The organism is Microbacterium enclense (assembly GCA_038182865.1).
Taxonomy (GTDB): domain Bacteria; phylum Actinomycetota; class Actinomycetes; order Actinomycetales; family Microbacteriaceae; genus Microbacterium; species Microbacterium enclense_B.
Genome location: CP116226.1, coordinates 568,098 through 683,440, shown reverse-complemented (window position 1 = coordinate 683,440; position 115,343 = coordinate 568,098). Strand labels below are relative to the sequence as shown.

Annotated in this window: 97 protein-coding genes and 1 tRNA gene (2 of these 98 cut by a window edge); 49 read left to right on the top strand and 49 right to left on the bottom strand. The window is 70.5% G+C overall.

The genetic code is table 11. The features are described 5' to 3' along the window. The 3 genes from radA to PIR02_03180 form a co-directional block, all read right to left on the bottom strand. Positions 1 to 491 carry the beginning of a DNA repair protein RadA gene (gene radA / locus PIR02_03190; protein WZH37675.1) on the bottom strand. 877 nt of this gene lie to the left of the window's left edge, so the window shows 491 of its 1,368 coding nt (coding positions 1-491); it begins with the start codon at positions 489 to 491; its stop codon lies off the left edge, out of view. A 64-nt stretch (positions 492 to 555) separates the two neighbouring features. Beyond that, a complete protein-coding gene (locus PIR02_03185) occupies positions 556 to 1,155 on the bottom strand; it encodes a DUF4304 domain-containing protein (GenBank protein ID WZH37674.1) in 600 nt (199 codons plus the stop codon). 68 nt (positions 1,156 to 1,223) lie between these two features. Further along, positions 1,224 to 2,177 carry an L-lactate dehydrogenase gene (locus PIR02_03180; GenBank protein WZH37673.1) on the bottom strand — a complete coding sequence of 318 codons (954 nt, stop codon included), beginning with the start codon at positions 2,175 to 2,177 and terminating at the stop codon, positions 1,224 to 1,226. 298 nt (positions 2,178 to 2,475) lie between these two features. On the opposite strand from PIR02_03180, the gene PIR02_03175 reads away from it, so the two are divergent. Further along, positions 2,476 to 2,565: transfer RNA gene (locus PIR02_03175), tRNA-Ser, on the top strand. Positions 2,566 to 2,637: 72 nt separating this feature from the next. Here PIR02_03175 and PIR02_03170 read toward each other — a convergent pair. The 13 genes from PIR02_03170 to PIR02_03110 form a co-directional block, all read right to left on the bottom strand. Then, positions 2,638 to 3,315: a hypothetical protein gene (locus PIR02_03170; GenBank protein WZH37672.1), complete on the bottom strand. Its 678-nt coding sequence runs from the start codon at positions 3,313 to 3,315 to the stop codon at positions 2,638 to 2,640. Positions 3,316 to 3,368: 53 nt separating this feature from the next. Beyond that, on the bottom strand, positions 3,369 to 4,223 hold the full coding sequence (gene panB, locus PIR02_03165; protein WZH37671.1) for a 3-methyl-2-oxobutanoate hydroxymethyltransferase: 855 nt from the start codon (positions 4,221 to 4,223) through the stop codon (positions 3,369 to 3,371). Then, complete coding sequence (gene panC / locus PIR02_03160; protein WZH39073.1) at positions 4,220 to 5,095, bottom strand: pantoate--beta-alanine ligase; 876 nt, start codon at positions 5,093 to 5,095, stop codon at positions 4,220 to 4,222. The genes panB and panC overlap by 4 nt, the downstream gene beginning before the upstream one ends. 2 nt (positions 5,096 to 5,097) lie before the next feature. Continuing rightward, positions 5,098 to 5,862 (bottom strand): DUF2520 domain-containing protein, encoded by a 765-nt coding sequence (locus tag PIR02_03155; GenBank protein ID WZH37670.1) that lies wholly within the window; start codon positions 5,860 to 5,862, stop codon positions 5,098 to 5,100. A 92-nt stretch (positions 5,863 to 5,954) separates the two neighbouring features. Further along, entirely contained in the window at positions 5,955 to 6,965 is a 1,011-nt protein-coding gene (locus tag PIR02_03150; GenBank protein ID WZH37669.1) for a LacI family DNA-binding transcriptional regulator, read from the bottom strand. Positions 6,966 to 6,977: 12 nt separating this feature from the next. Next, positions 6,978 to 7,808, bottom strand: a complete 831-nt coding sequence (locus PIR02_03145; protein WZH37668.1) for a hypothetical protein — start codon at positions 7,806 to 7,808, stop codon at positions 6,978 to 6,980. Continuing rightward, a complete protein-coding gene (locus PIR02_03140) occupies positions 7,805 to 8,716 on the bottom strand; it encodes a sugar kinase (protein ID WZH37667.1) in 912 nt (303 codons plus the stop codon). Before PIR02_03140 ends, PIR02_03145 begins: the two co-directional genes overlap by 4 nt. Next, positions 8,716 to 10,011 carry a DUF4038 domain-containing protein gene (locus PIR02_03135; protein ID WZH37666.1) on the bottom strand — a complete coding sequence of 432 codons (1,296 nt, stop codon included), beginning with the start codon at positions 10,009 to 10,011 and terminating at the stop codon, positions 8,716 to 8,718. Before PIR02_03135 ends, PIR02_03140 begins: the two co-directional genes overlap by 1 nt. Positions 10,012 to 10,043: 32 nt before the next feature. Further along, on the bottom strand, positions 10,044 to 11,309 hold the full coding sequence (locus tag PIR02_03130; GenBank protein WZH37665.1) for an enolase C-terminal domain-like protein: 1,266 nt from the start codon (positions 11,307 to 11,309) through the stop codon (positions 10,044 to 10,046). After that, complete coding sequence (locus PIR02_03125; protein ID WZH37664.1) at positions 11,306 to 12,187, bottom strand: NAD(P)-dependent oxidoreductase; 882 nt, start codon at positions 12,185 to 12,187, stop codon at positions 11,306 to 11,308. The genes PIR02_03130 and PIR02_03125 overlap by 4 nt, the downstream gene beginning before the upstream one ends. Then, on the bottom strand, positions 12,184 to 13,113 hold the full coding sequence (locus PIR02_03120; GenBank protein WZH37663.1) for a carbohydrate ABC transporter permease: 930 nt from the start codon (positions 13,111 to 13,113) through the stop codon (positions 12,184 to 12,186). The genes PIR02_03125 and PIR02_03120 overlap by 4 nt, the downstream gene beginning before the upstream one ends. Then, positions 13,110 to 14,057, bottom strand: coding sequence for a sugar ABC transporter permease (locus tag PIR02_03115; GenBank protein WZH37662.1), 948 nt, complete (start codon positions 14,055 to 14,057; stop codon positions 13,110 to 13,112). Before PIR02_03115 ends, PIR02_03120 begins: the two co-directional genes overlap by 4 nt. Before the next feature lie 56 nt (positions 14,058 to 14,113). Beyond that, complete coding sequence (locus tag PIR02_03110) at positions 14,114 to 15,475, bottom strand: extracellular solute-binding protein (protein WZH37661.1); 1,362 nt, start codon at positions 15,473 to 15,475, stop codon at positions 14,114 to 14,116. 201 nt (positions 15,476 to 15,676) lie between these two features. Here PIR02_03110 and PIR02_03105 point away from each other — a divergent pair, with 201 nt between their 5' ends. The 3 genes from PIR02_03105 to PIR02_03095 are packed head-to-tail and all read left to right on the top strand — an operon-like array spanning position 15,677 to position 22,311. Then, on the top strand, positions 15,677 to 18,721 hold the full coding sequence (locus tag PIR02_03105) for a sugar-binding protein (GenBank protein WZH37660.1): 3,045 nt from the start codon (positions 15,677 to 15,679) through the stop codon (positions 18,719 to 18,721). A gap of 53 nt (positions 18,722 to 18,774) precedes the next feature. Continuing rightward, entirely contained in the window at positions 18,775 to 21,546 is a 2,772-nt protein-coding gene (locus PIR02_03100; protein WZH37659.1) for a family 78 glycoside hydrolase catalytic domain, read from the top strand. Between the two features lie 42 nt (positions 21,547 to 21,588). Next, positions 21,589 to 22,311, top strand: a complete 723-nt coding sequence (locus PIR02_03095; GenBank protein WZH37658.1) for a hypothetical protein — start codon at positions 21,589 to 21,591, stop codon at positions 22,309 to 22,311. 63 nt (positions 22,312 to 22,374) lie between these two features. Here PIR02_03095 and PIR02_03090 read toward each other — a convergent pair whose 3' ends face one another. Then, the gene (locus PIR02_03090; protein WZH37657.1) at positions 22,375 to 22,731 is read right to left on the bottom strand and encodes a hypothetical protein; all 357 of its coding nucleotides are present in this window, start codon (positions 22,729 to 22,731) and stop codon (positions 22,375 to 22,377) included. Positions 22,732 to 22,871: 140 nt separating this feature from the next. On the opposite strand from PIR02_03090, the gene PIR02_03085 reads away from it, so the two are divergent. Continuing rightward, positions 22,872 to 23,549 (top strand): phosphatase PAP2 family protein, encoded by a 678-nt coding sequence (locus PIR02_03085; protein ID WZH37656.1) that lies wholly within the window; start codon positions 22,872 to 22,874, stop codon positions 23,547 to 23,549. Between the two features lie 16 nt (positions 23,550 to 23,565). After that, entirely contained in the window at positions 23,566 to 24,369 is an 804-nt protein-coding gene (locus PIR02_03080) for a DUF1206 domain-containing protein (GenBank protein WZH37655.1), read from the top strand. A 13-nt stretch (positions 24,370 to 24,382) separates the two neighbouring features. Here the strand turns inward: PIR02_03080 and PIR02_03075 are convergent, their stop codons facing one another. After that, entirely contained in the window at positions 24,383 to 25,006 is a 624-nt protein-coding gene (locus PIR02_03075) for a TetR/AcrR family transcriptional regulator C-terminal domain-containing protein (protein WZH37654.1), read from the bottom strand. Between the two features lie 148 nt (positions 25,007 to 25,154). On the opposite strand from PIR02_03075, the gene PIR02_03070 reads away from it, so the two are divergent. Further along, positions 25,155 to 27,974 carry an aminotransferase class III-fold pyridoxal phosphate-dependent enzyme gene (locus tag PIR02_03070; GenBank protein WZH37653.1) on the top strand — a complete coding sequence of 940 codons (2,820 nt, stop codon included), beginning with the start codon at positions 25,155 to 25,157 and terminating at the stop codon, positions 27,972 to 27,974. A 192-nt stretch (positions 27,975 to 28,166) separates the two neighbouring features. On the opposite strand, the gene PIR02_03065 is transcribed toward PIR02_03070, so the two are convergent. Beyond that, positions 28,167 to 28,973 (bottom strand): DeoR/GlpR family DNA-binding transcription regulator, encoded by an 807-nt coding sequence (locus PIR02_03065; protein ID WZH37652.1) that lies wholly within the window; start codon positions 28,971 to 28,973, stop codon positions 28,167 to 28,169. Between the two features lie 235 nt (positions 28,974 to 29,208). Here PIR02_03065 and PIR02_03060 point away from each other — a divergent pair, with 235 nt between their 5' ends. The 6 genes from PIR02_03060 to PIR02_03035 all read left to right on the top strand — a co-directional run bounded on the left by PIR02_03060 (position 29,209) and on the right by PIR02_03035 (position 34,536). Further along, positions 29,209 to 30,255: a sugar ABC transporter substrate-binding protein gene (locus PIR02_03060; protein ID WZH37651.1), complete on the top strand. Its 1,047-nt coding sequence runs from the start codon at positions 29,209 to 29,211 to the stop codon at positions 30,253 to 30,255. Positions 30,256 to 30,258: 3 nt separating this feature from the next. Further along, positions 30,259 to 30,501, top strand: a complete 243-nt coding sequence (locus PIR02_03055; GenBank protein ID WZH37650.1) for a hypothetical protein — start codon at positions 30,259 to 30,261, stop codon at positions 30,499 to 30,501. Positions 30,502 to 30,574: 73 nt separating this feature from the next. Next, positions 30,575 to 31,504: a sugar ABC transporter permease gene (locus PIR02_03050; protein WZH37649.1), complete on the top strand. Its 930-nt coding sequence runs from the start codon at positions 30,575 to 30,577 to the stop codon at positions 31,502 to 31,504. Position 31,505: 1 nt separating this feature from the next. Continuing rightward, positions 31,506 to 32,378, top strand: a complete 873-nt coding sequence (locus tag PIR02_03045) for a carbohydrate ABC transporter permease (GenBank protein WZH37648.1) — start codon at positions 31,506 to 31,508, stop codon at positions 32,376 to 32,378. Positions 32,379 to 32,411: 33 nt separating this feature from the next. Then, positions 32,412 to 33,275 (top strand): ketose-bisphosphate aldolase, encoded by an 864-nt coding sequence (locus PIR02_03040; protein ID WZH37647.1) that lies wholly within the window; start codon positions 32,412 to 32,414, stop codon positions 33,273 to 33,275. Between the two features lie 19 nt (positions 33,276 to 33,294). Further along, positions 33,295 to 34,536 carry an ADP-dependent glucokinase/phosphofructokinase gene (locus tag PIR02_03035; protein ID WZH37646.1) on the top strand — a complete coding sequence of 414 codons (1,242 nt, stop codon included), beginning with the start codon at positions 33,295 to 33,297 and terminating at the stop codon, positions 34,534 to 34,536. Between the two features lie 149 nt (positions 34,537 to 34,685). On the opposite strand, the gene PIR02_03030 is transcribed toward PIR02_03035, so the two are convergent. Then, positions 34,686 to 35,789 (bottom strand): FUSC family protein, encoded by a 1,104-nt coding sequence (locus PIR02_03030; protein ID WZH37645.1) that lies wholly within the window; start codon positions 35,787 to 35,789, stop codon positions 34,686 to 34,688. A 96-nt stretch (positions 35,790 to 35,885) separates the two neighbouring features. Next, positions 35,886 to 36,848, bottom strand: a complete 963-nt coding sequence (locus tag PIR02_03025) for an alpha/beta fold hydrolase (protein WZH37644.1) — start codon at positions 36,846 to 36,848, stop codon at positions 35,886 to 35,888. Positions 36,849 to 36,927: 79 nt separating this feature from the next. Here PIR02_03025 and PIR02_03020 point away from each other — a divergent pair, with 79 nt between their 5' ends. Next, positions 36,928 to 37,167 (top strand): DUF3072 domain-containing protein, encoded by a 240-nt coding sequence (locus PIR02_03020; protein WZH37643.1) that lies wholly within the window; start codon positions 36,928 to 36,930, stop codon positions 37,165 to 37,167. 29 nt (positions 37,168 to 37,196) lie between these two features. Here the strand turns inward: PIR02_03020 and PIR02_03015 are convergent, their stop codons facing one another. Continuing rightward, a complete protein-coding gene (locus tag PIR02_03015; protein ID WZH37642.1) occupies positions 37,197 to 37,685 on the bottom strand; it encodes a MarR family transcriptional regulator in 489 nt (162 codons plus the stop codon). A gap of 138 nt (positions 37,686 to 37,823) precedes the next feature. Between PIR02_03015 and PIR02_03010 the strand changes: the two genes are divergently transcribed. Next, a complete protein-coding gene (locus PIR02_03010; protein WZH37641.1) occupies positions 37,824 to 38,372 on the top strand; it encodes a MarR family transcriptional regulator in 549 nt (182 codons plus the stop codon). A 10-nt stretch (positions 38,373 to 38,382) separates the two neighbouring features. Here PIR02_03010 and PIR02_03005 read toward each other — a convergent pair whose 3' ends face one another. Continuing rightward, positions 38,383 to 38,700 (bottom strand): hypothetical protein, encoded by a 318-nt coding sequence (locus PIR02_03005; protein ID WZH37640.1) that lies wholly within the window; start codon positions 38,698 to 38,700, stop codon positions 38,383 to 38,385. 111 nt (positions 38,701 to 38,811) lie between these two features. Between PIR02_03005 and PIR02_03000 the strand changes: the two genes are divergently transcribed. Continuing rightward, positions 38,812 to 39,129 (top strand): ATP-dependent DNA ligase, encoded by a 318-nt coding sequence (locus tag PIR02_03000; GenBank protein WZH37639.1) that lies wholly within the window; start codon positions 38,812 to 38,814, stop codon positions 39,127 to 39,129. Between the two features lie 3 nt (positions 39,130 to 39,132). Here PIR02_03000 and PIR02_02995 read toward each other — a convergent pair whose 3' ends face one another. Continuing rightward, on the bottom strand, positions 39,133 to 39,468 hold the full coding sequence (locus PIR02_02995; GenBank protein WZH37638.1) for a hypothetical protein: 336 nt from the start codon (positions 39,466 to 39,468) through the stop codon (positions 39,133 to 39,135). A gap of 120 nt (positions 39,469 to 39,588) precedes the next feature. On the opposite strand from PIR02_02995, the gene PIR02_02990 reads away from it, so the two are divergent. The 8 genes from PIR02_02990 to treZ all read left to right on the top strand — a co-directional run bounded on the left by PIR02_02990 (position 39,589) and on the right by treZ (position 49,505). After that, the gene (locus PIR02_02990; GenBank protein ID WZH37637.1) at positions 39,589 to 39,729 is read left to right on the top strand and encodes a hypothetical protein; all 141 of its coding nucleotides are present in this window, start codon (positions 39,589 to 39,591) and stop codon (positions 39,727 to 39,729) included. A 43-nt stretch (positions 39,730 to 39,772) separates the two neighbouring features. Continuing rightward, positions 39,773 to 40,450: a GTP pyrophosphokinase family protein gene (locus PIR02_02985; protein ID WZH37636.1), complete on the top strand. Its 678-nt coding sequence runs from the start codon at positions 39,773 to 39,775 to the stop codon at positions 40,448 to 40,450. Between the two features lie 123 nt (positions 40,451 to 40,573). After that, complete coding sequence (locus PIR02_02980; protein WZH37635.1) at positions 40,574 to 41,545, top strand: nucleoside hydrolase; 972 nt, start codon at positions 40,574 to 40,576, stop codon at positions 41,543 to 41,545. Between the two features lie 128 nt (positions 41,546 to 41,673). Continuing rightward, positions 41,674 to 42,525 (top strand): transposase, encoded by an 852-nt coding sequence (locus tag PIR02_02975; protein ID WZH37634.1) that lies wholly within the window; start codon positions 41,674 to 41,676, stop codon positions 42,523 to 42,525. Beyond that, positions 42,522 to 43,010 (top strand): glutaminase, encoded by a 489-nt coding sequence (locus PIR02_02970; GenBank protein ID WZH37633.1) that lies wholly within the window; start codon positions 42,522 to 42,524, stop codon positions 43,008 to 43,010. The genes PIR02_02975 and PIR02_02970 overlap by 4 nt, the downstream gene beginning before the upstream one ends. Before the next feature lie 65 nt (positions 43,011 to 43,075). Beyond that, positions 43,076 to 45,298 carry a glycogen debranching protein GlgX gene (gene glgX / locus PIR02_02965; GenBank protein WZH37632.1) on the top strand — a complete coding sequence of 741 codons (2,223 nt, stop codon included), beginning with the start codon at positions 43,076 to 43,078 and terminating at the stop codon, positions 45,296 to 45,298. A gap of 5 nt (positions 45,299 to 45,303) precedes the next feature. After that, entirely contained in the window at positions 45,304 to 47,685 is a 2,382-nt protein-coding gene (gene treY, locus PIR02_02960; protein WZH37631.1) for a malto-oligosyltrehalose synthase, read from the top strand. Positions 47,686 to 47,753: 68 nt separating this feature from the next. Then, positions 47,754 to 49,505, top strand: coding sequence for a malto-oligosyltrehalose trehalohydrolase (gene treZ, locus PIR02_02955; GenBank protein WZH37630.1), 1,752 nt, complete (start codon positions 47,754 to 47,756; stop codon positions 49,503 to 49,505). Positions 49,506 to 49,826: 321 nt separating this feature from the next. On the opposite strand, the gene PIR02_02950 is transcribed toward treZ, so the two are convergent. From PIR02_02950 to PIR02_02915, 8 genes are all read right to left on the bottom strand, one after another. Then, positions 49,827 to 50,642 carry a tryptophan-rich sensory protein gene (locus PIR02_02950; protein WZH37629.1) on the bottom strand — a complete coding sequence of 272 codons (816 nt, stop codon included), beginning with the start codon at positions 50,640 to 50,642 and terminating at the stop codon, positions 49,827 to 49,829. 229 nt (positions 50,643 to 50,871) lie between these two features. Continuing rightward, positions 50,872 to 51,600: a GMP synthase gene (locus PIR02_02945; GenBank protein WZH37628.1), complete on the bottom strand. Its 729-nt coding sequence runs from the start codon at positions 51,598 to 51,600 to the stop codon at positions 50,872 to 50,874. Between the two features lie 9 nt (positions 51,601 to 51,609). Next, entirely contained in the window at positions 51,610 to 52,737 is a 1,128-nt protein-coding gene (locus PIR02_02940; protein WZH37627.1) for an ABC transporter ATP-binding protein, read from the bottom strand. Then, on the bottom strand, positions 52,734 to 53,537 hold the full coding sequence (locus PIR02_02935) for an ABC transporter permease subunit (protein WZH37626.1): 804 nt from the start codon (positions 53,535 to 53,537) through the stop codon (positions 52,734 to 52,736). The genes PIR02_02940 and PIR02_02935 overlap by 4 nt, the downstream gene beginning before the upstream one ends. Further along, positions 53,534 to 54,382 (bottom strand): ABC transporter permease, encoded by an 849-nt coding sequence (locus PIR02_02930; protein ID WZH39072.1) that lies wholly within the window; start codon positions 54,380 to 54,382, stop codon positions 53,534 to 53,536. Before PIR02_02930 ends, PIR02_02935 begins: the two co-directional genes overlap by 4 nt. 65 nt (positions 54,383 to 54,447) lie before the next feature. Next, on the bottom strand, positions 54,448 to 55,587 hold the full coding sequence (locus PIR02_02925; protein ID WZH37625.1) for an ABC transporter substrate-binding protein: 1,140 nt from the start codon (positions 55,585 to 55,587) through the stop codon (positions 54,448 to 54,450). A gap of 135 nt (positions 55,588 to 55,722) precedes the next feature. Beyond that, positions 55,723 to 57,675 carry a CocE/NonD family hydrolase gene (locus PIR02_02920; protein ID WZH37624.1) on the bottom strand — a complete coding sequence of 651 codons (1,953 nt, stop codon included), beginning with the start codon at positions 57,673 to 57,675 and terminating at the stop codon, positions 55,723 to 55,725. Between the two features lie 96 nt (positions 57,676 to 57,771). After that, a complete protein-coding gene (locus PIR02_02915; GenBank protein ID WZH37623.1) occupies positions 57,772 to 58,494 on the bottom strand; it encodes a LysR substrate-binding domain-containing protein in 723 nt (240 codons plus the stop codon). Between the two features lie 34 nt (positions 58,495 to 58,528). On the opposite strand from PIR02_02915, the gene PIR02_02910 reads away from it, so the two are divergent. Then, a complete protein-coding gene (locus tag PIR02_02910; protein ID WZH37622.1) occupies positions 58,529 to 58,918 on the top strand; it encodes a DUF1304 domain-containing protein in 390 nt (129 codons plus the stop codon). 117 nt (positions 58,919 to 59,035) lie between these two features. Here the strand turns inward: PIR02_02910 and PIR02_02905 are convergent, their stop codons facing one another. The 3 genes from PIR02_02905 to PIR02_02895 all read right to left on the bottom strand — a co-directional run bounded on the left by PIR02_02905 (position 59,036) and on the right by PIR02_02895 (position 65,257). Beyond that, positions 59,036 to 59,443, bottom strand: coding sequence for a transferase (locus tag PIR02_02905; GenBank protein ID WZH37621.1), 408 nt, complete (start codon positions 59,441 to 59,443; stop codon positions 59,036 to 59,038). 256 nt (positions 59,444 to 59,699) lie between these two features. Further along, positions 59,700 to 60,476 (bottom strand): Fpg/Nei family DNA glycosylase, encoded by a 777-nt coding sequence (locus PIR02_02900; protein ID WZH37620.1) that lies wholly within the window; start codon positions 60,474 to 60,476, stop codon positions 59,700 to 59,702. 107 nt (positions 60,477 to 60,583) lie between these two features. Continuing rightward, positions 60,584 to 65,257 (bottom strand): ATP-dependent helicase, encoded by a 4,674-nt coding sequence (locus PIR02_02895; protein WZH37619.1) that lies wholly within the window; start codon positions 65,255 to 65,257, stop codon positions 60,584 to 60,586. Between the two features lie 124 nt (positions 65,258 to 65,381). Between PIR02_02895 and PIR02_02890 the strand changes: the two genes are divergently transcribed. Then, positions 65,382 to 65,669, top strand: coding sequence for a hypothetical protein (locus PIR02_02890; protein ID WZH37618.1), 288 nt, complete (start codon positions 65,382 to 65,384; stop codon positions 65,667 to 65,669). A gap of 2 nt (positions 65,670 to 65,671) precedes the next feature. Here the strand turns inward: PIR02_02890 and PIR02_02885 are convergent, their stop codons facing one another. After that, positions 65,672 to 67,267, bottom strand: a complete 1,596-nt coding sequence (locus PIR02_02885) for an ATP-binding cassette domain-containing protein (GenBank protein WZH37617.1) — start codon at positions 67,265 to 67,267, stop codon at positions 65,672 to 65,674. 202 nt (positions 67,268 to 67,469) lie between these two features. Continuing rightward, positions 67,470 to 68,138 carry an esterase gene (locus tag PIR02_02880; GenBank protein WZH37616.1) on the bottom strand — a complete coding sequence of 223 codons (669 nt, stop codon included), beginning with the start codon at positions 68,136 to 68,138 and terminating at the stop codon, positions 67,470 to 67,472. Positions 68,139 to 68,312: 174 nt separating this feature from the next. Between PIR02_02880 and PIR02_02875 the strand changes: the two genes are divergently transcribed. Together PIR02_02875 and PIR02_02870 are read left to right on the top strand one after the other, a co-directional pair. Next, complete coding sequence (locus PIR02_02875) at positions 68,313 to 68,927, top strand: NUDIX hydrolase family protein (GenBank protein ID WZH37615.1); 615 nt, start codon at positions 68,313 to 68,315, stop codon at positions 68,925 to 68,927. Between the two features lie 38 nt (positions 68,928 to 68,965). Then, entirely contained in the window at positions 68,966 to 70,888 is a 1,923-nt protein-coding gene (locus tag PIR02_02870) for a Zn-dependent oligopeptidase (protein ID WZH37614.1), read from the top strand. Between the two features lie 58 nt (positions 70,889 to 70,946). Here PIR02_02870 and PIR02_02865 read toward each other — a convergent pair whose 3' ends face one another. Then, positions 70,947 to 72,014, bottom strand: coding sequence for a low specificity L-threonine aldolase (locus PIR02_02865; GenBank protein ID WZH37613.1), 1,068 nt, complete (start codon positions 72,012 to 72,014; stop codon positions 70,947 to 70,949). A gap of 111 nt (positions 72,015 to 72,125) precedes the next feature. Between PIR02_02865 and PIR02_02860 the strand changes: the two genes are divergently transcribed. Both PIR02_02860 and PIR02_02855 read left to right on the top strand, forming a co-directional pair. After that, complete coding sequence (locus tag PIR02_02860; protein ID WZH37612.1) at positions 72,126 to 75,317, top strand: DEAD/DEAH box helicase; 3,192 nt, start codon at positions 72,126 to 72,128, stop codon at positions 75,315 to 75,317. A 141-nt stretch (positions 75,318 to 75,458) separates the two neighbouring features. After that, on the top strand, positions 75,459 to 76,895 hold the full coding sequence (locus PIR02_02855) for an MFS transporter (protein ID WZH37611.1): 1,437 nt from the start codon (positions 75,459 to 75,461) through the stop codon (positions 76,893 to 76,895). A gap of 26 nt (positions 76,896 to 76,921) precedes the next feature. On the opposite strand, the gene PIR02_02850 is transcribed toward PIR02_02855, so the two are convergent. From PIR02_02850 to PIR02_02835, 4 genes are all read right to left on the bottom strand, one after another. Next, entirely contained in the window at positions 76,922 to 77,326 is a 405-nt protein-coding gene (locus tag PIR02_02850; GenBank protein WZH37610.1) for a VOC family protein, read from the bottom strand. Positions 77,327 to 77,374: 48 nt separating this feature from the next. After that, entirely contained in the window at positions 77,375 to 77,734 is a 360-nt protein-coding gene (locus tag PIR02_02845) for a helix-turn-helix transcriptional regulator (GenBank protein WZH39071.1), read from the bottom strand. 107 nt (positions 77,735 to 77,841) lie between these two features. Beyond that, on the bottom strand, positions 77,842 to 78,540 hold the full coding sequence (locus PIR02_02840) for an SDR family NAD(P)-dependent oxidoreductase (GenBank protein ID WZH37609.1): 699 nt from the start codon (positions 78,538 to 78,540) through the stop codon (positions 77,842 to 77,844). A 151-nt stretch (positions 78,541 to 78,691) separates the two neighbouring features. Next, on the bottom strand, positions 78,692 to 80,089 hold the full coding sequence (locus PIR02_02835; protein ID WZH37608.1) for a DUF6421 family protein: 1,398 nt from the start codon (positions 80,087 to 80,089) through the stop codon (positions 78,692 to 78,694). 108 nt (positions 80,090 to 80,197) lie between these two features. On the opposite strand from PIR02_02835, the gene PIR02_02830 reads away from it, so the two are divergent. From PIR02_02830 to PIR02_02820, 3 genes are all read left to right on the top strand, one after another. Next, positions 80,198 to 80,686, top strand: a complete 489-nt coding sequence (locus PIR02_02830; GenBank protein ID WZH37607.1) for an Lrp/AsnC family transcriptional regulator — start codon at positions 80,198 to 80,200, stop codon at positions 80,684 to 80,686. Between the two features lie 108 nt (positions 80,687 to 80,794). Further along, positions 80,795 to 81,958, top strand: a complete 1,164-nt coding sequence (locus PIR02_02825; protein ID WZH37606.1) for a histidine kinase — start codon at positions 80,795 to 80,797, stop codon at positions 81,956 to 81,958. Between the two features lie 55 nt (positions 81,959 to 82,013). After that, positions 82,014 to 82,664 carry a response regulator transcription factor gene (locus tag PIR02_02820; protein ID WZH37605.1) on the top strand — a complete coding sequence of 217 codons (651 nt, stop codon included), beginning with the start codon at positions 82,014 to 82,016 and terminating at the stop codon, positions 82,662 to 82,664. Between the two features lie 171 nt (positions 82,665 to 82,835). Here PIR02_02820 and PIR02_02815 read toward each other — a convergent pair whose 3' ends face one another. Further along, entirely contained in the window at positions 82,836 to 83,345 is a 510-nt protein-coding gene (locus tag PIR02_02815; protein WZH37604.1) for a hypothetical protein, read from the bottom strand. A 79-nt stretch (positions 83,346 to 83,424) separates the two neighbouring features. Between PIR02_02815 and PIR02_02810 the strand changes: the two genes are divergently transcribed. Beyond that, a complete protein-coding gene (locus tag PIR02_02810) occupies positions 83,425 to 84,051 on the top strand; it encodes a 2-phosphosulfolactate phosphatase (GenBank protein WZH37603.1) in 627 nt (208 codons plus the stop codon). Positions 84,052 to 84,198: 147 nt separating this feature from the next. Here the strand turns inward: PIR02_02810 and PIR02_02805 are convergent, their stop codons facing one another. The 4 genes from PIR02_02805 to PIR02_02790 all read right to left on the bottom strand — a co-directional run bounded on the left by PIR02_02805 (position 84,199) and on the right by PIR02_02790 (position 87,339). After that, positions 84,199 to 84,687 carry a SprT-like domain-containing protein gene (locus PIR02_02805; protein WZH37602.1) on the bottom strand — a complete coding sequence of 163 codons (489 nt, stop codon included), beginning with the start codon at positions 84,685 to 84,687 and terminating at the stop codon, positions 84,199 to 84,201. Between the two features lie 42 nt (positions 84,688 to 84,729). After that, positions 84,730 to 85,257 carry a tetratricopeptide repeat protein gene (locus tag PIR02_02800; GenBank protein ID WZH37601.1) on the bottom strand — a complete coding sequence of 176 codons (528 nt, stop codon included), beginning with the start codon at positions 85,255 to 85,257 and terminating at the stop codon, positions 84,730 to 84,732. Between the two features lie 72 nt (positions 85,258 to 85,329). Beyond that, a complete protein-coding gene (locus tag PIR02_02795; protein ID WZH37600.1) occupies positions 85,330 to 86,196 on the bottom strand; it encodes a fused MFS/spermidine synthase in 867 nt (288 codons plus the stop codon). Between the two features lie 150 nt (positions 86,197 to 86,346). After that, complete coding sequence (locus tag PIR02_02790; GenBank protein WZH37599.1) at positions 86,347 to 87,339, bottom strand: serine/threonine-protein kinase; 993 nt, start codon at positions 87,337 to 87,339, stop codon at positions 86,347 to 86,349. A gap of 271 nt (positions 87,340 to 87,610) precedes the next feature. Between PIR02_02790 and PIR02_02785 the strand changes: the two genes are divergently transcribed. From PIR02_02785 to PIR02_02765, 5 genes are all read left to right on the top strand, one after another. After that, positions 87,611 to 88,273 carry a helix-turn-helix domain-containing protein gene (locus tag PIR02_02785; GenBank protein ID WZH37598.1) on the top strand — a complete coding sequence of 221 codons (663 nt, stop codon included), beginning with the start codon at positions 87,611 to 87,613 and terminating at the stop codon, positions 88,271 to 88,273. A 386-nt stretch (positions 88,274 to 88,659) separates the two neighbouring features. Continuing rightward, positions 88,660 to 90,330, top strand: coding sequence for an ABC transporter substrate-binding protein (locus PIR02_02780; protein ID WZH37597.1), 1,671 nt, complete (start codon positions 88,660 to 88,662; stop codon positions 90,328 to 90,330). 134 nt (positions 90,331 to 90,464) lie between these two features. After that, positions 90,465 to 91,469: an ABC transporter permease gene (locus PIR02_02775; GenBank protein ID WZH37596.1), complete on the top strand. Its 1,005-nt coding sequence runs from the start codon at positions 90,465 to 90,467 to the stop codon at positions 91,467 to 91,469. Positions 91,470 to 91,522: 53 nt separating this feature from the next. Continuing rightward, the gene (locus tag PIR02_02770; GenBank protein ID WZH39070.1) at positions 91,523 to 92,428 is read left to right on the top strand and encodes an ABC transporter permease; all 906 of its coding nucleotides are present in this window, start codon (positions 91,523 to 91,525) and stop codon (positions 92,426 to 92,428) included. Between the two features lie 252 nt (positions 92,429 to 92,680). Beyond that, positions 92,681 to 93,283: a hypothetical protein gene (locus PIR02_02765; protein ID WZH37595.1), complete on the top strand. Its 603-nt coding sequence runs from the start codon at positions 92,681 to 92,683 to the stop codon at positions 93,281 to 93,283. 213 nt (positions 93,284 to 93,496) lie between these two features. Here PIR02_02765 and PIR02_02760 read toward each other — a convergent pair whose 3' ends face one another. Next, on the bottom strand, positions 93,497 to 95,164 hold the full coding sequence (locus PIR02_02760; protein WZH37594.1) for an ABC transporter ATP-binding protein: 1,668 nt from the start codon (positions 95,162 to 95,164) through the stop codon (positions 93,497 to 93,499). A 211-nt stretch (positions 95,165 to 95,375) separates the two neighbouring features. Between PIR02_02760 and PIR02_02755 the strand changes: the two genes are divergently transcribed. From PIR02_02755 to PIR02_02735, 5 genes are all read left to right on the top strand, one after another. After that, entirely contained in the window at positions 95,376 to 96,128 is a 753-nt protein-coding gene (locus PIR02_02755) for a LamB/YcsF family protein (protein ID WZH37593.1), read from the top strand. After that, positions 96,122 to 97,897 (top strand): urea amidolyase family protein, encoded by a 1,776-nt coding sequence (locus PIR02_02750; protein WZH37592.1) that lies wholly within the window; start codon positions 96,122 to 96,124, stop codon positions 97,895 to 97,897. Before PIR02_02755 ends, PIR02_02750 begins: the two co-directional genes overlap by 7 nt. Positions 97,898 to 98,170: 273 nt before the next feature. Beyond that, a complete protein-coding gene (locus tag PIR02_02745; GenBank protein WZH37591.1) occupies positions 98,171 to 101,665 on the top strand; it encodes a DNA-directed RNA polymerase subunit beta in 3,495 nt (1,164 codons plus the stop codon). Positions 101,666 to 101,721: 56 nt separating this feature from the next. Continuing rightward, the gene (gene rpoC / locus PIR02_02740; protein ID WZH37590.1) at positions 101,722 to 105,597 is read left to right on the top strand and encodes a DNA-directed RNA polymerase subunit beta'; all 3,876 of its coding nucleotides are present in this window, start codon (positions 101,722 to 101,724) and stop codon (positions 105,595 to 105,597) included. A gap of 148 nt (positions 105,598 to 105,745) precedes the next feature. Continuing rightward, on the top strand, positions 105,746 to 106,342 hold the full coding sequence (locus tag PIR02_02735) for a hypothetical protein (GenBank protein WZH37589.1): 597 nt from the start codon (positions 105,746 to 105,748) through the stop codon (positions 106,340 to 106,342). A gap of 5 nt (positions 106,343 to 106,347) precedes the next feature. Here PIR02_02735 and PIR02_02730 read toward each other — a convergent pair whose 3' ends face one another. Continuing rightward, a complete protein-coding gene (locus tag PIR02_02730; GenBank protein ID WZH37588.1) occupies positions 106,348 to 106,941 on the bottom strand; it encodes a hypothetical protein in 594 nt (197 codons plus the stop codon). A 126-nt stretch (positions 106,942 to 107,067) separates the two neighbouring features. On the opposite strand from PIR02_02730, the gene PIR02_02725 reads away from it, so the two are divergent. From PIR02_02725 to PIR02_02705, 5 genes are all read left to right on the top strand, one after another. Continuing rightward, complete coding sequence (locus PIR02_02725; GenBank protein ID WZH37587.1) at positions 107,068 to 108,168, top strand: ABC transporter; 1,101 nt, start codon at positions 107,068 to 107,070, stop codon at positions 108,166 to 108,168. 11 nt (positions 108,169 to 108,179) lie between these two features. Beyond that, positions 108,180 to 108,665 carry a hypothetical protein gene (locus PIR02_02720; protein WZH37586.1) on the top strand — a complete coding sequence of 162 codons (486 nt, stop codon included), beginning with the start codon at positions 108,180 to 108,182 and terminating at the stop codon, positions 108,663 to 108,665. A gap of 53 nt (positions 108,666 to 108,718) precedes the next feature. Beyond that, positions 108,719 to 109,381: a spermidine/putrescine ABC transporter substrate-binding protein gene (locus tag PIR02_02715; GenBank protein ID WZH37585.1), complete on the top strand. Its 663-nt coding sequence runs from the start codon at positions 108,719 to 108,721 to the stop codon at positions 109,379 to 109,381. 97 nt (positions 109,382 to 109,478) lie between these two features. Beyond that, entirely contained in the window at positions 109,479 to 110,612 is a 1,134-nt protein-coding gene (locus PIR02_02710; protein WZH37584.1) for a serine/threonine-protein kinase, read from the top strand. After that, positions 110,612 to 115,343, top strand: the 5' portion of a protein-coding gene (locus tag PIR02_02705) for an Ig-like domain-containing protein (GenBank protein ID WZH37583.1). The gene runs 1,226 nt beyond the window's last position; 4,732 of the gene's 5,958 nt are visible here — the first part of the coding sequence; it begins with the start codon at positions 110,612 to 110,614; its stop codon lies off the right edge, out of view. The genes PIR02_02710 and PIR02_02705 overlap by 1 nt, the downstream gene beginning before the upstream one ends.

Genomic DNA, 115,343 nt, shown 5'->3' with positions numbered 1-115,343 from the left:
CCGAGGATGGTCGCCAAGTCGGTCTCGGAGGCGAGGAACAGCTCGTCGTGAAGCGCGCCCGTGCGCTCCGCGCGCAAGCGCACCTGCGCGGCGGATTCTTCGCCGCTCGCGTAGAGCACGCGGCGACCGGCGTGCGCGCTCTTGGCCGCGACCTCGAGGAGCAGCGTCGACTTGCCGACGCCCGGTTCGCCGCTCAGGAGGAGAGCGGCCCCCGGGACGATTCCCCCGCCGAGCACGCGGTCGAACTCGCCCACGCCGCTCGTGCGGCGCGGGGCGTCTTGCGTGTCGATCTCGGTGATGCGCCGGGCCGCTCGGGCGGCCCCCGGTGCCACCGGCACGATCGAGCGGACGATTCCCGTCTGCTCCGCCGCCTCGACGACGGTGCCCCACGACTGGCATTCTCCGCAACGGCCGACCCACTTCAGCGTCGTCCACCCGCATTCGGTGCAGCGATACGGAGCGGGGGCTGCAGCGGGACGTCGGGATGCCATGCGCCCAGGCTACGCGGGGCCTCCGACATCGGAGGCGCGGGGGTGTGGCATCCGGAATCCGGGGTCAGGGGAGAGCGACGCCGTACTTCTGCGCGGTGTCGTCGAACAACGCGACGAGGCGGGGCCAGCGGTCCTCGTCTCCGAATCGCTCCCGCGCGGCCGTGAACTGGGCAGCGGCCTCCGAAGCGCGCCCGGTCGCGCAGAACCAGGCGAAGAGATCGTCGTCGAGGACGTACCCGCCGTCGATGAGGGTGCGCGCCAGCGACTCCTCGTCGGTGATCGTGTCGAGGTGCGCCACGACCTGCTCGATGGCCGCGGGGAGAGCCGCGCTCAGGTCGTCGGCATCCCGTTCCACGTCGACGCGGTCGCTCGGCCAGTCGCTGATCTCCTCGAAACGCGCCGAATACTGCGCGTTCGCGCGGGTCTGATCGTCGGGAACCGTGCGCCCGATCGCGCGGTCGAAGGCTGCGACGTAGGCCGAGGCGTTGACGTAGAAGCGCACGCTGCCCGCGGTGTTCCCGTGGCTGCGCTGGACGTCGACCTCGTGCACGACGCCGTCGCCGACGCGGGTCCACACGTATCTCTTCTTGCGGAATCCGTGGGGCTTGAGCACCCCGCCGATCGTGGTCACCGCCTCGGCGAAGCGTTCTTCGATGTCGCTCATGACCGGGATGCTATCGGCCCGGGGCCTCGGGCCGGTGGCATCCCGGGCTCATCCGCTGCGGACGGGGCTCAGCCGCGCAGGGAATCCGCGACCGTCGTCAGCGCGTCGGCCGAGCGTCGCAGGAGCGTCAGCTCGTCGTCGGAGAACGGCGTGCCGGCCAGGGGGACAGCGCCCTTCGCGCTCACGATCGAAGGGACCGAGAGGGCCATGCCGCTGATGCCGTGGAAGTCCTCGAGCACCGTGCTCACCGGCAGGATCGCGCGCTCATCGCGCAGGATCGCCTCGACGATCCGGGCGCTGGACAACCCGATCGCGTAGTTGGTGGCGCCCTTGCCCTGGATCACCTTGTAGGCCGCATCGCGGACGTCGACGGCGATGGCATCCAGTTCGTCCTTCGTGAAACGCCCGCCGTCGGGGAGCTCGAACTCGGTGATCGGGACCGAGCCGATCGTCGCGGTGGACCACAACGGGAACTCGGTGTCGCCGTGCTCGCCGACGATCCACGCGTGCACGCTCGAGGTGGCGACGCCGGCGCGCTGAGCGAGCTTCCAGCGCAGGCGAGAGGTGTCGAGGACGGTGCCGGAGGCGAAGATCCGGCGCGTCGGCAGTCCGGTCGCCTCCTGCGCGAGAACGGTGAGGACATCGCAGGGGTTGGTGACGATGACGTAGACGGCGTTCGGTGCGACCTCGAGCAGCTTGGGCATCATGTCGCGGATGATGCGCGCGTTCGTCGCGGCCAGCTCCGTGCGGGTCTGGCCCGGGTTCTGCTTCGCCCCGGCGGTGATCACGACGACGTGCGAGCCCTCGGCGACCGCGACATCGCTGCCGCCGACGATGTCGCTCGACCCGGTGAACTGGGTGCCGTGCGCGAGGTCGAGCACCTCGGCCTCGACCTTGGCCTCGGCGATGTCGTAGAGGGCGACGTGCCGCGCCGACCCCCGGATGAGAGCGGCGTACGCGACACTCGCCCCCACGCTTCCCGCGCCCACGACCGTCAGCTTGGAGTTCTCGATCACGCTCATGCCTCGATCCTGGCAGCGGTGTGGGACCGGTGCCAGAGCGGTCGTTCGACGGTGGATGAACGGATGCCGCGGGGGCGGGGTTCGGGGCGGGATGAGGCGGGACTCGGCGGGCCCGGGGGTCGGGAGCGGCCGGCGGCCGGGGCCTGGGGGCGGGCCAAACTCCTGAGTTTTGGTGCGGATGGACTCCGGTGGGGTGTCAAAGCGCTGTCGGGCGCGATTCCTCAGGAGTTTCGCCCGCGTCACGACGGTGCGGGGCCCGGATTAGCGGCATCCGGTCATCTGTCGTAAGCTGGTCGGCGGTGACGTGTCCGAGCGGCCGAAGGTGCAACACTCGAAATGTTGTGTAGGTTCACCCCTACCGTGGGTTCAAATCCCACCGTCACCGCCATTCTTTCCCGATCAGCCCCGCTTTCGAGCGGGGCTGATCTGCGTCATGGTGCAGCGGGTTCCGCGGCTGACGTCACCTGTCGTCGCTCGACTCGCGCATGAGCGAGCTCCGATACTGACGCCGGAACGATCCGCGGATGCCGAGGGCGCCCTGCCGTCGCGGGTGTCGTCTCCGCATTCGCGGACCGTGCTTGAGTCGCAGGTATTCCCATGATGCCGCCGCGCGCTGGAGCGAGACCAGGCACCCGGCGAGCGCGACCCCGATGAGCAGCGGCATAGCACCGGTCACCGCGGCGACGTCGACGACGTCGCTGCCGAGAAGCGCGTTCGGTCGGAACGCTGCCCGTGCACGGCCGAAACCGTCTGTTCCCCCGTTCAGATAGACGTGCTCCTTGACGATCAGATCGTCGTCACTGACCCACGTCCCGTAGGGGCGGCAGCCGCCGCGGGGGCGCTTTTCACAGCCCGTTTGCGTGAAGGTGCCCCAGATCTGCGGCTGTCCGAGGTCGATCAGACTGGCGATCAGGAGCGCTGTCAGGGCAACGGCGAGTGCACTCAGGGCGATCGAGATCGCGATCCGGCCGGCACGAGACCCCCAGGCGCTCCACCGTCCGGAGTTGACGCTCGCGCTCCTCGCGGCGGCGGCCCGTCGCGACGCCCTCCCGGGGCTGGCGCCGGTGTGCTGCTCGCTTCGGCTGCAGGTGTATCCCTGCGGATCGGGGCCTTCGTCATGCGGGCAGGGTCGCCGCACTGAGACCGTTCGCGGTCAGCGACGGTTCGACACCCGAGGCGAGCCGCGGGCGCTCAGAGCCCGTCGATGAACTCTCGCACCGCTGCCGCGGCATCCGGAGCCGCCCGGTACGTGTGCTCCGCCGAGGGGAAGAGTCTCTCGCGCACCTCCCGGGCGTACGCCTCGACGCCCTCGACCATCGCGTCGCCGAGCGCCGCGTAGCGCTTCACGAAGACCGGGGCCCGGCCCTCGGTGATTCCGAGCAGATCGTGTTGCACGAGCACCTGTCCGTCGGCGGCGCCGGCTCCGATGCCGATCACGGGGATGCGGAGGGCCCGGCGGATCTCGTCGACCACGTCTGCGGGAACGGCCTCGATCACGAGCGCGAACGCGCCGGCATCCTGCACAGCGAGAGCGTCGCGCGCGACACGGACAGCGTCGTCGGTCGTGCGCCCCTGGGCGCGCAGGCCGCCGAGCGCTGTCGCGGTCTGCGGCGTGAGCCCGACGTGCCCGACGACCGGGATACCCGCTTCCACGATGGCCCGCACGCGAGAGAGTCGCGCCGGGTTCGCGCCTTCGATCTTGACCGCGTCGGCGCCGGCCTCGTGAACGAAGCGAATCGACGTCGCGACCGCCTGCTCGTCGCTCAACTCGGTCGACCCGAACGGCACGTCGCACAGCAGCAGCGGAGTCTGTACCGCCCGGCGTGCCGCCTTCGAGAGCATGAGCATCTCATCGAGCGTCACGGAGGTCGTGTCGGGGTGGCCGAGCACCACCTGCGCCCCCGAGTCTCCGACCAGCACGATGTCGACCCCGGCGCGCTCAGCCACCCGGCCCGAGGCGAAGTCGTAGGCCGTCACCATCACGATCGGCGTCGCGGCTTCCGCGAGCTCCCGGAGTCGGCGGAGGGTCACTTTGGGGCGCGTCATGGGAGGCTCCTCGTCAACGGGATGAGGTCATCGACGCCGAGAACCACGTTGTCGATCAGCCGGACCGCTCCCACCCGCACGGCGAGGGCGAGCAGCGCCGGGCGCACGACCTTTGCGATCGGTTCGAGGCTGTGGGCGTCGACGATCGCGACGTACTCGGGATCCAGCTCCGCCGCCACGAGCTCGTCGCGCACGACGTCCGCGAGGCGGTGGGGATCGCGGATGCCGGAGGCGAAGGCATCCTGAGCCGCTCGAAGCGACCGTGGGATGACGGCTGCGACAGCCCTCTCCTCGGGCGAGAGGCGCGTGTTGCGACTAGAGCGCGCGAGACCGTCGTCGTCGCGCGAGGTCGGGCGGGTGACGATCTCGACGGGGATGCCGAGGTCGCCCACCATGCGGCGCACGACGACGACCTGCTGCGCGTCTTTGGCGCCGAAGTACGCGCGGTCGGGCTGTACGGCGAGGAGCAGTTTGGCGACGACCGTGGCGACACCGTCGAAGTGGGAGCGGCCGCGGACCGCGCCCTCGAGCGTGTCCGTGATCGCTCCGCCGACGGAGACCGTCGTCGCGAAGCCCGCCGGATACATCTCGGCGGGGGAGGGCGCGAAGACGAGGTCGGTGCCGGCCTGGTCAGCCAGGGTGACATCGGCGTGCTCCGTGCGCGGGTACGCGTCGAGGTCCGCAGCCTCGCCGAACTGGGTCGGGTTCACGAAGATCGACAGCACGACCGTGGCGTTCTCAGACCGCGCGGCGCGAAGCAGCGAGAGGTGCCCCTCGTGGAGGGCGCCCATCGTCGGGACGAAGCCGACGCTCTTTGCTCGGCGCGGGGCGAGTGCCGCGCGCAACTCCTCGACGGTGCGCACGATACGGATGGTCACGGGACGGCCTCGATTCCGGCTCGTTGGGTGGCGGCGAGATCGCGCGTCGCGTCGACGAGTGCGTCGAAGAGCGCCAGGCGATCGGGCAGGCGCTCGGCGACGGCGTCGCGCTGGCGCGCGATCGTGGCCGTGTCGCCGCGGGAGACCGGGCCGGTGAGAGCGGCGGCCGCTCCGCGTTCGGCCCAATTGTCGATGGCGGCGCGGACGAGGGGGACGAGCGCTTCTCGCTCGATCCCCGCTGTCGCCGCGAGATGCTCGGCCATTCCCTCGAGCGTCACGAGGAAGTTCGCCGCGACGGAGGCGGCCGCGTGATACGCCGCACGGTCTTCGTCGTGGACCTCGACGCCCGTCATCCCCAGCACCTCGGCGAGGGTCGACGCGACCGCGAAAGCGGCAGGGGTCGTCCCGGCGAGCGCGGCGGTGACCCCCGCGAACGATGCTCCCGCGCCAGTGACCGTCATCAGGGGGTGGATGCTGAACGCCTCGTGCGGCCGCAGGACCGTCAGGTCGAGCGCGCCCGACAGGTGGCCCACGATGCGGCCGGGGGCGATCGCGCGCGCGGCGTCGGCGATCGCGGCGTCCGGTACCGCGAGGAGGACGACTCCGGCATCCGTGCCCGACTCGCCCCGGCCCGCGGGACCGATGACCGGTACGTCAGCGGCCTCGAGCGCGGCGACGAGCGCCCGGCCCATGCGACCGTCACCGACGACGAGGACGGGCCCGGACAGTGGCGGGGCGGAGGGAGGGGGAGGCGAGGTCATGTTCCTGTGGCGATGGCCTCACGGGCGGCTTCGCCGCCTTCCACCGTACCCGCTCGTGCTCACGGCAGGACGCGTGCTCGGGGGCGACCTCGTCAGCGGGCCGTCGACAGACCCTGCACGAGCCGCGCGGGTTCGACGTGGCGGCCGGGCGCGTACTCCTCGCCCGCGATGACGTCGGCGAGGTAGTTCGCCGCGCGGTCGCCGAGGGCGCTCAGGCGCAGGTCGATCGTGGTGAGGCTGTTGTCGTCTTGACCGGTCAAGCCGGCGAGGTCGTCCATGCCGGTGATCGCGACATCGACGGGCACGCGGATGCCGGCCTCGGCCAGGACCCCGGCGACGGCCGTGGCCATGGTGTCGTTGCCGCAGCAGACGGCGTCGAACTCGCGACCGGAGGCGATGAGGCGCTGCGCGGCCTCGCGGCCCCAGGCCTGCGACCAATCGCCGCGGAACACGAGCGCGGGGTCGAGTGCGAGACCGGCCTCGGAGAGGGCGTCGGCGAGGCCGGCGGACCGATCTCGCGCCGAGCGGTCTTCTTCGGAGGCGATCACGTGCGCGATGCGGCGGCATCCGATCGACACGAGGTGCTCTCCCGCGAGACGGCCCGCGCCGTAGCCGTCGTGGAGGAACGACGCGTCTTCCGCGTCGTCGGAGTGCCCGTAGGCGTAGACCACGGGAACGGCGAAGCCCGCGCTGATGGAGTGGATGTCGGAGCTCGACCCGTCGCCGATGACGAGGAGACCGTCGATGTTGCGGGCGCGCAGCTTGCGCGCGGTCGCCGCGAAGAGCGCCCGGTCGAGGTGGGCGTCGGACACCAGCACCGAGAGATCACGCGCGCCGAAGGCGGTGGTCGCGCCGGTCAATACCGGCATCGTGAACGCACCCGGGGCGTTGACGGTGAGGACGCCGATCGTGGCGCTGCGCCCCTGCGCGAGGAACTGGCCCAGGGCGTTCGGCTGGTAGTCGAGGCGCTTGGCGACCGAGAGGATGCGCTCGCGCGTGGCATCCGAGACCTTGCCCTGCCCGCGCAGCACTTTCGATGCCGTGGGGACGGACACTCCAGCCAGCGCCGCCACGTCGCGGAGGGAGATCGCGTCTTTCGCCATTGCGGATCGAGTTTAGGGGGTCGGGGCGTCGACGCCGCGGACCCCGAGGAGCAGGCGTGAACGCACGGTCTCGCGGGGCGCGACCTCGATCGAACCGAGGGCGTCTCCGGGGTGCGCGTACGGATCGGACGAGGGCTCGAGGCCGACGGCATCCACCGCTGCCCACCAGGGGAAGCCGACGGATCCTCGCCGCTCGCGCCAGACGAACAGGCGCGGGAACAGGTGCGGATCCCACGCGAGGTCGACGCGGAGGTCGCGGCTCGTGATGCGCAGGGAGCCGGCATCGCCCGCGATGTCGTCGAATCCGGCCGACGGGGCAGGGGCCACGGTGATGTCGCGCTCGCCGGTGCGCACCGTGCCCGGGTCGTCGAACAAGGCGCCCGCGAAGGCGGGGTGCTCGGCCCATCCGATGCGCACGGCGCCGGCGGAGGTGTTGCGCACGACGGTGTCGAGGTGGAGCTCGCCGTCGACGAGGGTGACGGAGCGCTCGATCTCGAGCGGCACCGTGCGCAGGAGGACCCGCGCCCGACAGGACGTCTTGTCGTGTTCGAGGGTCCAGGTGCGCCATGCCGCCTCGCCGTGGAAGGGCTGGCGGGGAGCGACGTCGGTCGGGGGGTCGCCGGCGCGGGGGAGGAGGACGTGCCATCCACCGGGGTACCGCCGGTGCCACTGCGCACTGGAGTCGGGCAGGGCGAACCCGTCGCGCGGCTCGTCGCCCCACGGCGTCGTCGCCAGGATTTCGGTCCCGGTGGGCACGTGCGTCAGCGAGGCGATGCGCGCACCCTCGGCGTCGATCTCGGCGCGAAGGATGCCGCTGTCGATGACGACGCGCGTGTCGCTCATCCCGTCACCTCATCGAGCCGTTCGCGCGTCGGGAAGCCGGTGTGGTCGCCCGGGTCGGCGACGACCTGCGCGGCGCACCATGCGCCGCGACGCAGCGCCCCGTCGATCGGCGAGCCCTCGAGGACCGCCGTGATCCATCCTGCGGCGAAGGCGTCGCCGGCACCCACGGGATGGTGGGGCGGAGGGATCTCGACGGCGTCGGTGCGGCGCAGCCCCTCGGCGTCCGCCGCGAGGGCTCCGTGTCGCCCGAGCTTCACGACGACGGTGCGCGGCCCGCGCGAAAGCAGGGCGGCGGCCGCGGCCGCGGCGTCATCGAGACCCGTGAGCACGCGCGCCTCGTCTTCGTTGCACAGCAGTGTGTCGACGTGGTCGATGACGTCGTCGACGGTGTCGCGGAGCCCGGCGTCGTCGATCAGCTGGGTCCGGTGGTTGGTGTCGAGCGAGACCGGGATGCCACGCCCCGCGGCATCGCGGATGGCACGCTCGAACATCTCCCGTGGTCCCTCGCCGAGCGATGGCGTGATGCACGAGGCGTGGAGCCAGTCGACATCGTCGAGGTCGACGCCGTCGACATCCGACGCCGTCAGTCCCGCCGCCGCGGAACCCGCGCGATAGTGCTCACTGCGCACGACGTCGTCGCTGAGCCGTTCCTTCACGATCAGCCCCGTCTTGCCCCCGGGCACCGCGCGCACGGCGGCCTGGTCGATGCCTTCGGCCGCCAGCGTCTCGCGCACGAGCCGGGCGAACGCGTCGTCGCCGAGGCGCGACATCCACGTCGCCCGGTGCCCGAGGCGGGATACCCCGACGGCGGTGTTCAGCTCGGCTCCCGCGACGGCGATGGCGGACGGCCTCCCCGCGTCGACGGAGAACGTCGCGAGGGCTTCCCCGAACGTGAGGACGTGCGCCATCAGTCCGCGTCCGGAGAGCCCGCGTCCGGCGCGAGGCCCCGAACGACGTAGAGGGCGTCGCCGGGGAACTCCGGCTGCTCCAGCCGGACGCCGCCGTCGACCTCGGTCCAGCGGGCGGCATCCGGTCGGCGTGCGGCGAGGTCGTACACGCGCACGTCGAGCTCGGCGGTGGCGCGACCACGCAGCGTCAACGCGAAGGCGGACGGTGCGTACACGGCGACGACGCCCTCGGGGGTTCGTCCCGCGACCGCGCCCGAGGGCTCGGCGGCGAGGAGTTCGGCATCCCCGTCGAGACCCCACAGTCGCTCGCTCTCGACGACACGGCGCAGGAACGACACGTCGTCGGCGCCCGGGAAGGCCGCGGCGACCGAGAACGGGAAGGGGTGGCCGTGCACGTCGCCCGCGGCGAAGCCCTCACCACGGCGATGCCACGACCACACGCCGTGCGCGCCGTACCCGAGTCCGGCGGCGGCTCCCGCGACGACGCCGGTCCAACTCGCCCGGCGCACGTCGGCGGCGGAATGCCGCTCACGACCGGCGAAGCGACCGAGCCCCTCGTAGCAGGGCTCGAGGTTGATGACGGGACGGGCGACGTCCATCGCGCGGTAGTACCGGGTGAGCTCGGCGGGGAGGGTGTCCCAGGCGTCGTTGTGTCCGGATTGCAGGCCGTGGAAGTCGAGCAGTCCACCGTCTGCGATCGCGGCGGGCATGCGCGCGGTCGGGGTGTCGTGCCAGGTGATGAGTTGCCCCGGCGCCAGCTCCCGAACCTGCGCGGCGACGGCGCTGTAGCGCTCGAGCGCGGTGTCGTCGTTGAGGTCGTCGTCGCCGGAGACGATCCAGATCGGGTCGAACCGGGCGAAACGGGCGACGACGTCCGCGACGTACGACGCCGTCTGCTCGGCATCCATCACGTGATCCGGGGTGAGTCCCGCGCCCCATGTGCCGGGCACGAAGTTGTTCCACAGCAGCACGAGCATCGGGGTGAAACCGTGCGCCCGCGCCGTCGTCAGAACCCGTTCGGCGTCGTCCCAGTAGGCGGGGTCGCCCGCGGCGAAGTCGATGCGGCCGTCGCGGATCGCGTACGGCGATCGCGTGCCGCTGGAGCGGTCGTGTTCGATGGGCAGGACGCTGAACAGCAGGGCGTTGAAGCCCTGGCGACGCCGACGCTCGAGGTGATCGAGCCATTCGTCGGGGCTGGCTCCGCCGAACGCGGCCCACACGGTGTCGGCGAGCAGGAAGGTCGGTTCTCCGCCGCGCAGCAACCAGCGTCGCGACGGGGCCAGGGTCCAGGACATACGTGTTCTCTCCTCGAGAGGGGCGGGGGTGGTCACGGGGCGATCAGGGCTCCATCGGGGGCGCGCACCTTCGCCGCCCACGCGTCGTGGCCCGACAGGCCCGCCGGGAAGCGGGCGGCGGCCCGCTCGTCGACCTCGATGCCCCACCCGGGTGCGTCGTTGGGGGTGAGCCACCCGTCGACGATGTCGATCATCCCGGGGAAGACCTCGTGCGTCGCCTCGTTGTAGACGTGGCCCTCCTGGATGCCGAACGCCGGCGAGGTGACATCGACCGCGACCGCGGCCGCCACCGCGAACGGGGAGGCGTCGCCGGGAGAGTGCCACGCGGTGCGCACGCCCTCGATGTCGGCCAGGACCGCGAGGCGGCGCGCCGCGCTCACCCCACCGACGTCGGAGAGGTGTGCCCGCAGGTAGTCGACCTGGTGTTCGCGCACGAGACGGGCGGCGTCGGTGAACGACGTGGCGAGCTCGCCCACGGCGATCGGCACGGGGGAGGCTCGGCGCACCTCGCCCAGTCGGTGCCAGTGTTCGGGGGCGAGCACGTCTTCGACGAAGAACGGCCGGTACGGCTCGAGGCTCCGCGTGAGGGTGATGGCCTGGCTCGGACTCAGTCGCGAGTGCACGTCGTGCAGCAGTTCGACGCCGTCGCCGAGCTCCTCGCGGACGTGGGCGAACAGCCGAGGCGTCGCGACGAGGTAGTCCTCGACGCGCCACCCGGCGGGGTGCTTCGCCCAGGAGAACTCGCCCGGCAGCGGAGGGGCTCCGTAGTGCCCGGTGCCCTGCTGCCCGACCTGGATGCGGACGTGACGCTGGCCGGCGGCGATGAGTTCGCGTGCGTGGGAGGTCGTCGCCTCGGCGTCGGCGCCTTCGGCGTGCAGATACGTGTCCGCCGCGGCGCGGACCCGTCCGCCGAACATCTCGTAGACCGGCATCCCGGCCCTTTTGCCCGCGATGTCCCACAGCGCCATGTCCAGACCCGAGAGGGCGTTGTTGCCCACCGGTCCTTCGCGCCAGTACCCGGTGAAGCGGACCAGCCGCGTGAGGTCGTCGATGTCGCCGGGGTAGCGGCCCACGACGAGCGGGCGCACGTGCTCGAGGAACGCGACGACGGCCTGCCAGCGCTGGGTGAAGGTCGCGCAGCCGTAGCCGTACAGTCCCGCCTGGTCGGTGTCGACGCGCACGACGACCAGGGGGATGCCTTCGGGGGCGGTGACGATCGCGCGGACATCGGTGATGCGCACGTCTTCACGCGGCAGCCAGGGTTGCGCGAAAGCGGGGTCGGTCGGGGAGAGGGTCATCGTTCGCTCCTGAGCAGGGACGCGCGTTCGGTGGCGGTGCCGTCGTGGATGGATTCGCTCGGCTCGAACCCGAGCAGGTCGCGGGCGACGCTCGTGTCGACGAGCGCGTCGCGACCCGAGATCGGGCGGGAGAGCACCGTGCCGGGCGCATATCGCGCCACGAGTTCGGCCGAGGGGAGGGGGAGCAGCGTGTCAGCGGCGCTCAGGGGCACGACGGGCGCCCCGGTGACGTCGGCATCGATCGCACGCTGCACCGCCCGGGTGGCGTCGTGCATCGTGAGGTACGCCCAGCCCTCGCGCGCCAGTCGCGCGGGGTCGCCCTCGACGTCGTGCGCCGCGTCGCGAAGCACGTCGGGCCACTTCACCAGGGGGAAGCGCAAGGCCACCACGTCGAGCCCGTACCGGCGGTGGGCGTACGCCGCGGTCCGCTCGTCGACGAGCTTCGAGAGCGAGTAGGCGTCGGCGATGTCGGGCGGGGTGTGCACATCGAGAGGGAACGCGGGCGGGAACGCACCGTGCGGGTTGTTGGGGTAGCCGATGGCGTTGATGCTGCTCGCGATGACCGCGCGGCGGACACCGCGCTCCCCGGCGATGGTGAGCACGGTGAACGTGGCGGCGGTGTTCACGCGGAACACGTCGATCGGGGTGCCGAGGCTCGGGTGCGGGATCGCGGCGAAGTGGGCGACGGCGTCGACATCGTCCATCGCGTGGGCCACCACGTCCGGGGAGGCCGCGTCGCCCTCGATGAGGCGGTCGGCGGGGTGCTCCGACGAGAACGACAGCGACAGGGCGGTGACCGCGTGCCCGGCGGCGACGAGGCTGTCGCTGACCGCGCGACCGATCTCACCGTCGGCGCCGGTGACGAGGATGCGGCTCATCCCTTCACCCCGCCCGCCATGCTCGCGCCGCGCAGGAACTGGCGCTGGAAGATGAGGAACAGCGCGACCGGGATGATGAGCGACAGGAACAACGCCGCCATCTGCACGCTCAGTTCCGTCTGCTCGGCGAGCCGGGGCAGCGCGACCGACACCGGCTGGTTGTCGGGGGTCGGAAGGACGAGCAGGGGCCAGAGGTAGTCCTTCCAGGAGGCGACCACGGTCAGCAGACCGACGACGCCGAGGATCGGTCGCGCCAGCGGGAGGACGATGCTCCAGAGGATGCGGAGGGGGCCGGCGCCGTCGATGCGGGCCGCCTCGTACAGGTCGGCGGGGATCGCCTCGAGGAAGCGCGAGATGATCAGCACGTTGAACGCCGTGGCGCCGGCGGGCAGCCACACGGCCCACCACGTGTCGATGAGCGAGAAGCCGAGGATCGGGAGCTCGCGCACCGTGAGGTACAGCGGTACGAGCGAGACGATGCCGGGGATGAAGAGGGTGGCGAGGATCGCGCCGGAGAGCAGCTTGCCCCAGCGCGGGCGCAGCACCGTGATGACGAAGGCCGCGGTCGTCGAGACGAGCAGGGTGGTCACGACCGAGCCGGCCGCGAGGATCGCGGTGTTCGTGAGGTAGTGGCCGATTCGACCGCGTTCCCACGCGATGCCGAGGTTCTCCCACTGCACCACGCCGCTGGAGAAGAACGAGAACGGTCCGCGGATGAGGTCTTGTGTCGGCGAGACCGCGGCGAGGGCGAGCCAGAGGATCGGCCCGAGACCGGCGATGATCAGCGCCGCGAGCACGAGGACGTGACCGACGGTCAGACTGACGCGCACCGAGGGGCGGGAACGGTCGGCGTCGGAGATGTTCGTGCGCGAGAGGGGCTCGGGGGCCTCGACGGGGCGACGGCGGCCGAGGGTCAGCAGGCTCATGAGCGGCTCCAACTGCGCGTGAGGCGGAAGTAGGCGAGCGAGAACAGGCCGAGGACGAGGGCGAGCAGCACGCTCAGGGCGGTCGCGGCGCCGTAGTCGACCCGCGTGAAGGCGTAGTCGTAGATGGTCATGAGCAACGTCTTGGTCGCGCCCTGCGGTCCGCCGCCGGTGAAGAGGAACGGCTCGGTGAAGACCTGCATCGTGCCGATGATCTGCAGGAGCAGCATCGTGCCGATGATGCCGCGCATCTGCGGGAGCGCGACGTGCCAGACGCGGCGCCAGATGCCCGCGCCGTCGAGTTCGGCGGCCTCGTACAGCTCGCCGGGGATGCTGGTGAGGGCCGCGATGTAGATGATGACGGCGGTGCCCGCGCCCGCCCACGTCGTTTCGAGGACGATCGAGGGCATCGCGCTCGCCGGGGAGTTCAGCCACGGCAGGGGTCCGATGCCGACCCAGCCGAGCACGGTGTTGAACAGGCCGTCGGCGTCGGGGGCGTAGAAGAACTTCCACAGCAGGATGGCGACCACCGGCGGCACCATCACGGGGAGGTAGGCCAGGGCGCTGAAGTACCAGGCGCGTGAGCGCATCTCGGAGATGAACACCGCGAGGGCGAGCGGCACCGGGAAGCCGAAGACGATCGCGAGCACCGTGTAGAGGACGGTGTTCGCGGTGGCCTGGGGGAGCCCGGGATCGCTCAGGACGTACGCGAAGTTGTCCCACCCGACGAAGTCGCTCTGCCCGGTGAGCACCACGCGCTGCACGCTCATCACGAGCGAGCTGAGGATCGGTCCCCACGAGAAGTAGGCGTAGACGAGGATCGCGGGGGCGGCGATGAGCAGGGCCGTCAGCCCGGGACGCCAGGAACGCCGGCGGCGCGGGATGCGCGAGGGGGAGGCGGCGGCGGTGCGCGCGGCGGTGCGCGGTCGCTCGTCGAGATCGGTCATGGCTGTCTCCGGGGGAGGGAGGGGCGGGCCGTCGGGCGGCCCGCCCCGAGGGGTGGTCAGCGACCCAGGCGCGACTGCACGTCGGTCTGAGCGGTGCTGAGCAGGGACGGGATGTCGGCGTTCTGATCGGTCAGCACGCTCTGGACGACGGTGTCGAGCGCGCCGTAGACCTCTTGCGCGTTGTTCACCGGCTCGGCGACGACGGGGATGGATGCCGAGGCCTCGAGGTACGGGGTGAAGTTGGCGCTCGGGACGTTGATGTACTGCGCGATCCAGTCGAAGTACGAGGCGTACTGGTCGCTGTTGACGACGGCGAGACCGGGCAGGCCCGTCACGGATCCGGCCTCGTTCGACGCCTTCGCATCCTCGACGGCGGTGGTCTCATCGAGGAAGCGCTGCAGGTAGAAGAACTTCACCCACTTCACCGCGGCCGTCTTCTGCTCCGCGCTCGCCTTCGGGTCGACGATCTGCACCGTGCCGCCGCCGAGGGTGCCCTCGGCGCCCTTGAGCTGCGGCATCCCGCCGATACCGAAGTTCTCGGCCGGCAGCTTCAGGTTCTGGACGATGTTGTAGTACGAATCGCTCGCGCCGATGATCATGCCGATCTTGCCGGCGGCGAAGTCCTGACCCTGGGTCGGGATGTCGTAGAGCGTGTTCTCGGGCATCGTGCCGTCTTTCCACCGCATGTCGCTGAGCAGCTGCAGCGCCTGGGTGGAGGGCTTGTCGTCGAAGGTGGCCTTCGAGCCGTCTTCGTTCTCGACGGTTCCGCCGAACGAATAGGTCATGCCGGAGAACTGCCACCCGCCGGTGTTGGCGGTGGTGAGCACGGAGAAGCCCGCAGCGCCCGTCGCATCGTGGATCTTCTTCGCCGCGGCGCGCACCTGGTCCCACGTGGTGGGCGGGGAGTCGGGGTCGAGCCCCGCTTGCGTGAACAGGGCGCGGTTGTAGACGAGGCCGAACGAGTACGCGTTGGTCGGGATGGCGAACGCGCGTCCGTCGCTGTTCTCGGCGAGCTTGAGCACCGTGGGGTTGAGGCTGTCGAGCAGGCCCTCGGCCTGGAGGGCGTCGGTGAGGTCTGCCGCCTGACCGCGCTTGATGAGGCCGGCCGGCTCGGTGAGCGGCACGCTCATGACGGTCGGCAGGCTGCCGCCGGCGGCGAGGGCCTGGAAGGTCGAGGCGTCGTAGCCGGTCTCGACCGGCTCGAGGTCGATGTCGGGGTTGGCCTGTTCGAAGGCCTCGACGCGCTTGTCGAAATAGGCGCGGTCCTCGGGGCGGTCGGCACTGGGCCGGTCGCCGATCTGGATCGAGACCTTGCCGTCGGCGGTTCCCGTGGAGGGGGAACTGCAGCCCGCGAGGGCTGCGGCTGACAGGCCGCCGAGTGCGATCACGGCGACGACGGAACGGACACGTTTCGTCATTGAAACTCCTTGGCGAAGAGCGGAAGCAAGAGGGAAATCGCTTGCCCTGAGATGTCTAGCACTTCTCGGCCCGGCCGTCAAAGACAGATTCGCCGACTTTGTTTCTCGGTGATTCCCGTGTTGACAGATCGGCGAGCGTCTCTCAAACTACTCGGGGCAAGCGCTTGCCCGAATCCGAATCCGCTCGACGAGGAGAAATTCGTGTCCTTCCCCCTCAGCTCGTGGTCCCGGCGCGTATGCGTCGCGGCCACGGTTCCGGCCGTGCTGCTGAGCACGGCGCTCATCGCCCCGGTGACCGCGGCCACCGCGGCCACGTCCACCGCGGCCACGTCCACCGCGGCCACGTCCACCGCGGCCACGTCCACCGTCACGCTCACCCCGGTGACCACCGGCAATCTCTTCTCCGCCGGCGAGACGCCGCGGATCGCCTACGCCACCGACGCGGCACAGCTGTCGTGGCAGGTGTCGGACCAGACCGGGGCCGTCGTGGCGGACGGGAGCGAAGCCGCCGACGGCATCCTGGATCTGCCGACCACGGCGCTCGGGTGGTATCGCCTCGTCGTCTCGGTCGACGACGGTGCCGCGCGAGCCGAGACGAGCTTCGCCGTGCTCGCGGATCGGGATGCCGCCGACTCGGCCACCGGTCGCTTCGGCGCCGCCACGCACTACGGACAGTCCTGGAGCACCGACTCGATGCCCACGCTGGCGACGGGCGGGTTCGCGCAACTGCGCGACGAGGTCTACTGGAGCGAGGTCGAGACCCAGAAGGGCGTCTACGACTGGGAGCGGCCCCGCGCAGAATTCCTCGACGCGGCCCGCGATGCGGGCGTGCGTCCCCTGCTCCTCGCCGGCTACGGCAATCCGCTGTACGACGAGGGCAACGGGCCGGTCAGCGACGAGGCGGTGTCGGCCTACTCCGCCTACGCCGCGGCGATGGCGACCGAGTTCGGCGACCAGGCGTCGGGTATCGAGGTCTGGAACGAGTGGGACCTGGGCCTCGGGGGCAATACGAACACCTCGCCCGAGGACTACGTGAACCTCCTGGCCGCCGCGGCCCCCGCTGTCAAGGCCGTCGCCCCCGACCTCCCGGTCATCGGCCCCGCGGTGGCGAACCTCAACACCGACTGGCTCGAGCAGACGTTCCGCCTCGGCGCCTTGGACGACATCGACGGTCTCGTGTTGCACCCGTACAGCTACCCGGTGTCGGCGGACGCTCTCGATGAGACGCTCACCCGCATCGACGCGTTGGTACGCGAGTACAACGGCGGCGTGAGCAAGCCCCTGTGGATCACCGAGCACGGGTGGCCCACCGGTACCAACGCCCGTGCGGTGTCGGAGCGGGAGCAGGCGTCGAACATCGCCCGGTCCGCCGTCATCGCCGCCGCGCACGACGCCGCCCGCTACTACGTCTACGACCTCGTCTCCGACGGGACCGATCCCGCCGAGACCGAGCAGAACTTCGGTCTGCTGCGCGCCGCCGACGACTCCCGCGGGGCCTACACGCCCAAGCCGTCGTTCGCGGCGTACTCGGTCGCCGCCGCGCACCTGGCGGGAGCCACTCCCGCGGGGCGCGACGACACGGTCGCGGGCGTCCGACAGTTCGTCTTCGACACCGCGGAAGGGCCGCTGCGCGTGCTCTGGTCGGACTCGCCGCAGACGCTCCGGCTGAGCGCCGATGCGGCCCTCGAGGTGACCGACGCGTACGGCCGGTCCGACACCCTGGATGCCGCGGGTGGCGACGTGTTCGTCTCGGTCGACGACGATCCCCTCTACGTGCGCGGACCCGTCACCGCGGTCAGCTCCTCCGGGACCGACCTCCGACTCGACGCGGGAGTCGTCGGCGCCGACGTCACGGGCCAGTGGAGCGTGTCCGGTCGCTCGGACGCGGCGGCCGCGCAGTGGCGCCTGACCCTGCCCGATGGGCGCGCCTTCACCCAGACGACGGCCGGCACGGAGACGGTCACGGCCGCGATCACCGCCCCCGCGCCGCAGCAGACCGGAGCCTACGAGAGCGTGGCGCGTCTGTTCGACGGCGACCGCGCCGCCGGCGTGCTGCGCGCCGCCACCGAGATCAGCGAACCGGTCACGCTCACGGGGACCCAGGCGATCTCGGCCGAGGGCGACGACGTATTGCGGCTGCGGCTGACGAACGCCTCGACCCGCGACCTCCCTCTGTCGGGGCTGTCGTACACGCTGGCCGGGGCCACGGCCCCCGTCGACGTCCCCTCGACCCTGCCCGCGTCGGACGCCGTGAGCGTCGACGTCCCTCTCGGCGACCTCACCGCTCGTCAGACGTTCTCGGCCGATGCGATCGTGGACGGGGCGACGGTGCGAACCGAGGGCGCGGTGGCCCCGCTGTCGGTCACCGACGCATACGCCGCAGCGAACCGACGCATCGCGGTGGACGGGACGCTCGACGACCTGGCAGACCTTCCCTCGACCGTGTTCGCATCCGAGGGCACGACGACACCGCCGACCGCCGAGGATCAGTCGGCGCGTGCGTGGCTCACGTGGGACGACGACGCGCTCTATCTCTCCGCCGACGTCGTCGACGACGTGCACGATCAGCCCGCGACGGGAGCCAACATCTGGCAGGGCGACTCGGTGCAGTTCACCGTCGCCGGCGGAGCACCGGGAGCGGCCGAGGTCTGGCACGAGTTCGGCGTCGCGCTCACCTCGGAGGGGCCGCAGCTGTACCGCTGGCTCTCGGTGGGGCAGGGAGCCGGCACCGTGCCGGGCACCACGGTCGCGGTCTCGCGCGACGAGTCGACGCGCCACACCGTCTACGAGATCTCGGTGCCGTGGAGCGCCCTCGCGGGCGTCGACCGCGACGCGGCTCTGCTGTCGAGCGCGATCATCGTGAACGAGGCCGACGGCGAAGGCCGCGACGGATACCTCGCCTGGGGCGGCGGGATCGCCGCCGAGAAGGACTCCGCGCAGTTCCGCGCCGTCCGGCTCCTCGCCGCGGTCGACCCGGGCGACGGCGGGGGCACCCCGGGCGAGCCGACCCCCGGCCCGAGCGCCGAGCCGACCCCCGGCCCGAGCACCGAGCCGACCGCCGGGCCGACCCCCGGCCTCGACGGCGGATCGACTCCGGATGCCGGTGCCCCGGGCACGGGCTCGTCTCCGAGCTCGCTCGCGAGCACGGGTACGCCCGAGGTCCTCGGCATCCTGTTCTCCGGTCTCGGAATCCTCGTGGTGGGCGCCGGAGTGCTGCTGTTGCGTCGCCGCCCCGAGCGCCGCTGACCCGACCGGGTGCCGTCCTCACGGGGGCGGCACCCGGTCTTCGAAAGGACGTCATGAGCGCCCCCTCCCGTGTCGCGGGCCTGCGCGTCGGCCGCCGCCGCGACATCTCCGTCGCCTCCGAACCCCGCCCCCCGGTGTCGTGGCTGGTCGACGCCCCCGCGGGGTGGACGGCGACCCGCGCCCAGCTGCGCCTCGATGGGGGCGATGCGACCGAGGTGCGCCCCGACGGAGTGCTCGTCCCCTGGCCTTTCGCCGATCTCTCCGCCGGTGCGTGGCACGATCTGTCCGTCCGCGTGGCCGGTTCGGACGGCGAATGGATGCCATGGACCTCCTCGCTGCGCGTCGAAGCGGTGTTCTTCCCGGGGGCGTGGACCGCGCCGTTGCTCGGCATCGCCGACCCCGCGGTCGAGGCCGCTCCGTTCGCCCTCCGTCGCGAGGTCGAGGTCCCTTCCACGGTGGTTTCGGCTCGTCTCTGGGCGACCGCCCACGGGGTGTTCGACGCCGCCCTCGACGGCATCCCGGTCGATGACACCGTGCTCTCGCCCGGCTGGACGTCCTATCAGCACCGCCTGCCCCTCGCGACGGCCGAGGTGACCTCGCTCCTGCGGCCCGGGACGACGCAGGTGCTGTCGCTACGCGTCGCGGGCGGCTGGTTCACCGAGCGGTACGGCTTCGGGGCGACGGCCGCGCGCTTCTACGGTGACCAGGCGGCGGCGGGGGCCGTGCTGCGGTTGACGCACCACGACGGGCGTATCGACGAGATCGGCCCCGACGAGCGCTGGCGGCTCAGCCCGCGCACCGCGATCGTCGCGAGCGGTCTCTACGCCGGCGAGCACGTCGACTTCCGGCAAGAACAGCGCGGATGGCGGATGCCGGGATTCGACGACGCGTCGTGGGAGATGCCGGCGCGCACGGCGCCGCTGAGCATGCCGACGGTGCTCGACGTCGAGCCGGTGCGGCGGGTGCGCACGATCCGACGGATCCGGGAGACGCCGGCATCCCGTCCGGGTGTGGTGCTGCTCGACGTCGGCGAGAACATCGTCGGGCGGGTGCGCCTGGTCGCCGACGGTCCCGCCGGAACCGTCGTCACCGTCCGGCACGCCGAACTGCTCGAGGACGGCGAGCTCTGCGTGCGCCCCTTGCGCGCCGCTGCAGCGATCGACGAGTTCGTCCTCGACGGTGCGGGGGAGCGCACCTGCGAGGCCGCCTTCACGTTCCACGGATTCCGCTACGTCGAGATCTCCGGAGGCCGGATCGACCCCGCCGACGTCGAGGTCGACGTGCTCCGCAGCGATCTGCGACGCACCGGGTGGTTCTCCTGCTCCGACGAGCGGGTGAACCGTCTGCACGAGAACATCGTCCGCAGCTTCGAGGGCAACGCGCTCGCTCTGCCGACCGACTGCCCGCAGCGTGACGAACGCCTCGGGTGGACCGGCGATGCGCAGGTGTTCGCGCCCACCGCCGCGGTGCTCTTCGACACCGACGCGTTCTTCACCACCTGGCTCCGTGATCTCCGCGCCGAGCAGGCCGACCGCGGGGGACGCGTGCCCACGGTCGTCCCCGACACCCTCCGAGGTCTCGGTGACGTGATGGCCGCTGGATGGGGCGACGCCGTGACGGTCATCCCGGATGTGCTCGCCCGTCGTTCGGGCGACGCGGCGCTCGTGGCGGAGATGCTGCCCGCGATGCGCGCGTGGGTCGACGCCGTCGCGGCCGTCGCCGGACCGGAGCGTCTCTGGGAGACGGGCTTCCAGTACGGCGACTGGCTCGACCCGACCTCGATCCGTCCCGACAAGGCGAAGGCGGATGCCGGGCTCGTGGCGACGGCGTACTTCTTCCGTTCCGCCGATCTCGTCGCGCGCGCGAGCGAGACCGCCGAGGCCGCGCCGTACGCCGCGCTCGCCCGTGAGATCCGCGATGCCTTCCGCGCCGCCTACCTCACCCCCGCCGGGCGGCTGGCCTCCGATGCTCCGACCGCTTATGCCCTTGCCCTCGCCTTCGGTCTGGTGCCCGACGCCCTGCGCGCGGCGGCGGCCGACCGTCTGGCCTTCCTCCTGCGCGCCGGGGGGTATCGTATGGCGACGGGCTTTCTCGGAACCCCGGTCGTTCTGGATGCGCTCCTCGACCACGGCCACGAGGCTGCGGCCGAGAGCCTGCTCCTGCAGACCATGTGTCCGTCCTGGCTGTACCCGCTGTCACAGGATGCGACGACGATGTGGGAGAGATGGGATGCCGTCCGGCCCGACGGCACGCTGCACCCCTCCGGCATGACCTCGCTGAATCATTACGCCCTCGGCTCGGTGGGCGACGTGCTGCATCGGCGGGTCGCGGGGTTGTCGCTCGAGGGCGCCCGGCTTCACATTCGCCCGTGGTTCGTCGAGGCGCTGACCTGGGCGGAGGCCGCGCACGACACCGTCTTCGGGCGTGCTCGCGTGCGGTGGCAGCGGGTCGGGGAAGCGCTCGCCGTGGCGCTGACGGTTCCGCCCGGCACGACCGCGCGGGTCGACCTGGGGGATCGCGCTCCGTTCGAGGTGGCATCCGGTGACCACCGCTGGATGGTCGATGCGCCACTCGCGCCGGTGCGCCGCACGGTGGACGTCGACAGCGATCTCGCGGTCATCGCCGACACCCCCGGCGCGTGCGCCGCGGTCTCGCGCGCGATCGCCGCCCACTCCCTCGAGATGCAGGTCGAGTTCGACGCGTACGTCAGGTGGGTGCCGGGTCGGCGTCTCCGCGAAGAGCTCGCCGCGGTGGCGGCACCGGCTGCCGTGGTCGACGATGTCACGCGGGCGCTCAGCGCCGCCTCGTCGAGAGCGCTCGGTTAGGGTCGGCCTGTCGCGATGATCGCGACAAGGGGAGGGGTTCTCATGAACGAGCCGGCGGCCTGGTACGCACAAGGCGACGGACTTCGCTGGTGGGACGGTGCCCGGTGGACGGGGATGCGTGTCGAAGACGGAAAGCCGGGGGTGGACTGGATCACCGCCGACAACGCGGTGCCGCTGTTCGTCTCGAGTGCCTTGTTCTTCGTCGCGGGGGCCGTGCACCTCTTCCTCGTGGCGTTCAGCCCGGGTTACCTGCTGAGCGGTGCCCTGTTCGTCGCGCTCGCCCTGTTCTGGCTGTTCGGCGCGATGCACGTGCGACGCATCGCGAAGCTGCCCGCACCCGCGGGCGAAGCGGTCGTCATCGACTCCGTGCGCCCGCTGCCGGGCGAGCAGGAAGGACCGGGCGCGGGGTGGTTCCCCGTCTCGTCGACGGTGGGGCGCTGGTGGACGGGCACCCGCTGGTCGCAGTACACCTGGACGCGATCCGGCATCCGTCCGACCTTCCACGGAGCGCGCTCGATCCGCATCTTGCTGTGGATGGAGGGCACCTTCATCGCCGTGGGCGCCCTCGCTCTCATCGTCGGGATCGCGATCGTCAACGCGGCCACCGACCCGACCGCGACCGGAACCGGGGTCGTGGTGATCGTCGCGGGATCCGTCTCGCTGGTGATCGGACTGCTCTTCCTGGCGATGTCGCCGATCTCGAAGCGTCCCCTGGTGGTCCCCTCGTCACCGCCCGCGCCGGTCTCGACGCCGCCCTCCGCCTGAGAGGAGGGTGCGGGCACCTCGTGGCACCGTCGGCGCGGGTCGTCGGCGGGCCGTCGCCTGTCGTCAGCCGCGAGGTCCGGCGGCGAGCAGCAGTTCTCGGTGGAGCTTTTCCAGGTCTTTGCGGCCCTGACCCCAGTCGATGACCGTGAACGAGACGGCCGGGACCCACGCCGACGTGACGTGCACGCTGTCGTCCCCGGCCGACGTGAATCCGAGGGTCAGAACTCCTCCCCACGCCCGCCAGCTCACACGAGTCAACAAGGTCGCGCCATCGGCCGACGCGTTGATCAGACGAAAGCGGCCACCGCGTTCGGCAACGGTTCGTACGGCGTCGACGACGTGTTCGGCAGACCCGGGGAGATCGAACGTCGCTGCGCTCCGCGTTCCCACCCGTGTCACCTGCAGTTCGGATTTGTTCATACCCACCCCTTGCTTCCTGCCGACGATAGCGACTGAAGAGCCGTCCCGCGGCGATTGGTGCGGCTTCGGCATCGGCATCGGCATGCGTGCGCGGATGCAATCCCTGCCGTCGCGGTATCCGGTGCTGGCACGATTCCAGAATGGATGCCACTCCCACCGACGCCGCGATCTCGCCGGCGGTCGAACCGGACGCGCGCCGTGCGGTCGCTCTGGTCGTCGCCGTCGCGGCCACCGTCGCCTTCGTCGCCCTGCGCCTCGCCGTGGCGCTGAACGGCCACACCGCCCTCGACGTCGACGTGTGGTGGGATGACGCGATGGCGGCGATCGCCACCCCCGTCGGTGTGATCGTCGCCTGGGTCCCGGCGATCGTCGGCGGAACGATCGGCATGATCGTGATCGGGGTGGCGACGACGATCGTCTTCGCCGTGCGGCGACGCCCGTGGGACGCTCTGACCGTGGGAGGATCCATCGCCCTCGTCGTCGCGATCGGCGCGCCGATGGCGGCGATCATCGCGCGTCAGCGACCGACCGACTCGCTCGCCGAAACGATGGCGACGTCGTTCCCCTCGGGGCACACGGCGGTGGCGACGACCATCGCGGTCGTGCTGGGTCTCATCCTGCGTCGGCGGTGGGTGTGGATCGCGGGCGTGGTGTGGGTGCTGCTGATGATGTGGAGCCGGACCTACCTGCACGCCCACTGGCTGTCGGACGTCGTCGCCGGGGCGCTCGAGGGCCTCGCGGTCTCGACGTTCGTGTGGGCGCTCATCCAAGTGCTCCGCGAGCGCCGAGCGCAACGCCTCGCCGCGAGAGACGCGTGAAGGCTACGGTTCCCCGATGACGACTCCTTCGGCCGCCGCGGACAAGGCGCAGGACTCCACCGCTTTCGAGGTCGCCGCTCGCGCGGGTTACGTGGTGCTGGGCCTCCTGCACCTGCTCATCGGCGCCATCGCGGTCTCGCTCGCCACCGGCGCGGGAGGGGGCAGCGCCGACCAGAGCGGCGCCCTCCAGCAGGTGGCGCAGGCCCCGGCGGGCATCGTGCTGCTGTGGGTGATCGTGATCGGGCTGGCGGCGCTGGCGGTCTGGCAGATCGCCGAGGCGATCGTCGAGCAGGACCCGGATGCCAAGAAGCGCTGGGCGCATCGTGCGAAGTACGTCGGCACCGCGGTCGCGTACGCGGCGATCGCCGTCACCGCACTGACCCTCGCGCTCGGCGGCAGCTCGAGCTCGTCGCAGTCGTCGCAGACGATGTCGGCACAGCTGCTGTCGAACCCGGCCGGTGTCGTGCTGCTCGTCGTCATCGGCCTCGGCGTCGCGGCGGTGGGTGTCGCCTTCGTGGTGCGCGGGTTCACGAAGGCCTTCGAGAAGCACATGTCGCTTCCCGGTGGAGCGGCGGGGCGCGGCATCCGGACCTTCGGGGTGGTCGGCTACATCGCGAAGGGCGTGGCCGTCGGGGTGGCCGGCATCCTGTTCGTGGTCGCCGCGCTGACCCACGATCCCTCGGCTGCGGGGGGACTCGACTCCGCGCTGCGCTCGCTCGCGGGGCTGCCGTTCGGGCAGGTCGTGCTCTGGCTCGTGGCTGCAGGCCTCATCGTCTACGGCCTCTTCTGCTTCGCTCGCGCGCGCTACGCCCACATGTGAGGCGTCGGCGCCCTCAGGTCCGGGGCCGCGCTCCGGCGATCAACAGCGTCAGGCCGAGTTCGAACGCGCGCGTGGCGACCGGATCGGCGGGGTCGTGGTGCTCGAGCGTGGCGAACGCCGCGGCGAAGCGGGGAACGGTCTCCTCCTGACCGGTGGGGTCGAACATCACGCTCGGTCCCGACATGTCGAGCACGCTGCCGATGATGAACGACTCGAACGCCGTCAACAACGGCAGGACATCGTCGCTCGTCCAGCCGACGCGTTCGGCGGCGCGCGCGAAGTCCTCGTACTGCGACATCAGCCGGGGCACGGACGACCGGTGCGACATCAGCAGCGGAATGGTCTGGGGATGCCGGCGGAAGGCCTCGCGGTACGAACGCGCCCACAGCGCAAGTCCCTCTTCCCATTCGCGCTCGCGCAGGGGCGTGGAATCGATCCGTGCCGACACGAGCGCGCGAACGTCTTCGATGAGCGCGGCGAGATTCGGAACGTGGTTGTACAGCGACGTCGGGTGCACCCCGAGGCGCTCGGCCACGCGACGGATGCTCGCGCCCTCGCTGCCGTCGCGATCGATGAGCGCCAGGGCAGCGCGCGCGATCGATTCGCGAGAGAGCTTGGGGCGTGGCGGCCGGGGCACGAGGGGGCCTTTCGGTCGGGTCCGACCACGTTACGCGATGCGCGCGGCGCAGATTCAGGACGTTCTCCTCGCGATCCTAAAACCTACGCTGTATGTTTCTCAGCACACCGTCCGTTCTCCCGCCGCCCCGCGCCTCAGGAAGCCCCACATGACCTTGTTCGACTACTTCGCCCACGGCGAGCTGCCGACTCCGACCCTGCCGACCGACGAGGCCTGCGCGTTGATGCGCGATGTCTACGGCGTCGACGTCGATCTCCGCTCCCTCGGCAGCCAGCAGGACCAGAACTTCCTCGTCACACGCGCCGGCGACGCCGACCCCCTCGGGGTGCTGAAGATCAGCAACCCGGTGTTCAGCGAGTCCGAGATCGAGATGCAGGATGCCGCGGCCGCCGCCGTCGCACGTGCCGAGCCGTCGCTGCGGATCCCCGAGATCGTGGACGGCCCCCGCGGGGCGATGTCGGGGTGGTGGGAAACGTCTCAGGGACGCGTGCACGCCCGCGTCATCTCGTTCGTCGGAGGGAAGACGCTGACCGGCTCGGCATACCTGTCGCCGCGCGTGGTCGAGCGACTCGGTGAGCTGTCGGCCGCGGTCAGCGTCGCCCTCGCGGGCGAGACGCACCCCGCGTCGGGGCGCGTACTGCAGTGGGATCTGCGCCACGCCGAGCGTGTGATCGCCGAGATCGCCGAGACCGAGCCGGATGCGCAGGTCCGCGCTTTCGCGGAGGAGACCGCCGAGCGTGCGCTCGCCGCCCTCGCGCCGGTCGCCGCGGCGCTGCCCCGTCAGCTGGGGCACTTCGACGTGACCGACGACAACGTGCTCCGCCCGCTCGGCGTCCAGACCGTGCCCGACGCCGTGATCGACTTCGGCGACGTCGTCGACTCCTGGGCGGTGGGCGAGATCGCCGTGACCGTCTCGTCGGTGCTGCACCACGCCGGAGCGTCGTACCGCACGACGCTTCCCGCGATCGTGGCGTTCGATCGTCGCCGCCCGCTCTCCGACGACGAGATCACCGCGCTCTGGCCTCTCGTGGTGCTGCGCGGGGTGGTGCTGGTGTTGAGCGGTCGCCAGCAGGTACGCCTCGACGACGCGAACGACTATGCCAGCGGTGCGCTCGATCGGGAGTTCGCGATCCTCCGACGGGCCGCGTCGGTGCCGATCCCGGTGGCGACCGCACGCATCCGTCATGCGCTCGGCCGTCCCGCCGCGGCCGCGCCGGAGTGGTCCGGTGCCGCGCTGCTTCCCGCGCCCGAGCGGGCGGTGATCCTGGATGCCGGGACGCTGTCGCCCCGCGCCGACGAGGGCGCATGGCTTGACGCCGACGCCGTCGAGCGCGCGGCACAGCGGCTGCTGGACGACGGCGCGGACGCGGTCGTCCTCCCGGCGCTGCGGCCGGTCCTCCTCGGCGCCCCCGCGCGCACCCCCGGCGTGCCTGCCACCGTGCCGACGGCCGCGGCGGTCTGGTTCGCCGAGCCGTCGTCGCTGGATGCCCCCGCAGGACTGATCGTCCGCCGCGACGGCGAGTCCGTGAGCGGAGTGGTCCCCGCGCGCGAACGCGTCGATGTCCTCCTCACGACGCTCGAGCCGGCTGAGGTACCCGCCGCCATCGCGGCCGACGACCTCCCGGGCTGGCGGGCCGTCGTCGGCGACGCCACGAAAGCCCTCGGCGTGAACGCGCCGCTCGACCGCGAGGACGACCTCCTGGACCGTCGGGAGGCCGTCGTCGCCGAGGTGCAGGAGCATTACTACGCGCGTCCGCCGCGCATCGAGCGCGGCTGGCGCGAGTACCTCGCCGACATCGACGGTCGCGTCTACCTCGACATGGTCAACAACGTCGCCTCGGTGGGGCACGCGCACCCGCGCATCGCCGCCGCCGTGGCGCGGCAGACACGCCTGCTCAACACGAACTCGCGCTTCCACTACGCCGCGATCACGCGGTACGCCGAGCGTCTGGCATTCACTCTCCCGGACGAGCTCGACACGGTCTTCTTCGTCAACTCCGGGTCGGAGGCGGTCGACCTCGCGATCCGCCTCGCCCTGGCTGCCACCGAGCGTCGTGACCTCGTCGCCATGGCCGAGGCGTACCACGGGTGGACGTACGCGAGCGATGCGGTCTCGACGTCGATCGCCGACAACCCGAACGCGCTTGCGACGCGCCCTGACTGGGTGCACACCGTCGACGCCGCCAACTCCTATCGCGGTCGGCATCGGGGAGCGGATGCCGTGGCCTACGCGCCCGAGGCGTCGGCGCGGCTGCGCGCGCTCGCCGCCGAGGGCCACCTGCCCGCGGCGTTCCTGAGCGAGACCTTCTACGGCAACGCCGGTGGCGTCGCCCTGCCGGACGGCTACCTCCGTGAGGTGTACGCCACCGTGCGCGAACTGGGCGGACTCGCGGTCGCCGACGAAGTGCAAGTCGGCTTCGGTCGTCTCGGTTCGTGGTTCTGGGGCTTTCAGCAGCAGGGAGTGGTTCCCGACGTCGTCGCGGTCGCCAAATCCATCGGGGCGGGCTTCCCTCTCGGCGCGGTCGTCACGCGCCGCGAGATCGCCGACCGCTATCGCACGCAGGGATACTTCTTCTCCTCCACCGGCGGGTCACCGCTGTCGTCGGTGGTCGGCCTGACCGTGCTCGACATCATCGACGACGAGCACCTGCAGGAGAACGCCCGCATCGTCGGCGCACACCTCAGAGCGCGTCTCGAGGCGCTGGGGGAGCGGCATCCGATCATCGGCACCGTGCACGGCGCGGGCCTCTATCTCGGCCTGGAGTTCGTGCGCGATCGCGAAGAGGTCACCCCCGCGACGGAGGAGACCGCGGCGATCTGCGACCGACTCCTCGAGCTCGGCGTCATCATGCAACCCACCGGCGATCATCAGAACGTCCTGAAGATCAAGCCGCCCCTGTGCCTCACTCAGGAGTCGGCCGACTACTTCGTCGACATGCTCGATCGGGTCCTGTCCACCGGTTACTGACGCGCGCGATCGCATCACCAGAACAGGGGATGCCACCGGAACAGGCCCGGGTGTGCGGATCCGCCCTGTTCTCGGCGTACGCCCTGTTGTGGTGGCGTGACGGGACTCGGGCGGCGCGAGCGCACGCGGACGGACGCCTCGAGAAGTCGACCCCCTTGGCGGGCGCGATCTCGTCGCCGGGATCGGCCCTCGTCAGGGGGTGATGACCGTCACGCCGGCTTCGGCGAGCGCGGCCGCCAACTCGGGGGAAGGGGGCGCGTCGGTGATGAGGTAGTCGGCTTTCTCGAGCGGGGCGACCTGGGCGAAGAGGCGGCGGTCGAGTTTGGTCGAGTCGGCGAGGATCGCCGTGCGGTCGGCACGCTGGATCATCTCGCTCATCATCGTCGCGTCGCCGAGATTGCTGGTCGAGAAGCCCGAGGCATCCACCGCTCCGACGGCGATGAGGGCGTAGTCGCATCGGATGTCGACCTCGGGGGTATGCGAGTTCATCGCCAGCGTCACCGGACCCGTCGTCGCCTGTGTGATCGTGCGCACCGCGCCGCCGAAGATGTAGAGGTCGCGGAAGACGGTGGGCGAGATCTCCGCCGGGATGCGGAGGTTGTTCGTCGCGATCGTGAGGTTGCGGTGGTTGCGCAGCGCACGTGCCACGGCAAGGGTCGTCGTCCCCGCGTTGAGCATCAGCACGGACCCGTCTTCGATCAGGTCTGCGGCCAGGGTGGCGATCCGCTCCTTCTCCGCGATCTGCATCTGCAGGCGGACGTCGAGGCCACGATCGCGACCGGGCACCGACATCGCACTCACCGCTCCGCCATGCGTACGCACGACGATGCCCTCCCGATCGAGCTGATCGAGATCACGCCGCACGGTGTCGATCGAGACGCCGAAATGCGACGCGAGATCGACGACCGTGACCTGTCCGGATTCGGCGACGTAAGCCGCCAGCTCGGCCTTGCGCCCCGCCGGGAGTCGGCGCTTGCTCGGGGCAGTGAGTCCGTCCATGCGGTCATCTCTAGCACAGTGCGCCCTCTCGGGTCCGCTCGATTCACGAGAAAACGGCAAAGAACCGCAGCAAAGACGCTCCTTTCGCCGCTTCAGATGCAGATGAGTGCCGAATTCATCACGAATTTGCATCGAACGCTTGACCGACCTCTGCAACTGCGCGCATACTCATGCTGAAAGCAGCAAGAACGCGCAGAACAGCGCGAAATACAGCAGATCTCAATGAGGAGAAACGATGGACAACAGCGGGCACCGGCGTCGGAACGCCATCAAGCTCGTCGGTGTCGCAGCAGCGGCCACGACCCTCCTGGCGATGGCGGGGTGCTCGTCGAACAGCGCGGGAACCTCCGCCGACGGAGACGTCACGATCGAGTTCGCCCAGTGGTGGGAGCCCGAACTGGGCGACGGCCAGTTCCGCGGACTGATGGACCAGTTCGAGCAGGAGAACCCCGGCATCACCGTCGATCTGGTCAGCGGTCCCTACGCCTCGACCAAGGAGCAGCTGTTCGCCGGCGCCGCGTCCGGCACCATGCCCGACGTCGTCGGCCTCGACGGGGCCTGGGTCAGCGACTTCGTCAAGCAGGGTGTCATCGCCGATCTGTCCGAGCTCATGAGCTCGTCGGGGTACGACGACAGCCAACTCGCCAGCCAGATCCAGGTCGACGGCAGCACGTACATGATCCCGGTCGTCAACTTCGTGTACCCGATGTTCACGAATGACGCGCTCCTCGCTCAGGCGGGTGTCAGCGCGCCCCCGTCGACGCGCACCGAGTTCGCGGACGCCGCCAAGAAGATCAAGGCCCTCGGCACCGATGCCTCGGGCTGGGTGCTGCCGCTCTCCCTCGAGGCTCCGAACGGCGTGCAGAACGACGTCATGTCGTGGGTGTGGGCCTCCGGCGGCTCGATGTTGAAGGACGGCCAGCCCGACCTGACGAACGACGACGTCGCCTCGGCGACCGACTACATCCAGCAGCTCTGGGACGACGGGGTCATCGCCCCCGGATCCTTCACGATGAAGGAGCAGGACAAGGTCGAGGAGTTCACCAACGGCCGCGTCGGCATGATGATCGACTCGCTCGCGCACATCAACCTCATCCGCGAGTCCAACCCCGACCTGAAATTCTCGATCTCTGCGATCCCCGCCCAGGACGGCTTCTCGGGCGAGCGTGGCATCCCCTACGCCTCGTGGGGCATCGGCGTCGCCGAGAACTCGGAACACAAGGACACCGCGTTCAAGCTCGTCCAGTTCCTGATGGGGAAAGACGTCAACAGCGAGCTGTAGACCATGGCGAAGGCCTTCCCGGGAAACACCGAGTCGGTGCCGACCTTCGTCGAGGACGACGCGCTGTTCACGACCGCGTTCGACATCTACAAGGCCGGCTACCCCGCCAACGAGTTCACCGGTCTCCCCGTCGCCGAGGAGCTCATGCGCCAGTTCGGCACGCAGTTCCAGTCCGCCCTCGACGGACAGCAGTCGATGAGCGACGCGCTGAAGAAGACGCAGGACGAATGGACGTCGGAGTTCTGATCCGACCCCGATCCGGGATGCCGCACCGCCCCCACCCGCGGTGCGGCATCCCGCTCAGCGAAAGCCGCACACCATGACCATGCGCACCCTCACTCCCCCCGACACCGAGGTGATCGTCACCGGGCGACCGGCCTCCCGACGCACTCGGCAGCTCCGCAAGGCCGGCGAGGCCTACGTTTTCCTCTCCCCGACGCTGATCCTGCTCTTCGTCCTGATGATCGTGCCGATCGTGATGGTGATCGGGTACTCGTTCCAGGACAACGTCATCCTGAACAAGAGCCCCGAGATCGTCGGCGTCGACAACTACGTCGCGATCCTCACCGACCCGGGCTTCTGGAAGGCGACGGGCAACACCCTCTTCTTCACGGTCACGAGTGTCGCCGCCCACCTCGTGCTCGGCCTGTCGTTCGCGATGCTGCTGAACAGCCGACTCATCGGCGCCGTGCCGCGCGCGATCTTCCGCGGCCTCTACGTGCTGCCGTGGCTGTTCACCGTCGCCGTCATCGCGGTGCTGTGGCGCATGCTCCTCGCCCCCAACGGCATCGTGAACTTCCTCTTGAACACGAACATCGAGTGGCTCGCGTCGCCGCAGCTGGCCCTGGGCACCGTCACCTTCATCAACATCTGGGCCGGCTACCCCTTCTTCATGGTCAGCCTGCTCGCCGGGCTCCAGGGCATCCCGAGCGATCTCTACGAGGCGGCGACCGTCGACGGCGCCAGCCCCGTGCAGCGCTTCTGGAACGTCACCATCCCACAGCTGCGTCCGATCATCGTCAGCCTCGTGCTGCTCGACCTGATCTGGACCTCGCAGCAGTTCGCGCTCATCTGGCTGACCACCGGCGGCGGTCCGATCGACGTCACCGAGATGCTCAGCACCTTCACCTACAAGCTCGCGTTCGCGACCTACGACTTCTCGATGGCATCCACCTCGGCGGTGCTGGTGCTGGCGATGTCGATGATCATCGCGGTGCTCTACGTCCGCCATCAGAAGGCGAGGGACTGACATGGCCCTGACCACTCCCGCCCGCCCGCGTGTCACCCGTACCGTCACGCGTCGCCGCCTCGCCCAGGCCGGCGTGCTCATCGGCCTCCTGATCGGCGCGGTCTTCGCCGCCGGCCCCGTGCTGTGGATGCTGTCGAGCTCGTTCAAGTCGAACACGCAGATCTTCGAGCTGCCGCCGCGCCTGATCACCGACACCTTCTCGTTCGACGCGTACGTCGCGATCTTCACCAACCCCGAGACGGTGCGCTTCTTCATCAACAGCTACGTCGTGGCGGGTGCGGTGACCATCCTCACGCTGCTCATCGCCATCCAGGCGGCGTACGCGTTCAGCCGCTTCGAGTTCCGCGGCAAGCGCGTCGTCAACGTCATCATCGTCAGCGTCCAGGCGGTACCGCCGATCACGCTGCTGATCCCGTACTTCGGACTCATGGTCGGGCTCGGGCTCTACAACACCTACCCGGGCCTGATCTTCACCTACATGGTGTTCACGCTGCCCTACGCGATCATCATGATGACCGGGTACTTCAACACCCTGCCGAAAGAGCTCGACGAGGCCGTCCGCGTCGACGGCGCCGGCTCCTTCACCGCGCTGTGGCGCGTGCTCGTGCCCATCTCCCTCCCCGGGATCGTGTCGGTGGGCATCTACACGTTCATGATCGCGTGGAACGAGTTCCTCTTCGCGCTGACGCTGACGCGCACCATCGACATGCGCACCGTGCCGATCGGCATCCAGCTGCTCATGGGCCAGCACTCCTACGAGTGGAACCAGATCATGGCGATGAGCATCCTCGGCTCGATCCCCGTGCTGGTGCTCTTCCTCTTCTTCCAGCGCTTCTTCATCAGCGGCCTGACGGCCGGCTCGGTGAAGAGCTAAGCCACCCGACCCCACCCAACAAGGAGAATCTCCGTGCTCTACACCGGCAAGTCCATCCTCGACGTGGCGAACTCCCACAGCTTCGCCATCCCGGCCTTCAACATCAGCGACTGGGCGATGTTCACCGGGATCATGGACATCAGCGAAGAGAAGTCCGCTCCGGTCATCATCGCCATCCACCCCGACGAGGTCTCGCACATCACCACCGATCTGATCCCCGCGATGCACGCCCGCGCGCACCGCTCGAGCGTGCCCGTCGCGATCCACTGGGACCACGGCGGAACGTACGAGCAGATCGTCCAGGCCATCCAGGCCGGTTTCACCTCGGTCATGATCGACGCCTCGCTCGAGCCTTTCGAGCAGAACGTCGCCCTGACCCGCAAGGTGGTCGAGGCCGCGCACGCCGTCGGCGTGCAGGTCGAGGGTGAGCTCGGCACGATCGGCGCGAACGACAGCTACGGCGAATCGGGCGCCGCGGAGATCATCTACACCAACGTCGACGACGCGGTGCGCTTCGTCGAGCAGACCGGCGTGGACAGCCTCGCGATCGCCATCGGCACTTCGCACGGGCTGTACCCCTCGGACAAGAACCCCGAGCTGCGCCACGACCTGCTCGAGCAGATCAAAGCCGCCGTCGGCATCCCGCTCGTGCTGCACGGCGGATCGAGCAACCCGGATGCCGAGCTCGCCCGCGCCGTGTCGCTCGGCATCAACAAGATCAACATCTCCAGCGACATCAAGGTGGCCTACCACGACCGTATGCGCGAGGTGCTCGGCACCGACCGGCGCCTGCGCGAGCCCAACGCGATCCAGCCCGAGCCGATCGCCGCGATGAAGGTCACCGCGGCCGAGAAGATCGACCTGTTCGGCGCCGCCGGCAAGGCCGACCTCTACTGAGCGGACGGAGACCGACGTCATGGCGGAAGACCTCGTCCTCGGGCTCGGCGGAACCGTCGACTACGAGATCCGGTGGGATGCCGAGGTGCTCTCTGCCCTGGCCGCGGAATACGGCATCCGCTTCGATGAGCTGACCACCACGACGCCGATCATCGACGAGCGCGCGCTCGTCCTCACGGTGCTCGCCTTCCTCGCCACGGGCGGGGGAGGCGAGCGCTTCGTCCTGTCGTCGGAGATCGTCGAGCGCTTCGCGGCGCACTTCGACGTCGAGATCACCCTCGGGGGAACCGGCGTGCGAGCGGGTATCGCTCTCGATCGCATCGGTGTGCCGACCGTGCAGCACCTCGTCAGCATCGATGACAACGTGCGCCGCCTGCTGCCGCGGTCGATGCGGGTCGTGTCGTCGGCGACGCACGACACGCTCGATCCGCACCTCATCGTGCAGTACCCCGAGGGCACGACCGTTCGGCTCGTCGACGCCGCGGTGACCGCTCCGGCATCCAATCGGCTCATCTTCGCCAACGACGCCCCCAACCGCGAGATGGCGATCGCCGCCGACCTGGGCGACGCCCTCGCCGGGGCATCGGCGTTCTTGGTGTCGGGGTTCAACACGATGCAGGATGCCGACCTCCTCGCGCGGCGTCTCGACGATCTCGTCGCCGCCATGGAGCGTCTGCCGGCGACGGCTCTCGTCTACTACGAGGACGCGGGCTTCTATCAGCGCGCCCTGTCGGCTCTGGTGCGGGAGCGGCTGCTCGACCGCATCGACGTGTACGGGATGAACGAGGACGAACTGCAGGAGTACCTCGGGCGCACTATCGACCTGCTCTCACCCGACGAGATCGTGCGGGCGCTGGCGGACGTCCACGCGGTGATTCCCGCGCGGGCCCTCGTCGTGCACACCACGTACTGGGCGATCGCGGTCGGCCCCGGTGCCGCTGCTCACCGCGTCGCGCTCGAGAGCGCGGTACGCACGGCCGCGACCCGCTACCGCCTCGGCGACGCGTGCACCGCCGCCGACCTCGACGACACGGCGCGGCTTCCCCGGCACGCGGGTGGGGCGGCCGTGGTCGCGGCGGCGGAGACGGAGCTCGGCGCGACAGGGGTGCCCGCTCATGTCGTCGACACCGCGCGCCCCACGACCATCGGCCTCGGCGACACGTTCGTCGGCGGCTTCCTCGCGGCGGTTCCGGCGGCGGCGCGCGTCGCGACCGCGGCACCACTCGAGCGCGCGCTCGATTCCGTGAGCCCGGCGTCGTGATGTCCTCGCCTCCGGCCGCACCCCCGAGCCTGGTGAGCGGAGGATGAGGGGGCGGCGGAGGACCGTGGGGCTCCCGGCATCCTCCCCTCGTCCCTCGTCCTCCGCCGATCACGCGGTGCCCGCGCCACGACTGCCGTCACGCGAGACCCTCAGCGCGTCGCCGTCTCCGCATCCGGATCGGCGAACGGTCCGCACGCGCCGATCACCCGGCGTAGGCTCACCGCCGCCTCCCACGCGTCGAGCGGCTCTTCGTGCGCCTCGAGGGAACGCAAGCGGTCGGTGTACCCGACGAGTGCCTGCTCGGCTTCGCGCAGTTGCGTGGTGGTGGCCTCGGGCTCGGGCGGCGTCGTCACCAGGTGCGACACGGTGTCGATGGCCCGCGCGAGCGCGCGTCGGGTGTCGTCGGGGAGATGGGCGTCCGCGTACGTGCCCGCGGTGAGGCGCGACAGCGCCGCGGACAGTTCGCGCGTGGCGTCGGCGGTCCCGGTCAGAGCGTCCAGACGACGGCGGTTCAGGTCGCGGGGCGCCTGCAGGCGTCGACCACGGGGGTTGTAGCGCCGGCTCTCGTCGGCGAGCTCGACCTCGTCGCGGACCTCGGCGAGAGTGCGCATCAGCCCCGCTGCCGCCGCGTCGGCCGCCTCGGGGTCGAAGTCGTGGCCGGCGAGGGAGTCCGCGATGCGATGCAGGGCCGCGCCGAGGTCGTCGCGCAGCTGGGAGAGCCGGTCGTCTGCACGCTCGACTCGCAGGGGAGGGACGACGATGAGGTTCACCACGACCCCGACCAGTACCCCGAACGCCATGGTGAACAGGTACGACGACGAGTATCCGTCGGGGTCGGCGCCGCCGAGCAGGAGGACGAACAGGCCCGCGATCGCCACCCAGTCGCGCCCGACGCCGAGCGCACGCACACCGGCGAGCAGCACCCCGATGAGGATGACGACGGCGACCGCGACGATCCGCGGAACACCCGACCCGACCACCGCGAGACTGCCGAGACCGAGAGCGATGCCGAGAGCGAGCCCGACGACGGCCTGCACCCCGCTCGACGCGGAGCGCGCGACCGTGGGGTACATGCTGACCAACACGCCGAGCGGCGCGTAGTACGAGTACTCGCTCTGCGCGAACGGCACGAACGGTGCGAGGTACCAGGCGAGGGCGGCCGCGGCCGCGGTCTTGGCCGCGAGCAGCAGGCGGTCGGCCGTGACGGCGTCGCGCCACCACCGCCGCGGGTCCAGCGAGGGGGGAAGCCTCATGAGCGGGTCAGGCGGGGGTGGATCGACACGTTTCCATGGTCGGCGCCGATCCGGATTCGGTCGCGGGGGTTGCCGAGCGGATCTGTGCGCGGTACCTCACCCGCGGCGGTACGCCTCCCAGAGCACGCGCGTGTGGCGGGCCTTGGCGCGCTCGACGCCCGTCTCGTCCTGACGCAGGGCGCTGATCCATTCCGCCGCGCGATTCGCCACCGCCCCGATCACCATGCGCAGATCCGCGTGGCGCGCCGGGGGGACGGCGGCCTCGGACGCCGTCATCCGACCCTTCGCGGCGAGCTCGTCGCGCACGTGGCGCAGGGTGAGGCGGGCGACGCCGACCGCGTGGCTGTTGACGACGCAGTGTGCGGCGCCCTCGATCTCCCATCTCCGCGCCGCTCGCGCGCGGGCGACCAGCCGCGAATGCAGGCGGCGGGGTGAGGGCCTGTCGAACTCGCCGCGGATGAGCAGGAGCGATGCATGACCCTCGCCGATGCGATCCGAGATGCGGTAGCGCAGCATGTGCGGCAGAGCCTCGAAGAAGTAGAGGAACCCGCACAGCAGGTACGCCGACACGGCGAGCAGGGCGATGTGCACGGACTCGCGCACCGTCGACTGCACGAACCGCACGCCCTGGACGACGGCGCCGGCCTCGGCCTCGTCGACGACAGGACTCACCAGGACCGCGTGCGACAGGTCGGGGCGGCGCGCGAGCACCTCGGTCACCACCTGCGTCCCCATGGAGTGTCCGATGAGGACCGGGTCCTCGAGACCGTAGTGCTCGAGCACGCCCATGACCTGCTCGGCGAAGAACGCGGCCGTCGGCTGTTCTCCGGATGCCGGGACCCCGCCGAACCCCGGGAGATCGAGCGCATAGACCTCGCCCTCGGCCGCCAGCAGAGGGGCGAGGAACTCGAAGTAGGTCGAGGCCACCCCGATCCCCGCGATCAGGACGAACGCGCGCGAAGAATCGGCTTCCGTCGACACCCGCGTCACCCGCGTGCGGGCAGCTCCGCGCCGGTACGTCTCGACGTGGACGTCGGCGGGCGGCGGGTCTTTCGTCATCGATCCAGGATGCCGTACCCGGCTGGGGGCTCTGTCAATCCCGGGGCGGGTGTCGGATACCCCGCCTAGCCTCGGGCGCATGAGCGATTCCTCCCGTGAAGAAGAAACCCTGGGTGCCGTCCGCGAGGGCGAGAACCCTGCCGAGAAAGACCCGTCGGACTGGGTCACCGGCGACGAGCCGATGACAGCCCCGCAGCGCAGCTACCTCGACACGCTCGCCCGTGAGGCGGGGGAGGAGATCCCCGCCGACCTCACCAAGGCCGAGGCGTCCGAGCAGATCGACCGCCTGCAGTCCGAGACCGGTCGTTCCTCGAGCTGACGTCTCCGCGTCCCGTTCGGGCTGAGCGATCAGTGCGAACGGGACGCCGCGTCGTCGACGCTGATGCCGTCGACGTGCTGCTTCTCGACGCGTGCGATCTCGTCGAGGAAGTCGGCCACGACCCGGCGTTCGGCGGCGCCGAGCCGGGAAGCGGCCTCGGCGACGGAGGCCCGACGCACCGACAGGATGCGGCGCGCGGACGACTCGGGATCGATGGTGGCCCGGACGACGATCGAGCGGCGATCGCCCGGGTACGGCTCACGTTCGACCCAGCCCGCCTCCGTGAGGCGGTCGATGAGGGCGGTGGTCGCGGCCGAGGAGATCCCCAGCATCTCGGCGAGCATGCGGGGGGTCACGGGGTCGTCGTCTTCGCTGCGCTCGAGGAGGAACCGCAGCACCTTCGCGTCGTTGGGACCGATGCCGAGGGAGTGCAGAGCCGCCCGCTCGGAGATCGCGCTCGAGTCGGTGAGGTCGCTGAGGGCCTTCACCACGTCGTCAGCGGTGGCTGTACGCCTCATGTCACCTCCCGGCAGATCCTCGACGAGCTAGTCTCTTCGTTCCCTATCAAGTAGACAGCCGATGTAATCTCCCATGTTACCCGTCTGCGATGCGCAGCGGCAGGGGCCTGAGCGGTGAGCCTGTCATAGGATGCCGAAGTGGAAACCGGATCGCCGTCGTCGCGCTACTGGTACGGCGCGACCGAGGAGGACCGGCGGCGTCGCGCCGTCGAGGTCCTCCAGGCGTTCCGCGTGTACCGCGCCGCCGAGGTCGCCATGCGCCGACGGACGCGCGAGGCGATGTCGATGGGCGAGAACGACCTCCTCGTCCTGCGCTATCTGCTCCGCGCCGCGGGGCAGGACCGTCACGTCTCACCGTCCGAGCTGACGCGGTATCTGGGCGTCTCGACGGCGTCCACGACAGCGATCATCGATCGCCTCGAGAAGTCGGGACACGTCACGCGCGTGCCCCACCCCACCGACCGCCGGAGCATCCGCATCGTGGCGACCGCCGCGAGCGACGAAGAGGTGCGCGCGACCCTCGGCACGATGCACCGCCGCATGATGGCGGCCGTGGCCGACATGACGCCCGAGGAGTGTGACGTCGTCATCGCCTGTCTGGGGCGCCTGCAGGACGCGGTCGATCAGGTCGACCCGCACGCCTCCTCCGACGAAGACGAGCAGGCCGACGCGGGAGCGACGGTCTAGGCCCCGCCGCTCACGGCTTCGAACCGTCGACCCCGGGCTCGGGGACGATCAGCAGACCCCCCGACGAGTTCGCCGAGTTCGCCAGCTCTTCCACCCATGCGCGGCTCAGCAGCGCCGGCTCCGGCTCGTCGAAGACGAAGCGCAGGGGGATGGAGGGGTGGAGCCAGACCGTACTGCGTCCGACCTCTTCGCCGGGACCGTGCGTCCACGACAGCGTGAAGCTCTCTCCGCGGCGGAGTTTGGTGGCGATGACGACCTTGACGTGCGCCAGCGTGCGGTCTTCCATGTCGATCGGCGTCGCGACGTCGCCGTAGTAGAGGGTTCCCACACGGAAACGGTAGTGGGGTCGATCGGGCTTCGTCCCGGGGGTTGCCTCCGACCCCGCAGCCGTGGCACGCGGCGAGCGGGGAAGCTGTGTTCCTCGGATAGGCTCAACCCCATGGGCAGATTCATCTACGACACCGTGGCCAATGCCGTCGATATCGATGACCGCACGCTGGCTCACCTGCGCATCGTCGTGATGAACAAGTTGCGTCGCTCGGAATCGTTCATGTTCGACGTCGAGGTCGGCGACGGCAGCGGGCGCCGCAGCTTCTGGATGCACCCGTCGGTGCCGATCCAGTTCCACTTCTACGGCAGTCGTCAGCCGCGGATCAATCGTGTGTGGGTCGAAGACCTCATGCTCGCGGCCTCAGGCCCGAACGGCCTCGCGATCACGCCGGAGCCCTCCGAAGACAGCCTCCCCGAAGAGGGCTGAGAGTCAGCGGGCGGTCGTATCGCTCGACGCGTCGTGCGTGGGAGTGACGTCTTCCGCGACGAGCATGATCCCGCCGGACGAGTTCGCGGACTCCGAAAGGCGCTCGATCCATTCCCGGCTGAGTCTCGCGGGCTCGGCGCTCTCGAAGACGAAACGCAACGGGATCGCGGGGTGCAGCCACAGCGTGCTGCGGCCTCGGGGCTCGTCGTCGGGATGCCTCCACGACAGGGTGAAGCTCTCACCCCGGCGGAGTTTGGTGGAAATGACGACCTTCAGGTGCGCGAGGGCGCGGTCCTCGATGTGAACGGTCGTCCCGCTGCCGTAAAAGATCGTCCCCATGACTCCAGACTAACCGGGCGGCTCCGCGGGCGATACGACGCGTGTCCCAGAGTGTCAAGCCACCCGTGACGCCCACCGGCTCCTGCCACCGTAGACGTACCCCCACGGAAGGAGTGAGCCGTGAACGACCGTCATCCCCCGTTTCCGATCGAACCGTCCGACGACTCCGCGGATCTGCCGAGCGTGTTCGACGGACTGGTGGGCATCGACGTCGTGGACGGTGAACTCGTCCCGCGTGAGACGAAGCCGCGCGGGGAGTGAGCCTCACAGCGGCTTCGTAGACGCGCTCGCTACCGTCGACCCCATGGCCGACCCGCTGGACGAACAGCAGATCACGGTGTCGAGTTCGGCATTGCGAGCCATGCGTGACGAGTTCCAGCGCTTCCTGATGGAGTACCGCTTCGGTCTCGCCGAGGTCGACACGAAGATCGCGATCCTGCGCGAAGAGTTTCAGGAGATGCACGATTACAACCCGATCGAGCACGTCTCCAGCCGCGTCAAGACCCCCGACAGCCTCGTCGACAAGGTTCGCCGCAAAGGCATCGACACCGACTTCGACTCGATCCGCGCCGCCATCACCGACATCGCGGGCATCCGGGTGACGTGCAGCTTCATCGACGACGCGTACCGCCTGTCCGATCTGCTCACCCAGCAGGATGACATCACCGTGCGCGACGTGAAGGACTACATCGCGACGCCCAAGGCCAACGGCTACAAGAGCCTCCACGTCATCGTCGAGGTTCCCGTCTTCCTGTCGACGGGGCGGGTGCAGGTACCGGTCGAGGTGCAGTTCCGCACGATCGCCATGGACTTCTGGGCGAGCCTCGAGCACAAGATCTACTACAAGTACGACCGCCTCGTGCCGGCGGAGCTGCTCGATCAGTTGAAGGACGCCGCCGACACCGCGGCCGAGCTGGACACGCGCATGGAGCGCCTCCACCGCGAGATCCGCGGCTCGCGCCCCGGCGTCGTCGCCATCTGAGGCTCGATCGCCGATCATGGGCGTGCGGAGGCCGACGCGGGACCGGCCCTGAGCGGGACGGTGACGCTCCGACCGACGTCCCGTTCCCTTCCCGGGCGGGCCTTCGACACGCGAGGACGACCCGTGCGCTCACCCCACCTCATCATCGACACCGACACCGCGGCCGACGACTGCGTCGCTCTGCTGATCGGCCTCCTCGACCCGGAGGCGACGCTGGAGGCCATCACCATGGTGGCGGGCAACATCGGCTTCGATCAGCAGGTGCGCAACGCGTTCCTGACGCTGAACGTCGCGGGCAGGCTCGGTCAGGTCCCCGTCCACCTCGGCGCCACGCGACCGATGATGCGCGAGTGGGTCTCCGCCGAGGAGGTCCACGGCGACGGCGCCGGCGGGTTGACGATGGACGTCGCCGACTGCGAGCCGTCGCCCGAGCACGCCGTCGACGCGCTCCTCCGCCTCACGGCGGCGCACCCCGGCGAGGTCGACGTCGTCGCGATCGGCCCCCTCACCAACATCGCGCTCGCCGTGCTCACCGATCCCTCGTTCGCGACCCGCGTGCGGTCCCTGGTGATCATGGGCGGATCCAACAACGCGCGCGGCAACATCACGGCCGCCGCGGAGTACAACTTCTACGTCGACCCCGAGGCCGCGCGCATCGTGTTCGGGGCGGGATTCGACATCACCGTCGTCCCGTGGGCGCCGCTCACCGTGCGCGATGCGGTGTTCGACCGCGAGACGTACGCGCGGATCGCGGAGATCGACACGCCCCTCGCACGCTTCTTCCACCGGGTCAACCAGGCCACCCTGGATTTCGACGAGTCGGTGGGCCTGCCGGGAGCCACCCACCCGGATTCGCTGTCGGCGGCCGTCCTCCTGCACCCCGAGCTCGTCCTCGCGTCGGCTCGCTACAACGTGCAGATCGAGACGGCTTCCGAGCTCACCCGGGGGTACTCGGCCATGTCGTGGGGCGTCCATGGTCTCGACGCCAACGCCACGGTGATCGAGAGCGTCGACGCCGCCGCGTTCGAGCGCTACCTGCTCGGCCTGCTGGCGATCGACACCACCGTGGACCGCGACGTCCAGGGCGGGGTGTAGGCCCTGTCGTTCGAGTCCGTTCACGAATCGTGTGATCGGGACAGGAACAGACGTCAGCGACATCGCCTCGCCGGGGTGACGCGCGAGGGACGGGTCCCGCGGCGTCCTCCTCGCGCCACAATGGATCCATGAGCGCCGACGATGCCCGCCTCGACGAGGTCGCCGCCGAGCTCTACCGGCATCCGCCCGCGACCTTCACGGCGCAGCGGAACGCGCGCGCCGGAGAGGCCGGGGGAGACCTCGGCCGGCGCATCGCGCGGCTGCGCAAGCACACCGCCGCCGCGTGGGCCGTCAACCTCCTCCTCCACGACGGGCAGCTCGGCGAGGCGCTCGAGCTCTCGGCCGCGCTGCGCGAGGCCCAGGAGGATCTGGATGCCGAGGAGCTCACACGCCTCGGCAAGCAGCGGCGTCAGGTGGTGGCAGCCTTGGCGCGGCGCGCCGGCGACCTCGCGGCATCCGCCGGGACCCCGTTGAGCGCCGCGATGTCGGATGCCGTGGAGAAGACGGTGAACGCCGCCGTCGTCGATGCTGCCGCGGCCGCCGCCGTGCTGACCGGTCGGTTGGTCTCGCCGATCGACCTCGCCGACCTCGACGGTGACGCGCTGGGCTCCGCGGTGGCGGGCAGCCTGCCGGAGGCCGTGCCGTCAGCGGCCCCGCGAGACGATCTCGCCGCCCGCCGGGCGCGCAAGGCCGCCGAGCGCGCGGTGCGCGAAGCGGAACGGGCCCGGCTCGAGGCCGAGCGTGAGGCCGGGGCCGCCGAGAAGCGTCTGGCGACGGCGCGTGAGCGCGCGGACCGGGCGCACGAGCGGGTGGAAGGTCTGCGCGCCGAGCTCGCCCGGGCCGAGGCCGAGGCGGGAGAGGCCGATCGCGCCGTCGAGGAGCGCGAGCGTGAGAAGCAGGATGCCGTCGCCGCCACCAGATCCGCACAGCGCACCGTCGACCGCGCCGAGGCCGCCCGCACGGAGGGAACCACCGCATGAGCGCCGAGACGCCGACCGCCCTCTTCGCCGCAGCCCGCGCACGTCTCGCGGAGGCGCCGCGCGAAAGACTGGGCGAGCTGCAGGAGGGGCGCCGGATGCTCGGCATCCCGCGCGCCCCCCGCATCGTGGCACGGGGGACCGCGTGGCACCTCGGGGTGCTGCTGCTCACCGACGACGCCGTGTTGTCGACGGGCGACATCGTGCGCTCGCGCGCCGAGGTGCGGCGGGGGTTCGCTGCCGAATCGCAGCGCCGTCGGGCGGAGCTCGCCGCCGCGGCCGCGCGGGGAGGTGTTCCCGAGGGGGAGACGGTGCACATCGAGTGGCATCCGATCGACCTGTCCGCGCTCGACGAGCGCAGCGCCCCGGTCGCCGTCCGCGGGGGAGAGGCGGTGGTCCGCTGGAGCGCGGCCGGAGGGTACATGTCGTTGGCGCGCTACCTCGATGAGCGCGTCGAGCTTCTGCAGCACCCGCCCGAGCGCGCTTAGTCGGAGCCGCGTCGGGTGTCAACAGCGATGACCCCGCCCCGTTCGTGAAACAACGCTGGTCTATCGTGAGCGACGTGCAGCAGCTATGGCCAGGATCCAGCTATCCCCTCGGGGCCACCTACGACGGTAACGGGACGAATTTCGCCCTGTTCAGCGAGGGGGCGGAGAGGGTGGAACTCTGCCTCTTCGATGAGGACGGAACGGAGACGCGTTTCGAGCTGATCGACGTCGACGCGTTCGTCTGGCACGCCTATCTGCCCAACATCCTCCCCGGCCAGCGCTACGGCTACCGCGTGTACGGCGAGTACGCGCCCGCCGAAGGCAAGCGGTTCAACCCGAGCAAGCTGCTGCTCGACCCCTACGCCAAGGCCGTCGAAGGCCAGATCGACTGGGGTCAGCCCGTCTTCAGCTATGAGTTCGGCGACCCCGACTCGTTCAATGACGAGGACTCCGCCGCGCACATGATGAAGGGCGTGGTCGTGAACCCGTTCTTCGATTGGTCGGGCGATCGACAGCCCAAGACGCCGTACGCCGAGACCTTCATCTACGAGGCGCATGTGCGGGGCCTCACGCAGCTGCACCCCGACGTGCCGGAGGAACTGCGCGGCACCTATGCCGGCATCGCCCATCCGGCCGTCATCGACCACCTGCGCAAGCTCGGGGTCACCGCGATCGAGCTCATGCCGGTCCACCAGTTCGTCAACGACTCGACGCTGGAAGAGAAGGGGCTGTCGAACTACTGGGGTTACAACACGATCGCCTTCCTCGCCCCGCAGAACACCTACTCCTCCACCGGCGACCACGGTCAGCAGGTGCAGGAGTTCAAGGCGATGGTCAAGGCGCTGCACGCGGCCGGCATCGAGGTGATCCTCGACGTGGTCTACAACCACACCGCCGAGGGCAACCACATGGGCCCGACGTTGTCGATGCGCGGCATCGACAACGAGGCGTACTACCGCCTCGAGGACACCGACAAGCGGTACTACACCGACTACACCGGCACCGGCAACAGCATGAACGTGGGCAACCCCCACACGCTGCAGCTGATCATGGACTCGCTGCGGTACTGGGTGCTCGAGATGCACGTCGACGGTTTCCGCTTCGACCTCGCCTCGACCCTCGCCCGCGAGTTCTACGAGGTCGACCGCCTGGCGGCCTTCTTCGAGCTCGTGCAGCAGGACCCGATCGTCTCGCAGGTCAAGCTCATCGCGGAGCCGTGGGACGTCGGTCCGGGCGGCTACCAGGTCGGCAACTTCCCGCCGCAGTGGACCGAGTGGAACGGCAAGTACCGCGACACCGTCCGTGACTTCTGGCGCGGGGAGCCGCAGGCACTCGGTGAGTTCGCCTCGCGTCTGACCGGCTCGGCCGACCTCTACGAGCACTCGGGGCGTTTCCCCGTGGCATCCATCAACTTCGTCACCGCCCACGACGGCTTCACGCTCCGCGACCTCGTGTCGTACAACGAGAAGCACAACGAGGCGAACGGCGAAGACAACAACGACGGCGAATCGCACAACCGCTCGAGCAACATGGGCGTCGAAGGCCCCACCGACGACCCCGACGTGCTCAAGCGCCGTGCGCAGCAGCAGCGCAACTTCATCGCGACGCTGCTGCTGAGCCAGGGCGTGCCCATGCTGTTGCACGGTGACGAGCTCGGCCGCACCCAGGGCGGCAACAACAACGGGTACGCGCAGGACAACGAGATCACCTGGGTGGACTGGTCGAGCGTCGACCACCCGCTCATCGAGTTCACCGCGGCCCTCGCCCGTCTGCGCAAGCAGCACCCCACCTTCCGCCGCAGCCGCTTCTTCGACGGGCGCCCGGTGAAGATGGAGGAAGGGGCGCCGATCCCCGACGTCGTCTGGCTCCGCCCCGACGGCTCGCTCATGCAGCCCGACGACTGGGACAACGGCTTCGGTCTCGCGGTGGGTGTCTTCCTCAACGGACAGGGCATCCGCGAACGCGATCGCCGCGGTGAGGCGATCAGCGACGACCACTTCCTCGTGCTCTTCAACGCGGGCGACGACAAGGTCGACTTCGTCCTCCCCGCTTTCGAGTACGCCCCCGAGTGGGACGTGTACGTCGACACCGCGGGGGAGCGCGCGAACACCGAGCCGTTGAGCCCGGGAGATACGCTGCCGCTCGAGCCGAAGTCGCTCATCGTGCTGCGCGAGCACCACCTGCCCGAGCCCGAGGTCGACCACTCGGTCGCCGCCTCCCTCACCGCGCAGATCCAGGTGGTCGGAGTCGACGACCTGCCCGGCCAGGCGCCCAAGCCGGAGCTCTGACCGAGATGCGGCATCCGCTTTCGACCTACCGCCTGCAGATCCGCGAAACGTTCACCCTCGACGACGCCGCCGAGGTCACGGGATACCTCCGTGACCTCGGGGTCTCGTGGGCGTACCTCTCGCCGATCCTCGAGGCCACACCCGGCTCCGACCACGGCTACGACGTCGTCGATGTCTCGCGCGTCGACCCCGCACGCGGCGGGGCCGCCGGTCTCGACCGGTTCGTCGCCGCGGCACGCGCCGCGGAGCTCGGCATCCTGATCGACATCGTCCCGAACCACATGGGCGTCTCGGAGCCGCGCGCGAACGCGTGGTGGTGGGACGTGCTGCGCCAGGGGCGCGCTTCCGGGCACGCCACGGCGTTCGACATCGACTGGGAGTTCGGCGGCGGCAAGGTGCGCGTTCCGGTGCTCGGTGCGGATCTCGCCGACGTGCTCGACGAGATCTCGTACGATCCCACCCCGGCCGAAGACGCGCCGGACGGGCTGATCCGGTACTACGACCACGCGTTCCCCGTCGCCCCGGGTACGGGGACCTCCGACATCCGCGCGTTGCTCGACGCCCAGAACTTCGAGCTGCGCTTCTGGCAAGACGAGGCGGCCGATCTCAACTACCGCCGCTTCTTCGCCGTGACGACCCTCGCGGGCGTGCGCGTCGAGTTGCCCGAGGTGTTCGACGCCACGCACGCCGAGATCCTGCGCTGGGTGCGTGAAGGTCTCGCGGACGGCCTGCGCGTGGATCACCCCGACGGGCTCGTCGACCCCGGCGCATACCTCGACCGGCTCGCCGTCGCGCTCGAGGAGGCGGGCGAGGGCGAGGTGGGGTATGTGCTGGTGGAGAAGATCCTCGAGCACGGCGAAGCCTTGCCGTCGTGGTGGAAGACCGCGGGGACGACCGGGTACGACGCGCTCGCCGAGATCGATCGCGTGCTCACCGACCCCGCCGGGGAGGCGGCGCTCGACGGACTCGACGCGCGGCTGCGCGCCGAGGGCGACCTCCCGACGCTGACCGGGTGGCACGACCTCATCCACGACACCAAGCGCAAGATCGCCGACTCGATCCAGGTGTCGGAGATCCGACGCATCGTGCGCGGGCTTCCCGTCGCCCTGCGCGACGAGTTCGAGACAGAGGTGCTGCAGGACGCGCTCGCCGAGGTCCTCGCGTGCTTCCCCGTGTACCGCTCCTACCTGCCCGCCGGTCGCGCACACCTCGACGCCGCGGCGGGCGAAGCGGAGGTGCGTCGTCCGGAACTGGGCGATGTGATCGAGAAGCTCGTGCCGGCCCTGGCCGACACCGACCTCGAGATCGCGTGGCGGTTCCAGCAGACCACCGGCCCGGTCATGGCCAAGGGTGTGGAGGACACCGCGTTCTACCGCTACACGCGCTTGGGCTCGCTCACCGAGGTGGGCGGTGACCCGGGGCAGTTCTCGCTCGACGTGACGGGGTTCCACACGGCGCAGGCTCTTCGGCACGCGTCGTGGCCGACCGCCATGACGACACTGTCGACGCACGACACGAAGCGGGGCGAGGACACGCGCGCCCGCATCGCGGTGCTGGCCGAGATCCCGGAACGCTGGGAAGACGTGCTGACCGAGCTGCGCGGCATCGCCTCCACCGGCCACGGACCCTTCGATGCGCTCCTGTGGCAGGCCATCGTCGGGGCCTGGCCCGCGTCGGCGTCCACTCGGCACGGCTTGTCGGAGTACCGCGAGCGCCTGCATGCCTACGCCGAGAAAGCGGCGCGTGAGGCGAGCGAGGTCACCGGCTGGTGGGTTCAGGACGAGGCGTTCGAGGAACGCATGCACGCCGTCGTCGACGCGGCCACGGGACCCGCTGCGGAGCGCGTGCGCGCCTTCGTCGACGAGATCTCGGCTGCCGGCTGGTCGAACGGGCTGTCGGCCAAGCTCCTGCAGATCCTCGGCGCCGGGGTTCCCGACGTGTACCAGGGCTCGGAGCTGTGGGAGCAGTCGCTCGTCGACCCCGACAACCGACGCGCCGTCGACTTCGCCGAGCGGGCTCGCCTCCTCGCCGAGATCGACGCCCCGGGGGCGCAGCCGCCGGTGGTGGATGCCACGGGAGCCGCCAAGCTGCTCGTGACCTCGCGCGCGCTGCGCGTGCGCGCTGATCACCCGCTCGACATCTACCGTCCGCTGGAGGCCGCGGGTGCGGCATCCGATCATGTCGTCGCCTTCGATCGCGGAGGCGTGTTCGCCGTGGCGACCCGGCTGCCGGTGAGCCTCGAGGCCGAGGGCGGGTGGCGCGACACGGTGGTGTTGCTGCCGGACACCCCCGTCATCGACGTGCTGACCGGACGCACGTTCGCCGGTGGCGCCGTGCCGCTGGCGGATCTGCTGGCCTTCTACCCGGTAGCCCTGCTGATCCTCTGACCGCCGCGCGGGGCGCCCCTGCCGAGCGCCCCCGTGCCACCGAACCTCTCTCACACGAAGGAACACCCATGAGCATCGACGTTTGGGCCCCCAAGGCGGAGCGCGTGCGGCTGCGCCGGCTCGACGACAGCGGGGATGCCGTCGTCGAAGACATCGAGATGTCGTCGACGGCCGACGGCTGGTGGACGGTACCCGTCGACCTCGCCGACGGTGAGAGGTACGGTTTCGTCCTGGGCGACGGCGACGACCTGCGACCCGACCCCCGCTCGCGACGTCAACCGGGCGGCGTGCACGAGGCGTCGGCGTGGTTCGACCCGACCGTGTACACCTGGAACGACGGCGCGTGGACGGGCAAGCAGCTCGCCGGAGGCCTCATCTACGAGGTGCACCTCGGCACCTTCACCCCCGAGGGGACACTGGATGCCGCCATCGGGCGCCTCGAGCACCTCGTCGACCTCGGCGTGACCCACGTCGAGCTGCTGCCGGTCAACGGGTTCAACGGAACCTGGAACTGGGGGTACGACGGGGTGCTCTGGTACACCGTGCACGAGGCCTACGGCGGCCCGGAGGCGTACCAGCGGTTCGTCGATGCCGCGCACGCGGCGGGGCTGGCCGTGATCCAGGACGTCGTCTACAACCACCTCGGGCCCTCGGGCAACTACCTGCCCGAGTTCGGGGAGTATCTCCGCGAGGGCAGCCGCAACACCTGGGGCGACTCGGTCAACCTCGATGAAGACGCGGTGCGCGCCTACATCGTCGAGAACGCGTTGATGTGGATGAGCGACTACCACGTCGACGGTCTCCGTCTCGATGCCGTGCACGCGCTGCTCGACCACCGCGACCCGCACCTGCTCCAGGAGATCGCCGAGCGCACCGACGCCCTGTCGGCGCACCGCGGCCTCCCGCTCACCACCATCGCCGAGAGCGACATGAACGACCCGAAGCTCATCCTCCCGCGAGAGGCCGGTGGGTACGGCCTGACGGCGCAGTGGTCGGACGACTGGCACCACACCGCGCACGTCGCCCTGACCGGTGAGACGATCGGGTACTACGAGGACTTCGAAGACCTCGACGCGTTCCGCAAGGTCAGTGAGGAAGGGTTCTTCCACAACGGCACCTATTCCACGTTCCGCGAAGAGAAGCACGGCAAGCCCATCCCGGATGACGTCCCCAACTGGCGCCTGGTGACCTTCGCACAGGATCACGACCAGATCGGCAACCGCGCCGCGGGCGATCGGCTGTCGCAGACGCTCGGCTACGACCGTCTCGCCGCAGCCGCCGTGCTGACCCTCACCGCCCCCGGCACCCCGATGCTCTTCATGGGCGAGGAGTGGGGCGCGACAACCCCGTGGCAGTTCTTCACCTCGCACCCCGAGCCCGAACTCGGCAAAGCCACCGCCGAGGGACGCATCGCCGAGTTCGCGAAGATGGGATGGGACGAGTCCACCGTCCCTGACCCGCAGGACCCCTCGACGTTCGAGAACTCGAAGCTCGACTGGGACGAGGTCGGCGAAGGTGATCACGCTCAGCTGCTCGGGCTGTACCGCGAGCTCGCGAAGCTCCGCCGGGAGCGACCCGAACTCACCGACCCGTCCCGCGAAGGTCTCTCGGCCGCGGCGCGCGAGGCGATCGGGGGCCGCATCTACGAGCTGCGTCGCGGCGACCTCGTGGTCGTCGTGAACCTCTCGGATGCCGAGGCGACGGCATCCGTCGTCCCCGGTGTTCGCGTGCTGCTCGCGACGGCCGAAGGCGTGGTGCTCGACGGGACCGACCTCGCCGTGCCGGCGGGCGCGAGCGCGATCGCGGGCCCCGCTCTCTGACGGCGGAACGCTCCGCTCCTCGCACATCATGTCCCACCCGCGGCGGGTGGGAGATCTCTTGATCCGGGTGGGCGACGATCTGCGGCGAGTGAGCGTTGCGTGCCGCGGGTCGTTTGCCTCGAGTTGTCTCTTGGTGCGCGTGAGGCCGACGATCTGCGGCGAGTGAGTGTTGCTTGCCGCGGGCCGTTTGCCTCGAGTTGTCGCTTGGTGCGCGTGAGGCCGACGATCTGCGGCGAGTGAGCGTTGCTTGCCGTGGGTCGTTTGCCTGGGGTTGTCGCTTGAAGGTCGCGCTGATAGGCGACGGCGCGGGTCCCTGCGCCGTCAGTCGACCGACGGGCGCACCAACCGCAGGCCACTGACGATCACCGGCGGCAGCAGCACGAAGGCTGCCACGATGAGCGCCATCACGCCGATGCCGGTGCTCCGCGGCTCACCGCCGAAGCGCTCGACCGCGAGCCAGCTCAGCCCCCACGCGAGTGCCAGGGCCGGGGTGACGCGCCACGAGCTGCGCCAGGCGATGGCGAGGCCGATCACGCCCACGATCACCAGCACGCCGATGCCGATGGCATCCGCCGCTTGTTCCCAGCTCGAGGGCACGACGGTGGTCAGCCACGCGGCGATGTTCGCGACGGTGGCGAGGGTCACCCAGCCGAGGTGCAGGCCCGTGACGCCGTCGATCAGCACGGAATCGACGACGCCGCCGCGCGGCGCGCGGGTGGCGACGGCGACGCGGAACGTCCAGCCGAGGGCGGCGAGCAGGAGGACGATGACGACGACGGTGAGGAAGAGGGTCCCGAAGCGCGCGGCCACGAGCCAGAGGCCGTTCAGGGTCATCGTGAGGGCGACGAGCCAGCCGAGCGCACGCTGACGCGGGTCTGTGCGGCGGCGGGGAAGAGCCTGCCAGATCGCGTACGCGATGAGGCCCAGGTAGATGACCGACCAGATCGAGAAGGCGGGGCCGGCGGGAGCGAGGTAGGAACCGTCGGTGTCGAGTGCCCCGCCCTGCTGGTCCTGGACCGCGGAGTTCCCGAACGCGCCGGCGCCGATCACGGCCGCGATGAGCATGAACGACACCGCGGAGAGGACGACGATTTGCCGGGCGAGGTCGCTTCCCCGCCGGGGAGTTGTTGCGTTCATGACGAGAAGCCTAGATAAGCTAGCGAAATTCGGTCCGCGGGCTTGACATCGGGGCATCCGGTTCGTCTGTCGTGGGGCGGGTCCGCGGGTGCCGTCCTGCGGAGTCTCCGCGCGGCAGGCCGCGCGCGGAGAGCGCTGCGGGGCGTGTCGGGCACCGACTCCGCAGGACGGCACGCCCGATGACGAGTGGCGCGGGCGATGGCCCCGCGGCGGCGCGCGCGCCGCGAGGTCAGGCGGCGACGGCGCGCGCGGCGAACGAGCGCAGCAGCAGCGTCGGCTGCTCGACCGACACCGTACGCACGTGCGCGGAGACCTGGTCGAACGCCTCCGCGTCGAAGTACCCCGCGTCGCGGTACACCTCCATGCGGGCGACGAACGCCTCGGCGGTGGGCTCGGGGTGGAACTGCGTCGCCCAGAGGCCGATCCCCGCGCGGTACGCCTGTACGGGGCAGGCGTCGTTCTCGGCGAGCAGGGTCGCTCCCGGGGGAACGCTCGCGGTGCCCTCCTTGTGCGCGGTCAGCGCCTGGAAACGCGGGCTCAGGATGCCGAACAGCTCGTCGCCGCGACCCGCCTCGGTCAGCGTGATCTCGGCGGGACCCGTGCCCTCGGGGGTGGTCAGCGTGACCTCGCCACCGAGCATGCGGGTGACGACGCCGATGCCGAAGCACGTGAACATCGCGTTCGTGCGGCCCTCGATGGCGGTCGCCGCGAGGCGCTCGAGGTCGCGCTCGAGTCGGCGCTGTTCGTCGGTCTTGTCGGTGTCGGTGACGTTGAACGGGCTCCCACCCACCACGACGGCGGCGAAACGATCGAGGTCGTCGGGGAGAGGCTTCCGCACGAGATCGTGATGGACGAGCTCGTCGTCGGCGACACCGAGACCGTCGCGGAACGACGCCCATTCGGCCGCCGCGGCATCACGCTGCGGGCGGGCGCAGACGTAGAGCAGGCGAGCGGTCACCCAGGGATTCTATGCGCGCCCCGGCTCGTGAGAGCGGGGGTCGACGCACGACGACACACCTGCACGGGGTCTCGTGAGCACCGCGACCTCGTTCACGCGCACCCGGACGCGGTCGCCCGGCTCCCGCCGCTCGTCCGCCGCGTGCTGGACGCGCACGAGGCTCCCGTCTGCCACGCGCAGTGTCGAACGGCGCACGCTGCCCAAAAACGTGCTCTGCTCGACCACGGCGTCGATGCCGGTGGCATCCGGGTCCGCGATCCGCAGGTTCTCGGGGCGCACGAACACCTCACAGGTGCCGTCGGCCGCGGGGAGGACGAGGGGGAGGGCCTGGCCCCACACCGTCACGCGCTCGCCCGACACCTCGCCCGGTACGAGGCTCGACGACCCGACGAACGCGGCGACCTCGGCAGACGCGGGGCGCAGGTACAGGTCTTCGGGGCTTCCGACCTGCAGGATGCGACCTGCGTCCATGACAGCGACCCGGTCGGAGACGGCGAGGGCCTCCTCCTGGTCGTGCGTGACGAAGACGGTCGTCGTGCCGAGGCGCAGCTGGATGCGCCGGATCTCGTCGCGCAGCTGCACGCGCACCTGCGCGTCGAGGGCCGAGAGCGGCTCGTCCAGCAGGAGGACACGGGGCTCGGTGACCAGGGCACGCGCGAGGGCGACGCGCTGCTGCTGCCCGCCGGACAACTGGTGCGAGAACCGATCGGCGAGGTGTCCGAGGCCGACCAGATCGAGGGCCTCCCCGGCGCGGCGGCGCGCCTCGGCCGTGCCCACCCCGCGTCGGCGCAGCCCGAACGCGGTGTTGTCGATCGTGCGCAGGTGCGGGAAGAGCGAGTACGACTGGAAGACCATGCCGATGTCGCGCTTGTTCGTCGCCACCCCCGACACCTCGCGGCCGCCGATGTGCACCTCGCCGGCGGTGGCGCGCTCGAGTCCCGCGAGGACGCGCAGCGCGGTGGTCTTGCCGCAGCCGGACGGCCCGAGCAGCGAGACGAACTCGCCTGGTGCGACGTCGAGGTCGACCCCGTGGAGCACGCGCGTCGTGCCGTAGTCCTTCACGACACCGCGGAACTCGACGCCGGCGCTCGGAGACGGACGAGCGTCGCTGCCGAGGGGGCTGTCGGTGAGGGTCATGACGTCTTCCTTCCGGCGCCGATGCGTCCGACGCGACCGATGACGAGCAGCAGCGCGAACGCGAAGGCGAGGGCGAGCAGGGTGAAGATGGCGGCGACGTAGCCGTCTTGCTTGTTGACGACGATCAGGGCCGTCTGCAGCGTCTGCCGGTTCAGGAGCGAGGCGATCGTGAACTCACCGAGGACGACCGCGACCGAGATGAGCGTTGCGGCGAGGAGTCCCTGGCGGAGGTTCGGGACGATCACGCGCACCAGCACGCTCGTCCAGCCGGCGCCGAGGGTGCGGGCCGCCTCCGACAGCGTCTTCACGTCGATCGCGTCGATGGAGGCCTGGATCGACCGGTAGGCGAAAGGCAGGACCAGGATGCCGTACGCGAACGCGAGCGTCCACGCACCGGTGCCGAGGGTGCGGCCGATCTGCAGGTACAGGGGCGTGAGCCCCACCACGAGCACGATGGCGGGGAGCGAGATCGGCAGGAGGGCGACGAACTCGAACACTCGGCGCAGACGCGGGAAGGCGAGGGCGACGAGCACCATCGTCGGGGTGAACAGAACGAGCACCAGCAGGACGGTGACCGCCGCGAGCGTCAGCGAGTTGCCGAGCCCCGTCCACAGCGGCCGGTACTTCGCGGCATTGGCGGGGTCGAACAGCGCCCCCCACCGGTCGAGGGACAGCCCCGAACCACCCGGGAGGGGCGTGAGGGTGAACAGCACGGTCGCGGCGAAGGGAACGGCGAAGACGAGACCGACCACGATGCCGATGACCCAGCGAGCCCACCGGGGCGGGGCGAGGGGGTTCACGACTGCCACCGGGCCGCGCGGCGCTGCACGAGCGAATACAGCCCCATCACCACGGCGACGACGACGATCATGCCGAGGGCGAGGGCTCCGGCGAGATTCTCGCGGCCCAGGACGGTCTCGCTCGTCAGCGCGGTACGGATCTGCAGGGGAACGATCTGCGACCCCTGGCTGGCGAGGGCGGCCGCGGTCGCGTACGACGAGAACGCGTTGGCGAACAAGAGCAGCAGGCTCGCGAGGAACGACGGGGCGAGCACCGGTATCCCGACGTGCCGCCAGAAGCCGGCTGGGGTGCCGCCCAGCGTCAGGTGCGCCTCGACCCACTGCGGCTTGAGCGCGGCGAGAGCGGGGAGGAACGTGATGATCATGAGCGGGATCTGGAAGATGAGGTAGGCCAGCACCACACCGGGCAGGTCGTACAGCCAGACGCCGCCGTCGTAGAGCGAGATCCCGGTGAGTTGCCGCAGCAGCACCGTGACGACGCCCTGTGCCCCGATCGCCGCGATCAGCACGAAGGCGAGCATCACTCCGCCGAACTGGGCCAGGACTCCGGATGCCGCATCCACCGCGGTGCGCACGATTCCGGTCTCCGCGAGTCCGAGCATCGCCCAGCACACCAGCGCCCCCACGACGGCGCCGATCGCGGCGGTCACGAGCGAGACCATCGCGGAGTTGCCGAACGCGGTGAGCACGAGAGGGTCGCCCAGAGCGGCGACGTTGTCAAGCGTGAGAGAACCATCGCCGTCGACGAACCCGGACCCGACCGCCAGGACCGTCGGGAGCGCGAGGAACAGCACGACATACGCGGCGAACGGGGTGAGCCCGAGCCAGGCCCAGCCCGGACGCACCGCACCCCGCGGTGCCGGAGCGGGAAGCTCCGGAACCGCGGGGGCGACCACGCGATCGAGGACGGTCACTGGACCGCCGTGGCCCACTTCTGCCCGAGCAGGGTGCCGGCCTCGGTCGACTGCGTCTCGGTCGGCACGACGGTGTCGCTCGGCGCCGTCGGCAGAGCGGCGGCGAGAGCGGTGTCGATGGTGCCCGCGGCGGTCATGGCCTCCATCCGGGCCGGACGCGCGCCGCCCTTCAGCCACAGGTTCTGCACCTCGTCGCTGTAGAGGAACTCCTGCCACAGTCGCGCGGCCGCGGGGTGCGGAGCGTCCTTGTTGATCGCCTGGTTGTAGTACCCGGCGTAGCCGACGCCCGGGAGCACGACGGTCTTCCACGTCGGCACGGCCGAGGCCTGGACGGCGTTGAGGTAGTCCCAGTCGAACACCACCGGGGTCTCGCCGCTGGCGATCGTGGCATCCGTGGGGTCGACCTTGAGGAAGTTGCCCGCGGCATTCAGCGATCCGAAGAAGTCGATGCCCGGCGTGAAGTCGTCGAGGGTGCCGTTGCTCTGCACGGTGGCCAGGCCCACGGCAGCGAAGGCGGAGCCCGCCTGGGTGGGGTCGCCGTTGATGGCGACCGCGCCCTTGTACGCCGGCTTCAGCAGGTCGTCGAGCGAGGTGGGCTCGGGGAAGCGCGCGGAGTCGTACCCGATCGACATGTATCCGCCGTAGTCACCGACGAACAGGCCCGAGGGCTCCTTGAGCGCGTCGGGGATCTTGTCGAAGGTCTGCACCTTGTAGGCGGCGAAGTGATCGGTGCTCTGCAGGGCGACGGCCAGGCCCAGGTCGAAGACGTCGGGTGCGGTGTCGAGGCCTTCGTTGGCCTTGGCGGCTTGGATCTCCTCGGCGCTGGAGACGTCGGGCGACTGCTCGTTGATCGTGATCTCGGGGTAGCGCTGGGCGAACAGGTCGAGGATCTCGCCGTAGTTGGCCCAGGTGCGCGGGAGCGCGATGACGTTCAGCTGTCCCTCGGCTTTCGCGGCGGTCTCGAGGTCGCCGAACGTTCCGATGTCGGCGAGACTCGTGGCGGTCTGGGCATCGGCGGAGGAGCCGGCGTCGGCGTCGGCGGTCGCGCCCGCGCAGCCCGCGAGAGCGAGGGCGCTGACGACGGCGAGGGCGAGGCCGGCGAGGGGCCGACCGCGGAAGATCGTGGGGGATGGCATGGGGGTTTTCCTCTCGTGCCTCTCGAGGTGAGACGGAGGAAACCTACGGACCGGCCGTGACTGTTCGGCGCGCGAGGGGTGAACCGATGTCGACCAGCGGGAGTACGAACGCGTCGGGGCGCCCGGAGAACCGGCTCAGCGCGGAGAGCGTCGTCGGTGAACGGCTGCCCGCGTCGCGGCGAGAATCCCACCCGCCGCGAGGGCTCCGGCGCCCCAGAGTGCCAGGGCCGGAGTCCAGACGCTTCCCGACTCGGCCAAGCGGGGCGGCGTCGTCGTCGCGCTCGGAGGGTCCAGGGTGAAGCTCGCCGCGAGCGGGCCGACGGGCACCGGCCACCGCGCGTTCCCGAGATACGCGGTGAGGAACGGCGCGGGGTCGCCCTCCGTCGCGACGTCGTCGGCCGGGGAGCCGAGGGGGACCGTGATCGTCCCGCCCTCGACCGTCACCGTCTCGCCGCTCGGTTTCGGGAGCCACGCGGGCGAGTCGGTCGTCCCCACCGAGACGAGAAGCGCGTGCCCGGGCTCGAGGGTCCAGTCCACGTCGCGCACGCGCATGTCCGTCGAGCCCGAGGCGTCCACGACGGTGGCTTCTTCGTCGATCAGGGTGGGCACGCCGTCCGTGCCCACATCCCACAGTCTCGCGTGCGCGACACCGGCCCCTCTCGTCCGCAGGGTGATCCGGGACTCCCCGCTCACGCGGGTCGCCGTCGTCACCGGTGCGGACAGGGTCTGCGATCCGCCGAGGCTCTGCGCGTCGCGCGGAGCGGTGCCGAAGAGGGACCCGTCGCCGTCGTCGCCCGGGTCCCGCCCCGCGGCGCCGCGACCGTCGTCGACGTACTGTCCGGGATTGAGGGATGCCGTGACGTCGCGCGTGCCGCCCGGCCAGGTCGGCTGGACCCGCCAGCGACCCGTGTTGTCCTGAACGGCCCACGACGGCTCCGAGACCGGGCCATCCCGGAGGTGGGCGTCGAAGAATGCCCGGACCTCGCCGAACCAGTCCGCCCGACCCATCTGCCGTCGTCCGGACGCGTCGACGTCGTTGCCGGCGACGTGATCCCACGGTCCCGCCCACGCGCGGACGGGACCGTCGACGGCACCCAGGAAGTCCGCCATACCGTCGGGGCGGGTGTTGGTCTCGAGCCATCCCTGAGTGAGGAACAGCGGCACGGTCGAGTCCTGGGCGAGCGCCGTGAGAGAACGCGCGCTCCAGAACGGTGCCGAGCGTTGCGCGGCGAGGGTGTCGGACAGGATGCCGCTCGCGCAGGCGGGGTGGCGTTGGTCGTACGTCGCGTTCTCGCGATAGCGCGGAGTGTCGGGGGCGATGACGACTCCGTCGACCACTCCCTCGTGGTCGATACCGTGCAGTGCGGCGATCGCGTTGTACCCCTCGACGGTCGCGCGGTTGTTCTCCGCCGGGATGCCGTTCTCGTACAGGTAGCTGTAGAGATCCCAGACGGGCTCTTGGGCGACGACGGCCGAGAGTCCCGCGGGGCGCTCACCGAGGGCGATCAGGCCGGTCGTGGCATCCATCGATTTGCCGTACATGCCCACTCGGCCCGTGGACCACCCCGCGGATGCCGCCCACTCGACGAGGGCGCCGATGTCGGCCTGGTCGCCCGCACCGCCGAAGTCGAAGCAGCCGGAGCTGCCTCCGAAGCCGCGGAGGTCGGCGAACACGACCGTGTAGCCGGCGGCGAGGACGCCGCCCTCGTCGAGGAGAGCGCGGTGGCGCAGGGTCGGGCCGGTGGCGGCACGGTTCTCATCCGATGCCGCTCCCGCGTGCGAGAAGTAGGGGCCGACCGACAGGATCACGGGCGTCCGCGCATCGGACGGAAGGCCGGCGGGGCGCAGAACGTCGGCGTGGAGCTCGACCGGGTCGCCGTCGGGGGAGGGAACGCTGGTGGGGACGTAGTGCTCGGTCCAGACCGCACCCTCGGGCACGGACGGGTTCTGCGCGTGCGTCACCCCCGCCGAGACGTCCGTCGCGGTCGCGGGTGGGGTCGTCGGATCGGCCACGGCGGCGCCTCCCGTTGCCAGAAAGGCGAGCGCTACGGCGGCAGTGGCCAGGGCGGTCGCGAGGGGTCGTGGCATCCCGTCTCTCCCTTCGTGCTCGTGCGGCGCGCGTGGTCCGCACACTATCGCGCGCACGATCCTGCGAGGGACGGAGACGGCGCAGAACGCGCCGCCTCAGCGGGAGGAGCGGGACGTGCGTCCGCGCACGATGCCCACGAATGTGTCGACGTCGGGGGTCGTGCGCTCCCGAGGCCACGCGAGCGCCACCGTCGACACCGGACCATCACGCAAGACCCGGTACTCGACGTCGCGTCGCTGGTGAGCGCGCGCCAGCGACATCGGGACGATCACCACCCCGACCCCTGCGGCGACCGTCGCGATGGCTTCGCCCGTGTCGGCGGGCGGTGCGAACGCCGGGGCGACGGTATCCGGGATCCGGGTCGCGAGCACGTCGTCGGCGGGGACGAGCACGACCTCGCCCGCCAGATCGGCGGCATCCAGCTCGTCGGCCGCCGTCAGATGGGAGTCCACCGACATCACCACGACGGGCTGCTCTTCGTAGAGGGGGATGACGTGAAGATCATCGGATGCCGCGACGGGAAGCCGCACGAGGGCGGCGTCGACCTCGTCGAGGTGTGCCCGTTGGCCGGCGACGTCGATCTCGCGAAGCTCGAGCGTCACGTGCGGCATACGCTCGCGCCAGAGACCGATCCACTTGCCCGGGGTCGCACCCGGCACCGCGCCGAGCACGAAACGGCGCGGGGATTCCGGCGGCTCGGGACGAGGAGCCGGGGCTTTCGGCTTCGCGGGACGCTTCGCCGCGGCGGGGCGCGCGCCGCCGCGGCGTCGCGCTCCGCCCCCGGAGCCGCGTCCGCGGGAACCGCTGCCGTTGGCCATGGTTCCAGGCTATCCGCGGAGTAACGTTGTGCGCATGATCGGCATCCTGGCGCTGGTGTTCGCGGGCCTCGCGGCGCTGCTGCACGTCTACATCTTCGTGCTCGAAAGCGTGCGGTGGACCCAGCCGAAGACGTGGAAGACCTTCGGGATCGCCGACCAGCAGACCGCCGACGCGACGAAGCCGATGGCCTACAACCAGGGCTTCTACAACCTGTTCCTCGCGATCGGTGCGACCGCCGGCATCGTCTTCTGGATCGTGAACGGCGTGGGCGACGTCGCCGGCCGGACGCTGCTGGTGTTCTCGTTGGGCTCGATGCTCGCCGCCGCCCTCGTGCTCGTCACGTCGGGTCGCAAGTACCTCCGGCCCGCGAGCATCCAGGGGACACTGCCCCTCATCGGACTGATCCTGGCGCTCGTGGCCTGACCCGCCCCTGCGCCGGATCGCGTGCACGGCTCGCGGCCTGTGCGCGCACCGGGACGAACGAAAACCCGCACGCTCCGGGGAGTCGTGCGGGTCATTGGAGCCAGCGGAACGGCCGGATCAGGCGGCCAGTCGCAGCCCCCGCTGATCGGTCGCGACGGCTTCACCGTCGTTGATGATCTCGTCGTCGCCGATGAGCGAGCCCACCGCGACGCGGGCGTTGTGGCCCACTTGCGTGCGAACGCCGATGTGCGCTCCCGCGCCGATGACGGCGCCGGCGCAGATGTGCGCGTGCGGTTCGATGCGCGCCTCGGGGCCGATGACGGCGTCGGACTCGATCCACGCCCCGCGTCCGACACGAACACCCGCGGCGATCTGGACGCCGGGTTCGACGTAGGCGCCGTTCTCGACCAGCGCCGACGGGTGGACCTTCGCGCCGTGCGCGACGAGTCCTCGACCATTGACGTGCTTGCGATAACGCAGCGTCTCGCCGTGGTCGTTCTCGATGTCGATGTAGTTCTTACCCACGATCCCCTCCGGTCGACTCTCGGATTCAGCCGACATGTATGACAACGGGTGAGGAATGACCTTCATTCCCTCGCATGGTTCTTCGTCGCCCGTGCCGCCATCGGTTTGCTCGACGTCGAGAGAATGAGCGGCGAGAACTCCCGACGGTGTTGCGTCCTCCTGTTCTCGCACGTCCTCCTCGAAGCGGATGCCGGGTTGACAGGACGGCAGGGAAGAGACGCTGTTCCGTGGGACAGCCCGATGCTCCCCGGACGGCTCACCCGGGTTGGCAGGTGGGACACCAGTACACGTTGCGCTCGCTCGTCGCCGTCGCGCCCAAGGTGGTCGCCCGGATGGGCGTGCCGCAGCGACGACACGGCGCCCCTTCGCGCCCGTACACCCAGAAGCGGCGGCCCGGCCGGGTGTCGCCGGTGAAGGTGCGCTCGGGGCGGGGGAGGTTCGCCCGGATCATGCGTTCGCCCAGGGCGATGGTCGCCGCGACGTCGATCTCGTTCGCGGGCGTCGTGGGGGCGATGCCGCGCACGAACAGCAGTTCGTTCGCGTAGACGTTGCCGAAGCCCGCCACGTTGCGCTGGTCGAGGAGTGCGACGTGGGCCTCGCGGGTGTCGGCGGCGACGCGGCGGACGGCCTCGGCCTCGTCCCAGTCGTCGGCGAGCAGGTCGGGACCGAGGTGGCCGATGACCGTGTGTTCGTCGGCCGTGCGCAGCACTTCCACCATCGCGAGGTCGAAGCCGACGGCATCCGCACCGGCCACCCCGACGATCGCGCGCGCCTTGAAGGCGGGGCGGCGCCAGCGCTCTCCGGGTCGATAGACGTCCCAGCGGCCCTCCATCTTCAGATGCGAATGCAGCGTGTAGCCGCCGATGCGGTGGAGCAGGTGCTTGCCGCGCGCGGCGACCTCGTGCACCGTCTCGCCGCGGAGGTCTGCGGTGGCGCTGCCGGGGACGCGGATGTCGAAACGCGTGACGACCTTGCCGGTCAGGACGGCGGTGAGCTTGGCCGCCGCGCGGTAGACGGTATCGCCCTCAGGCACGGGCGTCCTTCGGGCGGAGGTGCGGGGGCGCCGGGGCGAGGCGAACCTGCTGAGCCGCAGGTCGGCGCGCGGGAAGCGGGGAGTGGCGCGGGGTCGAGGGAGTGTGCTCAGGCACGGGCGGCCTCTCGAAGCGTGTCACCGGCGGTGAGTTTGCGCAGGGTCAGACCCTTCGGCGACTCGACGAACCCCGCGGTGCGCAACGCCCGACCGACGGCGGTGCCGTAGACGAACTCGCCGTTGACCTGCTCGATCGTCAGCGTCTCGAGTCGACGGCGTTTCGACGTCTCGGCGAGGTCGGTCGCGGCTGCCGCCAGTCGCGCGTCGTCGTCGGTGAAGGCGAGGGCGGTACGGCCCCCGCGTTCGAGGTACAGCGTCAGTTCTCCGTCGACGAGCACCACCAGACCGCCGGCCTTGCGGCCGGGGCGGTGGGTGACGCCCTCGATCGCGGGCCACCCCAGCGCCGCGCCGTAGGGATTGGCGGGGTCGGTCGCGGCGAGGGTCACGGCGCGCAGCGGAGGAGGATCGGGGACGGCGGCGAACTCGCGCAGCCGGTCGACGGTCGCGGACGCCGCGAACTGCGCGGCACCGAGCTTCTCGATCACGTACCCCCGGCGGCAGTGCCCCGCTTCCTCGAATCCGGCGAGGATGCGATAGACCTGCGCGAACCCGCCCGGAACGCCTTCGGACTGCACAGCCCCACGGGTGACGACGCCGTACCGGTCGAGCAGGAGGCTCGCCGTCGCGGTCGCGCGGGCGGCGGCATCCGCCTCTCGCTCGGGCAGGAGAGACCAGCGGCCCCCCAACGACGGCGGGCGGGGAGCCGACGTCGCGCGCGGCATCGCCGCGCCGCGGTACATGCGGGCGCGGGGAGCGCGACGGGCGACGCGATGCGACTGCCCGCCGCCGCTGAGGAGCGTGCGCACCGGAGCGAAGGTGTCGTTCGTGACGCGCCCCGCCCACGTGAGGGCCCAGAGGGCGTCGTTGACCGACTGCTCGTTCTCGGCCCCGGCCAGCTGCTTCAGCTGACCGGCGAAGTAGGCGCCGCCGCCCTCGAGCGCGGCGAGGATCCGTGCCTCCAGGGAGTCGGGGGAGGGATCGTCGGGGTCGTCCGGATCTTGCAGCGTGAAGGGCGCGGCCTCAGCGGGATGCAACGCGATCCACCCGTCGCGCCCGGGAAGCGTGCCGTGACCCGACCACACCACCTCTCCGGTCGCGGTCAGCTCGTCGAGCAGCGCCGGCCTGTAATCGCGGACGCGCGAGGGCAGGACGAGCGACTCCCACGCGCTCGCGGGGATCGGGACTCCGGCGAGTTGCTCGATCACGGCGAGCACGCCGTCGATGCCCTCGAGCGGGCGCCCGAGGTGTTGCCAGACGGGGAGGAAGCGGGCGTAGGCCGACGGAGGGACCGGCTCGACGCTCCCGCGGATGGCGGCCAAGGACCGCATACGCAGACGCCGCAGCACCTCGACGTCGCACCACTCGGTGTCGTCGCCGCGCGCTCCGCCGGATGCCTCGGGGAGGAAGAAGCCGCTCGCGAGCCGCCCCTGCGACTCGAGGCGCTGCAGGGTCAACCGTGCGACGGCGACGCCCACCCCGAGACGCTCGGCGACCGCGTCGGTCGTGAAGGGCGCGTGCGTGCGGGCGTAGCGCGCGACGAGGTCGCCGAGCGGATCGGCAAGGGGTTCGAGGAAGGCATTCGGGATGCCGACCGGCAGCGCGGCGCCGAGCGCATCGCGCAGCCGCCCGGCGTCCTCGATGCCGGCGACGCGCGCGACGCCGGCGATGGTGACGCGGATGGCACGGCGGTCATCGACGAGAGTCGCCAGGTGCTGCTCCGCTTCGACGAGAGCGTCGCCCTCGGCGTCGAGCCGGGCAGCCACCTCGCTCGCGTCGAGCGGCCCCAGGATCCGCAGGAGGTCGGCGACGCCCTCGACCCCTCGCGCTCGACGGTCGGGGTCGAGGCGCTGGGCCTCGCGCTCGAACTGCGCGATGACCTCCGGGTCGAGCAGTTCGCGCATCTCGACCTTGCCGAGCAGCTCGCTCAGCAGAGCCGGATCGACCGACAGGGCCGCCGCGCGCCGCTCGGCGAGCGGCGAGTCGCCCTCGTACATGAACGCCCCGACGTACCCGAAGAGGAGGTCGCGCGCGTACGGCGATGGTTGCGACGTCGTGATCTCGACGAGCCGGATGCGGCGCTCACCGATCTGGCGGGTCACGCGGAGGAGAGCGGGCAGGTCGTAGACGTCTTGCAGGACCTCGCGCAGCGTCTCGAGGATGATCGGGAACGCCGGGTGCCGTTTGGCGACCTCGAGGAGCTGGGCCGACCGCTGGCGCTGCTGCCACAGGGGCGACCGGCGGTTCGGATTGAGGCGCGGCAGCAGGAGCGCCCGCGCGGCGCACTCGCGGAAGCGCGAGGCGAACAGGGCGGAGCCCCCCACCTCGTCGGTGACGATCTGCTCGAGCTCGTCGGGCTCGAAGACGAAGAGGTCGGCGCCCGGCGGCTCGGCCGCGGCATCCGGAACCCGCGCGATGATCCCGTCATCGCTCGCGACGGCGGCTCCCTCGACACCGAGGCGCTCGCGGATGCGCGCGTTGACCGCGAGGGCCCAGGGGGAGTGCACCTGCATGCCGTAGGGGGAGTGCAGGATGATCCGCCAGTCGCCGACCTCGTCGCGGCTGCGCTCGACGGTCAGCGTGCGGTCGGTGGGGAGGCTCCCGGTCGCCTCGCGCTGCTCGGCGAGGTACGACAGGAGGTTGGTGATGGCGTTGTCGTCGAGCCCCGACTCGCGCAGTCGCTCCTCGGCCTTGGCCTGATCGGCGCCGGCGAGATCGCGGGAGAACTTGCCCAGCGCTTCGCCGAGTTCGGCGGGACGGCCGATGCCGTCTCCGTGCCAGAACGGCAGTTTGCCGGGCTGGCCGAAGGCGGGCAGGACGTTGACGCGATCATGCGTGATCTCGACGATGCGCCAGCTCGTGGTGCCGAGCGTGAAGACGTCGTTGACCCGGGATTCGTAGACCATCTCCTCGTCGAGTTCGCCCACGCGGGCGTTCTGCGACTCGCCCGCGACGAACACGCCGAAGAGCCCGCGGTCGGGGATGGTCCCGCCGCTGGTCACCGCGATGCGCTGCGCGCCCGGCCGCCCGGTGAGCGTGCCCGCGTCGCGATCCCAGACCAGGCGCGGGCGGAGCTCAGCGAACTCGTCGGACGGATAGCGGCCGGCCAGCAGATCGAGCGTTGCTTCGTAGGCGGAGCGAGGGAGCGAGCGGAACGGCGCACTGCGCTTGACCGTGTCGAACCACTCCTCGACGTCGATCGAGCGGAGGGCGGCCGCGGCGACCGTCTGCTGGGCGAGGATGTCGAGCGGGTTCTGCGGCACCGCGATGGCCTCGATGCGTCCGGCGAGCATGCGCTCGGTGACGACGGCGGTGTGCAGCACATCGCTGCGGTGCTTGGGGAACAGCGCCGCGCGGCTCACCTCGCCGACCTGGTGACCGGCGCGACCGACGCGTTGGAGTCCGGATGCCGCGCTCGGCGGAGCCTCGACCTGGATGACGAGGTCGACCGCGCCCATGTCGATCCCGAGCTCGAGACTGCTGGTGGCCACGACACAGCGGAGGGCTCCGGACTTCAGTTCGTCTTCGACCTGGGCGCGTTGCTCCTTCGAGACAGAACCGTGGTGCGCTTTCGCGAGGATCGCGGAGACACCGGCCGACGACCCCGCCTGCGCCATCATGGCTGCCGGGACCGTCGGCTCGGGCACGTCGATCCCTACCCGCTCGGCGTAGATCTCGTTGAGGCGACCCGTGAGGCGCTCGGCGAGGCGCCGCGAGTTGGCGAAGACGATCGTGGAGCGGCGTTCGAGGATGCGATCGACGATCGCCTCTTCGACGTGCGGCCACACCGACCCCGCCATCTCGGTGCTCTCGGGGCGCTCGGAGAACCATTCGCCGTCGGTCGCCTCATCGGGAGCGGGCGACCCCGGCGGCGGGGGAGGATTCAGCATGTCTTCGACGGGAACGACGACCGAGAGATCGAACGCCTTCGTCGCCTTCGGCGCCACGATGTCGACGGGCTGCGCTCCGCCGAGGAAGCGAGCGACCTCGTCGATCGGGCGCACGGTCGCGGAGAGCCCGATGCGTTGCGCGGGCTTGTCCAGCAGCGCGTCGAGGCGCTCGAGACTGACCGCGAGGTGGGCGCCGCGCTTGGTCGCCGCAACTGCGTGCACCTCGTCGATGATCACCGTGTGCACGCCCCGCAGCGTCTCGGCGGCCTGGCTGGTCAGCATGAGGTACAGCGACTCGGGCGTCGTGATGAGGATGTCGGGGGGATCGGTGACGAGCTTGCGGCGGTCGCTGGAGCTCGTGTCACCGGAGCGGACGCCGACACTCACTCCCGGAACTCGGATGCCGAGGCGTCGGGCCGACTGCCCGATCCCCACGAGCGGGGAGCGCAGGTTGCGCTCCACATCGACGCCGAGCGCCTTCAGGGGCGAGATGTACAGGACGCGGGTGTTCGTCGCGGGGGTCTTCGGGGTCGCCTTCTTGCCGCGGCGCGGGGTCTCGGCATCCGGAGTCTCGGGGGCCTCCTCACGGAAGATGCGGTCGATCGCGAAGAGGAAGGCCGACAGGGTCTTCCCCGAACCGGTGGGGGCGACCACGAGAGCGTTGCGTCCCGACGACACCGACTCCCACGCGCCCTTCTGTGCGGTGGTCGGGGCGGAGAACGCGCCACGGAACCAGTCCTGCGTCGCAGCACCGAATCTCTCGAGGACGTCAGCCATGCCGACATCCTCTCTCGGACCTCCGACATCGGGCCGGGGTTGACGTTCGCCCGTCGCGGAACGGCGCGTGCTCTTCCCCCTCAGGGCGGAGGCGTCTCCGATCGGCGCTGCCTACCGTGGGGACATGAACAGCGCATCGTCGTCCCCGCGGGCCGCCGTCGCGGTCGTGTCCGTCTCCGCCCTCCTGGGCCTCGCCATCGGCGCCGCCCTGTGGCTCGGTTCGCAGAATCTCCTCATGGGCGCCACGATCGGCGGCATCCTGGCCCTTCTCTTCGGTGGCTTCGCCGTGTTCTCGCTCCGCGCGGGGACGATGGCGCGCGGCGCTGCCGGCGCCGACGGGGGTGCGGCGGTCGTGGGCGGTTTCGGCTGCAGCGATGGCGGTGGGGGCGGAGACGGCGGTGGGGCCTGCTGAGCTCACGGCGAGCTCTCCGCCAGACGTCCGTCCGCCAGCTCGAGCCGCAGGTCGAGTCCCAGACGAGTGAGGAACGCCTCGTCGTGACTGACGACGAGCACCGCTCCGCGGTACGCCTGGAGCGCCGCGACGAGCTGGTCGACCGTGTCGAGATCGAGGTTGTTCGTCGGCTCGTCGAGCACGAGCAGCTGCGGGGGAGGATCGGCCAGCAGCAGGCGGGCGAGCGCGACGCGGAAGCGCTCGCCGCCCGACAGCGAGCCCACGGGCCGAGCGACCGCGTCGCCGCGCACGAGGAAGCGCGCGAGGCGATCCCGCACGAGCGGGACGGGCACACTCGGCGCCGCAGCGCACACGGTGTCGAGGACGGATGCCGCGTCGTCGAGACCGTCGAGACGTTGCGGCAGGTAGCCGACGTGCTCGACGCTCGCTCGGGCGTGGACCGCTCCCACCCGATCCGCACGATGGACGAGACCCTCGAGCAGGGTCGTCTTCCCGGTGCCGTTCCGTCCCACCAGGGCGACGCGTTCGCGGCCGGTGACGACCCACTCGTGCTCGGCGTCGCCGAGCGTCAGGATCCGCCGCCCGGCCGCGTTCTGCGGATCGGGCAGGTCGATGCGCACCACGTCGTCGTCACGCACGTGGGACGCCGCCTCGTTCAGCGCCGCGCGCGCGGCGTCCTCCTTCCCGCGCATCTCGGTGCTGAGGCGCCCCGCGCTCACCTGCGCCGCGTTCGCCCGCCCTCCCGCGATGATCTTGGGCACGCGCTTCTCGACCTGCGCCTTGTGCGCGACGCGCGATCGCGTGGCGAGTTTGTCGTACGACTCGATGCGTTGACGTCGCTCCCGGCGAAGGGTCTGCGCGGCATCCCGCTCGGCACGGAGAGCGGCCTCCTGCTCCGCGTCGCGCTGCGCCCGCCAGACGCTGTACGGGCCGCCGACGACGCTCAGGGTGTGGCCGTACAGCTCGGCCGTGGCATCCATGCGCTCCAGCAGAGCGATGTCATGGCTGACGACCACGAGGGTGCCGGGCCACGTCTGCACGAGATCACCCACCCGAGCGCGCGCCTCGTGATCGAGGTCGTTCGTCGGTTCGTCGAGCAGCGTGATGTCCGCCGCGCGGGCGCGGAGTCCGACGAGAGCGGTCAGCACCGCCTCGCCGCCGGAGAGCTCCCCGACGGTCCGGTCGAGGGCCGCGGGCGGCAGCCCCGCTTGGGCGAGAAGCGCGTGGGCACGAGCCTCGACGTCCCAGTCGTCGCCGACAGCGTCGAAGTGGCGCGCGTCCACGTCCCCTGACTCGATCGCGCGAACCGCGGCGAGGGGCTCCGCCACCCCGAGGAGCGAGGGGACGGGGCGTCGCGGATCGGCGGCGAGGCGCTGGGGCAGCATCGCCACCTCGCCGGAGGCGGTGACGAGACCGGAGGTCGGGGCGATCAGGCCCGCAGCCACGCGGAGCAGGGTCGACTTGCCGGCACCGTTGCGGCCGACCAGCCCGGTGCGCCCCCGTCCGAGGGAGCCGGAGATGCCGTCGAGGGCGACGGTTCCGTCGGGCCAGACGAGGCGGACACGGTCGAAGACGAGAGAGGGGGAGAGCGATGACATGACGGGACTCCGGGAACGCGGGATGCGCGGACACCGGACCCGTCCGCATCAGCGGAGGGCGGCCGAGAAAACGGCGGGTCGACGGGTCAGCGCGCGGACAGGGGCGCGGAAGCGTCGACGTTCTTCACCGGAGGAGACCTCGTTCTCGGGGACAGGGCTGCCTACGATAGCCGATCCGCGGCCGTCGCGAAAGCTTCTCGGTTCACGGCGCCGTCGACTTCTCGTGATGGGCGAGACGAGCGTCGAGGAACTCTCGCACGTCGTCGAGCTCGTCCTGGGAGATCGAGTGCGTGAGGCCCGGGTAGACCCGACCACTCAAGTCGCTGTGAGCGGGCAGCCATTGAGCCGTCATGTCGACGAGGTGCGCGGGGATGACGTCGTCCGCGGCGCCGCGTCCCCAGAAGACGGGCGGACGCCGCTCGGCGAGAACCGCGTCGCCGGGCAGTTCGCCCCCGGCGGCGTATCCGGCGAGGACGATGGCGAACGACACCGCGTCCGGATCGACCCGCAGCGTCTGGAGGGCGACCGCCCCGCCTTGGGAGAAGCCGAGGAGTCCCACGGGGGCGTCGCCGACGGCATCCTGAATCCAGGCCAGCACGGACCGCGCCGCGAGGGTCACGGCGCCGGGGTCGCGCCCGTCGAGCCCCTCGATGGGATACCACGAGGCCCCGGGCATCGGCCACGGCGGTACGAGCGGCGCGCGGAGGCTGGCCACCGCGAAACCGGAGGGAAGGGACGGCACGAGCCCGAAGAGGTCGTGCTCGTCGGAGCCGTAGCCGTGGAGGAGCAGGAGAACCGGGCGGTCTCCCCGCTCGTCCGCGGGCACCGACCAGCGTACGACCGAGGGATCGAGGGAGAGGGGTGCGCTCATGCGGCCATTGTGGCAAAGGCCTCCGACATCGGGCGCCGGAGGAGCCCGGGGAGGCGAAGACCTCCGCCGCCGGACGATCCTCACGGCCCGTCGGCCCGTCCATCGCGGGCAGATCGAGGTCGGCTGCGCGCCGGACACGCGGCATCCGGAGCGCACGGTTGATATACAGGGAGCATGCCTGTCCGCACACCCGATCCCGAGCCCGGCGACAACGGCGAGGAGCGCGAGCCCCTGTCCGGCCCCTTCACGGGGGCCCCGAGCGGCCCGAACACCAACCCGGGATGGCTCAGTGAGGTCGAGCTCGCCGAGGCGCGGCGGCGGCTCCCGATGCTGTACGTCGAGGCGCTGCCGGTGCGCACCGACGGGATGGGCATGGTGACCCAGGTCGGGATCCTGCTGCGGGCGACCCCTCTCGGCGAGATGACGCGCACGCTCGTGTCGGGTCGCGTCCGGTACGGCGAGACCGTCCGTGACGCGCTCTTCCGCCACATCGAGAACGACCTCGGTCCGATGGCCTTCCCTCTCCTTCCTCCGCAGCCCGCACCGTTCACGGTCGCCGAGTACTTCCCCCTTCCCGGGGTGAGCGCGTTCCACGACGATCGGCAGCACGCCGTCGCTCTCGCCTTCGTCGTGCCCGTGACCGGAACCTGCGAACCGCGACAGGACGCCCTGGAGGTGACGTGGTTGTCACCCCAGGAGGCCGCATCCGACGCGCTCGCCGCCGAGATGGAGGGTGGGCGCGGCACTCTCGTGCGCCAGGGGCTCGCGTCGGTGGGTGCGCTGCGCTGATCGTTGCCGGTGTCCGACCCCCTGTTTAGGGTCGGAGGATGCCGATCACCGCACCTGCCCCGCTGCCGCTGCCCACGGACGCCGCCGGATGGACGAGCTTCGTCACCGACCGCCCGGCCACCCGCCGCGCGCTCATCGACACGATCGACGCGCGCCTCTCCGACGCGGGTGATCTGCCCACCGCCGAGCGGCTGGAGCTGTGGAACGACGCCGACATCGCCTTCGCCGAGGCGCTGTCCGAGGCCCACCTCCTGAGCGAGTCGCATCCGGATGCCGAGATCCGCCGCCTCGCCGAGGAGCAGGTCCAGCAGTTCGAGGCCCTGCAGTCCCGTCGCCTGCTCGATCGTCAGCTGTGGAAGGCCTTCGCGGAGGCCGACGAGACCGGCCTCGGCGACGATGAGCGCCGCCTGCTCGCCCACGTCCGCCGCGACTTCCGTCGCGGCGGCGTCGACCTCGATGACGAGAAGCGTGAGCGCGTGCGTGTTCTGAGCGACCGCGACACCGAGCTCTCCCTGGCGTTCTCGCGCAACATCCGCGAGGGCAAGCGCGAGATCCGGGTGCCGGCGTCGGCGCTCGACGGTCTCCCCGCGGACTTCCTCGCGGACCATCCTGCCGACGACGATGGTCTCGTCACGCTGACGACCGAGTACACCGATCTCATGCCGGTTCGGGAATATGCGCGGGACCGCGACACTCGACGCGCCCTCGTCGCCGCGTACAACGACCTCGCGTGGCCCGAGAACGAGCCGGTCCTCGCCGAGCTGCTCGCCGTTCGAGCCGAGCGTGCCGCGCTGCTCGGCTACGGCGACTGGGCGGACTACGAGACCGAGACCCGCATGATCGGGTCCAGCGCCGCCGTCGACGCGTTCCTGACACGGGTGGCCGAAGCTGCTGCACCGGCTGCCGCAGCCGAGTACGCGCGCGTTCTCGACCGGTTGCGTCGCGACGATCCGACGGCCCAGGCCGTCACGATCGCCGACTTCTGGTACCTCCTCAGCACGCTCAAACGGGAGGAGTACGACGTCGACGCGCAGCTCGTGCGCTCGTACTTCCGATTCGACCGCGTGCTCGCCGGCGTGCTGGAGACCACCGCGCGCCTGCTCGACGTGACGTACGTGCCGGTCGACGCTCCCTCATGGCACGACGACGTGGTCACCTTCGACGTGACCCGCCGAGGCGAACGGCTCGGCCGCATCCATCTCGATCTGCACCCTCGTAACGGAAAGTACAACCACGCCGCATGCTTCGGACTCGCCCCCGGCATCGCGGGGCGGTCGCTCCCCGAGGGCGTCCTGCTGTGCAACTTCTCGCGGGGCGTGCTGGAGCACGACGAGGTGGTCACCTTCTTCCACGAGTTCGGGCACCTCATCCACGAGATCCTGGGCGGTCACCAGCGGTGGGCCCGGTTCACCGGCATCACGACCGAATGGGACTTCGTCGAGGCGCCCAGCCAGCTGCTCGAGGAGTGGGCGTGGGATGCCGGAGTGCTGGCATCCTTCGCCGTGAACGATGCGGGCGAGCCGATTCCCGCGGATCTGGTGGAGCGCATGCGCACCGCCGACGCCTTCGGGCGAGGGCTCGAGGTCACGCGGCAGCTCGGCCACGCCACCACCTCGTACCGGCTGCACGTGGACCGGCCCGCCGACCTCGCGGCCGCCGTGGACGGGTACTACCGCGGAGCGAGCCCGGTCGCCCCTCTCGACGGCTCGCACTCGTACGCCGGCTTCGGGCACCTCACCGGGTACGGCGCCTGCTACTACACCTACCAGTGGAGCCTGGTGATCGCGCGGGATCTGCTCACGGCCTTCGGCGCCGACCTCATGGACGCCGACGTCGCGCGCCGCTACCGCACCGAGATCCTCGAGCGCGGCGGCTCACGCGACGCCACCGACCTCGTGGAGGCGTTCCTCGGACGCCCGACCTCGTTCGACGCCTACCGCGACTGGCTCGCGGGGGCATGAACGACCGAGCCCGCGGCATCCGGATCAGGGATGCCGCGGGCTCGCGGTGCGCGTGCGTTCAGACCGCGGTCTCGCGGGCGATCGCCGCGAGGAACGCGTCGATGTCGTCCTCCGTGGTGTCGAACGAGCACATCCAGCGCACTTCGCGACGCAGTTCGTCCCAGTCGTAGAAGCGGAAACTCTGCCGCAGACGGTCGGCGACGCCGGGAGGAAGGATGGCGAAAACGCCGTTGGCCTGGGTGGGCTGAGTGAACTCGACGCCCCGGATCGAGCCGTCGACGAGTCCCGCTTCGACGCCGGCGCGCAGACGCTGGGCCATCGCGTTCGAGTGGCGCGCGTTGGTGAGCCACAGGTCGTTCTCGAGCAGCGCCACCAACTGTGCCGAGATGAATCGCATCTTGCTCGAGAGCTGCATGTCGAGCTTGCGCAGGTAGGTCAGGCCGGTGGATGCCTCGGGGTCGAGCACGACGATGGCCTCGCCGATCATCGCGCCGTTCTTCGTGCCGCCGAAACTCAGCACGTCCACGCCGGCGTCGCGCGTGAAGTCCCGTAGCGGCACGTCGAGGGCGGCCGCCGCGTTCGAGATGCGGGCTCCGTCCATGTGCAGGCGCATACCGTGGCCGTGCGCGTGATCGGCGAGGGCGCGGATCTCCTCGACGGAGTACAGCGTGCCCAGCTCGGTCGACTGCGTGATCGACACGACGAGGGGCTGGGCACGGTGCTCGTCTCCCCACCCCCACGCTTCCCGGTCGACGAGGTCGGGGGTGAGCTTGCCGTCGTCGGTGGGGACGGTCAGTAGTTTGATCCCCCCGACACGCTCGGGAGCGCCCCCCTCGTCGACGTTGATGTGCGCGGTGGATGCCGAGATCACGGCGCCCCATCGCGGGAGCATCGACTGCAGCCCGACGACGTTCGCGCCCGTTCCGTTGAACACCGGGAAGGCTTCGACGCCCTCGCCGAGCAGGCCGACGAACAGCTCCTGGAGGCGCGCCGTGTAGACGTCCTCGCCGTAGGCGACCTGATGCCCCTCGTTGGCCGCGGAGATCGCGGTGAGGACGTCGGGGTGGATGCCGGAATAGTTGTCGGAGGCGAAGCCGCGCACCGACGTGTCGTGGAGGGAGGTCACCGTTCCAGCCTAACTTTCGCCCCTCCTCCCCAGCGGGCGATCTCGCCGATCCGTCCCCGGAGAGGGGCACGCGGTCGTCCTCGTGTCGGAGGGGCCGACGAGAATGAGGGGATGCAGATGGACCCCGAAGCGCTCAGCATCGCCGGCGAGATGTTCTCCCCGGCGGCCATGACGCGCGCCGATCGGCTCCTCGTCTACGGCTCGGTCGAGGTCGGCGAGGCGCGGTCGATCGGCGGGGTCCTCGTGGTGTCGGCGCAGTCGTTCGGGGCGGCCGGGTACGAGCACCTCGAACTGCGGGTGCCCGCCGATCTCTCCCGCCTGTCCGGGTGGTGCTCGTGCGGGCGCGGGCCCGAGTGCGAGCACTCGTGCGCGGCGGCTCTCGTGCTCTTCGACCGCATGATCTCCTCGGGTCGGCCCCCGCGTCCCGAATGGCAACGGTCCCTCGACGAGCTCTTCCTCGCGTCACCCGTCGTCGTCGACGAGTCGCCCTACGAGCTCTGTCTGTTCTTCTCCATTCGCCGGGGTGGCGGGCACGGCCGCAGCACGGCGCTGACCCTCACCGCCCGCCCCGGCGTCCGCGGTACGCGCGGGACCTGGATCAAGGGGCGCGCGGGGTGGTCGGCCCTCGCTGCTCTGCCGGCCGACCCGACGGCGCGCGCAGCCCTCGACAGCCTCGGTCGCCTGGGGCGCTCCGGCCCCGGGGCCTACCTGGCCGACGAGTGGATGCCACTTTCCGCCGTTCCGCCGCACTCGCTCTGGATGCAGCTCGAGGCCGTGCAGGCCGCGGGGGTTCCGCTCGTCTCCGGGGCCGGCTCCCACCACCCGGTGCACATCCCCGCGGAGTCGGCGAGGGCTGCTGTCGCGCTGGACCGTCGTGGGGCGAGCCTGCACGTCCGCGGGATCGTCGAAGGAGTCGACGACGACGTCGTCGGTCTGCCCTCCTGGGTCGTCGGCGACCCCGCTGTCGCGGTGGCCTTCGTCGCCGATCGCGACGGCGACGACGAACGCATCACGCTCGCACGACTGTCGGCGCCGGCGGCGGGGCCCGTGCGCGGGCTGCTCGCGCGACCTGCCGCCCTCACGGTCGACGAGGCGGGTTCCGACACCTTCCTGCACGAGTACCTCCCGCGTCTGCAGCTCGAGGCGCCGGTGGTCTCGCCGCGGGGAACCGTCGAGGTGCCGCCTGCTCCGCGCCCGGTGCTGGAGCTGATCGTCGAGCACCTCGACGGCGCGGCGACGGTCGCGGCGAGGTGGGATCGCGAGCCGACGCGCGGGCGACGCGATGACGAGCACGAGAGCACCGTGTGGGCCGCAGTGGGCGCCATCGCCGCCGACACGCGGATCGACCTCCCTCAGCCCTTCCTCTCGGGCACGACGCCGCCGCGCCCCCTGTCTCCCGCGGCCGCGGCTCTTCTCGCGGTCGAGGTGCTGCCGCGTCTGCGGGCTCTCGACCACGTCCGTGTGCAGGTGAAAGGCGAGGCCCCGGGCTACCGGGCGGCATCCGAAGCCCCCGTCGTCGAGTTGAGCACCGCGAACGACGACGGCAGCGATTGGTTCGACCTCCACGCTCGCGTGAGCGTGGGCGCGGCCGAGGTCGACTTCACCGATCTCTACACCGCGCTCGCCCTCGGCGACCGCGTGCTGTTCCTCCGTGACGGGGAGTACGTGCGCCTGGACACGCCCGAGTTCGATCGGCTCCGCGCGGTCATCGACGAGGCGCGGGCGCTCGCCGACCGGCCCGGGGCGCACCTCACGCTCAACCGGTACAACGTGGGCCTCTGGGACGACCTGACCGAACTCGGCATGATCGCAGCCCAGGAGGCCGAGTGGTGGCTCCGGGTGCGCGGCCTCACCGACGAAGCCGCTCTCGAGCCGGTCGCGCCTCCCGCGGGACTGCGAGCGACCCTCCGGGACTACCAACGGTCGGGCCTGGACTGGCTGCACTTCCTGCGGACGCAGGGACTGGGTGGGATCCTGGCCGACGACATGGGACTGGGCAAGACCGTGCAGACCATCGCGATGATGGAGGTCGCCCGAGCGGCAGACCCCGCGATGGCACCGTTCCTGATCGTCGCGCCGACCAGCGTCGTCGGCAACTGGGCGCGGGAGTGCGCTGCCTTCGCCCCCGGCCTGGAGGTCCGTGTCGTCTCGTCCACGCGGGCGCGGCGGTCCTCGAGCATCGCCGACGTCGCCGCCGGCGCGCACGTGGTCGTCACCAGCTACGCGCTGTTCCGCCTCGAGCAAGAGCAGTACGCAGAGGTCGGGTGGTCGGGTCTGGTGCTCGACGAGGCTCAGCAGATCAAGAACCCGGCGTCGCGCGGGTACCGCGCTGCTCGGTCGCTGTCGGTTCCGTTCACGCTGGTCATCACCGGCACCCCGATGGAGAACAACCTCCTCGAACTGTGGGCGCTGACGTCGCTCGTGGCACCGGGGCTCCTCGGAACGCGCGAGTCCTTCACGACGCTTTACCGCACGCCGATCGAGAAGCACTCCGACGTCGCGCGTCTCGACCTGTTGCGCCGCCGCATCCGCCCGTTCCTCCTGCGGCGCACGAAAGACCTCGTCGCGTCCGAGCTTCCGCCGAAGCAGGAGACGGTCGTCGAGGTCACCCTCCACCCGGTGCACCGCAAGCTCTACGACCGGCGCTTCCACCGGGAACGGCAGCGTCTGCTGGGGCTGCTCGACGACGCCGACGGCAATCGTTTCGCCATCTTCCGTTCCCTGACCATGCTTCGTCAGCTCGCCCTCGACCCCGGATTGGTCGATGAGGGAGAGGCACCGTCGGCGAAGCTCGACGCCCTCGAAGAGCTGCTCGTCGAAGCCGCGGCCGAGGGACACCGCGTCCTCGTGCTGAGCCAGTTCACGCGGTTCCTGCGCGCGGCGCGCCAGCGCTGCACCGACGCCGGACTCGCCTCCGGATACCTCGACGGCTCGACGACGAACCGGCAGGCCGAGATCGACCGCTTCCGCGACGGCGACGACCCCGCGTTCTTCGTGTCGCTCAAGGCGGGAGGCGTGGGTCTGAACCTCGTCGAGGCCGACTACGTGGTGCTGCTCGACCCGTGGTGGAATCCCGCGGTCGAAGACCAGGCGATCGATCGCGCGCACCGCATCGGGCAGACGCGTCCGGTCATCGTCTACCGTCTCGTGGCGGCCGACACCGTCGAGGAGAAGGTGGTCGCGCTGCGCGAGGCCAAAGCCGATCTGTTCTCGCGCGTCCTCGACGGCGGCGCAGACGAGGGCGGTTCGTTCGCGGGCGGACCGCGTCTCACCGCCGATGACATCCGCAGCCTCCTGGACTGAGGCCTCACCGTCCGTCGAGGGTGCGGAAGGTTCCGCACCCGGGGCAGGCGGATACGGGAGAGGACGGTCTCGCGGGGGCGGGGTGGCGGCCCCCTCCACCGCACCCTGGCCGATGTCGGAGGCCGGGTCTACCGTGTGGCTATGTCCGCCGAATCGTCCCCCGACGCCGTCGTCGCCGCCCCGCCGGCAGGCGGGCACCGCACCTTCCTCGCGGTGCTCGTCAACACCGCCGCGGCCAACGTGACCACGAGCTTCCTGTGGTTCGCGCTGACCTTCTGGGTCTACCTCGAGACGCGGTCGGTCCTCGCGACGGGCATCGTCGGCGGCGCGTACATGTTGCTCCTCGCCGTCTTCGCGATGGTTTTCGGCTCGATCGTCGACCGTCATCGCAAGCACCGCGTCATGCTGTTCTCGGGCCTCGTGACCCTCACGGCGTTCCTCGTCTCCGGGGCGCTCTGGCTGGCGTTCCCCGAGGCTGCTCTGCTCGACCTGGGCGGCCCGTGGTTCTGGGTCTTCTCCGGCGTCATCCTCGCCGGTGCCGTCGTCGAGAACATGCGCAACATCGCGCTGTCGACCACGGTGACCCTGCTGGTCCCGGTCGATCGGCACGCCAACGCGAACGGACTGGTGGGCACGGTGCAGGGGCTCGCCTTCGTGGTGACGAGCGTGTTCAGCGGCCTCTCGGTCGGCTACCTCGGCATGGGGTGGACGCTCGCCATCGCGATCGGACTGACTCTCGCCGCCCTGCTGCACCTCCTGACCATCCGCATTCCCGAGGAGCGGCCCGCCGAGGGTGACGAGCGTGGGCCGATGGTCGACCTGGCCGGGGCGGTCCGTGCCGTCCGCGCCGCTCCCGGACTCTTCGCGCTCATCGTCTTCTCGACGTTCAACAACCTCATCGGCGGCGTTTACATGGCGCTGATGGACCCGTACGGCCTCGAGATGTTCACCGTCCAGGTGTGGGGCATCGTCCTCGGCGTCACCGCGACGGGATTCATCATCGGGGGTGGTCTGGTCGCGAAATTCGGTCTCGGGCGAAACCCGATTCGCACCATGCTCTGGATCGTGATCGCGATGGGTGTGCTCGGCGCCCTCTTCACGCTCCGCGACTGGTGGTGGCTCTACGTCGCGGGCATCTGGATCTACATGGCGCTCATCCCTCCCGTCGAAGCCGCCGAGCAGACGGTCATCCAGAAGGTCGTGCCCTTCGCCACGCAGGGACGCGTCTTCGGTTTCGCGGCCGCATTCGAGTCGGCCGCGGCTCCGGTCACGTCGTTCCTCATCGCTCCGATCGCCGAGTTCGCGATCATCCCCTACATGGATGGTGACGAAGGACGCGCGACGTGGGGCTGGCTGCTCGGCGACGGCGACTCTCGCGGGATCGCGCTCGTCTTCGTCTTCGCGGGCCTGTTCATGGTCGTCGCGGCATCGCTCGCGTTCCTCACGCGGTCCTACCGCATCCTCTCGCGGCAGTACCGCACGGCAGAGACCGACGCCGACGTCGGGAAGCGGACCGTCGGCACCGCGTCCGCGGACGCCGGCGATGAGGTGGCAGCGCCGTCGAACGAGACGATCTGAGCGATCCCCGCGCCCGGTGGGCGTGGTCAGGCCTGCTGCAGGCGGATCAGGTTTCCGGCGGGGTCGCGGACGGCGGCATCGCGAACGCCCCAGAACTGGTCGGTGGGTTCCTGCACGACCTCGGCACCGGGCGCCGCGGCGACGGCGTCGAAGAGGGCGCTCAGATCATCGGTGCGAAACTGCACCGGCCCCAGTTCGCCTTTCGCCAAGAGGCGCGCGAGCGCCTCACCGTCTTCCGCGGAGCGGCCCGCTTGCGGTTCGGACAACACGATCTGCGTGCGGGGGTCGGCGGGCGAGGTCAGGGTCACCCAGTGGAAGCCCCCGTTCTCGACCTCGCTTTGCACGACGAGTCCGAGGGCATCGCGGTAGAAGGCCGTCGCCGTGGCCGTGTCATCGACGTAGATGTGGACGAGAGCGAGTGTGGTGGTCATGGCTCGACGTTAGAGCGAGGACGCCGACAGCCGCTTCTCCAAAACTGCTCACGTCGTGCGCGTGTCCTTTCGCGGTCGCGTGAGGATGCGCGCCTCGCACGGCGGGATGGTCCGTAGCGCGTCGTGATCGGCCGATCGATACTCCGAGGGGGTCACCCCGACGATCTGACGGAAGCTCGCCGAGAACGACCCCAAGCTGGTGCAGCCGACGGCGATGCATGTCTCGGTGACCGACAGATCTCCCCGCCGCAACAGCGCTTTCGCTCTCTCGATGCGCCGGGTCATGAGGTAGGAGTACGGCGTCTCGGAGTAGGCCGCCCGGAAAAGACGACTGAAGTGCGCGCTTGACATCAGGGCGGAGCGGGCGAGCTCGCCGACGTCGAGCGGATGTGCGAAGTCGCGGTCCATCCGGTCCCGTGCGCGGCGCAGGCGCGCGAGGTCCTCGAGCGTGATGGTTCTGCCCGGCTCCGTAACCCCCTCGGCCGTCAGCCGGTGCGGCGGCTCGGACGGCGCCGTCATTCCGGCCCCTCGATGGCGATGACCACGTCGTTCCAGGCGACCGCCTCGTCGTCCCAGAGGGCGACGACCGATGCGGCCAGAGCGTCCTCGAGGCCCTCGAGGCTCTTGACCCGGAAGACGACGCCCGCGGCTGTCTGCGCGTGGCCCTCGTCTCGCGCGTGCGTGGCGTATCCCTGACCGACGGCGCGCACCCATGTCTCCGACGCCGCTTTCACGGTGGCGTAGTTCGCACCGCCCGCGAGGGGGCGCGCGACAGCGGTCGACGACACGATCGCGAGGCGGCCGGCATCCGAGGCTCGAAGGTCTTCGTCGAAAGCCCGGCTCACGTGCCGAAGCGCGGTGAGCGAGCGCAGCAGGACCTCGAAGTCCTCATCGCTCTGCCCGGCGAGCCCGCCGCCGCCTCTCCAGCCGCCGACCAGGTGGAGCACGCCGTCGACCGTCCCGTGGGCGGTGTGCACGCGGTCGCGCAGCGCATCGACGGCATCCGCGTCGGTGAGATCGCAGCGCTCGACCGCGACGCCGGGGAGTTCCTCCGCCACGGCGGAGAGCCGCTCATCGTTGCTCCCGACGACCACGACGCGGGCACCCGCGACGAGCAGGGCTCGCGCGGTCGCTCGTCCCGCGGCGCTCGTTCCCCCGGCCAGGAGGACCAGCCGATCCCGTACGCCTTCGTCCGTCGTCATCGCGTCGCTCATCGTCGCCCCCCTCCTCCAGTGTGTCTGCCGACGCGCTCCGCGTCGAGGGGCCACCGGGGTCTCGACTTCTCCACGAAACGCCGGGGAGCGTCGCGCCGTGGCGGCGTTCCGGGAGATGCGGTTGCGGTTTCCCGTGCCGCGAGCTCGCGTCTCAGTTGGAGCCGCGAATGCCCTCGGTCGAGGCGATCACGGGACGCATCTTCTTCTCCAGCGCCTCGAAGAACATCGACAGCGGGAATTCGTCGTCGAGCACGGCGTCGGTGTACCCCTTCGGCAGGCCCGCGAGCACGTCGTCGGGAAGGCCCCGAGCCCACACCGAAGCCGGGTGGGGTGTGACGACAGCGCGCACCAGGTCGTACGCGGCCAGCCAGTGCGCCGTCTTCGGGCGGTCGATGGAGCGCCAATAGAGTTCGTCGATCGCGTCGGCGAGAGCGATGACCGCGGCAGGCACCTCGTCCCAGTCGAACGCGAGCGAGGTGTCGGTCCAGTGCAGCACCCGCCGCTGGTGCAGCCAGGCGAACAGCAACTGTCCGCCGAGACCGTCGTAGTTGCGCACGCGCGATCCGGTGATGGCGAAGCGGAAGATCCGGTCGAAGATCACCGCGTACTGCACGAGACCGGCGTGGTCGCGCATCGCCTGCTCGGCGGCATCCAGGTCGTCACGCGCTGCCAGTCGTGCCTGCAGGGCGACGCACTCGCGGAACGCCGTGAGGTCGCAGCGCAGCTCCTCGAGCGAGTAGAGGAAGAACGGCATCCGCTGCTTGATCATGAAGGGGTCGAACGGCAGGTCGCCGCGCATGTGGGTGCGGTCGTGGATGAGGTCCCACATCACGAACGTCTGCTCGGTCAGGGCTTGGTCATCGAGCATGCGCGCCGCGTCGGCCGGGAGTTCGAGCTTGGTGATGTCCGCGGCCGCGCGGGTCACGCGGCGGTAGCGAGCGGCCTCGCGATCCTGGAAGATCGCACCCCACGTGAACGTCGGGATGTCGCGCATCGCCACGGTCTCGGGGAACAGCACCGCCGAGTTCGTGTCGTACCCCGGAGTGAAGTCGATGAGCCGCAGGGAGACGAACAGGCGGTTGGTGTACTCGGTCTCCAGCCGGGCGATGAACTCGGGCCAGATCGCTTCCACGAGGAGGGCTTCGACGTGTCGGTCGCGGGAGCCGTTCTGGGTGTACATCGGGAAGACGACCAGGTGACGGATGCCGTCGACCCTGTGCTCCTGGGGCTGGAACGCCACGAGAGAGTCGAGGAAGTCGGGAACCCCGAGGCCCTGATCACGCCAGCGGCGGAAGTCGGCGACCGAGGCCTCGAGGTAGGCCGTGTCGTGAGGGAAGAGCGGGGTCAGGATCTCAATGGACTCGACGATGTCGTCGAGGAGCGGACCGGCGGCGACGGCGTCGGCGATCGATCCGTCGGAGGCCTGCAGCTCCTGCAGCGCGACGGTGGCGTCCTTGAGCTGCGCCCAGGCGGGGGTCTGCTCGACGTCATCGACGGACCGACCGTCGAGCAGATCGTGCGCTGCACGGGAAGGCGTCGCGATTGTCATGGCTTCCTCCGACATAGGCGGTAAAAATTACGGTCGATAGACGATGCTAACGGAAAACTTACGGATCATGGAAGAGGCGAGATGCGGGCCCCTGGTACTGTCGACCCCATGACCGAGGCCCCTGCCCGCGCTGCGCGCCTCGAGGACTCCATCGATGCGGCGATCGTCCGCGAGATCTCACTCGACGCACGCGCGACGCTGTCCCACCTGTCGGAGCGCGTGGGCCTGTCGGTCTCGGCCGTGCAGTCGCGGCTCCGTCGCCTTGAAGCGCGCGGCATCGTGCGGGGCTACCGTCCCGTCCTCGACGCGGAGGCGCTCGGGCGGCCTCTCGCCGCCTTCGTCGAGATCACCCCGCTCGATCCGGCGCAGCCCGACAACGCCCCCGAGCTTCTCGCGCATCTCACGGCCATCGAGGCGTGTCATTCCATCGCGGGAGAGGCAGCGTACATGCTGTTCGTCCGCGTCCCCACCCCTCGCGACCTCGAGGCGTTGATCCGCGACATCCGCGCCGCCGCCCACGTGAACACGCGCACCACGATCGTGCTGCAGACGTTCTTCGAGGCGCGTCCCATCGAGCCCGCGGACTTCCCGTCCTGACGCCGGATCACCCGACTCCTCCTTCACACGCCGCGTCATCCGCACGCGGTCCCCGGATACATCGGGAGAGGGATGCCTCGCCCCCCACCGATCTGTAGCGTTGCCGCGATGCTCTCCCTTCGCCCCCTCCGTCGCTATCAGGAGGTCACCGATCTCGTGGTGGCCGGCTTCTTCGGCCTGGTCGCCCTCGCGTTCGAGCTCGCGGTGGACGCCGCCTCCCCGCTCGTGAGCGTGGGGGTGCCGTTGATGGTCGTGGCATTCACCGGCGCGGCGGCGTTGCGTCGTCTGAGCCCGGGCCTGGCCCTCGCCCTCGCCTGGGTCGGTGCGGTGCTGCAGATGGGGCTCGGCCGTCAGCCGTCGCCGACCGACGTGGCGGTGTTCGCCGTGTTGTACACGACCGCGGCATACGGCTCCCGCCGGGTGTTCTGGGCCGGATTCGCCTCGGCGGTCGGCGGTGCCGTCGTGGTGACGCTGTACCTCGTGGTCCGGTCGTTGACAGCCCCGATCCTCGCCAACGACGTCTTCGCGATCGTCGCCGTGCTGCTCGCGGCCGCCTTCGCCCTTCTCCTGGCCTGGGTGACGGGAGCGCTCGTGCGCACGGCGATCCGCGCGAGCGCGAACAGTCGCGCCCAGCGGATCGCGGAGGCCGAGACCATCGCCGAGCAGCAGCGTGTGCGTATCGCCCGCGACATGCACGATGTGGTGGCCCACTCGCTCGCGGTCGTGATCGCCCAGGCCGACGGGGCGCGCTACGCGGCGGCGGCGGATCCGGATGCCGCGACCGCCGCCCTCGCGACGATCTCGACCACCGCGCGGGCGGCGTTGACCGATGTGCGTCAGCTCCTCACCCAGCTACGCCACACGCAGGCGGACGGCCCGCAGCCTCGGCTCACCGACCTCGACGCGCTCTACGCCCACGTGCGCGCCGCCGGGGTCGACCTCGCGGTAGACGTCGACCCGTCCCCGCCGGGAGAACCGCCTGCGGCGATCCAGCTCGCGGTGTACCGCATCCTGCAGGAGGCTCTGACGAATGCGCTCCGCCACGGCGTCGACCGACGCGTCGACGTGCATCTCGGCTGGTTGCCGGACCGCGTCGAGATCCTGGTGCGCAACCGTCGGGCCGTCGATGCGGCGGCGGCGCCCGGCCCCGGCGGACACGGCCTCATCGGAATGCGTGAGCGCGCGCAACTGGTCGGCGGCCAGATGGCGGCGGAGCCGCAGGGAGAGTACTTCGTCGTGCGGGCAAGCCTGCCGGTGGGGGCCCCGCTATGACGCTCACCCGCACGCGGGATACTCGAGAGAGCGACCACCGAGAGGAACCCCCGGCGTGACCACCCCCGTACGCATCGTTCTCGTCGACGATCAGGCGCTGTTCCGCGCCGGCATCCGCATGGTCATCGACTCGCAACCCGACCTCGAGATCGTCGGCGAGGCGTCGGATGGACGCGAGGGGATCGACCTCGTGCGGGCGACCCGGCCCGACCTCGTCCTGATGGATGTGCGGATGCCCGTCATGGACGGCCTGACCGCCACCGCGGAGATCCTCCGCGAGGCGGACCCGCCTCGCGTGGTCGTGCTCACGACGTTCGACCTCGACGAGGCCGCCGCGCGCGCGATCCAACGCGGTGCGAGCGGCTTCCTGCTGAAGGACTCCGAGCCGGAGTTCCTCCTGTCGGCGATCCGCACCGTCCACGCCGGATCCGCCGTCATCGCCGCCGAGGCCACACGTGAGCTTTTCGCGCACATCGCGGAGAACGGCACCACCGATCCCGTGCCGTCGAGCTACGACGAACTCACCGAACGCGAGCGCGAGATCTTCGCCCTGGCGGCCGCGGGACTGAGCAACAGTGAGATCGCCACCCGGGAGTACCTCTCCGAGGCGACGGTGAAGACGCACATCAGTCGCATCCTGTCGAAGCTGTCGCTGCGGGACCGCGTGCAACTCGTCGTCTTCGCGTACCGCCACGGTCTCGTCTGACGCGGCACGCCCGGGCCCTGGGCGCTCACCTGCCGGCGGCACCTCCGCGCATCTGGGCGCGACGCGTGCAGCGCTGACTCTTCGCCGCGCTCCGTGGTAACGCGCAGCGCCTCCCGTGGCCGCGCAGCGCCTCCCGCGGCCTCGCGGCTCGGCTCGTCGGCGCTCGTGCCGTCAGTCGCTGATTCGGTCCTCGGCTTCGGGGTCGTACGCCCACGTCGGCGCGAGAGCGCGGATGCGGACCTCCCGCCACTGCCACATGGCCCAGAGTCCGGGCCACAGCACGGGCGCCGCGGCACCGCCGATGGTGAGGCGTTCACGCCAGAGCGTCTTTCCCGGTTCGCCGGGTGCGTCGGACACCGCCATCTGGTGATCCCACACGTCCAGCGAGGCGAGGGGACCGGTCAGCGGAACGCCCCAGTCGCGGAACACCCGGACGCGACCATGCCCATCGGTCGCCTCGCGGTCGGCGACCGAGATGAGCTGGCGCCCGAGAGGGAGGGCCCCGGCGAGGCTCATCTGCACGGGGACGTCGTCGCCCGATGAGAACGAGGTCGGCATCTCGCCGAGCGCGTCGATGTCGAGAAGCGGCCCGTACAACTCGGCGATCGCGCGTGGCGAGTGCAGCGCACGCCAGGCGGCATCCGGATCGCAGTCGATGACGAACTTCAACAGAATGCGCATGCGGGCATTCTGCCCGACGAGGCCCGTACCGCGCCCGGGTTGACGGCGAACGATCGCGCACCCGCCGTAGGCTCGAGGGATGCCGCACGCCAGCGCCCCGCACGCCCAAGCGACGTATCAGGTCCGTCTCGACTGGGGCCTCGACGGCCTCCGGCGCCTGGCTCCGGCCGATGTGGTCGTCATCGTCCAGACGCTCGGGCTCTCCTCCGACGCGCTGGCGGCCATCGAAACCGGTGAGACCCTCGCGGTGGAGGGCCTCTCGGCCGAGAGCCTCGTCCGCGCGGCGGCCGAGGGCGGGACGCACGTCGTCGTCGGCGGCATCCGCAACGCCGCTGCCGTGGCAGAGCACATCCTCGGCGTCCAGCGGGCTCGCGCGGCGCGCACGAGCGTCGCGCTCATCGCCGTCGGGTATCCCGGAGACACGGATGCCGCGGCCCTCCGTTTCGCCGTCGACGACCTCCTCGGTGCCGGGGCCGTCATCGCCGCGCTCGGCGACCTCGGCATCGACCACGCCTCGCCGGACGCGGCCGTCGCGGGAGAGGGGTATCGCGCTCTCCGCGGAGCCACGCGCCACCTGCTCTCGGCGAGCGGAACCGGCCGAGCCCTGGCCGACGCCGGGCGGTCGCGCGTGGTGCGTGATGCCGCCGCGCGGGATGCGGCATCCGTCGTCCCGGTCCTCGTCGACGCAATCCTCCGCGCCGCCTGACGCGGCGTCGTCCGCGCCGCTCGGCTGCCCGCGTGACCCGCCGGCCCCGCACGGCCCCCATCGCCTCACGTGCCGCCCCACACGGCCCCGCCCCCTCGCGCGCCGACCCACGCGCGGCACCGCGAGCCCGCCCGGTCGCCCGATGGGTCAGCGCGGAGTCGCCGCCGCGACCCGCGCGGCGGGAGTGATCTCGCGACGCTCCCACGAGAGCGCGAAGCGCGGGTCGAAGTGCGGCGCGCACTTCGCGCACGAGGTGGGACGTGTGGCGCGACGGTGCCGATACGCCACGTGGCCCGAGGGGCAGGTGCCGACCCAGGGGGCGAGCTCGTTGGCCGTCTCGCCGGCGTGGGTCGTGCCGCCGATGTAGCCGAGGTCGCGCGCCGTGCGCTTCCACGCGGGTCCGTGTCCGGCTGTCGCCCCCGCCACCGCGTGAGCGACCTCATGCAGGAGCGTCTGGTGGTTGGTGTCGTCGTCGTATCGGGCGGCGAGGTAGCGCGACACGCTGATGCGGCGACGGCTGTAGTCGCACAGCCCCGCGCGACGTTTGGCGTTGTCGAAGGCGAACGACCACGAGTCGTCGAGGTGGAGGGCGATCAGCGCCTCCGCCCACAAACGCACACGCTGCAGATCGGACATGATCGGAAGGTTAGACGGGGGCTCCGACGTCGGTCGGTGCGGTCAGCTCGCGACGACCTCGCGCGAGCGTCGCCGGTCGGCGGCGTCGATGGCGAGCAGGATCGACTCGAGCTGGGCGTCGGTGGCGCCGGCGTTCTGGCGAAGGAAGAGCGCGCGTTTGAAGTCGCGGCGCGCGCTGTCGTAATCGCCTTCGTCGTAGTGGACCTTGCCGCGGTGCTGCAAGGCGAACGCGGCGATGCTCGCCCAGTTCTGTCCCTCGGCCTCTTCGGCGCACATCGTCAGCTCCTGCTCGGCGGCGGCATAGGCGCCACGGCACTGCATGATCGTCGCGTGCAGGATGCGCGCGCGCAGCAGATCGCGGCGCGTGCCGGCCATGCGGGCGACGCGCACCGACTGCTCGGAGATCGAGAGGGCCTCGTCGAAGCGGTCGAGGACCTTCAACAGCCATACGCGTTCGAGGAGGGCCGGAAGGCTGCGCTGGGAGCCGATCTCGTCGAGACGCTCCGCGCACTCACGAGAGTCAGTGATCTCGCGCAACGTGTCGGGGTCGTACCCGCGGATATAGCTCACCGTCGCTCCTCTCGAATGGTCGATGTCCTCCAGTCTGCGTCGCGGAGGCCGATGTGCCCAGTCGCCACGCGGTCAGCGTTCGAACAGGGATGCCGAGGGCTTCGGCGAGGGGGTCGCATCGGCGTCGGTGGCCGGGCGGGCGCCTCTGACGAACTCGACGATCTCTGCGCCCTGCGACACCTTCGCGGGGTGAGGCCCGGCGGCCATGAGGCGCGGGAGCCACTCGACGGGGAGGCGAGCGGCGGAGGCGGCGATGACGAGGTTGCCGAAGCGGCGACCCTTGAGAACCTGCACTTCCGCGAGCACGATCACCTCGGGCAGCACCTCGCGGACGGTCGCCACCTGCTTGCGCGCGAAGGCGAGCCCCGGGCCGTCGGAGACGTTGACCAGGAGTACGCCGTCGGGGGCGAGAAGTCCCGCGGCCTCGCGGTAGAACTCCACCGTGGTCAGGTGCGCGGGCGTCTGGGCACCCGAGTACACGTCGCTGACCAGCAGGTCGACCGCCCCGGTCAACCCGGCGGGGAGGCGGGAGAGCCCGCTGCGGGCATCGCCGATGCGCACGCGGATCGCCGCTCCGCGGGGGAGCGGGAGGTTCTCGCGCACGAGGTCCCAGAGGGCCGGTTCCAGCTCGATCACCTGCTGGCGCGAGCCCGGTCGCGTGACCTCGACGTAACGGGGGAGCGTGAGGGCGCCCGCGCCGAGGTGGACCGCGGTCAGGGGCTGGCCTGGCATCCGGAGTCTGTCGATGACGGCGCCCATGCGGGCGACGTACTCGAAGTGCAGGTGCGTGGGGTCGTCGAGGTCGACGTGGGATTGCGGGGTGCCATCGACGACGAGCTCGAACCCCGAGACGAAGCCCGAGGGGGACACGCGCGCGATCGAGCCGTCCGACAGTCGAGCGGTCGGGGCGTCGTCGGGTTCGATGCGCATGCGAGCCATGCCTCCACGGTAGGCCTATCCGCACCGTTCGAAGGGGCGCCCTCGCACCGAGGAGCGGGAGAGAGGGTCGTCGCGGGGCGGGAGCCGGAGGAGGCGAGTCGGAAAGCACGGGCGGCGCACACGACTCCGCGGTCTGGAGCGACCAGACGCTCAGCGGTAGTGCGTCACCCAGGCCCAGACGGCGCGCCGCCGCCGATAGCCCGACGCGGTCTCGCGGGATTGGTCGATCGCTCGCAGTGCGGCGATCGGCTCGGCCGCCTCCGGCGTTTCCGCGGGAACAGACACCGGCGCGGGGAGCCTCTCCCCGCCGCGCAGTTCAGCCGCGAGGTCGGCCACCTCCGCGGCGGTGGGGCGCTTGTGCGGATCGGGGTCGGTCATGGCCGTGAGCAACAGCTCCCATTCGTACCCGAAGCGCGTGGGGACCTCCGGGTCGTACGACAGCGGGGTGAGGAGGAGCTCCTGCACGGCGCCACCGCTGAGGGTGCGTTCGCCGGTCAAGGCCTCCATCGCGAGGAGTCCGAGGGCGTACACGTCGGATGCCGGCTGGGGTTTTCCGCCGCTGACCTGTTCCGGAGGGAGGTAGTCGTCGAGATCCTCGGGCGACCTCGCCGCGTGCTCCTGGACCGCGTGGCCCAGGAGGTGACTGATGCGGAACTCGGCGAGGACCCCGCGGAAGGGGACCGGGGCGTTGCGAAGGGGACGGAGGAGGACGTTCGACGAGGTCACGTGCTGGTGCACGATCCCCGCGTCGTGGATGGTTGCGAGCCCCTCCGCGATGTTCTGGAGAAGGGAGGCCGCGTGTGCGGGCGTGAGGGGCCCGGTCGTGTCGAGGTGATCGCGGAGGGAAGGACCGGCGATCAACTCCATCACGAGGTAGCCCCGACCCTCCGGCGTGAGGTGGGCGTCGTAGAGGGTCACCAGAGACGGGTGATCCCTCGCCGTGAGCGCGCGCGCTCCCGCCAGGCGGCGGGGGTGGGCCGAGGCGGCTGCGGGGTCGAGGTGGAAGATCTTCAGGGCGACGTCGCGGGCGAGGAGGTCGTCTCGCACCCGGTAGACGTCTCCCTCGCCGTCATGGCGGAGGGCCTGGATCACGCGGTACCGACCCGCGAAGACGTCTCCGAGCCGGGGGAGGACAGAGCCCACGGTGCGACTGCCTCCGTCCTCCGCCCGGGGGCCCTGTTCTCGGTGATCGAGGGTGGGGAGTCTCACGAGGGGATGCCGCCGTCTGCGAACATGACGGCGACGTCCGGGATGTCGCTGTCGATACCCATGAGACACTCCCCGTGGCTCTACCGGTCTGAGAGACCGCAACGGGTGGAGAATTGGGGGGCGCCAGCCCGTTGCGGTCGCTCAAACGCTACTGAGTGAAATTATTCCGGGCCAGCCGATGACAAGGGGACGGAGGGGAGGCATAATGTCTGATCTTCAGCGCCGGGCAGATGCCTTCGCCGCACTCGGGGATCCGGGTCGCCTGCGCATCGTCGATCTGCTCTCGATCGGCGATCTGTCCCCCAGCGAGATCGCCCGCTCGCTCGGAATGAAGTCCAACCTCGTCGCCTTCCACGCGAATGTGCTGCACGATCGCGGGATCGTGCGCCGCGTGCGGTCCGAGTCGGACGGCCGCCGCAGCTATCTCCAGCTCATCCCGGAGGTCTTCTCGACCCTGTCTCTCGCGCCGCGGCGCGTGGAGGGTCGTGTCGTGTTCGTCTGCACGGCGAACTCCGCCCGCTCGCAGCTGGCGCAGGCGATCTGGGGTGCGCACAGTGCGATCCCGGCGGCGTCGGCCGGCACGCACCCCGGTGAGCGCGTGAACCCGGGCGCGATCGAGGCGGCGGGCCGGCACGGCATCCCCCTCGACGGCGATGCGGTGCCGCGTGCGCTCGAAGACGTCGTGCGCCCCGGCGATTTCCTCGTCAGCGTCTGCGATCAGGCCCACGAGCTCATCCGGGGGCGTGACGACGTCCACTGGTCCATCCGCGACCCCGCCCGCAGTGGCAGCGACGCGGCTTTCGATCAGACCGTCGCGGAGCTGCGTTCCCGCATCGCGCGCGTGGCGCCGCAGCTCACCGCCGCCTAGCGGGTCGGCGCAGGAGCGGAACCCGGAGGGGCGTCGATCGGATCGCCGCGACCGGCCCGCAGTCGTCGTCCGCGATGCGCACGAGGGCGTGTTCGACGATCTCGGCGACACCGCCGTGTTGCCGTCGAGAACATCGCTCCTCGCGCGACGACCGCGGTGAGCGAAACGCTTCGCGGCGGGTCGGAGGAGTGCGCGAAGTGGACCGAACGGGCCGTATCGGTGCGACAAGATGCCCGCGAACTCGAAACACGATCGATACACACGGGCAATGGGCAGCGCGCACCGCGACCTGTACGGTCGGTGCAACAGCAAGCGGAGCGCGGCACGACGTCGTGACAGCGCCGTCGTTCTCCTCCTTTCCTCCCCCCGGAAGGCACAAACGAAAAATGCTACGAAACCTCCGTTCCCGTGCGCTCGCGGTCGGTGCGACCGTCGCGATCGGCGCCCTGGCCCTCGCGGGCTGCACGAGCCAACGTGACGACAACGGCGGCGGCGGTGAGGCCGGCGGCGACGTCGACTCCACCTTCGTCTTCGGCGCCTCGGGCGACCCGTCGAGCCTCGACCCCGCCTTCGCGAGCGACGGGGAGTCGTTCCGCATCTCGCGGCAGATCTTCGAGGGCCTCGTCGGCGTCGAATCGGGCACGGCCGATCCCGCCCCGATGCTCGCCGAGAGCTGGACGCAGTCCGACGACGGTCTGTCGTACACGTTCCAGCTCAAAGAGGGTGTGACGTTCCACGACGGCACCGAGTTCAACGGCGACGCCGTGTGCTTCAACTTCGACCGGCAGAACAACTTCACCGGCATCGCCCAGTCGGAAAGTCTCTCCTACTACTGGGGCAAGATCATGCGGGGCTACGCCGACACCGGTACCTCGATCTACGGCGGCTGCACGGCAGCGAGCCCGACCGAGGTCACGATCACCCTCACCGAACCGTTCGCCGGGTTCATCCCCGCGCTCTCGCTCCCCGCCTTCGCGATCCAGAGCCCCACCGCCCTGCAGGAGTACAAAGCCGACGATGTGGGCGGCACCTCCGAGGCACCGACCCTCAGCGAATACGCGCAGGCCCACCCCACCGGTACCGGTCCCTTCAAATTCGACTCGTGGGAGCCCGGGGCCGAAGCCACGGTCTCCGCGTACGACGGCTACTGGGGCGAGCAGGGGCAGGTGCAGCAGGTCATCTTCCGCGTGATCGGCGACACCACCGCCCGCCGTCAGGCCCTCGAGTCGAGCTCGATCGACGGCTACGACCTCGTCGCGCCGGCCGATCTGGGTGCGCTGGAGAGCGCGGGCTACATGCTCACCAACCGCGACCCGTTCAACATCCTGTACCTCGGGATGAACCAGGCGAATCCCGCGCTCGGCGACATCCGCGTCCGCCAGGCCATCGCCCACGCCATCGACAAGGAGCAGCTGGTCACCCAGGTGCTGCCCGAGGGCACGACCGTGGCATCCCAGTTCATGCCCGACAGCGTCATCGGCTTCAACTCCGGCGTGACGACGTACGACTTCGACCAGGAAGCCGCGAAGTCGCTCCTCGCCGAGGCGGGCTTCACCGAGGCCAACCCGCTGACGCTGACCTTCAACTACCCGGTCAACATCTCGCGGCCCTACATGCCGAACCCCGAGCAGATCTTCACCAACCTTCAGTCGCAGCTGCAGGCCGTCGGGATTGTCGTCAACCCGGTCTCGAACGAGTGGGGCGAGTACCTCGACCTCATCCAGGGCGGCAGCGACCACGGCATCCACCTCCTCGGCTGGACCGGCGACTACAACGACCCCGACAACTTCGTGGGGACGTTCTTCGGTGCGTCCTCGAACGAGTGGGGCTTCGACAACGCCGAGCTCTTCTCGGCCCTCACCTCGGCCCGCGGCCTCGCGACCGAGGCCGAGCAGGACCCGGCCTACCAGGCGGTGAACGAGCAGATCGCGACGTTCCTGCCCGGCATCCCGCTCGCGAACCCCGTGCCGACGCTTGCGTTCGCACCGCGCGTGAAGTCGTACCCGGCCAGCCCCGTGCAGGACGAGGTCTACAACGAGATCGAACTCACGGAGTGATCCGGATGCCGTGGGCTCCGCGCCGCCGAGGTGGCGGAGCCCACGGCTCACGGATGCCGCTGACCCCGCGCCGCTTCCGGCGCCGGGGTCTGCGGTCTCCCGCATCCCCCGCTCCCGACACCCTGTGAGAATCCGTGCTCCGCACCATCGGCAGGCGCCTGCTCCTGCTCATCCCCACTCTGTTCGGTCTGTCCATCCTGCTCTTCGCCTGGGTGCGAGCTCTTCCCGGCGGACCCGCTGTCGCTCTCCTCGGTGAGCGCGCGACCCCCGCGGCCGTCGAGCGCATCAATGAGCTCTACGGCTTCAACGAACCGCTCTACGTGCAGTACTTCACGTGGCTCGGTCGTCTGCTCACCGGCGACTTCGGTTCCTCGATCCAGACGGGCCGTCCCGTTCTCGAGGAGTTCGTGCGCCGCTTCCCCGCCACCCTCGAGCTCTCGATCGCCGCCCTCATCGTGGCCGTGGGCATCGGCATCCCGCTCGGCTATTGGGCCGCGCGACGCCACGGCAAGGTGTGGGACCACACGGCCGTGGTGCTCAGCCTCATCGGCATCACGATCCCGGTGTTCTTCCTCGCGTTCATCCTCAAGTACGTCTTCGCGGTGCAGTTGGGCTGGCTGCCCTCCGACGGGCGGCAGAACCCTCGCATCGACGCGACGCACTACACGAACCTGTACGTCTTCGACGGGCTCATCACGGGCGAGTTCGACGCGTCGTGGGATGCCATCCTCCACCTCGTCCTGCCGGCCATCGCCCTCGGCACGATCCCGCTCGCGATCATCGTGCGCATCACACGCGCCTCCGTGCTCGAGGTGCAGAACGCCGACTACGTCCGCACGGGGCGGGCGAAGGGCATCGGGACCGGGACGCTGCGCAACCGCTTCATCCTGCGCAACGCGATGCTTCCCGTCATCACCACGGTGGGCCTGCAGGCGGGCCTGCTCATCTCGGGGGCGGTGCTCACCGAGACGGTGTTCGCCTTCCCGGGCATCGGGCAGTTCCTCGCGAGGGCGATCTTCACGCGCGATTTCCCCGTGCTGCAGGGCTTCATCATCTTCATCGCGATCGCGTACGCGTTCATCAACCTGCTGGTCGACCTGTCGTACAGCCTCATCGACCCGAGAGTGAGAGTCCAGTGAGCTCTTCGATCCTCCCTCCCGCTCCCAGCGGCGGTCCCGTCGATGACAACGCCATCGTCGACGGTCAGCTCCTCGCGGCGCAGTCTCGCGGTGGCGGGTTCTGGCACGACGTCTTCCAGCGCTTGCGCCGGAGTCCCGTCGCCTGGATCGGCGCGATCATCGTGCTGGCGTTCCTGCTGGTGGCGGCCCTCGCGCCTCTGCTGGCGCCCTACCCGGCCGAGTCGCTCCCGGGGCAGCGTTTCATCACCCCGACCGACATCCCCGGCCCGGGCGAGATGGCGGAGTTCCCCCTCGGCCTCGACCGTTTCGGCGGCGACGTGCTGTCCAAGCTCATCTGGGGGGCGCAGGCGTCGCTGCAGATCGGTGTGATCTCCACCGCCATGGGCCTTCTCGGCGGCATGGCGTTGGGACTGCTCGCCGGGATGTTCGGCGGGTGGGTCGACGCGGTCGTCATGCGTTTCGTCGACATCCTGCTGTCGGTGCCGAACCTGCTGCTCGCCGTGTCGATCGCCGCCATCCTCGGGCAGAGCCAGCTCGCGATCATGATCGCCATCGGGGCGTCACAGGTGCCGGTGTTCGCGCGGCTCCTGCGAGCGTCGATGCTCCAGCAACGCGGCGCCGACTACGTGCTGTCGGCGCAGACCCTCGGCCTCAGTCGCCGCACGATCACGATGACCCACGTGCTGCCCAACAGCGTCGGCCCGGTCATCGTGCAGGGAACGCTCACGCTCGCGACCGCCGTGATCGACGCCGCCGCGCTGTCGTTCCTCGGTCTCGGAGGCGGGCTCCCGCAGACCGCCGAGTGGGGCCGCATGCTCACCTATGCCCAGGTCGAGCTCGCGATCGCGCCGTGGCTGGCGTTCCTCCCCGGCATCTGCATCGCGGTCACCGCTTTGGGCTTCACCCTGCTGGGGGAGTCGCTCCGCGAGTCGATGGATCCACGCACCCGCGCGCGCTAGCGCGCGTCGCTCCTCCGGCCCCGCCCGGCTCGCTGGCGCGGGTCGGGGCCGGAACGGGGATGCCGCGGGTGTACGCGATCCCCCCAGAACAGGGGATCCTCCCAGAACAGGCCGGCGGGGGACGCACCGGCCCTGTCCTCGCGCGATCCCCTGTTCTCGAAGGCCGACGGGCCGCCGCCACGGTGGCCCGAACGGCGTCCGCGCGGGACGTCGACCATTGCGCTCGCCCCGCCGTCGTGGTGGCCTGGGGAGATGACCGCCCCGACCCCGCCGGACAGCTCGCCGGTCGACGCCGGCTATCACCCGCCGCTCTTTCCCCTCTTCGAGGCCGTGATCGAGGGTGGCGAGGCCGGCCTCGCGCGCGGACTCCTCGGATGGAACGGTCTCGCCACCGAGCCCGCGACCGACGTCGCCCTCGCCGCGCGGGCTGGCACGGTGTCGGCGGTCGTCGTCTCCGCGCGGTGGCCGACGGAGACGGACGCGCGTGTCTCAGCCCTCTCCGCTCTCTCGGCGCTCGCCGCCCACCCCGTCTTCGTCTCGGCGGCGGAGCTGATCGCCCACGCGGAGGACGACGCGCGGTGGGGTCCGGGCTCTGTCGAGGTCGACGGGGAGGCCCTCCCCACGTCGACCACGGTCGTCGGGGGGATCATCGCCGCGTACTGCCGTCACGACGATGTGCACGTCGCCGTGGCCGCGCGCGACGTCGTGTCCGTCCGCACGGTGCGGCGCGACGCGGTCGACGCGTATCCCCTCGACCCCTTCGCGGCGCGCGCGTACGGCGAACTCGACGGGGTCCCTGTCGCGTCCGCGCTTCTGCACAGCCCCGCGGGAGACGCGCCCTCGAGCCGCCCGTGAGTCCCGCCGACGCCACGGCCGCCGCGCGGGAGCACCGCCGCGTCACGCCGACGCGACGCGCGCCGACGACGGGGATCCGTCGAGAACAGGAGCGCGTGACGCGGGGGCGGCCTGTCTCCGAACGATCCCCTGTTCCGGTGGACCCGCCCCGCCCGTGGCATCCCGGTCCCCGCGGGGTCGCGAGGAAGTCGCCTCACACCGGGAGTCGCCGTGTCAGCCGGCCAACCCCAGCTCGTTCCCGGGGATTGACGACAGCAGACGCCGCGTGTACGGGTCGCGCGGGTTGGTGAAGACCTCTTCGCTGGACGCCGCCTCGACCAGGCGCCCGTCTTTCATCACGCAGACGTAGTCGCTGATCAGGCGCACCACCGCGAGGTCGTGGGAGATGAAGAGGTAGCTGAGGCCGTACTCGCGCTGCAGGTCGCCGAGCAGGTCGAGGATCTGCGCCTGCACGAGCACGTCGAGCGCCGACACCGGCTCGTCGCACACGATGAGTTCCGGGGAGAGCGCGAGAGCGCGGGCGATCGCGACGCGCTGCCGCTGTCCGCCCGAGAGCTCCGAGGGGTAGCGGCGGAGCATGGATGCCGGCAGGGCCACGTCATCCATCAACTGGCGCACCCGCTTCGAGCGGTCGGCCTTGGACCCGCGCTTGTAGAAGGAGAGGGGCTCCTCGACGATCCGCTCGATCGTGAACATCGGGTTCAGGCTCGAGTAGGGATCCTGGAAGATCGGCTGCACTCTCTGCCGGAACTGGCGCAGCGCCTCACCCCTCAGCGCGGCGACGTCCTGACCGTCGAAGGTGATCGATCCGCTCGTCGGCTCGACGACGTTCAGCAGCATGCGGGCGGTCATGGTCTTGCCGGAGCCCGACTCTCCGACGATCGCGACGGTCTGTCCACGCGGAATCGACAGCGACACGTCATCGACCGCGCGGAAGTCCTCGCCGCGGCCGCGCACGGGATACACCTTCGTGAGGTTCTGGATCTCGACGATGTTGTCGCGGGCGACGTCGACCGGGCGGTCGCTACGGAAGTCCTCGGGGCGTAGCCGCACCGCCGCGACCGACGGTGCGGCTGCGACGAGCGATTTCGTGTACGCGTGCTGCGGATCCTCGAGGATCTGCCGCGCCGGCCCCTGCTCGACCACGCGTCCGCGGTGCATCACGACGACTCTCGACGCGCGCTCGGCGGCGAGGCCCAGGTCGTGCGTGATGAGGAGGACGGCCGCGCCGAGCTCGTTCGTCTGCTTGTCGATCTGGTCGAGGATGGTCTGCTGCACGGTCACGTCGAGCGCGCTCGTCGGCTCGTCGGCGATGAGCAGGCGCGGTCGGCACGCGAGCCCGATTGCGATGAGCGCGCGCTGACGCATCCCACCGGAGAACTCGTGCGGGTACTGGGTCGCGCGCTTCTCGGCATCCGGGAGTCCGGCGGCCTCGAGCGCCTCGACGACCTTGCCCTTCACGCTCGAGCGGTCAGCGAGACCGTGCGCGAGGAGGGTCTCGCCGACCTGCGTGCCGATCTTGGCGACGGGGTTGAGATTCGACATCGGGTCTTGCGGGACGAGGCCGATCTGGCGGCCGCGCACCTGGCGCATGCGGGCTTCGCCGAAGGTGGTGAGGTCTTCGCTGTCGAGGAGGATCTGACCGCGCGCGACGCGGCCACCCGACGCGAGCAGGCCGATGATCGCCATGGCGGTCGTCGACTTGCCGGAGCCGGACTCGCCGACGATGGCAATGGTCTCACCCGCGTGGATGTCGAGATTCACCCCATCGACGGCCCGCACGGGACCGTCCATGGTGGCGAAGTCGACCGCGAGATCACGGACCGAGAGCAGGGGCTGGGGGGATGCCGGAGCGGGGGGACCGGCGACATCGGAGGTCATGCCCCCATCCTCACCCGCGGTCCCGGTTCTGCCCACCCCTTCCCTCCGATCGTCACACCCCCGTAACGCGCCGTCTCGGCGTGGGGCTCGCGGTGCACGGCGCGTGGCCGGCGGTTCGCGGCTCGACGCTGCATCTCTCTCGCACCGCGGACGGACCGTTCGCGTTGCGAGTCCCCGGCGCGCGAGAACGACGCGGCGATACGGTGGCAGCATGCGCGTGGATCTGAACGCCGACCTGGGCGAGACCGTCGACGGGATGCCGACCGCCGACGACGAGGCGATGTTCGCCGTCATCTCCAGCGCCAACGTCGCGTGCGGCGGTCACGCGGGCGACGAGGTCTCGATGCGCGGTGCGGTCGAGCGGGCCGCGCGCTTCGGCGTGGCCGTCGGCGCCCACCCCGCCTACGCCGACCGGGCGAACTTCGGTCGCATCCGTCGCCACTCGGCCGTCGCCGACCTCCGCGCGAGCATCGCCGCGCAGCTCGCCGCGCTTGTGGACGCCGGTGCCGACCTGCGGTACGTCAAGCCGCACGGGGCGCTCTACCACGCAGTCCGTGACGACGCCGGGCAGGCGCGAGCGGTGGTCGACGCGGTCGCCGAGCTGTCGTCGAGCCTCGGACGCGCCCTCCCCGTGCTCGGTCTCCCGGGCGTGATCGCCGAGGTCGCGGCATCCGCGGGGCTGCACTTCGTGCACGAGGCGTTTCTCGACCGCGGTTACACGGCTCAGGGGGGTCTCGTCCCGCGTGGAGAACCCGGCGACCTCATCGAGGACCCGGTCCACGTCGCCGAGCGCGCGCTGCGCCTCGTGCGCGACGGCCAGGTCGAGACGGTGGAGGGCGGCCGCATCGCCGTCGAGGCCGCCTCGCTGTGCCTGCACGGCGACACGCCCTCAGCCATCGCGATGGCCCGCGCCGTCCGTACCGCCCTCGACGACGCCGGCGTCGAGGTGCGCGCGCCGTGGTGACGCTGCTCCCGATGGGGGAGCGCGCCGTTCTCGCCGAGGTCGCGGGCCTGGCCGACGTCCTCGCGCTGCACGCGGCGCTCGCCGCGGACCCGCCCGGCGGCATCGACGACCTGGTCCCCGCGGCGCGCACCGTGCTCGTCGTGTTCGACCCCGCGCGCATCACGTTCGAGGCCGTCCGCTCGTGGATCCGCGCCGCCGCCCACGACACCCCGGATGCCGGGACCTCGGGGCCTCTCATCGAGCTCCCGCTGCGCTACGACGGCGCCGACCTCGAGGAGACCGCCGACCTCCTCGGCATCCGGGTCGCGGATCTCATCGCCCGGCATTCCGCCCCGGAGTGGACGGTGGCCTTCACCGGTTTCGCCCCCGGGTTCGGCTACCTGGTGAGCGATGACTGGCCGTTCGACGTGCCGCGTCTCGCCCAGCCGCGCACCCGTGTGCCCGCGGGCGCGGTGGGCGTGGCGGGCGAGTTCAGCGGAGCGTATCCCCGCGAGACCCCGGGTGGTTGGAGGCTGATCGGGACGACCGATGCGGTCCTCTTCGATCCGGATGCCGAAAGCCCGGCGCTGCTCCCGCCCCGCGCTCGCGTGCGGTTCGCGCCGCAGCCCGCCCGTGTCGTGGCCGCCCCGGTCTCCGAGGCCGAGCCTCTCGCGGACGGGGGTTCTGCCGAGGCCCCTGAGCCGGTCGAGAGGTCGGGGCTGCGCACCGGCGCCGAGAGCGGAGGAGATCTGCGCAGCGGAGGACAGGATGCCGCGGACTCCTCCTCCCGTGCCGGAATCTCCTCCCGTCGCGCCACCGTGCCGGCCGGGGTCGCCCCGGCTGCCGCCTCGGCTCCGGCCGCCGCCTCGGCTCCGGCTTCCGCCTCGGCCCCCGCCTTGGCCCCGGCTGCCGCCTCCACGTCGATCCCCGCCTCCACCCCGGCCCTGCACGTGCTCGCCCCCGGCGGCTTCACCACGGTGCAGGACCTCGGCCGCCCCGACCGCGCCGCCCTCGGGGTCGCTCGATCGGGTGCACTGGATCGCGCCGCGCTGCGCATCGCCAACCGTCTGGTCGGCAACGTCGAGGATGCCGCGGGCCTCGAGATCACCCTCGGCGGCTTCCGCGCGCGGGCCGAAACCGACACGTGGGTGTGCGTGACGGGCGCCCTCACCGACCTGCGCGTCGACGGACGGGCGCGCGACCTCTACGCCCCCGTGCGGGTCCCCGCGGGCGCTGAGGTCTCCCTCGGGCCCGTCCTCGCGGGCCTGCGCTCGTACCTCGCGATGCGCGGAGGGATCCTCGCGCCACTCGCGCTGGGGTCGCGAGCGAGCGACGTGCTGGCCGGTCTCGGCCCCGCCCCCGTGCGCGCGGGGGACGTGCTGACCGCCAGGATCCCGGCATCCCCGATCCCCGTCCTCGACGTCTTTCCCTGGTCTGTTCCGTCGTCCCTCATCGAGGTGGGCATCGCCGCGGGCCCCCGCGCCGACTGGTTCGCGCCGGGGGCACTGGCGACGCTGGTCGACACGCTGTGGGAGGTGTCGACGCACGCCGACCGGGTCGGCATCCGGCTCGACGGTCCGGAGCTCCCGCGCACGCGCCCGGGTGAGTTGCCGAGCGAGGGCATGCGTCCCGGGGCGATCCAGGTGCCGCCGCACGGGCGTCCGGTCGTGCTGCTCGCGGACGGGCCGGTCACCGGGGGATACCCCGTGATCGCGGTGGTGACGGATGCCACCCTCGACGCGTGGGGACAGGCTCGGCCGGGCGATCGGGTGCGCTTCCGGCGCGCCTGACGCGGGGTGTGCGAGGGAATGCCCGACGGGCGCACGCGGTTATACCGCAGGTCCGCAAACGCGTCAAGAATTGGACTGGACACGGCGAGTCCTCCCGCGTATGCTTGGACTTTGCGCTCCTCGATTCCCCCTGCCCTCATATGGTGGTCGGCTGAGCCTGTCCGTCCCCGCTTCACCGCGGTGTGTGACGAGCAGGTTATCGGGGCAGGAACGCACTCCACCTGACGACAAGGAATCACGAGCCCCTCGCCCGGGCTTCTGGAGGTTATTCCCTTGGCTGCTGCGAGCAACGCATCCACCACCACCCCGAAGAGCGGACGCGGCGCATCTCGCCTCTCGTTCGCGAAGATCTCCGACAAACTGACCGTTCCCGATCTGCTCGCGCTGCAGACCGAGTCGTTCGATTGGCTCGTCGGTAACGACGCATGGAAGGCCCGCGTCTCCGAGGCGCAGGCCGAAGGCCGCACCGACGTGCCCGAGATCAGCGGTCTGGAGGAGATCTTCGAGGAGATCTCGCCGATCGAAGACCTCAGCGAGACGATGCAGCTCTCGTTCACCAACCCCTATCTCGAGCCCGAGAAGTACTCGATCGAAGAGTGCAAGGAGCGCGGCAAGACCTACGCCGCCCCGCTGTACGTCGAGGCCGAGTTCATGAACCACCAGACCGGTGAGATCAAGACCCAGACGGTCTTCATGGGCGACTTCCCGCTCCAGACCGACAAGGGCACGTTCATCATCAACGGCACCGAGCGTGTCGTGGTGTCGCAGCTCGTGCGTTCGCCCGGTGTCTACTTCGACAAGACCCCCGACAAGACGTCCGACAAGGACATCGTGTCGGCGCGTGTCATCCCCTCGCGCGGTGCCTGGCTCGAGTTCGAGATCGACAAGCGCGACCAGGTCGGTGTCCGCATCGACCGCAAGCGCAAGCAGTCGGTCACCGTCTTCCTCAAGGCCCTCGGCCTGACCAGCGAAGACATCCTCGCCGAGTTCGCCGGCTTCGACTCCATCGAAGAGACGCTGTCCAAGGACACGATCCTCACCAAGGAAGACGCCCTCCGCGACATCTACCGCAAGCTCCGTCCGGGCGAGCAGGTCGCTGCCGAGGCCGCGCGTGCGCTGCTCGACAACTTCTACTTCAACGCCAAGCGCTACGACCTCGCCAAGGTGGGTCGTTACAAGATCAACCAGAAGCTCGGTCTCGACAAGCCGCTCAGCGACTCGGTGCTCACCGTCGACGACATCGTCGCGACGATCAAGTACCTCGTCCGCCTGCACCGCGGCGACGTGTCGTTCGACGGCGTCCGCGGCGGCAAGCCCGCCGAGATCCGTCTCGACACCGACGACATCGACAACTTCGGCAACCGCCGTATCCGCGCCGTCGGCGAGCTCATCCAGAACCAGGTCCGCACGGGTCTGTCCCGCATGGAGCGTGTCGTCCGCGAGCGCATGACCACGCAGGACATCGAGGCCATCACGCCGCAGACCCTGATCAACGTGCGCCCCGTCGTCGCCGCGATCAAGGAGTTCTTCGGAACCTCGCAGCTGTCGCAGTTCATGGACCAGAACAACCCGCTCGCGGGTCTGACCCACAAGCGCCGCCTCTCGGCTCTGGGCCCCGGTGGTCTGTCGCGTGAGCGTGCCGGCGTCGAGGTCCGTGACGTGCACCCCTCGCACTACGGCCGCATGTGCCCGATCGAGACGCCGGAAGGCCCGAACATCGGTCTGATCGGCTCGCTCGCCTCGTTCGCCCGCATCAACGCGTTCGGCTTCATCGAGACGCCGTACCGCCGCGTCGTCGACGGTCGCGTGACCGACCAGATCGACTACCTCACGGCCAGCGAAGAGAGCGACCACATCGTCGCTCAGGCCGGTGTCGCCCTGAAGGCCGACGGCCACTTCGTCGAGGACCGCATCCTGGCCCGCCGCGGCCAGGGTGGCGAGGTCGACCTCTTCCCGAACGAGGAGATCGGCTACATGGACGTCTCGCCGCGCCAGATGGTGTCGGTGGCGACCTCGCTCATCCCGTTCCTCGAGCACGACGACGCCAACCGCGCCCTCATGGGTGCGAACATGCAGCGCCAGGCCGTGCCGCTCGTGCGCAGTGAGTCGCCCGTGGTCGGTACCGGTATGGAGGGCTTCGCCGCGATCGACGCCGGTGACGTCGTGACCGCCGAGAAGGCCGGTGTGGTCCTCGAGGTCTCGGCCGACGTCGTGACCGTGCAGCTCGACGAGGGCGGCACGCAGGACTACTTCCTCCGCAAGTTCGACCGCTCCAACCAGGGCACGTCGTACAACCAGCGCGTCGTCGTCTCCGCCGGCGAGCGCGTCGAGGTCGGCGAGGTCATCGCCGACGGTCCCGCGACCGAGAACGGCGAGCTCGCCCTCGGCAAGAACCTCCTCGTGGCGTTCATGACGTGGGAGGGTCACAACTTCGAAGACGCGATCATCCTCAGCCAGGACCTGGTGAAGGACGACACGCTCTCCTCGATCCACATCGAGGAGTACGAGGTCGACGCCCGCGACACGAAGCTCGGCAAGGAGGAGATCACGCGTGACCTCCCCAACGTCAGCCCCGACCTGCTGAAGGACCTCGACGAGCGCGGCATCGTCCGCATCGGCGCCGAGGTCCGCCCCGGCGACATCCTCGTCGGCAAGGTCACGCCCAAGGGTGAGACCGAGCTCAGCGCCGAAGAGCGTCTGCTCCGCGCCATCTTCAACGAGAAGAGCCGCGAAGTCCGTGACACCTCGCTGAAGGTGCCCCACGGCGAGCAGGGCACGATCATCGCCGTCAAGGAGTTCAACGCCGAAGACGGCGACGACGAGCTCGGCTCGGGCGTCAACCGTCGCGTCGTGGTCTACATCGCCCAGAAGCGCAAGATCACGGAGGGCGACAAGCTCGCCGGCCGCCACGGCAACAAGGGTGTCATCGCCAAGATCCTCCCGATCGAGGACATGCCCTTCCTCGCCGACGGCACCCCCGTCGACGTCGTGCTGAACCCGCTCGGTATCCCCGGTCGAATGAACTTCGGTCAGGTCCTCGAACTCCACCTCGGCTGGATCGCCCAGCAGGGCTGGAAGGTCGAGGGCACGCCCGAGTGGGCGGCGCACCTGCCCGAGGTGGCTCGCGAGGCCGCTCCCGGCACGAAGGTCGCGACGCCCGTGTTCGACGGCGCGTTCGAGGACGAGATCGCGGGTCTGCTCGACTCCACGATCCCGAACCGCGACGGTGACCGTCTGATCGACTCCAGCGGAAAGACGATCCTCTTCGACGGCCGCTACGGGGAGCCCTTCCCGGCGCCCATCTCGGTCGGCTACATGTACATCCTGAAGCTGCACCACCTGGTCGACGACAAGATCCACGCGCGTTCGACGGGCCCGTACTCGATGATCACCCAGCAGCCGCTCGGTGGTAAGGCGCAGTTCGGTGGCCAGCGCTTCGGTGAGATGGAAGTGTGGGCTCTCGAGGCCTACGGTGCCGCGTACGCGCTGCAGGAGCTCCTGACGATCAAGTCCGACGACATCCTCGGCCGCGTGAAGGTCTACGAGGCGATCGTCAAGGGCGAGAACATCCAGGAGCCCGGCATCCCGGAGTCGTTCAAGGTGCTCATGAAGGAGATGCAGTCGCTCTGCCTGAACGTCGAGGTCCTCTCGGCCGACGGCACCGCGGTCAACCTCCGGGACACGGATGACGACGCCTTCCGCGCCGCGGAAGAGCTCGGCATCAACATCTCCAGCCGCTTCGAGTCCTCGTCGATCGACGAGATCTGAGCTCCCAGCTCAGCGACCCAGCTCAGATTTCAGAGAATTCCGACACAGGAGAACCAGTGCTCGAATCAACCACTTTCGATCAGATCCGTATCGGTCTGGCCACCGCCGACGACATCCGTCGTTGGTCCTTCGGTGAGGTCAAGAAGCCCGAGACGATCAACTACCGCACGCTGAAGCCCGAGAAGGACGGCCTCTTCGGCGAGCAGATCTTCGGGCCCTCCCGCGACTGGGAGTGCGCCTGCGGCAAGTACAAGCGTGTGCGCTTCAAGGGCATCGTCTGCGAGCGCTGCGGCGTCGAGGTCACCAAGTCCTCGGTGCGCCGTGAGCGCATGGGCCACATCGAGCTCGCCGCACCCGTCACGCACATCTGGTACTTCAAGGGCGTGCCCTCGCGCCTCGGCTACCTGCTCGACATGGCGCCGAAGGACCTCGAGAAGGTCATCTACTTCGCCGCCTACATGGTGATCTCGGTCGACGAGGATGCTCGTCACCGCGACCTGGCCACGCAGGAGAACAACATCCGTCTCGAGCTGAAGACGCTCGGCGACCGTCGCGATGCCCGCATCGCCGCTCGCCTGGCCAAGCTCGAGGAGGAGCTCGCCGCCCTCGAGGCGGAGGGCGCCAAGGCCGACCAGAAGAAGAAGGTCAAGGACGCCGCCGAGAAGGACATGACGGCCGCCCGCAAGAACGCGGACGAGCAGATCGCGAAGCTCGAGCGCGTGTGGGAGGACTTCCGCACGCTCGAGGTCGGCGCCCTCAAGCCCGAGGACGACGTCTTCCACGAGCTCCAGGACCGCTTCGGTCAGTACTTCGAGGCCCACATGGGTGCGGAGTCGATCAAGCGTCGCCTCGAGACCTTCGACCTGCAGGCCGAGGCCGACAGCCTTCACCTGCAGATCTCCGAGGGCAAGGGGCAGCGCAAGATCCGCGCGATCAAGCGCCTGAAGGTCGTCAACTCGTTCCTGCAGACCGGCATGAGCCCGGCCTCGATGGTGCTCGACGTCGTTCCGGTGATCCCGCCGGAGCTGCGCCCGATGGTCCAGCTCGACGGTGGCCGTTTCGCCACCAGCGACCTGAACGACCTCTACCGTCGCGTGATCAACCGTAACAACCGCCTCCGTCGCTTGATCGACCTCGGTGCCCCCGAGATCATCGTCAACAACGAGAAGCGCATGCTGCAGGAGGCCGTCGACGCGCTGTTCGACAACGGCCGCCGTGGTCGCCCCGTCACCGGTACCGGCAACCGCGCCCTGAAGTCCCTGAGCGACATGCTCAAGGGAAAGCAGGGTCGCTTCCGCCAGAACCTGCTCGGCAAGCGCGTCGACTACTCGGGTCGTTCGGTCATCATCGTCGGACCCCAGCTGAAGCTGCACCAGTGCGGTCTGCCCAAGCAGATGGCGCTCGAGCTCTTCAAGCCGTTCGTCATCAAGCGCCTGATCGACCTCGGTCACTCGCAGAACATCAAGGCCGCCAAGCGCGCCGTCGAGCGCTACCGTCCCGAGGTCTGGGACGTGCTCGAAGAGATCATCCGCGAGCGTCCCGTGCTGCTGAACCGTGCACCCACCCTGCACCGTCTCGGCATCCAGGCGTTCGAGCCCCAGCTCGTCGAGGGCAAGGCGATCCAGCTGCACCCGCTCGTCTGCGCGGCGTTCAACGCCGACTTCGACGGTGACCAGATGGCCGTCCACCTGCCGCTGTCGGTCGAGGCTCAGGCCGAGGCCCGCGTGCTGATGCTCGCGTCGAACAACATCCTGAAGCCGTCGGACGGCCGCCCGGTCACCCTGCCCTCGCAGGACATGATCATCGGCCTCCACCACCTCACCACCCTCAAGGAGGGTGCGGTGGGCGAGGGCCGTGCGTTCGGTTCCGTGGGCGAGGCGATCCTGGCGAAGGACGAGGGCACCCTCGACCTGCAGGCCAAGGCGCGCATCCGCATCCCCGGCCTGACGTTCCTCGAGGGCCAGGCGCCCGAGGGCTACGACAAGCACGGTCTCGTCGACGCCTCGCTCGGCCAGGCGATCTTCAACGACACGCTGCCCAAGGGCTACCCGTTCGTGCGCGAGCAGGCCGACAAGGGCAAGCTGTCGCAGATCGTCAACAAGCTGGCGGAGGAGTACCCCAAGGTCGAGGTCGCGGCATCGCTCGACCGGATCAAGGACGCCGGTTTCTACTGGGCCACCCGTTCGGGTGTCACGGTGGCGCTGAGCGACATCCTCACCCCGCCGAACAAGGCGGAGATCGTCGGCGGCTACGAGAAGCAGGCCGCCAAGGTCCAGGCGCAGTACGAGAAGGGTCTCACCACCGACGCCGAGCGTCGTCAGGAGCTCATCAAGATCTGGACCGAGGCCACTGACGAGGTCCAGAAGGCGATGCGGGACAACTTCCCCGCCGACAACACCATCAACCGCATGGTGTCTTCGGGCGCCCGTGGTAACTGGCTGCAGATCCGCAACATCGCGGGTATGCGAGGCCTGGTGAACAACCCCAAGGGTGAGATCATCCCGCGTCCGATCATCTCCTCGTACCGCGAGGGTCTGTCGGTCGCCGAGTACTTCATCGCGACGCACGGTGCCCGTAAGGGTCTGGCCGACACGGCTCTCCGTACGGCCGACTCGGGGTACCTGACGCGTCGTCTGGTGGACGTCTCGCAGGATGTCATCATCCGCGAAGAGGACTGCGGCACGTCGAAGGGCCTCGAGCTCCCGATCGCTGCGGCCGGCTCCACTGGTGAGCTCGTCAAGGACGCCAACGTCGAGAACTCGGTGTTCGCCCGCACGCTCGCGACCGCCGTCGTCGACGCGCAGGGCACGGTCCTGGCCGAGGCCGGCGACGACGTGGGCGATGTGCTCATCGACAAGCTGGTCGCGGGCGGTATCGAGTCGATCAAGGTCCGCTCCGTGCTGACCTGCGACTCGGCGGTCGGTGTCTGCGCGAAGTGCTACGGCCGTTCGCTCGCCACCGGCAAGATCGTGGACATCGGCGAGGCCGTCGGCATCATCGCGGCCCAGTCGATCGGTGAGCCCGGTACCCAGCTGACGATGCGTACCTTCCACACCGGTGGTTCCGCGTCGGCCGATGACATCACGCAGGGTCTGCCCCGCGTGCAGGAGCTCTTCGAGGCGCGCACTCCCAAGGGCGCGTCGCCGATCGCCGAGGCCGATGGCCGCATCACGATCGACGAGACCGAGAAGGCCAAGAAGGTCATCCTGACCCCCGACAACGGCGACGAGCCGGTGGTCTACCCCGTCCTGAAGCGTGCGACGCTCCTGGTCGAGGACGGCCAGCACGTCACCGTCGGCGAGCCCCTCCAGGTCGGAACGCTCGACCCCAAGGAGGTCATGCGCGTGCAGGGTGCCCGCGAGGTGCAGAAGTACCTCGTGAACGGTGTCCAGGGCGTGTACCGCTCGCAGGGTGTGCCGATCCACGACAAGCACATCGAGGTCATCGTCCGTCAGATGCTCCGCAAGGTCACGGTCGTCGACCACGGCGACACCGACCTGCTCCCGGGCGAGCTCGTCGACTTCAAGCGGTACCAGAACATCAACCGCGAGGCGGTCGGCGAGGGCAAGCGTCCCGCGTCGGGTCGTCCCGAGCTGATGGGTATCACGAAGGCGTCGCTCGCGACGGAGTCGTGGCTGTCCGCCGCGTCGTTCCAGGAGACCACCCGCGTCCTCACGCAGGCGGCCATGGAGGGCAAGAGCGACCCGCTCGTCGGCCTCAAGGAGAACGTCATCATCGGAAAGCTCATCCCCGCGGGGACGGGCCTGTCGAAGTACCGCAACGTCACCGTCGAGGCGACGGAAGAGGCCAAGAGCGAGCGGTACCCCAACCGCATCTTCGCCTCGGACGGTGCGTACTCCGACGCCGACCTGAGCTACGTCGACTTCGACAGCTTCACGACGGACGACTTCACGCCCGGTAGCTACAACTAAGGGACCTGTCCCGCACGGAGGCCCTCGGCTCGCGCCGGGGGCCTTCGTCGTGTCTGCGGCGTTTCGTGCCGGCGACGTCTGGCGTCCGCGGCGTGTCGGGTGTCGGGTGCGGCGGGGGAGTGCGCCTACCGTGGACGGGGAGGAACGGATGGCACGAGTCGGTGGCCGGAACGCCTGGATCGCGTGGCCGGCGGGGATCGTCTGTACCGTCGTGGTCGCCGCTCTCATCGTGCTCGCCCTCCCCGGTGTTCCGGGCGCCGTGACCTTCGTCGGAGACACTCTGCGTGCCGCGGCCTCGAGCCCGACCCCCGCGCCCGAGGAGTCGCCGACGCCGGCCACCACCTGTCGCGAGCTCTACACATCCGAGCTGTGGTCGTCCCTGGTGTGGTCCCGCGACAATCTGCTGTCGCAGCGCCGGACGCCCGCGGCGTCGACGCCGGAGGCCGTGGCTGCGGCAGGAGCCACCGTCGTCGTGACGTGTCACTGGCGCGGGGGCCCCGGCCAGTCGCTCGAGACCACGGTGTCGACCGTCACGCCCGAGGGGGCGTCGGCGGTGCAGGCGACCCTGTCGTCACAGGGCTTCGGATGCCAGGTCTCCGGTGCCACCGTCCACTGCGAGCGCGCCTCGGGTGGCGTGGTCGAGGTGCACGACTTGCGGGGCGATCGCTGGGTGTCCTCGACCCTCACCGACTGGGCGCCTGAGGGCTACGCCGAGGTCGTGGCATCCCGCGCCTTCGGCGAGTAGCCGCGTCAACCGAAGATCGACGAGATGATGCTCGCCGTGTACCCGGTCGGCGCCAGGTTGGAGTACTGCGTGTCGATGAGGACGTCGTCGCGCCAGAACAGCGTGCGACCGTCGTTGACGGGGTACGTGTCGTTGATCCACGTCTTCTCGCAGCGCGTGCCGTCATCGGGCGTGTAGCAGCTGAAGCCCTGGGTGGCGACGAGTTCGTTGAGCATGTCGAGTGCGGGCCCGCGGTCCACGCGAGTGATGCGGGTCTCGAGTCCCGTCGTGTCGGCACCGGGGTCGCGCCAGATGCAGATGAGAGATCCGTCGGGCTGTGGACCGGACGTGCCCACGGCCGGGTCGTTCAGGGGAACGGATGCCAACTGCGAGAGCACATCGTCCGACAGCATCGAGCGGCAGTCGGTGGGGATCTTCGCCGCGACGGCCGTGGGGCTGAGCGTCGGGATGGGCGTGGGACTCGTCGTGCTCGGCCCCGACGCGGCAGGGGAGGTCGGCGCGGAAGAGCCCCCGTCGTCGGGCGCGCACGCGCTCAGAACGAGGATCGCCGCGGCCGCCAACACGGCCGCGCCGGCCGGAGGGAACACACGACGGGACATGCAAGTCACCCTAGATGCCCCCACCGACACGGGCGAGACCGACACACGACGGCACGCCTGCGCCGCGGGACGGGAGGCGCGGGTTAGCCTTGCGCCGCAGATACTTGCGCGCGTGAGGAGACCCCGATGAGCGACCCCCAGTCGTACGGCAACCCCGTCGACGAGCCGAAGGACGAGGCGCACGACGTGGTCGGGCGCGCCCACGAAGGACTCGCCGACGCCGAGGCCGCCCAGCGCGACGCCGTCGACCCCGCCGAGGCGGCGGCCGCGTGGGATGAGCGCGAGCAGCACGACGCATCCGCGTCGTCGCCGGTGACGTCCCCCGCCGCGGAGTCCACCTCGGCTCCCGCGGCGACCGTGCACGACGCGTCCCCGGTCGCCCCGACGGAGGCGACCGATCTCGACGACGAAGACGCCCGCTGGGCCGCCTATGCCGCCTCCGCCGAGCCGGAGGCCACGGCGGTGAGCGACACGCCCACGCAGCGGTACGACGCGCCCGACGCGGCAGCGGCCACCGCCGTCACCGCCACAGGAGCCGCCGCCGGCGCCGCAGCGGGCGGGGCCGCGGCAAGCACTCCGACGGTCGCGTCGACCACGGCTGCCGACACCCGCGTCGCCGACGCGCCGACGACCGTGTCGCCGACCGCGTACAACAACGCCGCGCAGCCGATCTTCGTCCAGGCCCCCGAGGCCCCGCGCCCACGCGGGAACCGCGGTGCCGCCGGGGCGATCGGGCTGCTCGCCGCGCTGTCGTTCGCGGTGCTGTACCTCGCGGCCACCCTGGGCCTGCGCCTGCTCACACGCGAGATCGACGTCGCGGGTCTTCCCGACGCGGCCCTCGGCGTGCTCTCCACGTGGGGTCTGTGGGTGCCGACGGTGGCCTTCTTCCTCGGTTTCTGGTTCTTGGGAGCGATCATCAACCGCGGCCGATGGGGTCACTGGGTCGTGTGGGGACTCATCGTGGGTGTCATCGCGTGGGGCGGTCACCTGCTGGGCGCCCTCTTCGCCGCTCCCTTCTGGATGCTCACCGCACGCCAAGGCGTCGACCTCCTCGGCGAGAACGTGCTCGCCCCGCTCGCGATCGTGGCCTTCGTGCTCGGACGTGAGCTGACGATCTGGTTCGGGGCGTGGGTCGCCCGCCGCGGCCGCCGTGTCACCGAGCTCAACGACGAGGCGCAGCGCGAGTACGAGCGCACCCTCGAGGCGGGACCTCAGTTCTCCAGCTGAGATGGGCTGACATGACCGACGAACCGCGACCGGCAGGGGTGACCCCGCCGGTCGCGGTCGTTTTTGCGACCGTGACGTTCGTCGCCCTGGCCATCGGCGGTCTCGGCGTCGCGAGCCTGCTCCTCGACAGCGACGTCATCCCGGTGACGGGTCTCGGACCGATCCCGGGGGTGCTGGGCATCGTGGTCGCGCTGGCGCTGTTCGGCGGCATCCTGCTCTGGGGTCTCCGCGCCGACCCGCCCGGATATCTCACCGCCGTGCCGTGTGCCCTCGGCGCTTTCGTGGGCGAACTCGCCGGGATCGTGCTCGGCGGTCTCGTCAGTGGCGCTGATCCGGCGCGCGCGATCTCCGCCGCCGGCACGGTCGCCCTCGGGTGGCCGGGCGCCGTGCTGGCGGTCGCTGCGCTGCTGGCGGCGGCGTTCGGGGTGTTCCTCGTACGGGCACGGACGGTACGTCCCCGATGGACCTGGGAGCGCGACGACGACGACGGGGTGTGACGCGCGGGACGTCGGGTCCCCGCTCCCCGGGCGTGTCGGGCTAGCGTAGGGGTGTGCAGCGGTCGCTCGAGACCCAGGTCGGCCAGGCGGTGGACGCCTGGCTGAAATGGCTGCCCCGATGGGAGCCCGCCAACCACCGGGGGCGTATCGCGCCGTGCCGCCGCTGCTTCGGATCGCCCGTGCTGTCGGCGGCCGGCCTCGGATCCGACGTCCCCCACGGCGTCCAGCACGGACTCTCCACCCGGGTGAAGACGATCGTCGATCACTCCGTCGCCGATTACACCGCTCGCAACCTCCCCATGTTGCAGGCCGAGCTGGACCAGCAGGCCGAGCGGAACCGGAGGCGCACCTACCGGCCGTCCGAGGGACTGGAGCCCGAGTTCGAGGGACTGCCGCTCGACCCCGAGCCGGAGCCCGGAGCACCCTTCCTCTTCACTCTGACGGGTCTGGCGGCTGAAGAGGACGCCGTGATTCCGGCGCTTCCGCCGCTCTCGGATGCCGCGAAAGCGGCGCTTCGCCAGGAAGTGGGTCTCGCCGACGACTACGCGAACATGATCGGGCGTGAGGTCTGCACAATCCTCCTGCATCATCGTCTGCGCATTCAGGCCGCCGTCGCGGAGTACGTCGAGCCTCAGGTGGCGGCGATGCTCGACGATCTCACCCGGTCGCTCGACGCGCCGTTCGACCCGCGCGACCCCGGAGCCCCGGCATCCTGAGGCTGTGCACAGACCCCGGCTCGCCGGGTCTGCTTTGTTAGCATTGCCGGGTTGTCCGCCCGCTCAGACGCGGGCGCGTCGTTCGGGAAGGGGCACGATGCCGCAGCGCCTGCCCTCGTCGCCCCCGATCCTTCCGGGTCTCGCCTACATCCGTCCGCTGGGTTCGGGCGGCTTCGCCGACGTCTTCCTCTACGGCCAGGACATGCCCCGCCGCGACGTCGCGGTCAAGGTGCTCCCGAGCGACGTGCGCGATCCCGATCTTCTGCGCATGTTCAACGCCGAGGCCGACGTGCTCGCCCACCTGTCGGCGCACCCGTCGATCGTGACGGTCTATCAGGCGGGAATCTCCGCCGACGGTCGACCCTACATCGTGATGGAGTACTGCCCCGGATCGCTCGCTCAGCGGTATCGCGTCGAGCGGATCCCTCTCGCCGACGTGCTGGCGATCGGCGTCCGCATGGCGGGCGCGCTCGAGTCCGCGCACCACGCCGGTCTCGTGCACCGCGACGTCAAGCCGAGCAACATCCTGGTCACCACCTTCGGTGCCCCGGTGCTGGCCGACTTCGGCATCTCGTCCTCACTGGTGCGGCAGGACGCCGACGAGATGCTCGCGATGTCGGTGCCGTGGAGCGCCCCCGAGGTGATCGCCGAACAGACCGCGGGAACGGTGTCGAGCGAGGTGTGGAGCCTCGGGGCGACGGTCTACTCGCTTCTCGCGGGGCACAGTCCCTTCGAGCGTCGCGAACGCGGGCAGAACTCCCGCGAGCAGCTGCGTCGACGCATCGCCCGCGCGTCGTACACCGACATCGCCCGCGCCGATGTGCCGCCCTCTCTGCAGGCCGTCCTCTCGCGGGCCATGTCGCGCAACCCCCAGGACCGCCATGCCAGCGCCCGGGAGTTCGGAGAAGACCTGCAACGCGTCCAGAGGGAGGTCGGCCTCGCCGCCACCGCTCTGGAGGTTCCGAGCGCCGATTGGTCGCCGACGGCGAACGTCGTCGATTTCTCCGACACCGCGCTTCGCGGACCGGCGCGCTCCCGCATCGAGCGTGAAGGCGGGCGCAAGCTCCGCGACCCCTCCGGCGTACGGGGGCTCGCGCGCGACGAAGACACCGACATCTCCTCACCCGCCCCGGCGTCGCATCGCGTCCTGCCGTGGGCGCTCGCGGGCGCATCGATCGTGGCCGCGGGGGCCGTGGTGGTCGCCGCCCTCTACGCCACGGGAGTGCTCTGATGCGTCGGAGGACGATCGCGGGTCTCTGCGCAGCGCTGGCTGCGACAGCTCTCGTGATCACCGCCAGTGTCGTGTGGCCCGGGCTCGACGCGCAGGAGACGCCCGAGGTCGACACGTCGGTGTGGGCGCTGCAGACCGCCGAGGGGCAGCGCTACGCGCGCGTGAACACCGCCGTCGGCGAACTCGACACCGTGCGCTCGGCGGGCAACCCCAGCGAGGTGGCGCAGAGCGGCGACGGCGCGTATCTGTTCACCGACAGCTACAGCAAGCTGTCGCGCATCGACGAAGCCCAACCCGTCGACCTGCAGGAGGAGCAGCTCGAGTCCGCTCCCGACACACCTCCCGGCACCACCTCGGTCGTCACCGCGGGTGACTACGTGGTCTATCGCACCGACACCGGCACGCTCTTCGCCGGTCGGCTGAGCGAGGCCGGGCAGGCGGCATCCGAACTCGATCCGTTCGACACGGCCGGCGGCGACACTCCGTCCTACACGGCGGATGCCATCGCCCTCGACGACCGCGGAATGCTCTTCGCGTACTCGTCGGCCGATGATTCGGTCATCCGCTACGACATCGCCGCTGACGAGCTGCGTTCTCGGGACGCTCTGGGAGACGACATCGCCGCCCCCCTCATCTCCGCGGCGGGTGACACCTGGGTTCTCGTGGACGCCGAGGCGGGACGCGTCTGGGTGCGTGGCGCCGACCCCGTCGACATCGCCGTCGCCGATCAGTTCGTCATCGCCGCCCCCGACCCCGGTGGCGCCGTGGTGTATGTCGCTGACGAGCAGTCGCTGTGGGCGATCCCGACCGACGGATCGGCACCGCAGCGCGAGGTCGGCGCGGGCGGCACCGTGCTCGGGCAGCCGGCGAAGCCGCTGTCGCGCGGGGGCGTCGCCTACGCGGCGTGGCTGCTTCCCGGCGAGTCCGGCGGGACGCTGTGGCGCTCGGATACCGGGGAGACGCCGCTCGACTACGGCGGCGCCACTCTGCCGGATCAGCGTCGCCCCGTGTTCGTGGCGACCGATCACGCGGTGATCCTCAACGAGACGCGCAGCGGATGGGTGTGGACCGTGCCCGATGGGGCGCTCGTCGCCTCCAGCCAGAGCTGGAGCCTCGACGATCGCACGGAACAGGCCGCGGTGCAGAGCGACGAGCAGCTCAGCGTCGTGCTCGACCCGAAGCCGCCGGTGGCGGAACCCGACGCGTTCGGCGTCCGGGCCGGGAGACTGGTCACCCTCCCTGTCCTGCTGAACGACCACGACCCCAACGAAGATGTGCTCAGCATCGTCGGAGAGAGCGTCACGGGTCTCGACCCCGGCTTCGGCGAGCTCAGCCTCACCGACGACGATCAGCGTCTCGCGGTGCGCGTCCGCCCGGAGGCGACCGGGACGACGACCTTCACGTACTCCGTCACCGACGGCACGACGCCCGACGGGCTGACCTCCGCCCCCGCGACGGTCACGCTGACCGTCGCGCCGGCGGCGACCAACGCCGCCCCGGTCTGGTGCGGCGTCGAGAAGTGTCTGCAGCCCTGGCCCACGCCCGAGGTGGCCCGTGGCGGCACGATCACGGTGCCCGTCCTGCCCGGCTGGGTCGATCCCGACGGCGACCCTCTCCTGCTGCTGTCGGTCGACAACCCGAGCGGTGTCGGCAGCGTGACCTCGACGCCCGCCGGTGAGGTCGTCTACCAGCACGCCGATGACGGCTCCGGCGGGGAGCAGACCGTTCAGCTCGATGTCACCGTGGCCGACACGGCCGGGGCGGTCGCGACCAAACCCCTTCTCATCCGCGTCGCTCCCGATCCGACCCTCGCCGTGCAGTCCTTCGCCGTGGTCGACACGGTGGGCTCCGGCCTCACCGTCGACGTCGGCCCGCACGTGACCGGGACGGCCGGCGACATCGCGCTCAGCTCCGTCCGGGTCCTCGACGACGCGGCGGCGACGGCCGGTGTCATCGGGGGCAGCACGAGCTTCGACCTCGTCGCGTCCCAGCCCGGTGTCTACCGGGTCGATTTCACCGTCACGGGCGGGGGACGCGACGCCACCGGCACCGCGCGCATCACCCTGCTGCCCGTCGACGCGCCGGCTCAGTTGTCGACGTCGCCCGTCGTGGCATTCGTGCGGCCGCAGGAGGACGCCACCCTCGACGTGTTCTCCGCCGTGTCCAATCCCACCGGGCGGGTCCTGCTGCTGAGCGATGTCGCGGCCGTGGCCGAGGACGGCGCCTCGCTCAGCGTCGACACGGTCGGGCAGAACGACCTGCGCGTCTCGGGAAGCACCGCCACGGGGGAGGCAGGGCTGCTGGGCACGGTGACCTATAGCGTGAGCGACGGTACCGACGACGAGGGGGCGCGCGTCGCCGGCGAGGCGACGGTGTACCTGCTGCCGCCGGTTCCCGAGATCGCCCCGATCGCGGTCGACGACACGGTCACGGTTCGTGCCGGGGCGCAGGTCGACATCCCGGTCCTCGACAACGACGTGTCTCCCGCCGGAGGCCGCCCCACCCTCGACCCCGCGAGCGTCAGCGCCCAGCCGGCGAGCGATGCCCTGGCGTTCGCGTCTGGTGGTGTGCTGCGGTACCTCGCGCCGACCACCCCGGGGTCGTACGAGGTCACGTACCGCGTGTACACCACCGGTGCCCCGTCGTTGTGGGACGAGGCGACCGTGCGCATCACCGTCCTGGGCGACGATGCGAACCGCGCACCGGTGCCCGACACCCTCCAGGGGCGCGTCCTCAGCGGCGGAACGACGACGATCCCCTTCGACGGTTTCGGCGTCGACCCCGACGGCGACGCCGTCTCGCTCGATCGCATCGTGAGCCAACCCGATCGGGGGAGCGCGGCGATCTCGCCCGACGGCCTGTCGATCGTCTACTCGTCTCTGCCCGGGGACCGGGGGCAGGTGTCGTTCCGGTATCGCGTGTCCGACACCTCCGGGGCCACGGGCGAGGGGACCGTGCGCATCGGCGTTCTCGACGCGGAGTCGAATCCGAGTCCCATCACCTTCACCGACTACGTGCAGGTGCAGGCGGGGTCCGACAGTCGGTTGCGCGTGAGCCCGCTCGCGAACGACATCGACCCGACGCAGGGGCGGTTGACGCTCACCGATGTGCACCCCGACCTTCCCGAGACCCTCGTCGACGGCGAGGACAACCCCGAATACGCGCGCCTGGCTGAACGCGTCGAGTCGGTGAGCGACACCGGCGTGGTCATCCGCGCGGGCGACGCGCCGGCGACGATGTCGTTCCTCTACGACGTGACATCCGATTCCGGGAACACCGGGCGAGGACTCATCGTCGTCAAGGTCGTCCGCGAGAGCGTGCCCGACTACCCGGTCGTCGCCGACACCGTGCTGACCCTCGAGGACCGCGACGACTTCACGACGGGCGTCGACGTGCTCGAGGGGCGCGCGACCTGGTCGGGCGGCGAGGTGAGCGACCTGCGCGTGTCGCTGTGGGGCCAGCCCACCGACGTGCGTCTCGACGGGCGACGCCTCTCGGGCGACCTGCCCGCCACCCGTCGCATCATCCCCTTCGCCGTCACCGGAACGGTCGGCGGCAACGAGGTCACGACGTACGCCTTCCTCCGCGTCCCCGGCGACGACGACGTGACACTCGCCCTCCGGCCCAACGCCGCGCAACGCGTCGACGAGCTGTCGTCCGTCGAGTTCGACATGGCATCCCTCGTCGCGGTTCCCCGGCGGGCGACGCTCGAGGTCGGAACCGAGGCCACGACGACGGGAGCCCGAGCCGACGCACGCTGCACGATCTCGGGGACCCGCGTGCGCTACGACGCCGGAACCGGCTCCCCGTGGAGCGACGCGTGTACCGTGCCGGTCCGCGTGGCGGGGACGCAGGAGTGGACGCTCCTGTCGGTTCCGGTCGGCGTGGTGGCGAGAGATCCGCAGCCCGAGCTGCGTCCCGGTTCCCTCACCGTGGGACCGGGCGAGACCGCCACCTTCGACCTGCGCAACATGACGTCGTGGCAGCTGGGGCGTGAGGACTGGAACGGCATCCGGTACGCACTCGAGTACTCCGGCTCGGCGTTCTCGTCGGTCACGCTCGATGGATCGACCGTGACCGTCACCGGTGCCGACCGCGCCGTGCCCGGTACCGAGAACGCGGCGGTGATCACGGTCACCAGCCACGACGCCGTCGCGCCGGCGCGTCTCCTGCTCCGCGTGGGCTCGGCTCCCTCCACGCTCCCGCAGGGCGGGACCACCTCGCGCCAATGCTCGCAGGCCGACGGTTCGAGCTGCACGATCCCGGTCGTCGGTGCCGACGGAGAGGTCAACCCGCTGCCGCGGACGCCCCTCGAGGTCGTGGGCGTCCGCCCGACGGGCACCTGCACCGGTGTGACTTTCGCGGTCGCCTCGGGTTCGAGCATCACGGCGTCGTGGGCGGGCGATGCGCCGGGTGCGACGTGCGCGGCCAGCGTGACGCTGCGCGACGCCCAGGGACGCGCCACCGCGGGCTCCCGCGACGCGCGGGTCGTTCTCGATCTGCAGGGGTTCCCCCGCGCCGCCGCGAGCGTGCGCCAGTCGGCCTACGCCGACGGATCGGTCACGCTGCGCGTCGACGCGGGCGAGGCGCGGCGTGCCTACCCGGGGCTCACGGGGTTCGTCGTGCGCTCCCGCGGCGAGGTCGTGGCGCGCTGCGACTCCGACGGCGGGTGTCCCGCGATCGCCGCCCCCAACGGCGATCAGCGCGAGTACGTCGTGACCGCGCTCAACG

Excerpts from the sequence above, each read along its gene's own strand:
- PIR02_03185 (WZH37674.1), bottom strand. The coding sequence starts at position 1,155 with ATGAGCGACATCGAAGAACGCTTCGCCGAGGCGGTGACCACGATCGGC.
- PIR02_03180 (WZH37673.1), bottom strand. The coding sequence starts at position 2,177 with ATGAGCGTGATCGAGAACTCCAAGCTGACGGTCGTGGGCGCGGGAAGC.
- panB (WZH37671.1), bottom strand. The coding sequence starts at position 4,223 with ATGACGCGCCCCAAAGTGACCCTCCGCCGACTCCGGGAGCTCGCGGAA.
- PIR02_03155 (WZH37670.1), bottom strand. The coding sequence starts at position 5,862 with ATGACCTCGCCTCCCCCTCCCTCCGCCCCGCCACTGTCCGGGCCCGTC.
- PIR02_03150 (WZH37669.1), bottom strand. The coding sequence starts at position 6,965 with ATGGCGAAAGACGCGATCTCCCTCCGCGACGTGGCGGCGCTGGCTGGA.
- PIR02_03145 (WZH37668.1), bottom strand. The coding sequence starts at position 7,808 with ATGAGCGACACGCGCGTCGTCATCGACAGCGGCATCCTTCGCGCCGAG.
- PIR02_03140 (WZH37667.1), bottom strand. The coding sequence starts at position 8,716 with ATGGCGCACGTCCTCACGTTCGGGGAAGCCCTCGCGACGTTCTCCGTC.
- PIR02_03135 (WZH37666.1), bottom strand. The coding sequence starts at position 10,011 with ATGTCCTGGACCCTGGCCCCGTCGCGACGCTGGTTGCTGCGCGGCGGA.
- PIR02_03130 (WZH37665.1), bottom strand. The coding sequence starts at position 11,309 with ATGACCCTCTCCCCGACCGACCCCGCTTTCGCGCAACCCTGGCTGCCG.
- PIR02_03125 (WZH37664.1), bottom strand. The coding sequence starts at position 12,187 with ATGAGCCGCATCCTCGTCACCGGCGCCGACGGTGAGATCGGTCGCGCG.
- PIR02_03120 (WZH37663.1), bottom strand. The coding sequence starts at position 13,113 with ATGAGCCTGCTGACCCTCGGCCGCCGTCGCCCCGTCGAGGCCCCCGAG.
- PIR02_03115 (WZH37662.1), bottom strand. The coding sequence starts at position 14,057 with ATGACCGATCTCGACGAGCGACCGCGCACCGCCGCGCGCACCGCCGCC.
- PIR02_03110 (WZH37661.1), bottom strand. The coding sequence starts at position 15,475 with ATGACGAAACGTGTCCGTTCCGTCGTCGCCGTGATCGCACTCGGCGGC.
- PIR02_03100 (WZH37659.1), top strand. The coding sequence starts at position 18,775 with ATGAGCGCCCCCTCCCGTGTCGCGGGCCTGCGCGTCGGCCGCCGCCGC.
- PIR02_03095 (WZH37658.1), top strand. The coding sequence starts at position 21,589 with ATGAACGAGCCGGCGGCCTGGTACGCACAAGGCGACGGACTTCGCTGG.
- PIR02_03090 (WZH37657.1), bottom strand. The coding sequence starts at position 22,731 with ATGAACAAATCCGAACTGCAGGTGACACGGGTGGGAACGCGGAGCGCA.
- PIR02_03085 (WZH37656.1), top strand. The coding sequence starts at position 22,872 with ATGGATGCCACTCCCACCGACGCCGCGATCTCGCCGGCGGTCGAACCG.
- PIR02_03080 (WZH37655.1), top strand. The coding sequence starts at position 23,566 with ATGACGACTCCTTCGGCCGCCGCGGACAAGGCGCAGGACTCCACCGCT.
- PIR02_03070 (WZH37653.1), top strand. The coding sequence starts at position 25,155 with ATGACCTTGTTCGACTACTTCGCCCACGGCGAGCTGCCGACTCCGACC.
- PIR02_03065 (WZH37652.1), bottom strand. The coding sequence starts at position 28,973 with ATGGACGGACTCACTGCCCCGAGCAAGCGCCGACTCCCGGCGGGGCGC.
- PIR02_03060 (WZH37651.1), top strand. The coding sequence starts at position 29,209 with ATGGACAACAGCGGGCACCGGCGTCGGAACGCCATCAAGCTCGTCGGT.
- PIR02_03055 (WZH37650.1), top strand. The coding sequence starts at position 30,259 with ATGGCGAAGGCCTTCCCGGGAAACACCGAGTCGGTGCCGACCTTCGTC.
- PIR02_03050 (WZH37649.1), top strand. The coding sequence starts at position 30,575 with ATGACCATGCGCACCCTCACTCCCCCCGACACCGAGGTGATCGTCACC.
- PIR02_03045 (WZH37648.1), top strand. The coding sequence starts at position 31,506 with ATGGCCCTGACCACTCCCGCCCGCCCGCGTGTCACCCGTACCGTCACG.
- PIR02_03035 (WZH37646.1), top strand. The coding sequence starts at position 33,295 with ATGGCGGAAGACCTCGTCCTCGGGCTCGGCGGAACCGTCGACTACGAG.
- PIR02_03030 (WZH37645.1), bottom strand. The coding sequence starts at position 35,789 with ATGAGGCTTCCCCCCTCGCTGGACCCGCGGCGGTGGTGGCGCGACGCC.
- PIR02_03025 (WZH37644.1), bottom strand. The coding sequence starts at position 36,848 with ATGACGAAAGACCCGCCGCCCGCCGACGTCCACGTCGAGACGTACCGG.
- PIR02_03020 (WZH37643.1), top strand. The coding sequence starts at position 36,928 with ATGAGCGATTCCTCCCGTGAAGAAGAAACCCTGGGTGCCGTCCGCGAG.
- PIR02_03015 (WZH37642.1), bottom strand. The coding sequence starts at position 37,685 with ATGAGGCGTACAGCCACCGCTGACGACGTGGTGAAGGCCCTCAGCGAC.
- PIR02_03000 (WZH37639.1), top strand. The coding sequence starts at position 38,812 with ATGGGCAGATTCATCTACGACACCGTGGCCAATGCCGTCGATATCGAT.
- PIR02_02995 (WZH37638.1), bottom strand. The coding sequence starts at position 39,468 with ATGGGGACGATCTTTTACGGCAGCGGGACGACCGTTCACATCGAGGAC.
- PIR02_02985 (WZH37636.1), top strand. The coding sequence starts at position 39,773 with ATGGCCGACCCGCTGGACGAACAGCAGATCACGGTGTCGAGTTCGGCA.
- PIR02_02975 (WZH37634.1), top strand. The coding sequence starts at position 41,674 with ATGAGCGCCGACGATGCCCGCCTCGACGAGGTCGCCGCCGAGCTCTAC.
- PIR02_02970 (WZH37633.1), top strand. The coding sequence starts at position 42,522 with ATGAGCGCCGAGACGCCGACCGCCCTCTTCGCCGCAGCCCGCGCACGT.
- treY (WZH37631.1), top strand. The coding sequence starts at position 45,304 with ATGCGGCATCCGCTTTCGACCTACCGCCTGCAGATCCGCGAAACGTTC.
- treZ (WZH37630.1), top strand. The coding sequence starts at position 47,754 with ATGAGCATCGACGTTTGGGCCCCCAAGGCGGAGCGCGTGCGGCTGCGC.
- PIR02_02950 (WZH37629.1), bottom strand. The coding sequence starts at position 50,642 with ATGAACGCAACAACTCCCCGGCGGGGAAGCGACCTCGCCCGGCAAATC.
- PIR02_02940 (WZH37627.1), bottom strand. The coding sequence starts at position 52,737 with ATGACCCTCACCGACAGCCCCCTCGGCAGCGACGCTCGTCCGTCTCCG.
- PIR02_02925 (WZH37625.1), bottom strand. The coding sequence starts at position 55,587 with ATGCCATCCCCCACGATCTTCCGCGGTCGGCCCCTCGCCGGCCTCGCC.
- PIR02_02920 (WZH37624.1), bottom strand. The coding sequence starts at position 57,675 with ATGCCACGACCCCTCGCGACCGCCCTGGCCACTGCCGCCGTAGCGCTC.
- PIR02_02915 (WZH37623.1), bottom strand. The coding sequence starts at position 58,494 with ATGGCCAACGGCAGCGGTTCCCGCGGACGCGGCTCCGGGGGCGGAGCG.
- PIR02_02910 (WZH37622.1), top strand. The coding sequence starts at position 58,529 with ATGATCGGCATCCTGGCGCTGGTGTTCGCGGGCCTCGCGGCGCTGCTG.
- PIR02_02895 (WZH37619.1), bottom strand. The coding sequence starts at position 65,257 with ATGGCTGACGTCCTCGAGAGATTCGGTGCTGCGACGCAGGACTGGTTC.
- PIR02_02890 (WZH37618.1), top strand. The coding sequence starts at position 65,382 with ATGAACAGCGCATCGTCGTCCCCGCGGGCCGCCGTCGCGGTCGTGTCC.
- PIR02_02885 (WZH37617.1), bottom strand. The coding sequence starts at position 67,267 with ATGTCATCGCTCTCCCCCTCTCTCGTCTTCGACCGTGTCCGCCTCGTC.
- PIR02_02880 (WZH37616.1), bottom strand. The coding sequence starts at position 68,138 with ATGAGCGCACCCCTCTCCCTCGATCCCTCGGTCGTACGCTGGTCGGTG.
- PIR02_02875 (WZH37615.1), top strand. The coding sequence starts at position 68,313 with ATGCCTGTCCGCACACCCGATCCCGAGCCCGGCGACAACGGCGAGGAG.
- PIR02_02870 (WZH37614.1), top strand. The coding sequence starts at position 68,966 with ATGCCGATCACCGCACCTGCCCCGCTGCCGCTGCCCACGGACGCCGCC.
- PIR02_02860 (WZH37612.1), top strand. The coding sequence starts at position 72,126 with ATGCAGATGGACCCCGAAGCGCTCAGCATCGCCGGCGAGATGTTCTCC.
- PIR02_02855 (WZH37611.1), top strand. The coding sequence starts at position 75,459 with ATGTCCGCCGAATCGTCCCCCGACGCCGTCGTCGCCGCCCCGCCGGCA.
- PIR02_02850 (WZH37610.1), bottom strand. The coding sequence starts at position 77,326 with ATGACCACCACACTCGCTCTCGTCCACATCTACGTCGATGACACGGCC.
- PIR02_02845 (WZH39071.1), bottom strand. The coding sequence starts at position 77,734 with ATGGACCGCGACTTCGCACATCCGCTCGACGTCGGCGAGCTCGCCCGC.
- PIR02_02840 (WZH37609.1), bottom strand. The coding sequence starts at position 78,540 with ATGAGCGACGCGATGACGACGGACGAAGGCGTACGGGATCGGCTGGTC.
- PIR02_02835 (WZH37608.1), bottom strand. The coding sequence starts at position 80,089 with ATGACAATCGCGACGCCTTCCCGTGCAGCGCACGATCTGCTCGACGGT.
- PIR02_02830 (WZH37607.1), top strand. The coding sequence starts at position 80,198 with ATGACCGAGGCCCCTGCCCGCGCTGCGCGCCTCGAGGACTCCATCGAT.
- PIR02_02825 (WZH37606.1), top strand. The coding sequence starts at position 80,795 with ATGCTCTCCCTTCGCCCCCTCCGTCGCTATCAGGAGGTCACCGATCTC.
- PIR02_02815 (WZH37604.1), bottom strand. The coding sequence starts at position 83,345 with ATGCGCATTCTGTTGAAGTTCGTCATCGACTGCGATCCGGATGCCGCC.
- PIR02_02810 (WZH37603.1), top strand. The coding sequence starts at position 83,425 with ATGCCGCACGCCAGCGCCCCGCACGCCCAAGCGACGTATCAGGTCCGT.
- PIR02_02805 (WZH37602.1), bottom strand. The coding sequence starts at position 84,687 with ATGTCCGATCTGCAGCGTGTGCGTTTGTGGGCGGAGGCGCTGATCGCC.
- PIR02_02795 (WZH37600.1), bottom strand. The coding sequence starts at position 86,196 with ATGGCTCGCATGCGCATCGAACCCGACGACGCCCCGACCGCTCGACTG.
- PIR02_02785 (WZH37598.1), top strand. The coding sequence starts at position 87,611 with ATGTCTGATCTTCAGCGCCGGGCAGATGCCTTCGCCGCACTCGGGGAT.
- PIR02_02780 (WZH37597.1), top strand. The coding sequence starts at position 88,660 with ATGCTACGAAACCTCCGTTCCCGTGCGCTCGCGGTCGGTGCGACCGTC.
- PIR02_02765 (WZH37595.1), top strand. The coding sequence starts at position 92,681 with ATGACCGCCCCGACCCCGCCGGACAGCTCGCCGGTCGACGCCGGCTAT.
- PIR02_02760 (WZH37594.1), bottom strand. The coding sequence starts at position 95,164 with ATGACCTCCGATGTCGCCGGTCCCCCCGCTCCGGCATCCCCCCAGCCC.
- PIR02_02755 (WZH37593.1), top strand. The coding sequence starts at position 95,376 with ATGCGCGTGGATCTGAACGCCGACCTGGGCGAGACCGTCGACGGGATG.
- PIR02_02735 (WZH37589.1), top strand. The coding sequence starts at position 105,746 with ATGGCACGAGTCGGTGGCCGGAACGCCTGGATCGCGTGGCCGGCGGGG.
- PIR02_02730 (WZH37588.1), bottom strand. The coding sequence starts at position 106,941 with ATGTCCCGTCGTGTGTTCCCTCCGGCCGGCGCGGCCGTGTTGGCGGCC.
- PIR02_02725 (WZH37587.1), top strand. The coding sequence starts at position 107,068 with ATGAGCGACCCCCAGTCGTACGGCAACCCCGTCGACGAGCCGAAGGAC.
- PIR02_02720 (WZH37586.1), top strand. The coding sequence starts at position 108,180 with ATGACCGACGAACCGCGACCGGCAGGGGTGACCCCGCCGGTCGCGGTC.
- PIR02_02710 (WZH37584.1), top strand. The coding sequence starts at position 109,479 with ATGCCGCAGCGCCTGCCCTCGTCGCCCCCGATCCTTCCGGGTCTCGCC.